Source organism: Roseococcus sp. SDR (assembly GCF_019083995.1).
Lineage (GTDB): Bacteria > Pseudomonadota > Alphaproteobacteria > Acetobacterales > Acetobacteraceae > Roseococcus.
The window spans coordinates 1-100,819 of the sequence record NZ_JAHRCU010000018.1; the positions used below are offsets into that span (position 1 = coordinate 1).

Genomic DNA, 100,819 nt, shown 5'->3' on the forward strand with positions numbered 1-100,819 from the left:
CTGGAGCCTGCACTTCATGCGTTTCGATCTCGGATGGATTGACACCAGAGGCCCTAAGGCCATCCTCAAAACCGTCAGGGATGTCCCCGAACACCCGTCAAACATCTTCCCAGTCTGAACAGGGCCTGAGGCCCCAGCCGCCGGAGGCCTTTTCAGTTCACTTTCCCAGCGCGCACGATCTCGCGCGGCGGCGATCCGCCGAGCCAGTAGCACAGCTCCGCCGGCGCGCTGATCTCCCACAACACGAAATCCGCCGGCAGCCCCGCGCGCAACTCGCCAGCCTGGCCGCCCAGGCCAATGGCCGCCGCGCCAAGCACCGTCATTCCCCGCAGCGCCTCCGTGGGCGTCATGCGAAAGAAGGAACACCCCAGCGCGAGCACCAGCAGCGGCGAGAGCGTGGGCGAAGACCCCGGATTGCAATTCGTGGCCAGCGCCATCCGCACGCCATGCTTGCGGAAAAGCTCCACCGGCGGCCGCCGCATCTCATTCAGGAAGAGCGTCGAGCCCGGCAGCAAGACGCCCACCGTCCCCGCCTTCGCCATCGCCGCCAGCGAGGCCTCGCTCACATACTCGAGGTGATCGGCCGAGAGCGCGCCGATCCCCGCCAGGATTCCGCCCCCGCCCACATCGCCATACTGGTCCGTATGCCCCCGCACCGGGATGCCCGCGGCCTGCGCCGCCGCATAGAGGCGCAGCATGTCGGCCGGCTGGATCGCGAGCCCCTCGATCCCGCCATCGCAGATATCCACCAGCCCCTCCGCGAGAGCGGCGGGGAAGATCACCTCGATCAGATGCGTGATGTAGTCCGCTGAACGGCCGGTGTACTCCGGTGCCACCACATGCGCGCCCAGGAAGGAGGTGACGACGCGCACGCCATTCCTCTCGCCCAGCAGCCGCGCCGCCCGCAGCATGTTCAGCTCGCTCTCCAGGTCGAGCCCATAGCCCGACTTGATCTCGAGCGTGGTCACCCCCTCGCTCATCAGCCGGTGCAGGCGCGGTGTCGCGATCGCCACCAGCTCTTCCACGCTCGCGCGCCGCGTCTCGCGCGTCGTGTAGAGAATGCCGCCACCCTCCGCCGCCAATTCCGCGCGCGTCGCACCCCCAAGCTGCCGCTCGAACTCGCCGATGCGGTTGCCGGCGAAGACCAGATGCGTGTGCCCATCCACGAAGCCCGGCAGGACGAAGCGCCCGCCCGCCTCATGCAGCCGCGCCGCGTCCCGATGCGGCAGATCCGCCATCGCCCCCACCCAGGCGATGCGCCCATCCTTGGCCGCGATCGCCCCCGGCTCGATCAGCCCGAGCCCATCCCCCTGCATGGTGACGAGCCGCGCATCCAGCCAGAGATCATCCCAGGACGGCATGCACATCGATCTCCATGAGGATCTCCGGCGCCGCCAACCCCTTCACGACGAAGAGCGTGTGCGGGATCGGGTGCGCCGAAAGCGGCGGCAGCAATTCGCGCATCACCGGCCCGATATAGGCGCGATCGGTCACATAGACCGTCGCATGCACGGCGTCCGCCAGCGTCGCGCCCGCATCGGCCAGCAGCTTCTGCACATTGGCGATGGCGATGCGCGCCTGCCCGCCCGCATCCCCCACATTCGAGAACCCGCCCTCCAGGGTGAGGCCGGTCTGCCCGCGCAGGAACACGCGCTTCCCGGCCACCACGGCCATGCAGAACTCCGCCTCGAAGGGCTGCTTCTCCAGCCCATAGGGCATGCTGGTCGAGCGATAGGGCCGGATGCGCTGATGCGGCCCGCCCGGCACCGCGAAGGCGTCGAGCTGGAACAGCGCGCGCGGATCATGCAGCGCCTTGACGATGAGCCCCGTGCTGACCGGGCGCACGCCCATCAGCCGCCGGCCCATCACGCCATAGACCGCCTGCCGCCAGGCGCGGTCGGTGATCTGCATGGTGATCTTGCAGAGGTCCGTCAGCTTGCCGCCCTGGCGCGTGATCTCCGCCTCCAGCCGGTCGAACACCGCCTCGGCCTGGCGCGCCGCGGCCTCGGCCGTATGGAAGGGCGCGACATCCCCCGCCGAAATGCCACCCAGATGGATCATCCCTCGCCATCCGGGATCACGGCGTCGATGTCGATCTCCACCAGCATTTCCGGCAGAGCAAGCCCGTTCACGATCAGCCCCGTGCCCACGGGCGCGATGGTGCCCAGATGCCGGCCGATCACCTGGTACACGCTCTCGCGATACGCGCGGTCGGTGATGTAGGTCGTGATCTTGCAGATATGCTCCATCTTGGCGCCAGCCTCTTCCAGCAGCACCTTCACATTCTTCATCGCCTGGTCGGCCTGGGCGGCGGCATCGCCATGGCCCACGAAGCCGCCATCGAAGGTGAAGCCGGTCTGGCCGCGCAGGAAGATGATGTTGCCGGCCCGCACGGCCATGCACATCTCGTTCTTCACGTCGTGATCTTTGTAATACATGCCGGTGTTGAAGCGGCGGAAACGCTGATGCGCCATCTCTGCTCTCTCCTCAGGGGCCTCGCGTGAGGCTCATCGCGAGTGTGCGCTCGTCATTGCGCGGCGCATAGGTGAAGCCGCGCCGCGCGGCCCAGATGTTTACCTGATGATGCAGGGGAATGATCGCCTGGTCGGCCATCGCGATCCCCGTCGCCTCCCGGTACACGGACTCGCGCTCAGCGAGGTCCAGCGTGGCCAGCGCCCGGTCCACCGCCGCATCGAAGCGCGGGTTGGAATAGCGCGAGCGGTTGCTGGCCCCGCGCCCGCGCGAAGGGTCGATGGTCGCCAGCAGGTTCGCCAGCGGGCTGTCCGGCTCACCCGTGCCGGTGCCCCAGCCGAGCAAGCCGATGCTGAACTCATCCCGCGCCGAACGGCTGAAGAAGGCGCTGGACGGCAGTGCCTCCACCCGCACCCGCACGCCGATCCGCGCCCACATCTGCGCGATGGCCTGCAGGATCTGCGCGTCATTCACGTAGCGGTCATTGGGCCCGTGCAGCGCGACCATGAAGCCCTGCGGATAGCCCGCCTCGGCCAGCAGTCGCCGCGCCTGCTCCGGGTCGTAGCGGTCGGGCACCAGCGCCGGGTCATGCCCCACCGCGCCCGCCGGCAGGAGCTGCCCCGAGGGCGCGGCCTGTCCATCCATCACCTGCGCCACCAGCGCGGGCCGGTTGATGGCGAGCGAGAGCGCGCGCCGCACCCGCACATCGCGCAAGGGGTTGGCGGGCAGGGGGCGGCCCTGGTGGTCCGTCACATGCGGCGTCTGCTCGCGCCAGCCATCGAGGTAGAGATAGATGTTGCGCAGGCTCGGCTTGCTGAACACCGTGAGCCGCCCATCGCGCGCGAGATCCGCCACATCGCGCGTCGGCACCTGGTCGATCAGGTCCACATCGCCCGCCTTGAGTGCGGCCAGACGCGCGCTGTCATTGCCGATGAAGCGATAGGTCACGCGGTTCCAGGTGACCGCCCCGCCATACCAATCCGTGTTGCGCGCAAACACCGCGCGATCCCCCGGCGCATAGGAGACGAAGCGATAGGGCCCGGTCCCGATGGCCGCCCGCCCGCTATTGTAGTCGCTGGTCGCCATGCCCTCGCCCTGGCGGCGACCGATCATGGGCAGGCCCTGCATCATGGCCGGGATCAGCGGTGCGGGCGCATGCGTCTCCAGCCGGAAGGTCAGCGCATCCACGATCACCACCTCGCGCACCGGCCGCGTGAAGAAGGCGTAGCTCGCGGGGCTGCCCGCCACATTCGGCACGCGGGCGAAGGTGAAGGCCACATCATCCGCCGTGAAGGGCGTGCCGTCATGGAAGCGGATGCCGGGGCGCAGCCGGAACTCCCAGGAGGTGGGCGAAAGCGCGCGATAGCTCTCCGCCAGCCCCGGCTGCGGCCGCAGGTCCGCGTCCGGCTCCAGCAGCCGGTCGAACAGATGCTGCGTCAGCGCGCTGTTCGGCGTCAGGTTGTGGAAATGCGGATCGAGCGAGGTGAAGGCGCCCCCCACCGCGATGTTCACATCCTGCGCCTGCGCCGCGCCGGCGAACAGCACGCATGCCAAGACCAGACGCCGCATGTCACTCTCCCGCTTGCATCGAGGCGCAACTGTGGAAGGATGATGCGCCCCAAGTCCATGGAGAAAGCGCGATGGATCTGCTCATCACCGACACCGTCGTCGTGACGCAGGATGAGGAGCGGCGCCTGCTCGACCGCGCCGCCGTGGCCATCCAGGGCGACCGCATCGCGGCCGTGGGTGACAGCGCCACGCTGGAGCGCGACTACCCGAACCTCCCGCGCTTTTCGGGCCGCGGCCTCGCCGTCTTCCCCGGCTTCATCAACGCGCACACGCACACGGCACTCACCGTGCTGCGCGGCACGGTGGAGGATTGGGCGGGCAATGCCGTCTATGGCTACATGTCGCCCGTCAGCTACGAGATGACGCCGGAAGAACGCGCCATCATGGTCAGCATGGGCTGCCTCGAGGCCATCCGCTCCGGCTGCACCACGCTGGTGGACCCCTTCCGCCACGTGCCCAACTACATTGATGCGATGGCGGCCACCGGCCTGCGCCTCTGGCTCTCCGAGAATTGCGCCGACATCAACACGCTGCGCATCCGCATGGGCGATTACCGCGAGGACCCCGAATTCGGCCGCGTCTTCCTCGAGCGCACGGTCGCCTGCATCGAGGCCTGGCAGGGCAAAGGCGAGGGCCGCGTGAACTTCCAGATCGCGGCCCACGCGCCCGACAATTGCTCCCCCGCCATGCTGCACAAGCTCTCCGAACTCGCCGCGAAATATGGCCTGACGCGCACCGTCCACCTCGCCCAGAGCATGGAGGAGGTGCATGCGGTCGCGAAGATGCGCGATGGGCTGACGCCCGCCGGCTACCTGGACCGCGAGGGCTTCCTCGGCCCCGATCTCGTCGGCGCGCATTGGACCTATTGCACGCCCGCCGATGTGGAACTGCTGGCTGGGCGCGGGGTGCAGATGGCGCATTGCCCGGCCAATTCCTCGCGCCGCGGGCCGCATATCGCGCCGCTCGGCCTGATCCGCGACGCCGGCGTGAACATCGCCTTCGGCACCGACAACATGACGGAGGACATGTTCCACGCCATGAAGATCGGCCTCATCACCCATCGCGGCGGCCGCGGCCGCGCGACGGAGGGGGGGGTCAATCCCTCGCCCCAGCAGGTGCTGGATGGCATCACCCGCAATGGCGCGCGTTCGGTCGGCGCCAGCGCGCTGATCGGCTCCATCGAGGTGGGCAAGAAGGCGGACCTCACCATCCTCGACCTCAACACGCCGAGCCTCAGGCCCGTGATCAACCTGATCTCCAGCGTGGTGCATTACGGGCATCCGGGTGCGGTGCATTCCGTGATGGTGGATGGTGAATTCCTGCTGCGCGACCGCAAGATGCTGGCGCTGGATGAGGACGCGCTGATGGCCGAGGCGCAGCGCGTCACCCGCCGCGTCTGGGAGGGGATGATGGCCAAGAACCCCGATATCCCGCCGCCGCCCGGCGGCCTGCGCTGGCTGGATGTGTAGCCGAGCCTGATCGGCCCTGGCGGCACGCGCGGGGGCGTGAATCAGTCTCGCAAAAGCGAGGGGCCTAGCAGGCTGCTGAAGAAGGCCAAAAGACGAAAGGGCTCCGCCCTCTCGTACTCTCCCGCCAAGGTGAAAACCTGCTTGGTTTTCACCAGTTTCTTGGATCTTCAATTGCTAAATTAAATCAAATACTTATCGGAGATGCAAGAAGCTGAGGTTCTTGCCGGGGTGTCCGAGGGGCTGGCCCCTCGGTCCCACAGCGGAGTTTTTCAGCAGCCTGCTAGAGCCCCTTCCACTCCCGCAGCTGAACGTCGAAGGCGTTGCGCCCGAAGAGCGAGATCACCGCCGTCCGCGCCAGGATCCGCAGGTCGAGCCAGAGCGACCACTCGCTGATGTAGGAGAGGTCATGCGCAATCACGATGCGCGCCATGCCCACATCCGTCATGGTGCCGGACAGCCCGTTCACCTGCGCCCAGCCGGTGATGCCCGGCTTCATGCGGTGCCGCGCGCCATAGCCGGGCACAAGCTCCTCGATCGGCCGCCCCGCCACCAGCATATGCGCCACATGCGGCCGCGGCCCCACCAGGCTCATCTCGCCCCGCAGCACGTTGATGAGCTGCGGCAATTCGTCGATGCAGAGCACGCGCAGCACATGGCCGATGGGTGTCACGCGCTTGTCGTTGGCCACCACCCCCTTGGTGCCGTCATCCGAGGGGTCCCATCGCAGCGTGCGCAGCTTCAGGATGTGGAAGATGCGCCCGTTGCGGCCCACGCGCGGCTGGCGGAAGAGCACCGGCCCCGGCCCGCTCAGCCGGATGGCGAGCGCCGCCAGCAGCAGGAGGGGCGAGACCATGAGCAGCGCCAGCGCCGCCACCACATAGTCCAGCGCCCCCTTGGCGAGCACCGCGCCCGGCTGCAGCGGCTGGCGCACCAGCTGCAGCACCGGATAGCCCGCGATGACCGAGACGCGCGTGCCCTGGGGCGCCGCATTCTGGCCCTCCAGCAGCACCACCACCTCGGCCGTCAGCGCCTGCACCTGCTGGACCGAGCGCAGGATGTCCATGGCACGGCTGAGCGGCAGCGCGATGACGATGAGGTCCAGCCGCTCGGTCTGCGCGCGGCGGCAGAGCTCCGCGATGTCGCCCCGCACGCCGACGCCGCTCACCTCCGGCGGGCGACGCGTCGCGTCGCGGTCGTCGAAGACGCCCACCAGGTCCGGAATCTCGGGGTTGGCCGGATCGGTCAGCCGCTGGATCAGCTCCGCCGACATCTCGGTGGCCCCCACCACGGCGATGCGCCGGCGCAGCCAGCCATCGCGCACGCCACGGATGGCGAGGCCGGAGAGCAGGATGCGCAGCGGCAGCAGAAGGGAGAGCGCCGCGGCGGGCCAGAGGAGGATAGCGCCCGCGACATGCGCGTCGGACGCGAAATAGGTGAGCAACCCCGCGGCGGTGCCGACGAAGCCCGGCACCAGCGCCGCATCGGCGATCGCCCAGCGCATGTCCAGCAGCCGGCCCAGCGCCGCCGGCGTGAGCGACAGCATGGCCGCCCAGCAGAGCGCGGCCATGCCGAGGCCGATCAGCCGCCCCTCGAGCGGCGTGAAGACGGAGGTGACCAGCGGCGCGTCGATCCAGAGCAGCCCGGCCACCAGCAGCGCCAGCAGGTCGAGCAGGGAGGCGAGCTGCGTGAAGGCCGCGACCGGCTGCGCACCCGCGAGCGCCGAGGGGCGCGGCTCCTCGGCGGCGAGGGCGGCATCATCATGCGGGGAGGGCGCGCGCATTCTGCTCGAAGGGTCTCCGGAGCCGGGGGAAGCATCGGGGAGCATTATCATTGACGCAGCCGGCGAAAAATTGCAAGGTGATCCATGAATTGAGATTCAACTACAAGCATTGCGCGAAAATCATCCATCCGGCAAAGCCGAAGCGCGCATCAACCGGCCAAGGGCCTGGGGTCTGATCGCCTTTGGCGGTATCGCCAAAGGCGTGAATCCGCCTCTCAGCCAAGCCTGAACCCTGATCGATCCTTGTTGATCACGCTTCAGACTGTCCGGACAACCCGCCTCGCCCGATCTATCGCGCCAGGCGCGCCTTGGCTTGATGAGTTTTGTGGCCGACGCGGCCGCGCGCCCCCCAGCGCCACCAGCGCCAGCAGCCAGAACAGCATGGGGAAATCCGGGTTGAGCAGCAGGGATTCCGTCCGGTTCACGATGGCGACCAGCCCCAGGACCAGCAGCGCCCAGAGCCCGAGCCCCACCTGGCCGCGCCAGATCGCCCGCAGCGCCAGCGCCAGCGTCGCCGCACCCATCAGGCCGACCAGCGCCATCCCCGCCCAGCCCAGCTGCAGCAGCACCTCCAGGTAGCCGCTATGGGCATTGGGCACCTCCCACGCGACGCGTTCGGCGAGACTGCGTACATTGCGCGAGTTCTCCAGCCAGAAGGCGGCATAGCCATGGCCCAGCAGCGGCCGCGCCGCGATGGTGTGCCAGACGCCGTCCCAGATGAAGGTGCGCCCCGTCAGCGAGGAATCCTTGCCGATCAGGTCGAAGAACCCCTCCATCCCGATGCCCGCGAAGATGACCAGGCCCGCCGCCAGCCCGACCACCGTGACCAGCCCCGCCACCGCCCCCCAGATCCCCCCGCGCGAGGCCCAGAGCACCAGCACCGTCACCCCTGCCACCACCAGCGTCATCAGCAGCGACGTGGTGGACCGCGCAAGAACCAGCATCACCAGCAGCAGGAGGAGCCAGGCGGCATCCGTCCAGCGCAGCCGCCCGCGCTCCAGCACCAGGAAGGAGAGCGCGAGCCCGGCGAAGAGCAGCGCCACGCCCGTCACGTTCTTCTGTGGAAACACGCCGCGGATGGCGTTCGCATAATCCCCCGTGTCGAAGCCGACCGCGGGCCGCAGCCCCGCCTCCGCCAGAGACGCCGCGATCAGCACCGCCATGACGCCGAGGAAGATCCGGAAGAAGCGCGGCAGGCCCAGCACCGTGCCGGTCGCCACCACGAAGGCGACCAGCGCCACGAGCGCCAGCGAACGCCGCAGCGTGTGCCCCATGGATTGGGACCAGAGCGCCGATGCGAAGATCAGCGCCAGCACCAGCAGGAAGGGCCAGAGCCGGAGCCCGATCCGCACCGCCGGCCGCCCGGCCCAGAGGGCCAGCAGCCCGCAGCCCCCCAGCATCAGCAGTTGCAGGGCGCGGTTCAGCGGATCAACCGCACCCAGTTCCGCGGCCGCGAAGCTGGAGCCGGTCTGGATCTTGGCGCCCGAGTAGAGGAACACCGCGCAGGCGGCGAGCACGGCCTGGATGCGCGGCCCGACCTCGGCGAAGGCGGGCAGCGTCATCGGCGGCGGCACGGGGGCGACGCCGGGCGGCAGCGCCACGCGCCGCATCAGAAGGCCCCGCCCACCGTCGGGATCCGGTTGATCGAGTAGGAGAAGTTGCGCGAGAAGGGGATCAGCCGGTTCACATACTGGTCGATCCAGAGGTTGACCTCCGCGATGCGCGAGCGCGGCACATAGACGATGTCGCCCGCCGCCAGCGGCACATCCTCGGGTGCCGTGCCCGAGACGAAGGCCCGCAGGTCGAGCGTGCGCATCATCGGCAGGTCGCCCGGGCCGCGGCGGATCAGCACCACCTCGCTGAGCCGCGCCTCGTCGGTGAAGCCGCCCGCGCGGATCACCGCCTCCAGCGCGCCGCGCCGCGCGGGCAGCGGGTGCTGGCCCGGGTTGCGCACCATGCCGCCCACCAGCACGACCGAGCCCGCCGCCTCCTCGATGCCGAGCGTCACCACCGGATGCGTCAGGTACCGGCGGCTGGCCTGGGTGATGGCGGCCTCCGCCTCCGAGAGGGTTCGCCCCGCCACATCCACGCGGCCGGCCGCGCGCAGCGCCACCTGCCCGTCGGGCGCCACCAGCGCCACCTCGTTCAGCTCAGGTGTGAGCAGGTATTGGACGCGCACCCGGTCCCCGGCGGCGATGCGGTATTCGGGGGCGGCGTTGCTCCAGGGCAGGAAGCCCTCGGCGTCGCGCGGCGTCGCCGTGATCTCATGCCCCGTGCAGCCGATGAGCGGCAGCAGCGGCAGCATCCGCCGCGCGATCCTCATGACCAGCCCTGCAGCCGGCGCGGCAGCACCTGGCGGAAGCCGGTATAGGCGAGGCCGAGCAGCGCGCCGCCGGCCTCCAGCACGGCGTCCCGCGCGCGGCGGGCATGGCCCATCCCCGTGCGCTCGCCCCGCACCACCAGCAGGTTCGCGTCCACGACGGCGGCGACGCGCCGCAGCGCGTAGCTCTCCGGCTCGTCGGGCGCGATGATGATGATCGTCTCGAAGACGCGCCGCATGCGCTCCATGTAGAGCGCCGCGCGCTCATAGGAGGCGCGCGGCGAGGCGAGATTGGATTCCGCCGCCTCGAAGGAGACGAAGAGGCGCGGCAGCACGGTCGGCAGCATCAGGATCTCGCCCGGCTGGCGGTCCGCCACCTGCGGCGAGGAGCCGAGTGCGGCCAGATGCTCGCGCCCGTCGCCCAGCAGGTCCACCAGCGCGATGCGGCCGCCCTCGCGCTGGGCCAGCGTCACCGCCAGCGCGCGCGCCAGCTCCGCCCGGCCATCGCCCTTCGCCGCCCCCACCAGCTGGATCGCGGCCGGCCGCAGGCCATCCACCCGCGCATCGCCGAGCAGCGAGGCCAGATCCTCCATGCGCGGATCGGGCGAGAGATCGGCCTTGCCGCCGGCGAGCGTGCCGAAGCGGGCCAGCGCCGGCAGGCGCAGCGCGCGCACCGCCTCATCCACCGTCGCCGCCGTGCGGCGCGTCAGCGTCAGCAGCAGCGCGAGGCCGGCGGCGAGACCCAGGCCCAGCACCACGCCGCCCGCCGCGATCACGCGCTTCAGGCTGCGGCCATGCACCGGCACGGTGGGCGGCTGGATGAGCCGCACGCCGGCGCGGGCCTGGCGGCGCGCCTCCTCGCCCAGGCGCAGCGCCGCCTCGCGCGTGGCGAGCTGGCGCGCGATGGCCTCGAGGGATTCGCGCTCGCGCTGCAGGTCGCGCAGCGTCACCTCGGCCACCAGCAGGGCCTGGCCGCGGCGCTCCGCCTCCTCGCGCTGGCGCGTCACCTCCGTGAGCTGGCCGGCCAGCGTCTCCATCTCGAGGCGCGAGGTGACCGCGCGGTTCACCAGCAGCTCCTGCGCGGGATTGCGCACCTCGCGCGTCGTCGTGAAGTTGGCGCCCGCCTCCTGCATCACCAGGGCGCGCTGGGTCGCGATGCGGCGATCGAGGTCGCGCAGGCCGGGCCAGTCGGGCGCGTATTGCGCGGCCATGTGCGCGCGCTCGGCCAGCAGGCGGTTCAGCTGGTTGCGGCTGTCGTCATTGTTGCGCAGGTTCGTCGTGTCGCTGAAGGCCAGCACGCGGGGCGGCTGGCCGCTGAGCTGCTGTTCGGCTGCCGCGAGCTGCGCGCGGGCGGTGGCCAGCGCCTCGCGCGCGCGGTTCTCGCGCTGCATCAGCTCCTCGCGCCGCGTGTTCGCGAGCTGGATATCCTGCGGGATGTCGAGCACCCCCGCCCCCTCGCGCGTTGCACGGATGCGCTCATCCACGCTGCGGATCCGCGCCATGGCCTGCTCATGCTCGGTCGCCAGCAGGCGGGCGCCGTCATCCCCGGCCAGCAGCGCGCGGCGGTCGAAATAGGCGGCGAGGATTGCTTCCAGCCCGCGCAGCGCCCGCGCGCGGTCGGGCAGCGTCAGCGTCACGCGCAGCAGGTTGGACCCGGGCTCCAGCTCCCAGCGCAGCGCCTCGCCCAGCTCTTCCACGGCGCGGTCGAACTCGGTGCCCTCGGTGGTGGTCTGCTCGGCCATGATGGCGCCGGGCGGCGCCGAGAGCAGCGCCGTGCGCAGCACTTGCGGGCTGCTGAGGATCTCCGCCTCGGCCCGCGTCACCTTCAGCACCTCGACGGAGACGACATTGGGGCCGATGCCCGTGATGTCGGCGGCGGAGGAGGCATCGCGCGCCGTCTGCACCAGCAGGATGGCGGTGGCGGGAAAGCGCGGGCTGACCGTGAAGGCGAGGCCGAGCCCCGCGAATGCCGGCAGCAGGGCCGCCAGAAGCAGCAACCGCCAGCGGAGTGCCGCCGTCACCAGCAGGTCCATGGCGTGGAAGCCGCCCCAGGCGGGCTCGTCGGGCGGAAGCTGGGCGCGGCGGGCGGGTGGGCCGGAAGGCGCCATGGTCAGCGCCCCGCCCATGCCGCCCTGATCCTCGCCCGAGCTCTCCACCGGCCCCCCAGCCATGCAAAGTACTTGTTTGTAGATGAACGCTTTCGACATTGCTAGGGAACGCTGATGTCCACCGTGCCCGCGCTGCGCCTGCTCGGCGTGCGCTTCGACGATCTCGACCTCGATGGCGCCCTGGCGCTGATTGCGGCGCGCGACCCATCGGCGCCCTTCGCCTATGTGGTGACGCCCAATGCAGACCACCTGCTGCGGCTGGAAGCGGGGGATGACGCGTTGCGCGCGCTGTATGACGGCGCCTGGCTTTCGCTGAATGACAGCCGCATCCTCCGCCTGCTGGCCGGCCGGCGCGGCGTGCGGCTGAACCTCGCTCCGGGCAGTGACCTCGCCGCTTCCCTCTTCGCCCGCGCGATCGAGCCCGGAACGCCGGTGACCGTGATCGGCGGCTCGCCCGCCATGGCGGAGGCGCTGCGCGCGCGCTTCGGCCTCACCGCGCTGTTCCACCACAACCCGCCCATGGGCTTCATCCGTGACGAGGCGGCGGTGCAGGCGGCCGTCGCTTTCGTCACGGCGCATCCGGCGCGCTTCGTCTTCCTCTGCGTGGGCTCGCCGCAGCAGGAGAAGCTCGCCGCGCGCATCCAGGCGGCGGGCGGCGCCACGGGGGTGGGGCTATGCCTCGGTGCCGCGCTGGAATTCGTGACCGGCGCCAAGGCCCGCGCGCCGGCCTGGATGCAGCGCGCGCATCTCGAATGGCTGCACCGCCTGGCGAGCGAACCGCGCCGCCTCTGGCGCCGCTACCTGCTGGAGGCGCCGCGCCTGCTGCGCGCGATGCGCAAGGTGCCCAAGGGTCAGTGACGCAGGCGGCGGCGCCAAAGCGCCATGGGCCGCTCCAGCCCCCAATACACCGCCGCCGTGGGCAGCAGCGTCGCGGCCAGGAACACCGCATACCAGGCGGCGCCATAGGGGCTCTCGCGCATCGCCTCGCCCGTCGCGGCGCAGGCGAGCCCCACGGCCAGCCAGTGAAACAGGTAGAGCACGTAGCTCATCCGCCCCACCAGCAGCGCCGGCGGCCAGCAGAGCGCGCTGCGCAGCCAGGCGGCGGCGGGCGCGAAGAGCAGCGGCCCGAGGGCGAGGGCGATCCCCGCCGATTGCAGCGAATGCCGCGCCGTCTCGCGGAAGGAGGGCTCGCGGATCACGAGGCTCGCCAGCACCATCGCCGCACCGAGCCAAAGCGGCCAGCGCGCCGTGATCCAGCCGGGCATGCCCCCCGGGCGGCAGAGCCAGCCCAGCGCGCAGCCATAGAGGATGGCGTCCAGCCGCGTGTCGGTGCCCACATGGATGCGATAGGCGGGGAAGGTGCCGCAGAGCGCGACCGGCCCGGCGCCGCCGTCGCAGGCCGCATGCACGACGATGCGCCAGCCGAGCGAGAGCGCGCAGCCCAGCGCCAGCGCCGGCAGGAACCAGCCACGCCGCGCCAGCGCCGCGAGGATGAGCGGGAAGATCAGGTAGAAATGCGCCTCCACCGCCAGCGACCACAGGATGCTGAAGGGATGCGGGGCGAGCGCCGGATGGTCCGGGAAGCCTTGCCACAGCGCGTGGAGATTGGCGGTGTAGAACAGCGCGGCCAGCCATTCCGCCAGCACGAAGGGCAGGCCCAGCGCCAGGAAGGTCAGCGCCACGCAGGCCAGATAGGCCAGCAGCGCGGGCAGCAGCCGGAGCGCGCGCCGCCCGTAGAAGGCGCCCACCGCGATGCGCCCGCGCGCCTCCCACTCGGCCAGCAGCAGCCGCGTGATGATGAAGCCGCTGATGGCGAAGAAGAGCGTGACGCCGAGGCCCCCCGGCACCAGCCGCCCGAACCCTGCATGCGAGACGATGACGATCAGGATGGAGACCGCGCGCAGCCCATCGAGCGCGGGCAGCGGGGCGGCGGGGTCATTCACGGGCATCGCATGCTGGGTAGGGCAGGGGCAGCGCGGTTGCAAATCCATCGCGCTTGCACCCGCCGGCGCTTCGGCGGAAAGCTGCGATCCATGCCGCGCACCACTGTCGTGATCTGCACCTTCAACCGCCCAGGGCCGCTCGCGCGCGCCATCGCCACCGCGCGCGCGCAGGCGCTGCCCGAGGGCGAGGCAGCCGAGGTGCTGGTGGTGGACAATTCCCCGGATTCCAACGCGCGCGCCGCGGTGGAGGCGATGATCGCCGACCCCGGCCTGCCGCTCCGCTACCTGGCCGCGCCCGATCCCAACATCTCGCTCGCCCGCAATGCGGGCGTGGCGGCGAGCGAGGGCGAGCGTGTGGTCTTCCTCGATGATGACGAACGCTGCGAGCCCGGCTGGCTGCACGCGCTCATCACCACGCAGGTGGCAACGGGCGCCGATCTCGTCTTCGGCGCCGTCATCCCCGAATTTCCCGGCGGCCCGCCCGATTGGGACCCCACGGGCCGCTCCTACGAGCGCAAGCTCTCCTGGCCCACGGGCAGCCAGCTCACGCTGCGGCATGACGAGAGCGTCTCCGGCCGCTGGATCGGCACGGGCAATTCGCTGCTGATGCGCGCCACCTGCCTCGATGAGGCCGCGCCCTTCGACGCCTTCCTCGGCCGCTGCGGCGGCGAGGATTTCGACCTCTTCCTCCGCCTCTTCGCGCGCGGGCGCCGCTTCGTCTGGTGCGCCGAGGCGGTGGTGCATGAACTCGTCCCGGCCGACCGCGCGACGCTGGCCTATATGCGCGGCCGCAATTTCCGCACCGGGCAGATCTACGGCACGGTGCTGCTGCGCCGCTCCACCGCACCCATGCGCGACGGGCTGCTGCTGATGGCCAAGGGCGTGGTGCAGCTGGGCGTGGTCGGCCTGCGCTGGGCGCTCGCGGCACTCAGCGGCGGTGGGCGCCCGGCCGCGCTGCAATCGGTGAAGTTCACCGAGGTGGCGGGCAAGATCACCTGGTGGCGCCTCGCGCGCGCATCCCGCGCATGAGGCTGCTGGTCGTCTCCACCCAGCCCTGGACGGTGGCTGCGCGCCTCGCCATGGCGCTGCGTGATTCGGGATGCGTGGTGGAGGCGGCCTCGCCGCGCGGCTCCCTGCTGGCACGCTGCGCGGCGCCCACGCGCCAGCATCTGCTGCGCCCCTGGTCCATGGGCGCTGACCTCGCCCGCGCGCTGCGCGCGGCCCGGCCGGACCGCGCCATCCCCGCCGATGATCGCGCCGCCGCCCTGCTGCGCGCGCTGCATGCCGAGGCGGATCTGAGCGCGCTGATCGAGGCCTCGCTCGGGGACCCTTCGGGCTATGCGGTCGCCGCCGCGAAATCGGCGCAGATGGCGCTGGCCGCGCGCCTCGGCCTGCCCATGCCCGCGACGCGCCCGGTGGAAAGCCTCGCCGCGCTGCAGGCCGCGCTGGCCGAGGGCGGCCTGCCGCGCGTGCTCAAGACCGACGGCAGCTGGGGCGGCGCCGGCGTGCAGGTGCTGCGCGCGATGAGCGACGCGGCGCCCGCCTTCGCCCGCGCCACCACCGCGCCCAGCCTGTTGCAGTCGCTCAAGCTCGCCGCCTGGGAGGGCAGCCTCAACCCGGTCTTCGCGCGGCGCGACTGGCAGCCGGGCATGCCCGATCTGCAGGATTTCGTGGACGGCCATCCCGCCAATCGCGCCGTCATCGCCGAGCGCGGCCGTGTGCTCGCCGGCCTCTCGGTGGAGGTGCTGCAGGCCGCGAGCCCGACCGCCCCCGCAACCGTGATCCGCGTCGTCGAGGATGCGGAGATGACGGCGAGCGCGGCCGCGATGACCGAGGCGCTCGGCCTCTCCGGCTTCCTCGGCTTCGACTTCGTGGTGGAGCCCGGCACCGGCCGCAAGCTCCTGATCGAGATGAACCCGCGCGCCACTCCCATCTGTCACCTGGGCGGTGGTCTCGCCGCCGCCTATGCCGCGCATCTCAAGGGGGAGGATGCCGCCGCCATCCCGCCGCCCGGCACCGAGGTCGCGCTCTTCCCCGGCGAATGGCTGCGCGACCCGCATTCGCCGCATCTGCACGGCGCCTGGCATGACGTGCCCTGGACGGACCCCGGCCTGCTCCGCGCCTATCTCGACGATGCCGCCGCGCTCGACCGCTTCGCCCGCCGCCAGCGCCTCTTTCGCCGGCTGACAGGGCGCGCATGAGGCTCGCCCGCCGCGCCCTTCTCGGAACGCCTCTCGCCGCCACCGCCTTGGCCCAGGAGCCGGGCCTGCGCGCGCTGGCCGAGGCGCGCGGCCTCGTCATCGGCAACATGGTCACGCGCGGGCAGCTGCGGGATCATCCCGCGCTGCAACCGCTGCTGCGCCGGGACGCGGCCCTCATCACGCCTGGCCTGGAACTGAAGTGGGACACGCTGCGCCCCGACCCGGAGAGCTTCAACTTCGCCCCCGCCGAGGAGGTCGCCGCCTTCACCCTCGCCGGCGGCATGGACCTGCGCGGCCACACGCTGGTCTGGCACGAGGCGCTGCCGCGCTGGTTCGACCCCGCCGCCATGCCCGCCCCCCAGCTGCGCGCGACCCTCGAGCGCCATATCCGCACCGTCGCCGGGCATTTCCAGGGCCGCATCGCGAGCTGGGACGTGGTGAACGAACCCATCGGCGAGAATGGGCTGCGCGACGGCCCACACTCCGACCCCGACCTCATCCGCCAGGCCTTCCTCTGGGCGCGCGAGGCCGATCCCGGCGCGCGCCTTGTCATCAACGACTACGACCTCGAACTCGGTGACCGCCGGCAGGATGGCCGCCGCACCGCCATGCTGCGCCTGCTGGAGCGCCTGCTGCGCGCGGGTGCGCCGGTCGGCGCGCTCGGCATCCAGGCGCATCTGGCCCCCCGCTCCGCGCCCTTCGACGCCGCGCGCCTCGCGCGCTTCCTGCGCGATGTGGCGGGGATGGGCCTCGCCATCGAGGTGACCGAGCTCGACATCGTGGACCGCCTGCTGCCCGCCGACATCGCGGCGCGCGATGCCGAAGGGGCCGCCATGGCCGCCGATTTCCTGCGCGTCGCGCTGGACCAGCCGGCCGTGCGCATGCTGGTCCTCTGGGGCCTGTCGGACGTGCAGGCCTGGCAGCAGGACAGCGCCTTCGCCCGGCGGCGGGATGGCCTGCCCTCGCGCTCCCACCCGCTCGACCGCGAGATGGCGAAGAAGCCGCTCTGGCACGCCATCGCCGGCGCGCTGCGCGCATGAAGGCGCGGCTCCTCGGCCTCTTGCCGGCCAAGGCCCTGGCCTTCGATGTCTCCGTGCTGTTCGGCGGCTTCGGGCTGCAATTGCTGACGCAGATCGGCTGGCTGCTGCTGGCGCTGCGCCTGCTGGGGCCCGAGGGCTACGGCCTCTTCGCCGCACTCACCGCCATCACGGTCGCCGCCGGCTGCTTCGCGGGCTGGGGCAGCGACCAGCTGCTGATCCGCGAGGTGGCGCGCGAGCCCTCCGCCATGCGGCGCTGGGTGGGGCATGGGCTGCTCTCCATCCTCGTCACCGCGCTGCCGCTCGGCCTGCTGCTCTTCCTGCTGCTGCCGCTGATCGAGGCGGGGCGCATCGGCGCGCTGGCGCTTGCATGCGTGCTGCTGGCCGATCTCTGGCTGGGGCGCTGGGCCAATCTCGCGATCGCCATCTACATGGCGGGCGGCCGCTCGGCGCGGCAATCCACCGTCACTGTCATCCCGGGCGCGCTGCGCCTTGCCGCGATCCTGCTGGCCGGCCTCGTCCATGCGCCGCTCACGCTCAGCGCCTTCGCCGCCTGGTATGCGGGTGCCGCCGCGCTCTCCGCGCTGATCTGCCTCGGCCTCGTCGTGCGCGACCATGGCTGGCCGCATGCCGGCTGGATCCCGGGCCTCTGGGGCGAGGGCCTGGCCTTCGCGGCGGAAAGCGCGCTGCAGGCCTCGGTGAAGGATCTCGACAAGCCCATCGTCCTGCAATTCCTCGGCGCCGAGGCCGCCGGCCTCTACGCCGCCGCGCTGCGCATCGTGGAGGTGCTGGCCCTGCCCATCCGCGCGCTCGGCTACGCGATCTATGCGCGCATGTTCAAGCTGGCGGCGGAGGACCTGGCCGAGTGCCGCCGCCTCGCGCGGCGCAGCCTCGGCCTCGCGGTGGCGCTGGGGCTGGCCGGCGGCCTCGGCCTGCTGGTCTTCGCCGGCCTGCTGCCCTGGGTCTTCGGCGCGGCCTACCAGGCGCTGCCCGCCCTGGTGCGCTGGCTCTCGCCCATGCCCGCGCTGTTCGGCGCCTTCGTGATCGGCGCGGACCTGCTGACCGCGGTCGGCCGGCAATCGCACCGCCTCGCCGTCGTCATCACCTCGCTCGCGCTGACACTCGGCACATGCTGGTGGCTTACGCCGCTGCTGGGGATGGAGGGCGCGATCCTCGCGCGGCTCGGCGTGCAGGCGGTGACGGCGGCGCTGGTCTGGGCGCTCGCCCTGCGCGGAGGGGCGCGATGATGCAGGAGACCACCGCCCGCGCCACGGCCCGGCCCGAGCTTTCCATCCTCGTGCCGACCTATGACCGCGACATCCGCCCGCTGGCGGCCGAATTGCTCGCCGACATGGCCGCACTCCCCGCGCCCGGCGCGGTGGAGCTGCTGGTGCTGGTGGATGGCAACCCGGCGCTGGAAGGGCAGGGGGAGGTGCTGGCCATGGCCGAGGCGCGGGGCCTCGCCGCCGGCTTCGCGCTCGCACCCCGCAATCTCGGCCGCTCGGGCGCGCGCAACGCGCTGGCCGAGGCGGCGCGCGGCGAGCACATCCTTTTCCTCGACGCGGATTCCCTGCCCGATGCGCCAGGCTTCGTGGCCCGAGCGCTGACCGCCGCGCGCGAGGCGCCCGGGGCCGTGACCTGCGGCGGGCGCACCGGCCAGCGCTGCCCGCCCGCGCCGCGCGACGCCCGCCTCTTCGAGGCGCATAGCCAGAAGCGCGAATGGATCCCCGCCGCCGAGCGCAACCGCGACCCGGAGGGCAATTTCCTCTCCGCCAATTTCCAGCTCCGGCGCGATCTCTTCCTGCGGGCGCCCTTCGACGCGCGCTTCACCGGCTGGGGCTGGGAGGACACGGATTGGGCGCTGCGCATCCGCCCGCTGGCGCAGGTGCGCCATGTGGAGAACAGCGTCTCCCACATGGAGCACCACACGGATGCCAGCTGGCTCGGCCGGCTGGATCGCTCGGTCGGCAATTACGCCCTGCTGGCGGCGGCGCATCCCGAAGCGGTGCGCCGCCATCGCCTCTGGCCCTTGATGCGCGTGCTGCGCCCGGTCAGCGGCTGGGGCTGGCTGAAGGCCCTGCTGCTGCGCGCGGCCCTCTGGCCGGCGCTGCCGGTGGGCCTTCGGCTCAACCTCGCCAAGCTGCGCCAGGCGATGGTCTATGCGGCGGTGATCAAGCCGTAGCGGCTAATCCCGCCAGGGATGCTGCGCCCACATCCGCTGATAGTTCTCGCGCATGGCAAACAGCACGGCGCGGTGCTGGTCGGGGTCGAGGAAGCGCAGCGGCAATTGCTGCTGGGTCGCGGCCGCCACGAAATCCGGATGCTCCATCACGCCGCGCACCACGGCGGCGAGGCGCTGCAGCACGGGCGCGGGCGTGCCGGCGGGCGCGGCCAGCCCGCGCAGCGAGCCATCCACCACGTCGAAGCCCTGCTCGCGGAAGGTGGGCACGTCATTCGTATTGGCCCAGCGCGTCTCCGCCATCTGGCCGAGCGGCCGCAGCACGCCCTGGCGGAAATCGCCCACCCCTTCGCCCATGTTCATGGCCGCGATCTGGATGTTCCGCCCAAGGATCGCGTTGCGCACCTGGGAAGAGCCGTTGAAGGGCACGTGCAGCAGCCGCGTGCCGGTCAGCCGCTCGAAGGCGAGCGTCGCCAGGTGGTCATCCGAGCCGACGCCCGTCGTGCCATAGCTGATGGTGCCCGGTGCGGCGCGCGCGGCGGCGGCCAGATCGGCCAGGTTGCGCCAGGGGCTGTCCGGCAGCACCCAGAAGCCGCCCGGATCATCCACCACATTGGCGATGGGCGCGAAATCCTCGAGCCGGTAGCGCGCCTGGCGCTCGATTGGGATGGTGACGAGATTGGGCGTGTTGATGAAGCCGATGGTCAGCCCATCCGGCCGCGCGCGGGCCAGCTCTGCCCAGCCCACCTCGCCGCCGGCCCCCGCGCGGTTGTGCACGACGACGGATTGGCCGAGTTCCCGCTCCATGAAGCGCGCCAGCGTGCGCGCGGCCACATCCGTGCCGCCGCCGGGCGCGAAGGCCACGATCATGGTGATGGCGCGCTCCGGCTGCCAATTCTGCGCGGCGGCGGGCATGGCCAGCAGGGCTGGGGAAGCGAGCAGCAGGCGACGCGTCGTCATGTCGGTTTCCTCCGTTGATTGCGGGGAAGCCTGCCACAGGGCGCGGCGGCATGCATCAGCGCAGGCGCGTCGAATCGCAAGCGCCGCCCCCCGCTGCGGGAGGGCGGCGCCACTGCGTACCGCCTCAGCCGATCCAGATATTGTCCAGCAGCAGCGTCGCGTGGCCGTCGCTGCTGCCCACATCCATCACGCCGATGCCGATCTCGTAGCTGCCAGCCTCATCCGCCTTGAAGGAGAAGCTCTGCCAGCCGCTGTTCTTGCCTTCGCCCACCGCCTTCACATCGGCCAGGCCGAACACCTCGTTCTCGCCGTCATGGCGCAGGGTGACGAAGGCGAAGTCATTGCCGCCGGACTTGGCGGCGGCGCCGAAGAGCCAGTCGAAGTTCAGCGTCTGGCCCTCCTCCAGCTCCACCTTGCCGCGGATGGCCGAGCCCTCGTCGGCATCGCCGTAGCCGAGCTTGTCGAGCGTGCCCTTGCCCAGCTGCAGCCAGCCCTCGACCTGCTTCTGGTCCTTGGCGTCGTCGGTGGAGAGGCGCGCGGCCATCTTGCCTTCCGTGCCGCCCTTCACCGTCTCCACATCGCCCGTGTCCTGCCAGCCCTTGCCCAGCCCATCCTCGAAGGAGGCGATGAGCTTGCCCGTGATCTCCTCCTTGTCGTCCAGCCCGCCCACCGTGATCGTCACGGTCTGCGTCACCTCGGCGCCATTCGCGTCGCGCACCGTGTAGGTGAAGCTGTCCGTCGCGGTCTCGCCCGCGCCCAGCGCCTGCAGCTTGGCCGAGGCCGTGGGGTCATAGACCACCGCGCCGCCGTCGATCTTGATGCTGGCGCCGTATTCGGAGGCCGAGACGCCCACCAGCGTCAGCGCATCGCCATCCACGTCGCTGTCATTGCCGAGCAGGTCGATCTTCGTCGCCGTGTCCTCGTCGGTCTTGCCCTCGTCGGCCACCGCCACCGGGCCGTCATTCTGACCCTGCACCGTGATGCTGGCCTCAGCCGTGCCCGTGTCGCCGTCGCTGTCCGTCACGCGGTAGGAGAAGGTGACGGCGCGGCTCTCGCCCGCCTTGAGCGCCTGGAAGGCGTCGCCGCCCGCCCAGGTGAAAGCGCCATTGGCGCCGAGGTTCAGCGTGCCTTCGCTGGCCGCGCCGATGATCTCGATCTTAGCCACCAGGTCGGCCACCGTGTCATTCGCCAGCAGGTTGCCCGAGAGGCTCGCCGCGTCTTCCGTCACCGAGAAGGCATCCGCACGGGCGGTCACCGCGTCATCGGCCGCCGTCAGGGTCTGGCCATCCACCTTGATGCCCACCGCCTCGAAGTTGGTGGCCTGCAGGCCCTGCGAGGTGAAGCTGTAGAGGCCGGTCTTGCCGGCGCCGAGGCGCGCCAGATAGCCCTGCAGCTCGGTCTGGAAGGCGCTGTCCTGCCAGTCGGCCAGCGTCATGTCGAAGGCCAGCGTGTCGAAGCCCGCGCCGCCGTTGAAGAAGTCGCCGCCGCCCGCGCTGCGGCTGTGCACCACCGTGTCGTTGCCGCCATCGGCCTGCACACGGTCGGCACCTTCGCCCGCGATGATCAGGTCATTGCCCTCGCCGCCGAAGAGGCTGTCATTGCCGGCGCCGCCGTTGATGCTGTCCTGGCCCATGTCGCCGGTGACGAAGTCATTGCCCTCGCCGGCGTCGATGCTGTCATTGCCGCCATTGCCATAGACGCGGTCATGGCCCGCGCCGGACTGGACCGTGTCGTTGCCCTCGTCCGTGCCGATCTCGTCATTCCCCGCGCCGGTGATGACGCTGTCATCGCCCTGGCCGGACCAGACCGTGTTGTCGCCCGCGCCGGCGTCGATCACGTCATTGCCCTGGTCGCCTGTGATGGTGTCGTTGCCCGTGCCGGCGGTGATGCGGTCCTGGCCCTCGCCGCCATGCACCAGGTTGTTGCCCTGGCCGGCGGCGATCACATCGTCGCCCTGGTCGCCTGTGATGGTGTCGTGGCCGCCGCCCGCGGTGATGCTGTCCTGGCCTTCGCCGCCGCTGACGATGTTGCGGCCTTCGCCGGCCAGGATCGTGTCGTTGCCGGCTTCGCCCGTCAGGCTGTCATCGCCCGCGCCGCCGTCGATGCTGTCATCGCCCTGGCCGGCCCAGACCGTGTCATTGCCGGTGCCGGTGGCGATGCGGTCATTCCCGTCCTCGCCCCAGGCCTGGTCGTTGCCCTCGCCCAGCGCCAGGGTGTCATTGCCCTGGCCGCCCCAGAGCATGTCGTTGCCCGCGCCACCATCGAGGCTGTCCTCGCCCTCGCCACCCCAGAGCTGGTCCTGGCCGGCGCCGCCGCGCAGCGTGTCGTTGCCCGCATCACCCCAGAGCAGGTCCTGGCCTTCGCCGCCATCCAGGCTGTCATTCCCATCGCCGCCCCAGGCCTGGTCATTGCCGGCCTCGCCCAGGATGGTGTCGTTGCCCGCATTGCCCCAGAGCAGGTCATTGCCCTCGCCGCCGCGCAGCAGGTCGTCGAAGGCGCCGGCGAAGATGCCGTCATCGCCCGCGCCGCTCGTCACCTCCATCGCGCTCGCCGCGGCCTGCAGGTGCAGCCAGTCGGCGTTGGCGGTACCGGTGATGATCGGACGAACCATGATGCAAGCCCCTTGAGACGGTGTTGTCCCTCCGGTGTGCATGCGCCGTGCCAGGGTTGGGCGGGCAGGGGCATCCGGTCAAAGTGCTGAAATATAATTCTTTTTCGGTCGCCCAGCATCGTTGCAAAATGCCTGGGAGGGCGCCTTCACGCCCGCCGGCCGCGAGGTGCATTGCAAAATGCAAGAGGGGCGGCTCAGCCCCGGGTCGGCGGCGCGAAGAGCCTGAGCAGCGGCGGCAGCACCAGCATCACGCAGAACAGCGAATAGACGAGGCTCACCGAGAGCACGACGCCCATGCTGGCCGTGCCGGGATGCGGCGAGAGGGCCAGCGCCCCGAAGGCCGCGGCATTGGTCACGGCGGAATAGATCACCGCCCGGTTCAGTGGGCTCGCCAGCAAATCGCGCCGCCCCTGCTGCCAGGCGGCGACGAAGTAGATGTCATACGCCACCCCCTGCCCGAAGAGCAGCGGCAGGGCGATGATGTTGGCGAGGTTGAGATCGGGCCCCAGCAGGGCGCAATGCGCCATGGTCATCAGCCCCGCCAGCGCGAGCGGGGCGAGGGCCAGCAACGAAAGCCGGAGCGAGCGCAGCGTCAGCCAGAGCAGCGCCAGCACGAAGACGAGCCCCAGCACGCCCGATTGCAGGAAGGCGCGCTGGATGGTGGCCGAGGATTCCTGCATCGAGACGGCAAGGCCCGTCGCCTCCGGTGCCACGGCGCGTACGGCGGCGGCGAAGCGCACGAGCAGGGTGGTCTCGTCCTCCGCGATGGGGTTGGGCACCGCTTCCACCCGTGCCCGGCCGTCCGGCGTCATCCATTCGGCGCGGATCTCGCGCGGCAGGCTCTCCACCGTCACCGGCTGCGCCGCCAGCATGTCCCGGATGCGGGCCAGCAACTCGTTCAGCCCCGGCACGGTGGCGGCCGTGAAATCCGCGCGTGCCTCGGCCCCGCCGCGCGAAAGCTGCCCGAGCGCCCGGCCCAGCCGCGCCGCCTCGCCCGGCAGCGGCGCCAGCTCGCTCGCCGCCGCGCGGAGTGCGGCCACCTCGGCCAGCGCATCGGGCGCGGGGCGGGGCTCGGCCGCGAATGCGGGGCCCAGCAGCATGGCCGCATCCTCGATGAGTGCCAGCTTCTCCGTCTGCTGCGCGGGGATGAAATCGGCCAGCGTCGTCGCGCGCGCCACCTCCGGCAGGGAAGCGAGCCGCCGCGCCAGCGCCTCGGCCGCCGCAAGGTCGGGGGCCAGCACCTCCAGCGTGTTCGGATTGGTCTCGGGGCTGCGCGCCAGGTCGCGCCAGGTCGCCACCGATTCCGCGCCGGCATCGCGCAGGTTGATCGGGTTGGTGTCGAAGCGCAGCCATTGCAGGCTGGCCACGCAGATGGCGGCCAAGGCGAGGGCCATCAGCCCGACGCCGCCGGCATTCACCGAAAGCCAGGCATCCACCGGCCGCAGCGCCGGGTAGCCCACCTCCCGCGCCTCGCCGCGCGGCCGCGCCACCACCAGCAGCGCGGGCAGCAGCGTCATCGCCAGGAACCAGCCGATCACCATGCCGAGCGCGGCGACCAGGCCGAGTTCCGCCACACCCCGGTAATCCGTGGGCCAGAAGGAAAGGAAGGAGAGCGTGACCGCCAGCGCCGCCAGCGTCATGCCCGGCCCGGCCACGCGCGCCGCCTGTTCCAGCGCGGGCCGGAGCTCGGGCAGATGCGCGCGCTCGGCCCGGTACTGCACCGCATATTGGATGCCGAAATCCACCCCGAGCCCGATGAAGAGCACGGCGAAGGCGATGGAGAGCGGGTTGTAGCTGCCCACCAGCAAGAGCCCGAACCCCGCCGTCCAGACCAGCCCCACCACGATCAGCACCAGCAGCGGCCAGATCAGCCGCCAGGAGCGCAAGGCCATCCAGAGCAGCACGCCCACCAGCACGAAGGAGAGGATGGAGTTCTCGACCGCGCCCGCGCTGACGGTCGCGAATTCCTCATCCGCCATGGGTACGGGGCCGGTGAGGCGGATCGGGATGGACAGCCGCGCCGCCTCGGCCCGGATCACCTCGGTCGCCGCCGCGCCGGCGGTGAGCTGCTCGTAGTCCAGCGCCGGCTGCACCAGGATCAGCCGGCGCAGCTCCAAGGGGCGCGGCTCACGCCCGGTCAGCAGCTTCTCCCAATCGGGCGCCGCCACGCGGCCCTGCAGCGCGGCCTCGGCGGCCTCGGCGAAGGCGGTGAGCGGGGCCCTGAGCCGTGCCGCATCCGCTTCGCCCCGCGCGAGGCCTTCGCCCATCAGGCGCAGCAATTCGGCCACACCGCGCAGGCTCGGATCGGCGGCGAAGGGGCCGAGCAGGCCTTGCGCCGCGATGATCTGCCCGGTGATGGACTGCACCTCGGGCAGGTCGAGATAAAGCAGGCCCTGCGTCGCCCAGAAGCGCCCCTCATCCGGCCGTCGCACACTGCGGAACAGGCCGGGATGCGCGCGCAAGGCGCCGGCCAGCGCCTCCGCCCGCCGCTCCGCCTCGCGCGCCTCGGCCGCGTCCAGCACGATGACGATGAGGTCCTGCCGCTGCGGAAAGGCGGCCTCGATCTGCCGCTCCGCCATCCGCCAGGGGAGGTCCTGCGGAAAGAGCTTCGTCACGTCGGAATCCAGTGCGAAGCGCGTCGCCGCCAGCCAGCCCGCGCCGCCCGTGCCGAGGGCCAACAGCAGCAGCATCAGGATCGTCCGCCGCAGCGAGAGCCGCACCAGCGCCACCACGATGCGGCCGAGCCCGGCCGCCGGATCAGACGTCATGCGCGAGCACCAGGACGAGGCCCAAGGCGCCCAGCGCGAAGGGCCAGGCAAAGGCGGTGACGGCACGATCCCGCGCATCGGGCAGCCGCAGCTCCGCCCAGCGGATCAGCAGCGCCAGCGTGGCCAGGAAACACGGCAGCAGCGCCCAGCGCGGCGGCGACCCCGCCAGCACGAGGATCACGCCCAGGATCACCGTGAAGGGCAGCACCATCCCCAGGCCCGCCGCATTCCCGCGGAACACCACCCAGGCCTCGGCGAGGCCCGCGACCATCACCAGCAGGGCCAGCGCCAGCGCCATCCCCGTGGCTCCCCAGGTGAGGCCAAGGCCCAGCGGCAGCAGCAAGAGCGGTGCGAAGCGCGCGAAGGGCGCCCCGCCCAGCCGGTTCAGCCAGGCCAGCAGCGCAATCAGCAGCAGCACGAGGCCACCCAGCTCCACCGGCCCCAGCCCGTGCAGCCCGAAATGCGGCACCAGCGCGCCAAGGTCGGGGGAGGCTGCCGGCTCCAGCCCCGCCGCGCCCAGGCGGAACAGCGCCACGATCGGCCCGCAGAGCGCGAGGGCGAGCAGCAGCTCCGCCTCCACCACGCAGCGCAGCCGCGGCAGCCAGAGGCTGGCCGGCGCGGCCCGGCCCGCATCCAGCAGCAGGGCCACGCGCAGCGCGGCCGCGATCTGCGCCAGCACCACAAAGCCCGCCGTGATCGCCAGCAGCGGAAACGCCTCCGCGCCGAACAGCAGCCCACGATGCGGCGCCGCGACGAAGAGCCCGCCCATCACCAGCGCCATGCCCGCCAGCATCAGCCCCGCATGCCGCATGCCGATCGCCTGCGGCACGGCGGCCGGCCAGGCGGGCCGCAGCAGCATCCAGAGCAGGGGCAGGTTGCCCATCCAGAGCGCGGCACCGCTCTCCCGCAGCAGGGTCGCCAGCGTCACGCTGCCCGGCTGCAACAGGCTGAGCCGCCCCTCGGTGACGCCCAGCACCATGGCGAGCGCGCTGAAGCCCAGAACGGCCAGCGCGAGCCGCGGCGCCGGCCCCTCACGCGGGGCGAGGGCCAGCGGCACCGCGGCCGCCAGAAGCACGCCGATCGCGCCGAACTGCCCGGCAAAGAGCTGCACGAGCGCGAGCCCCATCGTCGCCAGCGCCGAGAGCCGCAGGAAGAGCTGCGTCTGCGCCATCAGGATGGCGGCCTGGCCGGGCGGCAGGCGCCGCGCGAGCGGGCTTGCCACCAGCGCCAGGAAGGCCGCACCCCCCAGCAGCGCGCTGCGCGCCGCCAGCGCGCTCGCCTCCAGCAGGGCAGGGGCGAGCCCCGATTCCACTCAGCGGGCTTCCATCAGGCCGGCTTGGGCGCGCGCATGAAGCGCCGCGCGAGGCGCACCAGCCAGGGCATGGTGGTGGGCCGCAGCAGCCGCTCGTCATAGCCGGCGAAGCGGCGGTCATTCTCGGCGAGACACAGGTCCATGATCTCGGCCATGGTGTATTCCTTGGCCGTCATGGCCTTGCCGCCGGTGACGGTGAAGTTGTTGTCCTGCGTGCGCTCCTTGCCGTCCCCATCCACGGTCTTGGCGAGGCCGATGCGCTCCCAGCCGAGAAACACCCAGACCGCCCAGACCCGCATCTCGAACCAGGGCCGCCGCCAGAGCGGCATGGTGGCGCGATGCCAGGCCAGCCAATTGGCAAACAGCAGGATATGGCGGCATTCCTCCTGCATCACCGGCTCGAAGGTCTCGACCAGCTCTTCCGGGAAGAAGCCCGATTGCCGCGCCATCTCGAACAGGCCGAAGGCGAAGAAGCTGTCCACGCATTCGCTGAAGCCGGTGACGAGATAGGCCCACTCGGTATCCTTGGGCTTCACATATTCCGGCTCGGGCGCGAGCGGGATGCCATAGGCCTCGACCAGGCGGGAGAGCACCTCCTTGTGGCGATTCTCCTCCCAGCCATTGCGGGCGATGGTCTCGCGCAGCTCGGGATCCTTCAGCGTCTCGGCATAGGCCGACATGCGCAGCCGGGCCTTGCCTTCGGTCTGCACCGCGATGTCCCAGATCGGCAGGGAGGTGATGCGGTGCAGCGCCTCCTCATCGAGCTTGGGCCAGTTGATGACGCTCGGTTTGTAGGGGTTGAAGGTCTCGGCGAACATCGCGCACATCGCCTGCTTGTGCTCGGGCGAGCCGGGCTTCAGGCGGCCGGGCAGCGGGCTTTTCCAGTGCCGCGCGCGGGCATCGGCGGCGGCGACGGTGCCGGCATCGGGCAGCCGGCCGGCGAGATTGTCATCCAGGCTGCCGGAGAGGCGGGCTTCCAGCTCGTTCAGGATCTGGCTGGTGGCGGCGTGGCTCACGGGGGAGGGACTCCATCGGGGCGGGGCGCCGGCAGGATGGCCGGAGGGACTGATTATCCGCCAAGCCCGGCCAAGTCCACGCGCCGGCCGCATGCATGACATTCCGGAAAGGACAGCCCCGCAACGAGCGTCTAACGTTTCGCGGCGTTGAGGAGGCCTGCCCCCATGAACCATATGTCCCGCGCCGCCGGCGCGGCATTGACGCTTCTGTACCTGAGCATCGGCCCGGCCTCGGCCCAGTCCTACCGGGAGGAGCCGGTGCAGCGGATCGGCAGCGGCACCATCCTGCGCATCATCGACAACAACCAGTTCAACCGCTGCGCGGCGAGCTTCGGCCCCAATGCCAGCATGCTGCGCATCGCCTTCAACAAGGACCGCCTCTACCAGATCAGCGTGCCCTCGGCACCCACCGCGCGGCCGCCGATCCAGCTCGTCATCCAGCTCAACCCGGGCGGGCGGCGCGTCATCAACGGCACGCAGAACCACGCCCGCGCCGCCGGCAATCTCGACAATGCGACGACGAACGCGATCCTCGAGCATCGCGGCCCCTTCGTCGTGGGGCTCGGCGCCAATCGCTACGAATGGAACCTGGGTGCCGCCATGCCCGCGATCTTCGAGGCGCTGGAGAGCTGCACGAACCGCGCCAGCGGCTGGCGCTAGGATGAGGATGACGCGCATGCCCAAGCGCCTGGCCCTGCTGGCCGCCGCCCTGCTTCTCGCGGCCCCGGCCTTCGCCCAGGCCCCCGCCAGCACCAACCCCGCCACCGGCAACAGCGTGCTGCGCCAGGGCGAGACCCGCGCGGGCGACTGGATCATCGCCCGCTTCGAGGATGCCGGCACGAATCGCCTGATCCGCTGCGAGATGGAGCGCAGCTACCCCAATGGCAGCGTGCTGCGCGTCGAGGCGGCGCCCCGGCCCGCCGGCCAGGCCGCGCCGCAGCCCCCCATCGCCATCGGCTTCGTCACCGGCGGCGCCTCGCTCGACCGGCTAGGCCCAAGCTTCGAGGTGCGCTTCTGGGTGGATGACGAGAACGGCACCCAGACCACGACCGCCACCGCCGTCACCAACCGCTCGGCCCGCTTCGTCGAGCCCGATGCCGAGGCCGGCACGCTGGACAGCCTGGCCGGGGGGCGGGACCTCGCCATCATGGCGGGGGAGACGCTGCATTCCTATTCGCTGCGCGGCTCGGGGGCGGCGGTGCGCGCGCTCCAGGCCTGCCTGCGCCGATGAGCGCGCGGCACCCGATCGCGGCCGCCCTGCTGCTCGGCCTGGCCGCGCTGCCATGCCCGGCCGGGGCCCGGCCGGCCGATTGCCTCGTCCAGGTCGAGGGCCGCACCCTCATCAACGGCCCCTGCGACTTCGCCGCCGAGGCGGGCGGGGATTTCACCGTGACGCTGGGCCCCCGCAAGGCGCAGGTGATGGTGGATCCGGGCGCCCGCCAGGGCCGCGCCTTCTATGAGGACAGCGCCTCGGGCGAGCCGCCCGGCGTGGCCGATGTGCGGCGTGACGGCGCCTGCTGGGGTCAGCCCCGCGCCATCCGCGTCTGCGCCTGGCAGCCGGGCGAGCGCCCGGCCGCCTATCGCAACCTCCCCGCCGCGCGGTAGGGCCGCACCACGCGCATCCGATCGGCGTTGCATGCAAAAACCGATGAAGCCGGGCCGGATCGCTTCATGAAGATTGCGTCAGCCTTGGCCGGCACGCAACGAAAGGTGACGGGCCACCCGTCCGCCCGGCTTGCCTTCGCAGCGCCGCATTCCCCGTGCTAGAGGCTCGGGTTCGCAGCACTCCGGAGCGGATTCGGCATGGGTATTCCCCTCGCGCAACAGGCCAAGGTCGCGGCCTATGTGGTCAAGCAGCAATTGGCTGGCCGCAAGCGCTTTCCGCTCGTCCTGATGCTGGAGCCCCTGTTCCGCTGCAACCTGGCCTGCGCCGGCTGCGGCAAGATCGACTATCCGGATGAGATCCTGAACAAGCGCCTCTCCGTCGAGGACTGCCTGGGTGCGGCCGAGGAATGCGGCGCCCCCGTCGTCGCCATCGCGGGCGGCGAGCCGCTGCTGCACAAGGAAATGCCGCAGATCGTGGAAGGCCTGCTGAAGCAGGGCCGCATCGTCATCCTCTGCACCAATGCGCTGCTGCTGGAAAAGCGCATGGAGGCCTACAAGCCGCATCCGCGCTTCATCTGGGACATCCACCTGGATGGCGACAAGGCCCAGCATGACTGGGCGGTGAGCCAGGAGGGCGTCTATGACCGCGCCGTCGAGGCGCTGAAGAAGGTGCGCGACGCCGGCTTCCGCACCGCCATCAACTGCACCCTCTTCAACAATGCCGATGCCGAGCGCACCGCGAAGTTCTTCGACGACGTGACGGCGATGGGCGTGGACAACATCATGCTCTCGCCCGGCTATGCCTATGAGCGCGCGCCGGACCAGAAGCACTTCCTGAACCGCCAGGCGACGAAGAACCTCTTCCGCGACGTGTTCCGCCACAACACGGGCAAGGGGAAGCCCAAGTGGCGCATGGGCAACAGCCCGCTCTTCCTCGACTTCCTGGCCGGCAACCAGAGCTATCACTGCACGCCCTGGGGCAATCCCACGCGCAATGTCTTCGGCTGGCAGCGCCCCTGCTACCTGCTGGGCGAGGGCTACGCCAAGAGCTTCACGGAGCTCATGGAAACCACCGACTGGGACAAGTACGGCGTCGGCAATTACGAGAAATGCGCCGACTGCATGGTGCATTCCGGCTTCGAGGCGACGGCGGCCCTGGACGCGATCAAGCGCCCCTGGAAGGCCGTCACGGCGCAGCTCCGCGGCCCGCGCACCGAGGGTCCGATGGCGCCCGAGATTGATCTCTCCAAGCAGCGCCCGGCCGAATACGTCTTCTCCGCCCATGTGCAGAAGGCCATGAACGAGATGGCGCATGAGGCGCCCCGCAAGGGGGCCAAGCATGGCGACACGGCCAAGCCGGTTGCGGCGGCGGAATAGGCCCTCCGCGCACTGGCGGAACGGTCACGCTTCTGGGTAGCGTGATCCCTGGTTCATGCAACCAGGATGGTCGCCGCCTTTGTCCCTGCCACGCCTTCTTGCCGCGCTGCTGGCGACCACGGCCCTGATGCCCCTCGACGCCCGGCCGCAATCCGCGGGCGGCGGCGGCGGCGCGGGCCTGGGCGGTGCGGGCGGGCTTGGCAGCAATTTCTCCACAGGTGGCGCGGGCGCTGATGACCCGGCCTTCGGCGGCGGCGGCGGCGGCGCGGGCGATACGGGCGGCCCCGGCGGCGCGGGCGATGCGCCGGGGGGCGCGGGCGGCAGCAGCCCCGGCGCGGGCGGCAGCGGCGGGGCGGCCGGCACGCTCGCCGGTGGCGGCGGTGGCGGAGGCGCCCATGGCCTCGTCGACTCCATCCTGCCCGGCGGCCCGGTCACGGGCGGTGGCGGTGGCGGCGGCGGCGGCGGGGCCGATGCGGGCGGCGGCGGCGGCGCGGGCGGCACGGGCCTCGTCTTCATCGCCACCGGCAATGCCGGCACCCTCTTTGATCCCATCACGGGCGGCGCGGGCGGCGCGGGCGGCGATTCCCCCACCGGCCTGCCGGGCCAGGGCGGGCAGGGCGGCGCCGGCATCGTCTTCACCGCGCCCGATGTCGCCATCCAGATCCAGGCCAATGTCTCCGGCGGGGCCGGCGGCGGCCCCTTCGCCGAGGGCGGCGTGGGCATCCGGGGCGAGGGCCTCTCGATCACGCTCGGCGCCACGATCTCAGGCGGGTTGAGCGGCGATGGCGGCACCCGTGCCGCGGCCCTGGAGCTGACGGGCGGCACCAATCTTCTCTCCCTCGGTGCCAGCGCCGGGGTGCAGGGCGCCATCGCGCTCCAGGGCTTCGCCGCGCTGGAATTCGCGCAATCCACCGATGCCGCGCTCGCGGCCGGCATCACGGGGTTCGGCTCGATCAGCAAGACGGGCGCCGGCACGCTCACGCTGAATGGCGCGGGCAGCTTCGGCGCCGGCACCAGCATCCAGGCCGGCACGCTGGTGCTGGGCGAGGCCTCGGCGCTCGGCACCGGGCTCATCACCCTCGGCACCGCCACGCTGCGCGGCGCGGTGGATGCGACGCTCGCGCAGGATCTGCGCATCACCTCCGGCGCCAGCGCCACCATCGCCGCCGCCACCGGCACCACGCTGACGCTGACCGGCGGGCTGACGACGCTGGCCAATGCCACACTGACCCTGGGCGCGAGCGGCGCCACCGGGACCATCGAGGCGAATTTCGCGAGCGTCGAGCCGACCGACCTTGCCACCACCGCGCTCGTCATCGCGGCCGGGCGCGTGGCCTCGGGCGGCTTCGCCTTCAACGATCTGACATCCAACGCGGCCAGCACGACGATCCAGTCCGGCGCCACGCTCGACCTCAACGGCCATCTCAGCACCATCGCCAACCTCCAGGGCGCCGGCACGCTCACCAACACGGATCTCATCCGCATCCGCGAGGGCAGCTTCGCCGGCAGCATCACGGGGCTGGGCGGCAGCCTGGAGAAGACCGGCACGGGCACGCTCACGCTCAGCGGCACGAACACCTACACCGGCACCACCGAGATCAGCGGCGGCACGCTGCGCATCGGCGCGGGCGGCACCGGCGGCACGCTGGGTGCGGGCGCTGTCATCAATGACGGCGCGCTGGTCTTCGACCGCAGCGACGCGCTGACCGTCGCCAACAGCATCTCGGGCAGCGGCACGGTCACGCAGGCGGGCGGCGGCGTGCTGACGCTCTCCTCCGCCAACAGCTATTCGGGCGGCACCAGCATCAGCGCCGGCACCCTGGCGCTGGGCGATCTCGGCGCCATCGGCAGCGGCGCCGTCACCTTCACGGGCGGCGCGCTGCGCAGCAACGTCACCGGCGCCCTCGCCAATACCATCGCCATCACCGACAACGCCGCCGGGCGCCTGGCCGCCGCCACGGGCGAAACGCTGACGCTGACCGGCACGCTCTCGCTCCGGCCCGGCAGCACGCTCACCATCGGCTCCGCCACCGAGGCGGGGCGCGTGGTGGCGAGTTTCGGCACGGTGGATGTCTTCTCGCCCGCCACCATCGCGCTGACCATCGCGGGCGGCACGCTCGAGGCCGGCAATCTCGGGCTCAACCAGCTCACGCAGCTGGCCGGCAGCGTCACCATCGCCTCGGGCGCCACGCTGGATTTCGGCGCGCTGACCGGCACCATCGGCAATCTGCAGGGGGCGGGCACGCTCACCGGCAGCGCCACCACGCAGATCAGCGCCGGCAGCTTCGCGGGCGTGATCGCGGGCGCGGGCGGCTTCGAGAAGCTCGGCGCCGGCACCCTCATCCTCTCGGGGGCCAACACCTATGCGGGGACGACGACCATCACCGCGGGCACGCTGCGCATCGAGGGCGCGGGCGCGCTGAGCGGCGGCGGCATCACCAACAATGCGGCGCTGGTCTTCGCCCGCAATGACACGGTGACGCTCGCCAATGCCATCTCCGGCACGGGCACGCTGACCCAGGCGGGCAGCGGCACGCTGATCCTGACCGGTGCGAACACGCAGACAGGCCTCACCACCATCAACGCGGGCGGCACGATCCAGCTCGGCGATGGCGGCACCTCGGGGCAGATCAGCGGTGGCGCCGTCGTGAACAATGGCGCGCTGGTGGTGAACCGGGGCGATGCGGTGACGCTGGCCAACGCCATCTCGGGCAGTGGCACGCTGACCCAGGCGGGCCTGGGCACGCTGACGCTGACCGGCGCCAACACCTATTCGGGCCTGACCACGATCAACAGCGGCCGGACCTTGCGCGTGGAAGGCGCGGGCATGCTGGGCACGGGCGGTGTCGCGAATGAGGGCGCGCTGGTCTTCGCCCGCGTGGGCGACGTCACGCTCGCGGGCAACCTCTCCGGCGCGGGCAGCCTGGCGCAGGCGGGCAGCGGGGTGCTGACGCTGAGCGGGGCCGCGACGCATACGGGCGGCACCAGCATCGCGGCCGGTGGCACGCTGCGCGTCACGGGCAGCCTCGGCGGCGATGTGTCGAATGACGGCGCGCTGGTCTTCGCGCGTGCCACCGCGCTCACCTATGCCGGCGCCATTTCGGGCGCGGGGATGCTGACGCAGGCGGGGACAGGCACGCTGACGCTGACCGGCGCGAACACCCACACGGGCGGCACGACGATCAGCGCGGGAACGCTCAGGGTCGGTGATGGCGGCACCAGCGGTTCCATCACCGGCAACATCACGAACAACGCGGCGCTGGTCTTCAACCGCAGCGATGCCTTGACCTATGGCGGTGTCATCTCCGGCACGGGCAGCCTGACGCAGGCAGGCGCGGGGACGCTGACGCTGACGGGTGCGAACACCCACACGGGCGGCACCAGCATCGCGGCCGGCACGCTCAGCATCGCCGCGGGGGCCACGCTCTCCGGCAACTCCAGCGTGACGGTCGGTGAGGGCGGCACGCTGATCTATGAGAGCGGCGCCAATGCGGGGAACAACACGCATGTGGTTCAGGGCGCGGTGACGGGCGGCGTTCCCGGCGGCCTCCTGCGCTTCCTCGGCACGGCGAATGCCGGCAGCGGCACCTACACGAACACGGCCGGTGGCGTCCTCGTCTCCGCCGCGACGAACCAGATCAGCTTCGAGGGCAGCAGCTCGGCGGGAACGGCGACGCTGATCAACGAGCGCGCGCCGTCCTACTGGATCGCGATCCCGACCATCACCTTCCGGGACCAGGCGAGCATGGGTGCGGCGACCGTCATCAATCGCGGCGGACCGAGCTTCCAGCCGGCGGGCAGCCTGGTCGAACTGCGTGACGATGCGACCGCGGCGACGGCCAGCCTCACCATCGGCGGGTCCATCGGTGCCGACACGATCGGCGCGCGGCTCGTCTTCCAGGATCGCAGCACCGCGGCCGCTTCCACGATCCGGCTGCTGGGCGGGTCAGGCAATCCCGCGGCCGCGGGTACGGGCGGGGGCGGCGGGAGCCTGCAATTCCTTGGCGACGCGACAGCTGGCACGACACGCATGACCGCCGAGGGCGGCACCTTCGGCGGCAGGGGCGGCCATGTCGCTTTCCGTGGCACGCAGGACGCGCCGCAGGCCAGCCTCCGCCTGGAAGGCAACGCGACGCTCGACCTCAGCGCCTTCCAGGGCACCTCCTTCCGCCTTGGCACCCTCTCGGGCGATGGCCGGGTGGATCTCGGCGGCAAGGAAATCCGCCTCGGCGGCAACAACACCGACCAGTTCTCGGGCGCCGCCTTCGGCGCCGATGGCGCGGGCGGCACGCTGGCCAAGGAGGGCTCGGCCACGCTGACGCTGACCGGCGACAGCCGCCTCACCGCCGTGCAGGTGAGGCAAGGCGCGCTGCGCCTGGGCGAGGGCGGCTCGCTCGGCAGCACGCCCGTCACCGTGGCGGCCGGGACAGGCCTCGAGGTCGCGCGCAGCGACAGCTTCACCCTGGCAAGCCCCATCTCCGGCGGGGGCGCGCTGCGGCAGACCGGCACGGGCACCACCATCCTCACCGGCGCCAACACCTACACCGGCGGCACCACCATCAGCGCCGGCACGCTGCAACTCGGCCCCGGCGGCACGCTCGGCAGCGGCGCCGTGGTGAACGACGCGACACTCGCCATCAACCGCGCCGATGCCCTCACCATCGCCAACCCCATCTCGGGCAGCGGCGTGCTGCGCCAGCTTGGCACGGGCATGACGACGCTGACCGGCGCCAACAGCTACACCGGCGGCACGGTGATTTCCGCAGGCACGCTCTCGGTCTCTGCGGATGTGAATCTCGGGACGCCGGCCCGTGGCCTCATCACCCTGGCGGACGGCACGCTCGCCACCACCGCCAGCTTCACCCTGACGCGGCCCATGGCGCTGGAGGGCACCGGCGGCACCCTGGCCGTGGCCGGGGGCACGGCGCTGACCTTGCAGGAGACATCCAGGGTCAGCGGGCCGGGTGGACTGACGCTGACCGGCGGCGGCCAGCTGCTCGTCGCCGGCGACCTCGGCCATGCGGGGCCGACGCGGGTGATGGAGGGCAGCCTCATCCTCCGCGGCGGGGCATGGACGGGGGGCGGGCCGCTCTTCGTCGCGGCGGGCGCCATGGTGGACACCAGCTTCACCTTCGCGCGCGGCATTCTCGTCGCCTCGCTGGCCGGCGAGGGCCAGGTGCTGCTCGGCGGCGCCACGCTCGGCATCACCCAGGGTGGCACGAGCTTCGGCGGCACGCTGGCCGATGCCAATGCGTTGGCCCGCGGCACGCTCTCCATCCTGGGCGGCACCACGACCCTCGACGGCGCCTCGCGGATCGGCGGCCGCACGCTGATCCAGGGCGGCACGCTGATCGTGAACGGCACGATCGAGGGCGGCAGCGGGATCGTGGTCAGCGCGGGGTCGCTCATCGTGAACGGGACGGTGCGCGGGCCCTTGTCCGGCGTCACGCTCGATGGCGGCGCGCTGGTGGTGAATGGCAGCATCCGGGAGACCAGCGTCATCATCAATGGCGGGACGCTCGGCGGCACCGGCAGCCTGCCGGGCGTCACCGTCGCGAGCGGCGGCACGCTGGCGCCGGGCAATTCCATCGGCACGATCAACGTCGCGAACCTCGTGCTCTCGGCCGGCTCCACCACGGCGATCGAGGTGCAGGGCAGCGCCGCGGACCGCATCAACGTGACGGGCACCGCCACGCTCGGCGGCACGCTGCGCCTGCTGCCGCTGGGCGGCCCCTACAGCTTCAACACGCCCTATGTGCTGATCCAGGCGGGCAGCGTCAGCGGCAATTTCGCGCAGGTGAGCACGAGCGGCAGCTTCGGCGCGGGCGTCGAGGCGAATGTGACGGTCACGCCGACCGAGGTGCTGCTCGGCCTTACCCCGGCCGCGCTGACCGGCCCCGCCGGCCTGCCCAGCTTGATCACCTTCAACCAGCGTTCCACCGCGGGCGCGCTGGATGCGGCGGCCCGCGCGGGCGGCAATCTCTCCCCCTTCTTCAACGTCTACAACCAACCGGCCAGCACCATCGGCCTCGCGGTCAACCAGCTCTCAGGCGAGGTCGCGACCGGCACGGGCGCGATGGGCTTCGCCTCGGGCGACCAGTTTCTGGCGACGCTGCTCGACCCCTTGGGCGTCGGGCGCGAGAGCATGATGGGCGGGCGGCTGCGCCCGGAGGCCGGCAACACGAAGCGCCACGCCGTCTGGGGCACGGCGACCGGCGCCTATAACCGCACGGGCGGCGACGCGTCGGACGGCTCGGCCAGCCGCACGGCGCGGACCGCCGGCTTCGCGCTGGGCTTCGACCATCGGATCGGCGCGGCCGGCATGGCGGGTGCGGCGATCGCGGTGGGTGAGAGCAGCGCCTCTCTGGCGAGCGGGCAGGGCAGTGCCACGGCCAGTTTCGGCCAGATCGGCGCCTATGGCACGGCGCGCTTCGGCCGCTTCACGGTCTCCGGCGCGGGCGCCTTCACCTTCCTGGATGTGGACACCAAGCGCACGCTCTACTTCCTGAACAGCGATCAGCAGCGGGCGGGCTTCGGCGCGCAGGTCTATTCGCTGCGCGCCGAGGCGCGGCAGGACGGCGTGGCCCTCGGCGCAGGCTTGCGGATGCAGCCCATCGCGGCCCTGCAATGGCAGCAGGTGAACAACCAGGGCTACACCGAGAGCAGCATCATCACGGGCAGGACGAATGGCGTGACGGTCGGCGGGCAGAGCCAGGCCGCGCTGCGCAGCGAGCTGGGGGCGCAGCTGGATGGCGTGGTGCAGCTGGGTTCGGTGCCGGTGCAGGGCTATGTGCGGGCGTCCTGGGCCTACTACATGACGCGGGATGCCTCGATGGCTGTGGGCTTCGCCTCGTTGCCCAATGCGGGATTCACGGTGCGGGGTGCCAGGCCTGATGCCAATGCGGCGCTGCTGTCCGGGGGGCTGGAGGTGCCGATCGCGGACGGCCTCGCCCTCGGCGCGCGGGTGGATGGCGAATTCTCGGCCAACGTCACCCAGCTCGCCGGCACGGCGAGGCTGCGCTACCGGTTCTGACGCGCCGCCTCCCTCACGCGCGTGGCCTTTTGACCTGCTGCCCCGCCTGTGGGACGAGTGAGGCGTGAGCGATCCCTGGCAGCATTTCGACCCCGAGCCCGATCCCGGCCCGCCCTTCGCCACGCGCTACCCCGCGCGCATGCCCGACGGAAGCGTGCTGCACCTGCCGATCCGCCCCATCGGCGTCGCCGGCCTCATCGCCACCCAGGCGAGTTTCCCCGTCATCCACGCGCTGGTCGGCTGGATGGCCGAGGCCGCGCGCGCGCTGAGGCCGGAGATGGTCCTCGGCCTGCCCACCCTCGGCCATGTCTTCGCCCCGCTCCTGGCCGAGCGCCTGGGCCATGCCAACTGGGTGGCCGCGGGCTATTCGCGCAAGCTCTGGTACGAGGAGCGCCTGAGCGTGCCCATGCGCTCCATCACCACCACGGCAGAGCGCCGCCTCTGGCTCGATCCGCGCATGCTGCCGCGCCTCGAAGGCCGCCGCGTCCTGCTCGTGGATGACGTGGTCTCGACCGGCTCCTCCGCCCGCGCCGGCCTCGCCCTGCTGGCGGCGGCCGGGATGCGCCCCGTGGGCCTCTGCGTCGCGATGATCCAGACCCGGGCCTGGTCCGCCGACTGGCCGGCCGATATCCCCGTGGTCAGCGTCTGCGAGACGCCCCGTTTGCAGCAGGATGCCGCCGGATGGTGGCCCGCGCCCGGTTGATCAGCGCAGTGCCGAGAGCAGCGGTGCCAGCGCGAGCAGCCCCAGCAGGATCATCACGCCATAGGCGATGATGCTGCCCCAGTTGGGGCCGGTCTTCTTGCCGCCTTGAGGCGGCCGGGGAGGAGGGGCCATGACACATCCTATCCGGCGGTGGGTTGCGAGCCGGAGCAACTCCAGCCGCCTGCGCCGTGGGAAGCCGCCTCGCAAGGTGCATGCCAGAAAACTCATCTTCGGAAGAATGCGATGAAACCAGTTGCGTGATCGGCCGTTCCCCCCGCGCGGGAACCGGGTAAGCTCATCCCCTGCCTCCAGGAGAGCCATGATGCGCCCGAATTCCCTGCACGCCGCCGATATCGCGCACTTCATCCACCAGCAGACCGACCTCGCGGATCACCACGCGCACGGCGCCGTGCTCATGGCGCGCGGTGAGGGCGTGCATGTCTTCGACACGGAGGGGCGCGAATATATCGAGGCCATGGCCGGCCTCTGGTGCGCCTCGCTCGGCTTCTCCGAGAAGCGCCTGGCGGATGCCGCGCACAAGCAATTGCTGGCGCTGCCCTATTACCACACCTTCTTCCAGAAGGGGCACGAGCCCGCCGTCCGCCTCGCCGAGAAGCTCATCGAGATGGCGCCCGGCAACCTCACCCATGTGCTGTTCCAGTGCTCGGGCTCGGAGGCGAACGACGCCGCGATCAAGCTGATCTGGTACTACAACAACCAGCGCGGCAAGCCCTCGAAGAAGAAGCTGATCGGCCGCATCCGCGGCTATCACGGCAACACCGTCGCCACTGCCTCGCTCTCGGGCCAGCCGCACATGCAGGCGGATTTCGACCTGCCCTATGGCGACCGCTTCCTGCATGTCAGCAACCCGAACTACTACCGCGCCCACCAGCCGGGCGAGACGGAACTGCAATTCTCCGCGCGCATGGCCGCCGAACTCGAGGCGCTGATCGAGCGTGAGGGCGCGGACAACATCGCCGCCTTCTTCGCCGAGCCGGTGCAGGGCGGCGGCGGCGCCATCACCCCGCCCGAGGGCTATTTCCAGGCCATCCAGCCCATCCTGAAGAAGCACGACATCCTCTTCGTCGCCGATGAGGTGATCTGCGGCTTCGGCCGCACCGGGAACATGTGGGGCTGCGAGACCTACGGCATCACGCCCGACATCCTGACCTGCGCGAAGCAGCTGACGGCGGCCTACCAGCCGCTCTCGGCCACGCTGATCTCGGCGCCGATCCAGGAGGCGCTGATCCAGGGCTCCAGGAAGCACGGCAGCTTCGGCCATGGCTTCACCTATGGCGGGCACCCGGTGGCCTGCGCCGTCGGGCTCGAGACGCTCGCCATCTATGCCGAGCGCGACATGGTGGGCCATGTGCAGCGCGTCTCGCCGGCCTTCCTGAACGGCCTCGCCGCCTTCCGCGGCCACCCGCTGGTGGGCGATGTGCGCGGCGTGGGCCTCATCGCCGGCGTGGAACTCATGGAAGACAAGGCGACGCGCACGCCCTTCGACCCCGCGCGCAAGATCGGCATCCTCGTCCAGCAGAAATGCCATGAGGCGGGCCTCGTGGTGCGCGCCATCGGCGACCGCATCGCCTTCACGCCGCCGCTCATCATGACCGAGGCCGAGATCGCGCTGATGTGCCGCCGCTTCGGACAGGGGCTGGACGCGGCCTGGATGGCGATGCGCGAGGCGGCGGCGGTCCCCGCCTGATTTTTTCCGCCGGGATTCACGGGCCGGTAAGGGCTGGCCGTGAATCTCGGTGCATGAAGAACGTCCTCCCGCGCCTTGCCGCGCTCAGCCTCGCCACCCGCATCGCGGCCGTGGGGCTCCTTGCCGTCGCGCTCGCCGTGTTCGGTCTGCAGCTCTGGTCCTTCCAGCGCTTCCACGCGACGGAGACGGCGCGGCTGGAACAGCGGCTCGAGCGCGATCTCCAGCTGCTGGAAGCCGTGACGGCCCAGCTCTCCGGTGGCGCACCCTGGCGCCTGACCGAGACCGGGCAGCTGGCCCGCGGCGAGCTGGTGCTGGATGGCGCGAATGCCATCGTCGACATGGTCTCGCGCGCGGGCGGGGGGGTCGCCACCCTCTTCAAGGGCGATGAGCGCGTGGCGACCAGCGTGGTCCGGCCGGATGGCACGCGCGCCACCGGCACGCGCCTTGCCCCCGGTCCGGCCCATGCGGCCTCGATCGGCCAGGGCCGCACCTATCGCGGCGAGAACGTCATCCTCGGCACCAACCACCTCACGATCTACCAGCCCATCCGCGATGCGCAGGGCCGCCAGATCGGCCTGCTCTTCGCCGGGCAGTCGCTCGCCGCGCTCGCCGCGACCGAGGCCGCGATGATCCGCGACGGGCTGCTTGCCGGCCTCGTCGCGCTGCTCGTCGTGGGGCTCGCCGGAGGCTTGATGATCCGCCGCATGCTGCGCCCGATGGGAGAGCTGGGCGCCAGCGTCGGCCGCATCACGGCGGGTGAACTGGATGCGCCCGTGCCGCATCTCGCCCGCCGCGACGAGCTGGGCGCCATGGCGCAGGCCATCGAGACGCTGCGCCACTCCCGCATCGAGACCCGCGCCGCGCGCGAGGAGGGGGAGGCCGAGCGTGGCCGCATGGAACTCGCGCGGCGTGAGGCGGCGCACGCCAATGCCGCCGCCCTCGAAGCCGCGCTGGCCGAGGCCTCGGCCCGGCTGACCGAGCGCGCCTCCCTGACCCTGGCGGCCGCGAGCCGCCTCACCGATCTCGCCGAACGCGCGACGGGTGAGGCCCAGCGGCTCGGCCATGGCTCTGAAGAAGCCACGGCCAATGTCCAGGCGGTGGCGGCGGCCGCCGAGGAACTCGCCGGCTCCATCGCCGAGATCACCCGCCAGGTGACCGAGGCCTCCGCCATCGCCGACCGCGCGCTCACTCAGGCGCAGGAGACGGATGTGACGGTGCGCGGCCTCTCCAGCGCCGCCCAGCGCATCGGCGAGGTGGTGCGCCTGATCGAGACCATCGCGGCCCAGACCAACCTGCTCGCGCTGAACGCGACGATCGAGGCGGCGCGCGCGGGCGAGGCCGGCAAGGGCTTCGCCGTTGTCGCCGGCGAGGTGAAGAGCCTGGCACTTCAGACCGGCAAGGCGACGGAGGAGATCGCGAGCCAGATCGGCGCCATCCAGACGACGACGGAGGGCGCGGCCCAGGCCATCGCCGGCATTGGCCGCACCATCCAGGAGCTGCACGGCATTTCCGCCGCCATCGCCGACGGCATGGCCCAGCAGGGCGAGGCGACGCGCGAGATCGCCCGCGGCGTGGCGCATGCGGCCGCCGCGACCGATGTCGTCACCGGCGGCGCCCATGCGCTGAGCGGCGAGGTGGCCGAGACCGACGCCGCCGCCCGCGAATTGCGGGGCCTGGCCGGCGAGCTCGACGCCTCCGGCCGCTACCTGCGCGAGGAGGTCGCCGCACTCGCCGCCCGGCAGCGCCAGGGGTAGGTAACCTCTCCAGCCCCTTCACCGAACCCCCGGGCATTGCGCATCTTCTGCAAGCGCAGGGGGCACCCTATGTGTGGGCGCGGATGAGGGAGGACCGGATGATGGAATACGCGACGCTGGGTGGGGGCTGCTTCTGGTGCCTCGACGCCGCCTACCGGGATGTGGCCGGCGTGCAGGAGGTCGTCTCCGGCTATGCCGGCGGCCACACGGTGAACCCGACCTATGAGCAGGTCTGCGGCAAGAAGACCGGCCATGCCGAGGTGGTGCGCATCGGCTTCGACCCGGCCGTGGTCAGCTATGCCGACCTGCTGCGCATGTTCTTCACCCTGCATGACCCGACCACGAAGGACCGCCAGGGGGCCGATGTCGGCCCGCAATACCGCTCGATCATCCTGGCCGAGACGCCGGAGCAGATGGAGACGGCGCGCGCGGTGATGGCCGAGGTCACGGCCGCCGGCATCTGGGGCGCGCCCCTGGTGACCGAACTCGTCCCCGCCAGCACCTTCTACGCGGCCGAGCCCGAGCATCAGAACTACTTCGCGCTCAATCCCTGGTCCGGCTATTGCCGCGCCGTCATCGCGCCCAAGGTCAGCAAGTTCCGCAAGTCATTCGCATCCCGGCTGAGCCGGGTGGGGGCCTGAGCCATGTTCTTCGGCAAGAAGACCCACACGCAGGATTTCCCGATCCAGCGCAGCGAGGCGGAGTGGCGCGCCGCCCTCTCGCCCGCCGCCTACAAGGTGCTGCGCGAGCACGGCACGGAACGCGCGGGCACCTCGCCCCTCAATCACGAGAAGCGGCCCGGCGTCTTCCATTGCGCGGGCTGCGACACGCCGCTCTTCGACGCCGCGACGAAGTTCGAGAGCGGGACGGGCTGGCCCTCCTTCACCAGCCCCATCCCGGGCAATGTCGGCGAGAGCGAGGACAACAGCTTCTTCATGCGCCGCACCGAGGTGCATTGCGCCGCCTGCGGCGGCCATCTCGGCCATGTCTTCCCGGACGGGCCGGAGCCCACCGGCCTGCGCTACTGCATGAATGGTGTTTCGCTACATTTCAAGCCGGAGTAATTCTTGCCCCTCGGCGGGATTCCGGGCGTATCGTCTTGAAATCGTCTGATTTCGTGGGCTACATGGATCAGTAACCCGAAGGCTTGAAAAGACCCCCGCTCGATAGCCCGCACCCGAAAGCCCCGCTGCCATGTGGCGCGCCGCCCTGCTGCTTCTGCTGACCGCAACGCTTCCCGCGCGTGCCGATACGGTCTTCGTCATCAACTCCGCCGATGCCTCGATCTCGGTGCTCGACGCCACCACGCGCACCGAAACCCGCCGCATCCCGCTGCTGCGCGAGGGGCACCACCTCGTCGTCACGCCCGATGGGCGCGAGCTGGTGGTGGGGGACAGCGGCGGCAACGAGCTCTTCTTCCTCGACCCGCAGACGGGCGAGATCCGCCGGCGGGAGCGGATCAGCAACCCCTATCACCTCGAATACAGCCCGGACGGGCGCTACCTCGTCATCGCCTCGCTCCGGCGCGACCAGATCGACATCTATGACGCGGCGACGCTCTCGCTGATCCATCGCTTCCGCCAGCCCGACAAGCCGAGCCACGTGGCCTTCAGCCCGGACAGCCGCTTCGTCTTCGTCACGCTCCAGGGCACGGGGCAGGTGGCGGCGGTCGAGATGGCGACGCGCAGCACCCTCTGGATCCAGGATGTGGGGCCGGAGCCCGCCGGCATCATCTGGCATCGCGGCCGGCTGCTGATCGGCCTGATGGGCCGCACCGACTTCGTCTCGCTCGACCCCGAAACGCGGGAGGTCCGCCCCGCCTTCACCGTCGGCCGCGGCGCGCACAACGTCTTTCCCTCGCCCGATGGCCGCTTCCTCTACGCCACCTCGCGCGTGGACAGCCGCATCGCCGAGGTGGATGCCGCCACACTCGAGGTCCGCCGCATCTTCGAGGTGCCGGGCGGGCCGGACTGCATCGCCTTTGATTCCGACGGCCGCATCTATGCCACGCTGCGCTGGATCGGCCGCGTCCTCATGCTCGACCCCGCGACGGGCGAGCAGGCGCAGATCCGCGTGGGGCGCAGCCCGCATGGCATCTTCGTGATGCCACGCCGCCCCGGCCTGGGCGCTGATTTCGCCTTCGCGGCCCCTGGCGCCGTCAGCGGCCCGCGCCCCATGCCGCAGCCCGTGGTGGGCGGCGGCACCATCACCCGCGCGGCCCCCCCGCCCGTCGCGGCTTCCGTCCCCGCGCCCCCGGGCGAGATGGCGGTGCGCGTGAATGCGGGCCACCCGGCCAGCTACCCGACGCGCCCCTCGCTGCGCTGAGCATGCTGCCGCGCCGCGCGCTCGCCCTCGGCGCCCTGGGCCTGGGCGCGACACCCGCCGCCGCGCAGCTGGCGCGCCCGCCCATCACGCGCGGCTGCGCCGGCACGCTCTACCTGACCATCGACACCGGCTGGTCGCGCGAGGCGGAGCTGATCGCGGCCAGCATGGCGCGCCACGGCGTGCGCGCCACGCTCTTCATCGCGAATGAGCCGACCTTTCGCGGTGACCGCAACCTCGACGCTGGCTGGGCGCCCTTCTGGCGGGCGCGGGCCGCCGAGGGCCATGTCTTCGCCAGCCACACCTGGCGCCACTGGTATTTCCGCGGCGATCCCGCGCCCGGCCGCGTCACCTATGCCTCCCGCCGGAACGAGGGGCAGGAGGTGCTGGACCAGGCCGGCCTCTGCGCCGAACTCGCACGCCCGATCGAGGCGCTGCGCGCCATGGTGCCCGAGGCCACCGTCCTGCCGCTCTGGCGCGCACCCGGCGGCATCGTCACTCCCGGCGCGGTGCGCATGGCCGCCGCCTGCGGCCTCAGGCACCAGGGCTGGACGGCCAATGGCTTCCTCGGCGACGAACTGGCGTCCGACGCGCATCCCAATGCCGCCCTCCTGCGCCAGAACCTCGCCCGCATCCGCGCGGGCGAGGTGCTGGTGATGCATTGGGGCGTGCGCTCCCGCCGCGAGCCCTTCGGCCTCGTCTTCGATCAGCTCCTCACCGGCCTGATCGAGCGCGGCTTCTGCTTCGCGCCCCTGCCAGCCGAGGGCATCGCCCGATGATCAGTGACGCCTATGAACGCTTCACCGGCTGGCTCTTCGAGGCGCTGCTCCAGCCGCTGATGTATGAGCTGGGCCTGATGGACTGGGCCGACGAGGCCTTCCACTGGATGGACTTTTTCGTGTTTGGCGTGATCCAGGTGACGGTCGTGGCCCTGGTCTGCCTTCCCTTGGAAAAATGGCGCCCGGTCGAGCACTGGGAGAGCCAGCGCCGCGTCTGGACGGATGTGACCTACACGCTGCTCACGCGCCTCGGCATCCTGCCCATGCTGGGCTTCATCCTCTTCTTCGCCGCCTCGGCCCGCATCGAGGGCTGGATCGCCGATAGCGGCTTCGTGCCGCCGACGCTCGAGACCTTCCTGCCCTGGCTGCGCGAATGGCCGCTCATCGCACTCGCCTGCTACATCGTCATCCTGGATTTCGCCGAGTATTGGCGCCATCGCTTCCAGCATCGCTTCGGCTGGTGGTGGGCGCTGCATTCCATCCATCACGCCCAGACGCAGATGACCTTCTGGACGGATGACCGCAACCACGTGCTGGATGACGTGATCGCCGCCGCCTGGTTCGGCGTCATCGCGGTGCTGATCGGCGTGCCGCCCGGGCAGTTCCCCATCATCCTGCTGGTGCTGCGCCTCGCCGAAAGCCTGTCCCACGCCAATGTGCGCCTGGATTTCGGCCGCGTGGGCGAGCGGCTGATCGTCAGCCCGCGCTTCCACCGGCTGCATCACGGGGTGCTGAGCGTGGGCCAGGACGGCAAGAACTACGGCGTGCTGCTGCCGGTCTGGGACTGGATCTTCGGCACCGCCGATTTCAACCGCGCCGCCTATCCCCGCACGGGCGACCCCGGCGCGCCCAGCGCCTATGTCTCCGGCGGCTGGCTCGCGCAGCAGGCGGCCGGGCTGCGCGAGGTCTGGCGTGCGCTCCGGGCGAAAGGGCAGGGGTGAGGCGCGGGGCTTTCTTCCCCAAAACATCACATCGCCATATGTTGCCCCCGAGACAGAACCCCCACACAGAGCCCAGATGAACACCCCCGAGAGCCAAATCCCCTATGAGAGCTGGGCCGCCCGCGCATTGCGCGGCGTGGCGGTGGACGCGCTGGAATTCGCGGCCCGCGAGGGCCTGCCCGGCGAGCACCATTTCTACATCTCCTTCCGCACCGACCACCCCGGCACGAAGATCCCCGACCACCTCAAGTCGCGCTACCCGCATGAGATGACCATCGTGCTGCAGCACCGCTTCTGGGACCTGATGGTGGACCGCGCGGCGGAGCGCTTCTCGGTCGGGCTGTCCTTCTCCGGCGTGCCCTCCGTGCTCTCGGTGCCCTTTGGCGCGCTCACCGCCTTCCAGGACCCGCACGCGAATTTCGGCCTGCGCTTCGAGCCGGACGAGACCGACGCGGCAGGCCTGCCCGAGGTCGAGCCGGAGCCCGCACCGCCCCCGCCCGCGGCTTCCGAGACGCCGCAGGTGGTGAGCCTCGACGCCTTCCGCCGCAAGCGGGAATAGCTATTCGATCCGCGCGCCGCTGGCGCGGATGACCGCTCCCCAGCGCTCATGCTCGGCGCGGATCAGCGCCAGCATCTCGGCCGCGGGCAGCGGAGGCAGGGGCTCGAAGCCAAGTTCGCCGAGCCGCCGCTGCACCGCCGCATCCGCCAGCATCGCCCCCAGCACCGCCTCCATGCGCGCCAAAATGGGTGCGGGCGTGCCGGCGACGGTCGCGACGCCGATCCAGGTCGTCATCTCGTAATTCGGGAAGCCCAGTTCCCGCATCGTCGGCACCTCCGGCAGGAAGGGCGAGCGCGCGGCGGAGGTGACGGCCAGCGGGCGCAGCGCGCCGGAGCGGATGCCCGTCAGCAGCGTCGAGATGTTGTAATAGGCGAAATCCACCTCGCCCGTCTGCGCGGCGAGGATGCCCTGCGGCGCGCCGCGATAGGGCACATGGGTGAACTCCACCCCCGCCTGCTGCGCCAGCAGCGCCGAGGAGAGGTGATGCGTGCTGCCCACGCCGCCCGAGGAGTAGGTGAGCCGCCCCGGCTGCGCCCGCGCCGCCGCCAGGATGTCATTCAACGAACGGAAGGGCGAGGCGGCGCGCACCACCAGCGCGTTGGAGACGCCGGCGATGCGCCCGATATAGGCGAAGTCGCGGAAGGGGTCGTAGGGCAGCGAGGCATAGAGATGCGGGTTGAAGGCGACCGAGGTCTGCCCCGTGATGACGGCCGTATAGCCATCGGGTGCCGCGCGCGCGACCTGCCCGAGGGCCACGGTGCCATTGGCCGCCGGCCGGTTCTCCACCGGCACGGGCACGCCCAGGCGCTGCGACCATTGCTCGGCCAGCAGCCGCGCCATGATGTCCACCGAGGAACCGGCGGCCAGCGGTGCGACCAGCGTGATGGGCCGCGTCGGCCAGGCTTGCGCCTGCGCGGCGAAGGGCAGCAGCGCCGCCGCCGTGACGGCCGCGCGGCGCGTCAGCGCAAGAGGTAGATCGGACTGGTCCACAGCACACTCCCATCCTCGAAATTGGCGCGCAGATAGATCGCATTGTCGGCATCGCTGCGCAGCGCCACGCGGCGCTCGATGCGCATGGCGCGGGGCGCATCCTCCGGCATCAGCCAGGCGCGCATGCGCCGGCCCAGCCCGCCCGCCTCCCACACCGCCTCGCCCTGCAGCAGGTCGCGCAGCGGGATCTCGGCGGTGACGAGGTTGGTGCGGATCGAAAGCGTGCCGTCCAGGCTTTCGAGCGGCGCCTCCATCGCCTGGAAGCCGCCGGTCGTGACCCCCTGGAAGCGCAGCGTCGTCGCATCCGCCTCGAAGCGGTGGTCCAGGTTGAACTTGTTGATCGGCTTCACCGTGCCCCAGCTTGTGCCGCTGACGCCGATCTCGCCGGTCCAGATCGTCTCCCGCCCGCGGCCGCGATATTCGCTGCCCTCCCAGGCCACGCGCAGGCGCAGGCCGGGCGCCGCATCGGGGCGGATCACCTCCAGCAGCTCGGTGCGGTTGAAGAGCTGCACGCGCTCGATGGGCGAGCCCGCCAGGATGTCCGCGGTGAAGAGCGCCGTCTCATCCGCCACGCCGGCCAGAATGTCGCCCATCATGGCAGTCGCGGTTTGCGCGTCCGGCGCGCCGCCCAGCGCCGGGTCGTCCACATGCAGCGCGGCGGGTGTCGCGAGGCTCGCGCGCGCATCCGCATGCACCCGCGCCGCATTGGTGGTGGCGTAGTGGTGGCGCCGCCGCAGCGCCTCGAAGATGCCGGCGCGCGACAACTCCGGCGCCAGGAGGCAGGTGAGCCCGCCATAGCTGCCGAATTGCGAGCCACCCGGGTGGGAGGCGCCTTGCCGGCCCTTGTGCCCGTCCGAATTGGCGACGATGCCCACACGCGCGCCCACGTCGAAGGCGTCGTGCAGCAGCCAGTCGAAGGTGCCCCAGTCGGAATGCACCTCGACGGCGCGCTCCAGCATCCGGTCATGCGCGAAATGCAGGTTCGCATAGCGCCCGCCCACATGCGGGATGCAGAGCACCGGCCGCGCTTCGGCCTTCAGCGCCGCATGCAGCTCCCGCGCATCCAGCGCATCGGTCGCATGGTCCGTGAGGTTCTCCACCAGCGCGTGGCAGGAGCGGCGGATGGTGCGCCCCTCCTCCGGGAAGATCACGTTGCGGTCGCCGCCCAGCGCCGTGTTGCCCGACCATTCATAGCCGGGGAGGAAGACGAAGCGCCCGGGCTGATCGAACCCCGCGAAGGCGCGGTTGAAATCGGCCCAGCCCTCTTGCGTGATCTGGAAGTCATTGCCTTGGTGGCAGATGGCATCCACGCCCGCGAGATCGCGCGCATAGCTCGCCAGCGCGTCGATGCTGCCCGTGCCGACCGTCTCGCCCGACTGGCCGTGCAGGTCGGCCCAGTACGGGGTCAGCTCCCCCGACGCGACGCGCATGGGGTTGGAGGCCGTGTCGTTCCACCGGATCACCAGCGCCTCGGCCGCCTCGGCGCTCAGCCCCTCGATGCGATGGGCCCGCGCCCCCTCCGGCCAGTCGAAGCTCTCGGGCAGGCCCGCCACGGGCTGGCTGGCGCTCAGCCGGTGCCGGCCGGCGGGCAGGGGGGAAGGGTTGCCCCAGCGGTCATCGGAGCGCAGCAGCAGCGCGAAGCGCTCGCCCGGGCGCCGCCGCGTGGGCAGGATGGCGAGCGGCCGCACCGCGGGCCCGGGCACCACCGGCACCCAGGGCTGCACCGGCAGCAGCGCCCAGTTGCAGGTGGCGAAGACATCGGCCAGCACCAGGAAATGGAAGCGCGCCTCGCAATAGGTCTGCATGCGCAGCCCGGGCGAGCCGCCGCGCGTATCGCCCAGCCGGATGGTGATGGTGTCCCCCGGGCTCAGGAAGCCGCGCGCCACCGTCACCGTCAGCGTGCGGGACCAGGGCCGCATGGCGAGCTTCGGGTTGAATTCCAGCGTCAGCTTCGCCCCATTCGACGCCTCGGCCGTCACGTAGTTCGGCGCCTTGGGGTCGGTGAATTGCGGCTTGCCCACATCGCTCACCTGGCGCGTGCAGATGCGCAAAGATCCCGTGTCATCCATGCCGAAGCGCCCGGCGGTGAAGACCAGGGTGAAGCTGGCATAGGCGCCCGCCTCCACCGGCCCCTCGGGGGAGATCGTCACCTGGCCGATTTCGGCGGCGCGGTAATCGGTGAAATGGGCGGTATGGCCCGGATGGGCATTGGGCAGGTCGAGATGCAGCGGGCGTGTCATGCCAGGAGCGTGGCCCCAGGCGGCGTGTCCGTCCAGCCGGCCCGTCTGCCTGGGATGACGCGCCCGCCGATGCGGGTTACTTTCCTGGGAACCACAAATTGCCGAGGCCGCCATGCCGCTTGATGCTGATCACGCCACCCCCGCCCGCCCGCCGGGCTTCGCCTTCAGCACCATGTTCCCGCTGGCCGAGGACACGACCACCTACCGCAAGCTGGACATCCCGGGCGCCTCCACCATCGAGGTCGAGGGCAAGACCGTCCTCAAGGTGAAGCCCGAGGCGCTGGTCGAGCTGGCGCGGATCGCCTGCCATGACGTCTCGCACCTGCTGCGCCCCGCCCATCTCCAGCAGCTCGCCAATATCCTGAAGGACCCCGAAGCCAGCGCGAATGACCGCTTCGTGGCGCTGGACCTGCTGAAGAACGCCAATATCGCCGCCGGCGGCGTGCTGCCCATGTGCCAGGACACCGGCACCGCCATCGTCTTCGGCAAGAAGGGCCAGCGCGTCTGGGTCGAGGGCGATGAGGAGGAGGCGCTCTCCTACGGCGTCGCCCGCACCTACACCGAGACCAATCTGCGCTATTCGATGATGGCGCCCATCTCGATGTATGAGGAGGTGAACAGCGGCAACAACATGCCGGTGGAATTCTCCATCATGGCGGCACCCGGCGAGCATCACGCCGATGAGTTCCACCTGATGTTCATCCTCAAGGGCGGCGGCTCGGCCAACAAGACCTTCCTCTACCAGCAGACGCGCGCCGTGCTGAACAAGCAGAAGCTGCTCGCCTTCATCGAGGAGAAGGTGAAGACGCTCGGCACCTCCGCCTGCCCGCCCTACCACCTCTCGGTCGTCATCGGCGGCACGAGTGCCGAGCTGAACCTGAAGACGGTGAAGCTCGGCAGCACCAAGTGGCTGGATGGGCTGCCAGGCAAGGGCGACAAGTCCGGCCACGCCATCCGCGACCATGAGCTGGAGGCCGAGATCCACAAGCTCACGCAGTCGCTCGGCATCGGCGCGCAGTTCGGCGGCAAGTATTTCTGCCATGATGTGCGCGTGATCCGCATGGCGCGGCATGGCGCCTCGCTGCCCATCGGCATCGGCGTCTCCTGCTCCGCGGACCGCCAGATCAAGGCGAAGATCACGCCCGAGGGCATCTTCCTCGAGCAGCTCGAGACCGACCCCGCGCATTACCTGCCCGAACACACCGACGATATCCTGGGCGGCGAGGTGGTGAAGATCGACCTCAACCAGCCGATGGACCAGATCCGCGCGACGCTGACCAAGTACCCGGTGAAGACCCGCGTCTCGCTCACCGGCACCATCGTGGTGGGGCGTGACATCGCGCATGCCAAGCTGCAGGAGCGGCTGGATGCGGGGCAGGGGCTGCCGCAATATATCAAGGACCATCCGATCTATTACGCCGGCCCCGCCAAGACGCCGGATGGCATGGCCACCGGCAGCTTCGGCCCGACCACGGCGGGCCGGATGGACAGCTATGTCGAGGCCTTCCAGAAGGCGGGCGGTTCGCTGGTGATGCTGGCCAAGGGCAACCGCTCCAAGGCCGTCCTGAACGCCTGCAAGACCTATGGCGGCTTCTATCTCGGCTCCGTCGGCGGCCCCGCCGCGCGCCTCGCGCAGGACTGCATCAAGAAGGTCGAGGTGCTGGAATATCCGGAGCTCGGCATGGAGGCGATCTGGAAGATCGAGGTGGAAGACTTCCCGGCCTTCATCGTGGTCGATGATAAGGGCAATGATTTCTACGAGGGCCTCGAATAGTGCTGATCCTCCGGCCCAATTGCGAGTGCTGCGACCGCGATCTGCCGCCGGAGAGCCCGCACGCGCTCATCTGCTCCTATGAGTGCACCTGGTGCGACGAATGCGCGCGCGACAAGCTCGGCATGACGTGCCCGAACTGCCAGGGCAACCTTGTGCCGCGCCCCATCCGCCCCGCCGCCATGCTGGCCAAGCACCCCGCCAGCACCGAGCGCAAGCATCGCCCGGAACGCTGCGCTTGAACCCAACCCTCACCGCACAGGACGCCGCGCCATGACCCGCATCCGCCTCTCCTCCGGCTCCCGCTTCGAGGAGGAAATCGGCTATTCCCGCGCCGTCGTGGATGGCGATGACATCTGGGTCTCCGGCACCACCGGCTATGACTACAAGACCATGACCATCGTGGATGACGTGGCCGCGCAATGCGACCAGACCTTCCGCAACATCGCCGAAGCCCTGGCCAAGGCCGATGCCACGCTGGATGACGTGGTGCGCGTGATGTTCATCGTGCCCCGCCGCGAGGATTGGGAGCCCTGCTGGCCCGTCATCAAGAAATATCTCGGCAAGGCGCGGCCGACCTCGACCCTTATCCATGCCGGCCTGCAGACGGACGCCATGCGCATCGAGATCGAAGTCACCGCCCGCCGCCAGAAGAAGGCCTGAGCCCATGCGCTTTTCCGTGGACCGCCTGGATCACCTCGTCATCACCGTGAAGGATGTGGAAATCAGCGCCGCCTGGTACCAGCGCGTCCTCGGCATGGAACGCGCGGAATTCGGCCCGCATCGCCGCACCTCGCTGCGCTTCGGCGGGCAGAAGATCAATCTGCGCCCGGTCGAGGCCAGCCAGGCGGAATGGTGGTCCGGCCCCGCCACGGCGCCGGGCGGGCAGGATCTCTGCTTCATCGTCACCGTCAGCGCGCCGCAGGTGGTGGAGCATCTGCATCGCTGCGGTGTGGCGATCGAAGCCGGGCCCGTGCCGAAGGATGGCGCGCTCGGCCCCATCACCTCGGTCTATTGCCGCGACCCCGACCAGAACCTGATCGAGATCAGCACCTATAGCGATTGATCGCCGGGCCGGAATTCCAGCAGATCGCCCGGCTGGCATTCCAGCGCCTCGCAGAGCTTCTCCAGCGTCTCGAAGCGCACGCCGCGCACCTTGCCCGACTTCAGCAGGGAGAGGTTCTGCTCGGTGATGCCGATGCGCTGCGCGAGGTCCCGTCCGCGGATCTTGCGCCGCGCCATCATGACATCGAGGTTGACGATGATCGGCATGGTCAGACGAAGCCCAGGTTCTCCTCCAGCGCCGCTGCGGCATTGCGGAGCACCGGGCCCAGCGCCATCAGCACCGCGCCCAGCCCCACCAGCACCACCGTCTGCGCGGAGACGCCCAGCTCCAGCGTGAGGCGCCCGGGCTCCGCCGTCAGCGCCGCCATCAGCGCCATGCGGCAGAGCGGCTCCAGCACGCCCACCAGCAGCACGGCGAGGCCCAGGCGATGCAGCGCGAGCGCCACCTGCGGCAGCAGCGCGCCCTGGCCGATGGCGCGCAGCGCCGGCAGAAGGCCGAAGAGCCCCCAGCCCAGGATCGCCGCCGGCAGCAGCGCGGTGGCGAGCCCCGCGAGGCGGACCGGCATGGCGACCGGCAGGGCCGGGTTCAGCAGCACGCCATGGCCCAGCAGGGCGAGGCGGATCAGCCGGTCATCCAGCCAGAGCGCCGGCGGCGCCAGCACGGCCAGCAGCAGGGTCACCAGCACGGCGATTTGCGCGCGGCGGGCGGCGGGGGTGATCGGCTCGGACATCGGGGTGCTCCATTGACGCGATGAAGTTTTACTGTTTCACAATAAAAAATCAACCCCCGGAGACGATATGCCCCGCCTTGCCCCCCTCGCGCTCGCCCTGCTGCTCCCGGCCTGCAGCGCGACGCCCATCGCCTCGCTCCCCGCGCTCTCCCGCCTCGATCCCGCGACGCTGGAGGCCGGGAGCCTGCGCGCCGCCGTGCTCATGCCCGCCACGCTGCGGCCCTTGCCTGGCACCGCGCGCCTCGTGCTCAAGGCCGGCGGGCAGGAGGTGACGCTCCCGCTCGTGACCGACCCCGCCGCGGTGGCCGAGGCCGCGCGCGACGTGCCGCCCCCGCCGGGCCAGCACCTCATGGCCTTCCGCATCGCGCCCGAGGCGCTCTCCGCGCTCGAGGGCTTCCGCGCCGCGGCCATCCGCGACGGCGCGCGGCGCATGATGCTGGGCGTCGCCTCCGAGGCCTGCCGGATGGCCGATCCCGGCCCCGGCGCGCTTCCGGTCTCGACCCTGCTGCGCACGCGTGAGACCATCACCTTCGTGGTGCTCGCGCGTTTCGACCTGCGGCGCCTTCTGGGACCCGCCGCCCTGGCGGGCTTGCCCCCCTGCGCGCCCGAGGCGCCGCCACAGCAAGAGGAAGCCCATTCGTGACCCGCATCGAAACCGACAGCCTCGGCAGCATCGAGATCCCCGCCGAGCGCCTCTGGGGCCCGCAGACCGAGCGCGCCCGCGCCCTCTTCGCCATCGGCACCGAGCGTTTCCCGCCCTTGCTCATCCGCGCCATGGGCCAGCAGAAATGGGCGGCGGCCGAGGCCAATGCCCGCCTTGGCACCCTGCCGCTGCACCTGGCCGACCCCATCCGCCAGGCGGCCAACGAGATCATCCAGGGGCTTCGGGATGAGGATTTCCCGCTCACCATCTGGCAGACCGGCTCCGGGACGCAGACCAACATGAACGCCAACGAGGTGATCGCGAATCGCGCGAACCAGCTGCTCGGCCACCCGCTCGGCACGCGCGAGCCGGTGCATCCGAACGACCATGTGAATCTCGGGCAGTCCTCCAATGACAGTTTCCCGACGGTGATGCACCTCGCCGCCGCCCAGGCCGTGCAGTTCCGCCTGAAGCCCGCGCTGGAGACCTTGGCGACGGCGCTCAAGGCGCGCGCCGAGGAATGGGAGGGCATCCTCAAGATCGGCCGCACCCACCTGATGGACGCCGTGCCCGTCACGCTGGGCGGCGAATTCGCCACCTATGCGCGGCAGGTGATGAACGGTGTGGCGCGGATCGAGCTCTGCATGCCGCGCCTGCTGCAGCTGCCCCAGGGCGGCACGGCGGCCGGCACCGGCCTCAACCGCCACCCGGAATTCGACACGGTCTTCTGCGAGGTGGTGGCGACCCGCATCGGCCTCGCCTTCACGCCGAACCCTGACAAGTCCGAGGGCATGGCGGCGCATGACGCGCTGCTGGAACTGCATGGCGCGATGAACACCATCGCCGCCTCGCTGATGAAGATCGCCAATGACATCCGCCTGCTCGGCAGCGGCCCCCGCGCGGGCCTCGCCGAACTCATCCTGCCGGAGGAGGGCCTTTCCAGCAGCATCATGCCCGGCAAGACCAACCCGACGCAGTGCGAGGCGCTGGCCATGGTCTGCGCGCAGGTCATGGGCAACCAGATGACGGTGACGATCGGCGCGAGCCAGGGCCATCTGGAGCTCAACACCTACAAGCCGGTCATCATCCAGGCCGTGCTGCAATCGGCGCAGCTGTTGGCCGATGCGGCCGAGAGCTTCGCGCGCAACATGGTGGAGAAGCTGGCTCCCAACCTGCCGCGCCTCGCCGAGAACCTGGCGAAGTCGCTGATGCTGGCCACCGCGCTGAACCCGCATCTCGGCTATGACAAGGCGGTGGCCATCGCCAAGCTCGCCCTGCATGAGGACCTGACCCTGCGCGAGGCCGCGCTCCGCCAGGGTGTCGCGGCCGAGGATTTCGACGCCTGGGTGCGGCCCGAGGCGATGCTCCGCCCAAGGGAAGAATGAGGAGGGGGGGCATGCGCCACCTGATCAAGCGCAGCCTGCGCCTCGCCGGCCACGCCACCTCCATCGCGCTGGAGCCCGAATTCTGGGGCGTGCTGGAGGAGGAAGCCGCGCGGCGTGCCGTGCCGCTGGCGGTCCTGGTCGCGGAGCAGGACGCCGCCCGGACCGGGGCGGAGCAGCCGCTGGCCAGCCGCCTGCGCGTCTTCGCGCTGACCCTCAGCCGGGGCCCTGTCAGCCCAAACCCGTGAGCCGCAGGACCAACCCCGCGCTCGCCGTCACACCGAGCACCGGCACCACCCCGAGCTTGAGCCGGAACAGGCAGAAGCCCGCCAGGATCGAGAGCATCAGTGCCGCCGGCTGCAGGCTCCATGGGTCGGGCAGGATGCCCTCCATCCGCGCGAAGAGAACCCGCAGGGCGAACCACAAGGCGAGATTGGCGATGACGCCCACCACCGCTGCCGTCACACCCGCCAGCGCCCCCTTGAGGCGCGGCACGTCATGCAGCTTCTCGACGTAAGGCGCGCCCAGGAAGATCCAGGCGAAGCAGGGCAGGAAGGTGACCCAGAGCGTGAGCGCGGAGCCCGCCACCGCCCCCAGCGCCCCCGAATCCCGCCAGCCGGCCAGGAAGCCCACGAATTGCAGCACGAGGATGAGCGGGCCGGGCGTGGTCTCCGCCAGGCCCAGCCCCGCCAGCATCTCGGGCGCCGAGAGCCAGCGGTAATGCTCCACCGCCTCCTGCGCCACATAGGCCAGCACCGCATAGGCGCCGCCGAAGGTGACGACGGCCATCTTCGAGAAGAACCAGCCGATATCGGCGAAGACGCCACCCACCGGCATCAGAAGCGCGACCGGCCAGAGCCAGAGGGCCAAGGCCACCAGCCCCGCACGGCGGGCCAGCGGCGCCTGGGCTGCGATGCGCCCGGGATCGGCCGCCAGCGCCGCATCCAGCGCCGCCGGCGCGCCCTCGCGCGGCTTGCCATGCCCGCCCGCCGCGAAGGCCTGCGGCACCGCATAGCCGATGGCCGCCGCCGCCAGCACCACCACGGGGAAGGGCAGTTGCAGCACGAAGAGCGCCAGGAAGGCCGCCGCCGCCAGCGCCCAGGGCAGCGCGCCCTTCAGCGCGCGCTTCGCGACCTTGATCAGCGCCTCGACCACCAGGATCAGCACCGCGCATTTCAGCCCGAAGAAGAGCCCCGCGATCAGCGGCACATCGCCCAGAAGGGCATAGAGGAAGGAGAGCGCCAGCATCACCAGTGCCCCGGGCAGCACGAAGAGCAGCCCCGCCGCGATGCCGCCCTTCACCCCATGCATCAGCCAACCGAGATAGGTGGCGAGCTGCATGGCCTCCGGCCCCGGCAGCAGCATGCAGAAGTTCAGCGCATGCAGGAAACGCCGGTCGCTCACCCAATGGCGCTGGTCCACCACCTCGCGCTGCATCATCGCGATCTGTGCGGCCGGCCCCCCGAAGGAGAGGCAGCCGATCCGCGCCCAGACGCGCAGCGCCTCGGAGAAGCTTGGCAATTCGCTCATGCGGGGTGCCCTGTCGGCCGGTTGTGGGTTTGCCGGGTCGCATCGCGGCACCAGCGGAAGCAGGCGTCATACAGGGCAAGCCCGGCGTCAAGCTGGGCCAGGTCGTCCCGATCCATGCGCGAGAGGCCAAGCGAGGCGGCCAGCAGCCCGTCCGCATCGCGCGCTGGCGCATGTTCGGGCGAGACGAGCGGCCATCTGGCCTCGGCCCAGGCGGCGACATCGGTGTGGGTGGTGCGGCTTGCGGCGGGCAGCGCGCGCGGATTGGCGGCGAAATCCTCCGCCCTGCGGACGCCGATCAGCGCCGGGCTGTCGGGCAGGCCGACCCTGCGGGCGAACTGGGCGGTGGTGATGATGTCAGGCGCGGGCATGTCGGGGCATCCAGCAGGAAATGCGATGCTTGGGCCACAGCCTCACCGGGTGATCGCCGATTGCCCCTTGCGGCGAAGATGGGCGGGGGGAATGCTCCCGGTCAAGGACAGGGATTGGGGACTCGCATGAACCTTGCCGGACTGAGCCTGCGCGACCTGGAATATATCACCGCCGTCGCCGAGCACCTGCATTTCGGCCGCGCCGCGCAATCCTGCGGCGTCAGCCAGCCCACGCTGTCCGGCCAGCTCCGCAAGCTCGAGGAGTTCCTCGGCGTCGAGATCTTCGAGCGCAGCCCGCGCGGCGTCCTGGTGACGCGCCGCGGCGAGGAGGTGGTGGCCCAGGCGAAGCGGATCATCAGCGAGGCGCGCCGCCTGTTCGAGGTGGTGCGCATCGGCGCCGAGCCGCTGACCGGCACGCTGCGCCTGGGTGTGATCTCCACCCTCGGCCCCTATCTCGTGCCCTTCCTGCTGAAGCCGCTGCGCGCCCGCTACCCGGAGCTCAAGCTCCTGCTGACAGAGGGCCATACGCGCGTGCTGGTGCGCCAGCTGGAGGAAGGCGAGCTGGACGCGCTGCTCGCCACCAGCCCGATCGGCGAGAGCGATCTCGTCGAGCTGCCGCTCTTCCGCGAGGAGCTGGCGCTCGCCGTCCCGCGGGATCATCCGCTGGCGCAGGTCGAAGCGGTGAACCCGCAGGATATCCCGGTGCCCGAACTCATCCTGCTCGCCGAGGGCCATTGCCTGCGCGACCAGACGCTGGAGCTCTGCCCCTCGCGCCTGCGCGAGGGCTCGCCCGAGCTCCAGGCCGCGAGCCTCGAGACGCTGCGCCAGATGATCGCGGCGGGGTCCGGCGTCTCCTTCATGCCGCAGCTCGCCATCCAGGTGGGCGCGCTGCTGGATGACATGGTGGCCTATCGCCGCATCGCGGGCGGTCAGCACATGCGGGACGTGGCGCTCTTCCACCGCCCGAGCTTCGGCCGCATCCGCGACATCCGGCTGCTGCGGCAGAGCATTGGCGAAATCCTGGCCGAGCAGAGTGCGGTGAAGGTCCACAAGCCAGGCCGTGCGCGGGAGAGCGCCTGAGGGTCAGGCGGCAGCGAGGGGCCTTCCCGGCCTCAGGCGGCGGCGAGGATCTCGACCGGCCTCAAGCGGCGGCCAGGATCTCGACCGGCCTCAAGCGGCGGCCAGCCTGGGCGCCAGATGCTGGATCAGCGCCGTCGTGCAATCGGCCTGTTCGCGGCAGGCGCCCTCGGCCCGGATGAGCAGTTCGGGGAGCCGATCCGGATCCTGTCCGCCGGCAAGGCAGGCGGATGCCTCGCGGAGCGCCACCGTCGTCTCGCGCACGGCACCCGCCAGGCGCAGCACCAGATCCGCCAGCTCATCCGCTTCCTGCCGCGCGAGGCTGGTGCGGCTGTTCACCAGGGCATCGAAGAGCAGCGCATCGGGCGAGGCGGGCGGGGGGCGTAGGACCATGGGGCGAGACTGCGCCATCGCCGCTTGAGAAACCCTTAACGCCTACTCCGCAGCGGTCGCCAACAGGCTCTCGCCCGGCTTGAGGCGGGTGAAACGCACCTCGCGCCAATCGAGCTTCACGCGGCCGTCATCCAGCGTGACGACGGTGTGCCGGAGGCCCTTCGCATCCTCATCCGTCTGCGGGAAATCCTCGCGCCAATGGGCGCCGCGGCTCTCGCAGCGCGCCTCGGCGGCGGCGACGATGGCACGGCTGGTCAGCACCAGGCTCTCCAGGTTCAGCCAATCCGCCCAGGACATGTTGAAGCCCCGCGCGCCATCCGCCACACCCGAGGCGCGCAGCTCGGCCTCGATCGCATCGAGCCCCGAGGCGGCCTCGGCCAGGCCCTTCGCATCGCGCAGGATGCCCGCCTTGTCCCACATGAGATCGGCCAGCGCGTCGCGCAGCGCGTTCAGCGGCCGCACGGGCCGGCCGAAGGGGGACAGCGCCGCATCCTGCGCCGCGCGCAGCCGGTCCTCGTCGGGTGCCTCCAGTGCGCCTTCGCGCGGAACCCATGTGGCCATGGCATCGCCCGCAATGCCGCCAAAGACCGTGGAATTGGCCACGCCATTGCCGCCCAGGCGGTTCGCGCCATGCACGCCGCCGGTATCCTCGCCGGCCGCGAAAAGGCCCGGCAGCTCGGTGCTGCCATCGGCGCGGAAGACGACACCGCCCATCATGTAATGCGCCGTCGGCACCACCGGCACGCGGCCGCCCGCGAGGTCGAAGCCCATATCGGCGCAGCGTTCCACCATGCCCTTGAACTGCTTCGCGACATTGGCGGGGCCGAGATGCCCCATCTCGATCCAGAGCCCGCCCTCGGCATTCACGCGGCCCGCCTGGATCTCCCGCTCCATGGAGCGGGAGACGATGTCGCGCGTCGCACGCTCGCCGCGCGGGTCGTAATTGTGCATGAAGCGCTGACCATCGCCATTCAGCAGATAGCCGCCGGCGCCGCGCAGACCTTCCTCGATGATGGTGCCCGTCATCCGCGTGCCGGGGCCGGCGAGAACGCCCGTCGGGTGGAACTGCACCATCTCCATGTCGCGCAGCGCCAGGCCCGCGCGCAGCGCCATCGCCATGCCGTCGCAGGATTTGTCGCCCGAGGGCGTGTGGTACTTGTACATGGTGGGCCCACCGCCGGTGCCCAGCAGCACCGCCTTGGCCTGCACGAAGACGAAGCGCCCCTGGCGGATATCGAGCAGCAGCACGCCCGAGAGTCGTGATCCGTCCCGCGTGGGGATCAGCGCCAGCGCGCGATGCTCCTCCAGCCGTTCGATCCCGCGCGCCCAGGTCTGTTCGGCCAGGCGATTGATGATCTCGATGCCCGTCAGGTCGCCCTTATGGACCGTGCGGTCGAAGGTCTGCCCGGCAAAGGCCTTCTGGTGGATGGTGCCGTCCGGGTTGCGGTCGAAGAAGCAGCCCCAGCGGTTTTCCAGCTCACGGATGCGGCGCTGGGCGACGGTGACGAGCGTCCAGGCCAGATCCTGGTCATTCAGCCATTTCCCGCCATCCAGCGTGTCCATGAAATGCCGCTCGGCGGAATCCCCCGCGGCCAGCGCGACATTATAGCCGCCCTGCACCATGCGCGTGCAGCCCGACTTGCCGAGAAGCCCCTTCACCGCGACGGTGACGCGCAGCTCCGGGTTGGCGGATTTCGCATGCAGCGCGGCGAGAAGGCCCGCGCCGCCGGAGCCGAGGACGAGGATATCGGTAATGATGCGGTCCATCACGTCGCCTCCGATCGCAGGAGGGCGCGCGCCCGGAGGCGTGAATCGGCGGCGCGCATCATGCCGCCCCCAGCTTGGCCAGCACCGCCGCGCGGCGCGTTTCCACGCTCGCCTGCACATCGCGGTGGAGGCTGCCGCCATGGCTGTCCATGCCGACGATGAGCGGCCCGAAATCCTTGATCGCGAAGCGCCAGAGGCTCTCGGGGTTCAGGTCATCCATGTCCACATCCTCGATGGCCGCGATCCAGGTGGTCTCCAGCGCCGCCGCCCCGCCGATCACGGCCAGGTAGCAGCCGCCCAGTTCCTGGAAGGCGCGGGCGCTCTCCTCGCGCAGCCCGCCCTTGCCGATGATGATGCGCACGCCCTCGCGCTCCATCAGGGGCCGCGTGAAGCGCTCCATGCGGTCGCTCGTCGTGGTGCCGATGCAGACGGCCTCGTAGCCTGCCTGGTTGGTGCCCGTGGGCTCGATCTTGCGGACGTTCGGCGCGGTATGGATCACCGCATGGCCGTTCAGGTCGAAGCGCGTGCGGCGGCCGCGGTCGAACATATGGATCTGCGTGGCGTCGCGGATGCCAAAGAGCGTGTCCTGCAAGGTCACCGTATCGCCCGCGCGCAGCTTGCGAATCTCGGCCTCGGTGCAGGGCATGTGCAGAACATGGTGGGTCATGGGGCATCCTCCTCGACGGGGTCGGGCCAATCGCCGCGCCCGGCGCGCGGCAGCACATCCCCGCCCACGCGGTAGAGCAGCCGGGCCTCTGTGGGCACGCCCAGGCTCGCATAGAAGCGGCGGGCGCGCGCATTGTCGCGGTCCGTCGCCCATTCCAGCCGGGCATAGCCGCGCTCGGCCGCGAAGCCGGCGGCGGCCGAGATCAGCGCGCGGCCGAGGCCCGAGCGCCGATGCCGCGCGACGACGTAAAGATCCTCAAGGAACAACCCCCAGCTCAGGTTCGGCCCCGGAAACAGCCCGCCCAGGGTCGCGAAGCCCGCGGGCTCGCCCTCGATGCGCGCCAGCAGGCAGAAGGGCCCCGCGCGCTCATGCGGCGTCGAGAGGTGGCGCACCGCCTCGGCCAGCGCCGCTTCGGGCGCCGCCTGCTCGTAATGGTCCGAGAGGTCGCGCAGCAGCAGCGCGATGGCCTGTGCATCGGCCGAACCGGCCAGGGTGATGTCCATCATGCCCTCAGAACCCGATCACCAAGCCTTCCGGCGTGAAGGTGGCACTCGCACGCCGCGCCGAATGACACTGCACATTCACCGCGACGGGGTTCATGGTGATGTGCGTCGCCGCCACCTCGACATGCACGGCGAAGGCGGTGCTGTCCCCGCCCAGCCCCTGCGGCCCGATGCCGAGGCTGTTCACCGCCTCGCTCAGCTCCACCTCCAGCTTCGCCCCTTCCGCATCGGCGCAAACGCTGCCCAGCGGCCGCGTCGCCGCCACCTTCGCCAGATGCATGCAGAGGTCGCTCGTACCGCCCACGCCCACGCCCAGGATGGTCGGCGGGCAGACCTTGCCACCGGCCTTGATCGCCGCATCCACTACGAAGCGCTTCACGCCCGAAAGCCCATCCGCCGGGATCAGCATCTGCAGGAAGGAGCCATTCTCCGAGCCGCTGCCCTTCGGGATCATCTCGAGCCTGAGGGTGCGCGGCGCCTCCACGAAGTCGATATTGATCACCGGCACATGCGCCCCGCAGGAGGTATGCGCGTTCACCCGCGTGATGGGATGCACCACGGAGCTGCGCAGCGGGTGCTCGCGCGTCGCGCGTTCGGTGCCGCGCGCGATGGCCTGCTTCAGCGCCCAGCCATCCAGCTCCACATCGCGGCCGATCTGCACGTTGAAGATCGGGATGCCCGTATCCTGGCAGAGCAGGTTTTCCGTGCGCTCGGCGACGGCGATGTTCTCGATCATCGTGGCCAGCACGGATTTCGCGAGGCCATCCGTCTCGCTCGCATCCAGGCGGAAAAAGCCCTGCTTGATGTCGTCGGGCAGGATCTTCAGCGCGCGGATGTAGAGGAGCTTGGCCGCCTCCTCGATCGCATCCGGGGTCACGCGCAGCTTTTCGGGGGGCGGGATGACGGACATGGCGGTTCCTCAGATGAGCAAAGAGATGCCGGAGACGAGCAGCAGGCCCAGCAGCACCAGGCGGAAGCCCTGCGCCGGCAAATGCTTGCCAGCGCGCAGGCCGAGCCAGGTGCCGAGCAGCAGGGCAGGGACGGCGGTGGCGGTCAGGAAGATGGCCTCGGCCGTGAAGAAGCCGGTGAAGGCGAGGCCGATGATGGTCAGCGCCTGCATGATGGCGATGAAGGGCTGCATCAGGGCGCGCGTATCCTGCGGCGGCATGCCCTGCACATCGGCCCACATGCCCACCAGCGCGCCGACATAGCCGCCAATGCCGCCCAATATGCCCGAGGCGAAGCCGATGGCGGCGTCGGTCGCCGTCGTGGCGGCGCGTCGGGCGGGCGTCATGCGCAGCGCGATGCGCGCCAGCGTGTAGCTGGCATAGACGACGAGCAGCACGCCCACACCGGCGACGATGGCGCGCGCCGGGCCGAGGGCGAGGATGGCGAGGCCGAAGGGCACGCCCAGAGTCGCGGTGCCGACATAGAGCCAGAGGCGCCGCCAGGGGATATGATCGCGCACCGCATAGGTGCCGATGCCCTGCACGATCAGGCTGCCCATCACCAGCACCGGCGCCACCAGCGCGGGGGCCATGACCTGCAGCAGCACGGCCGCCCCCACCAGCACGAAGGCGAAGCCCGCGATGCTGGCGCAGAAGGCGGCGAGCAGGCTGCCCGCCGAGATGAGGAGAGCGTCAGCCCACATTGAGCAGGAACAGGATGGCGGCGGCGATGGCGACACCGGCCGAGGCCGCGACCATGTCCTTCTGCCGCGCCCGCCAGCCGAGGAACTCGAGCGCCATCACGCGCAACCCGCCGGCCAGGTGCACGGCCAGCAGCACGACCAGCCCCCATTCGGCGAATTTGAACAGCGCGTTGTCGGTCCAGCGCAGGAAGCCCTCCAGCGCCGCCTCGCCGGAGATGGCCTGGCCCAGCGCCCAGAAATGCAGCGGCAGGAATAGCGCGAGCAGCAGGCCCGAGACGCGATGGATCACGAAGGCGACATAGGTCGGGTGGCGGCGATCCCCGCCCGATCGCCGGAGCGTGGCTTCACGCGGAGGCGTGAATCGGTCGGCCAATGGTTCAGGCATGATACAGCCCCCAGGCCGCGCGGATGCCGAAGGCGGCGGTGGCGAGGCCGACCCCCATCCAGAGCGCATCCACCGTCCGTCCGCGCAGGCCCAGCCACTCGCCCGCGATGTTGCGCAGCCCGATCGCGCCATGCAGCCCGGCGCAGAGGGCGAAGAGGACATAGAAGCCGAACCAGAGCTCCGCGCCCCGCGTCCGCGCCAGGATTTCCGCCGCCGAAAGCCCGCCGCGAATGGCCAGCATGATCGTCACCAGATGCACGATGACGGCGAGGCCGAGAAACGCCGCCGTGATGCGCTGGACCGCCCACATCCGCGTTCCTGCCGCGCGCATCAGCGGCGCCCCAGCAGGCTGTCCCAGAAGATCGTCCGCTTCAGCCCGGCGATGGCCGAGGAGGGGTCGAGATTCTTCGGGCAGCGTTCCGTGCAGGATTGCGTGGAGTGGCAGGAATGGCAGCCCGCATCGCCGCTCACGGCGTCGAGCCGTTCCTTGTTGCCGCCATCGCGCACGTCATTCACCAGCGTCCAGGCGCGGTTCATCGCGGCGGGGCCGAGGTAGTCCTTGTTCCAGGCCACGATGTCGCAGGAGGCGTAGCAGACGCCGCAGCCGATGCACTCGATGCCGGCATCCGCGGCCTGGCGCTTCTTCGATTCAGGCGGCACCACCGCGAATTCGGCCGGCACCGCGCCATCCGGCGCATCCTTCGGCTGGAACTTGCCGCCCGCCCGCGCCCATTTGTCGAAGAAGGGCGCCATGTCGGTGGCGAGGTCACGGATCACCGGCAGATTGGCCAGCGGCCGGATCTCCAGCGTCTCGCCCGCACTCGCCACGCGCTTCACATGCGTCCGGCAGGTCCAGCGCGCGCGGCCATTCACCTCCATCGCGCAGGAGCCGCACATCCCCACCCGGCAGGCGAAGCGATAGGCGAGGTCCGGCTGCTGCTCGCGCTGGATCTGCGTCACCACGTCGAGGATGGTCTGGTTCTCGCGCGCCGGCACCGCGTATTCGGCGAATGCGCCGCCCTCGGCATCGCCGCGCCAGATGCGGACCTTCAGATCGGCCATCGCTGTTCCTCCCGATGGGCTGATCCTGCCCCGGTCTTGTATAAGACACAAGACCCGTGCAAGCTGATCCCCAAGAACAGGAGACGCATGATGCAGCACGAGATCCGCGGCGCCGACATCCTCTGGGGCGCTTTGAAGAAGGGCGGCGTGACGCGCGTCTTCAGCCTTTCGGGCAACCACATCATGCCGGTCTATGACGCGGCGTTTCAGCAGGGCATCGAGATCATCCATGTCCGGCACGAGGCGGCGGCCGTGCACATGGCCGATGCCTGGGCGCGGCTGACGGGCGAGGTGGGTGTGGCGCTCGTCACCGGCGGGCAGGGGCATTCCAACGCCGTGGCGGGCCTTCCCACCGCGCTCGCGGGCGAGGTGCCGATGCTGCTGCTCTCCGGCCATGCGCCGCTGAACGAGCTGGGCCTCGGCGCCTTCCAGGAGACGCCGCAGGTCGAGATGGCGGCCCCCCTCTGCAAGGCCGCCTGGCTGGCGCAGAGCACCGCGGGCCTCGCCGATGACATCGCGCGCGGCTTTGCCATCGCGCGTTCCGGCCGCCCGGGCCCCGTGCATATCTCGCTGCCGACCGATGTGGTGGAGGCCAAGGCCACGCCGAAGCTGCCGGACGAAGCGGCCTATCTCGCCAAGCCCATGCCGCTCGCCGCCGAAAGTGCCAACGCCATCCTTGCCGCCATCGCGCAGGCCGAGCGCCCCATCCTCGCCGCCGGCCCCGCGCTGAACACGCCGGAAGGCCGCCGCGCCCGTGCGGCGCTGGAAGCCGCCATCGGCCTGCCCGTGGCCCTCATGGAAAGCCCGCGCGGCCTGGGCGACCCCTCGCTCGGCGCCTTCGCCGAGATGCTGGCGCAATCCGATTGCGTGGTGCTGCTGGGCAAGCCGCTCGACTTCACGCTCCGCTTCGGCCGCGCGCCCTTCGTCAGCGAGAAGGCGCGCTGGGTCGTGATCGAACCCGACGCGAAGCTCATGACGCGCGCCGCGCAGGGCCTCGGCCAGCGCCTCGCGCTTTCCGCCATGGCCGCACCTCTGGAAGCCGTCGCAATGCTCGCGGCCCACGCGAAGCCGCACGCCAAAGCGGAATGGGCGGCGGCGGTCCGCGAGGCCATCGCCCATCGCCCGCCGGCCTGGGATGCGCTGGCCGGCAAGCCGGGCGGCCCCATCCACCCCGCCACCCTCGGCGCGGCGCTGCGCCCACATCTCGACGGCAACACCGTCCTCGTCGTGGATGGCGGCGAGATCGGCCAGTGGATGCAGGCTTGCCTCTCCGCGCCCGAGCGCGTGATCAATGGCGTCGCCGGCGCCATCGGCGCGGCGCTGCCCTTCGCCGCCGCCGCCCGCGCCGCGCGCCCGGCAGGCCGCGTGCTCGCCATCTGCGGCGATGGCACCTTCGGCTTCCACATGGCCGAATTCGACACCGCGCTGCGCCACGACCTGCCCTTCGTGCTGGTCGTCGGCAATGACGCGAAGTGGAACGCGGAATACCAGATCCAGGCGCGCGACTATGGCGCGAACCGCACCCATGGCTGCGAACTCGCCCCCGGCACGCGCTATGACCTGGTGGTGGCGGGCCTCGGCGGCCATGGCGAATTCGTCGAACGCGGCGAGGATCTGGCGCCCGCCTTGGAGCGCGCCTTCGCCAGCGGCAAGCCCGCCTGCGTGAACGTGCTGATCGAGGGCCTGCCCGCCCCCAACCTCCGCCGCGCATGACCACACTCGCGCGCGAGCCCCTCTACGCCCGCGCCGAGCAGGATCTGCGCGCCCGCATCGCCGCCGGCGAATGGAAGCCGGGCGAGGCGCTGCCGACCGAGAATGTCCTGGCCGCTGAGCTCGGCATCAGCCAGGGCACGCTCCGCCGCGCACTCGGCGTGCTCGAAGCCCAGCGCCTGATCGAGCGCCGCCAGGGCATCGGCACCTATGTCACGCAAGCCACCAGCGAGCGCGCGCTCTTCCACTTCTTCCGCGCCGAGGGCCTGGATGGCGCGCGTCTCGCCCCCACCAGCCGCCTGCACCGGCTGGACCGCGCCCCCGCCACGGCTGACGAAGCGCGCGCCCTCGTTTTGCCCCGCCGCGCCCACGTGCACCGCTTCACGCGCCAGCGCTTCATCGGCGGCACGTCCCCCATCGTCGAGGAGATCGCGCTGCCCGAGCCGCTGTTTCCCGGCTTCACCCTGCCCATCGGCGTGGAACTCACCGATGAGCTCTACGTCCACTACCAGCGCCACCACGGCATCACCGTGATGCGCGTGACCGAGAAGCTCTCCGCCATCGCCGCCCCGGAGGAGAAGGTGGCGCTGCTCGGCCTCACGCCCGGCGCGCCCGTGATGCATATCGAGCGCCTGGCCTTCGACGTGATGGACCGCCCGGTGGAGCGCCGTCTCTCCTGGATCGAGACCGGCGCGCTGCGCTACGCGATCGAACTGCGCTAGCCGGCAGCGGAAGAAGAAAAGGGCCTCCGGCGGCTGGGGCCGGGGCCCCAGACCCCATTCCATTTGTGGAGCAATCCCACGGCGTAGGGGGCGCCCCCAAGGATTGGGGTCTGGGGCCTCTCGGCCCCAGCCGCCGGAGGCCTTTTTCTCCTGCTGTTATCGTCCACAGGCAGCCTGTCAGCCCTCTCGTTCAGCGCGCCGTTTGCGCGTAGCCTCCGCGCCGATTCACCGAGGGGAGCCCGCCATGAAAGCCGCCGTCGTCACCGCCGAAGGCCTCAAGATCCAGGAGGTCCCGGTGCCCAAGCCCGGCCCCGAGCAGATCCTGATCAAGCTGCGCGCCATCGGCCTGAACCGCGCCGATCTCGGCGTGGCGGCCGGCCATGCACATGGCGCGGTGGGCGGCATCGGCGCCATCCCGGGCCTGGAAGCGGCAGGCGAGATCGTGGAATGCGGCAGCGCGGTGCCGGATCACCTCAAGCCCGGGATGCGCGTCATGGGCGGCATGGCCTCCAGCTATGCCGAATACGCGCTCGCCGATTGGGGCCGCGTCAGCCTGGTGCCGGACGCCAACATGTCCTGGGAGGTGGCGGCGACGCTGCCGGTGGCGCTGCAGACCATGCACAATGCCGTCGTCACCCACGGACTCTGCGCGCCTGGTTCCGCCATCATGATCCAGGGCGCCTCCTCGGGCGTGGGCCTGATGGGCCTGCAGATCGCGCGGCTGATGGGTGCCAGCGTGGTGGTGGGCAGCTCCACCAACCCCGAGAAGCGCGCCCGCCTCGCCGAATTCGGCGCCACACTGGCGGTGGACACGAACGACCCCGCCTGGGTGAAGCAGGTGCTGGACGCCACGGGCGGCCGCGGCGTGGATTCCGTGGTGGACCAGATCAGCGGCCCGCTCGTCTCCCAGACACTGGCGGCGACCCGCATCCTGGGCCGCATCATCAATGTGGGGCGCCTCGGCGGCGCCGTCGCGGATTTCGACTTCGACCTGCACGCCGCCCGCCGCATCTCCTATATCGGCGTCACCTTCCGCACCCGCAGCAATGAGGAGGTGCGCGAGATCGTCCGCCTCATGCGGCAGGATCTCTGGGCGGCGCTGGAGGCGGGCAAGCTCGCCCTCCCGCTCGACCGGACCTTCCACCTGGAGGAGGTGCATGCCGCGCTGGCGCACATGAAGGCCAATGCGCATTTCGGGAAGATCGCGATGGTGACGGGCTGACCATCGGCGCCGGTTTTCCCCAGCATCGAAGAAGCCGATTGGCAGAAGGCCCGCACAAAGGTTAACAAAGCTCGACACGCGGGAGTGAGACCATGCTGCGCCTTCTGCCCCTGTTGATCGTCCTGATCCTGCCGGCCACGGCGCAGGCGCAGCTGGCGCGCTTTTGCAACGGGCGGGTGACGGCGGAGCGCACCGATACGGACCGCTCCAGCACGACCATCACCTACTACGCCTTCATCCGCAGCCAGGCGCCGGCCAACATCACGCTCACCTATCGCGGCAACCTGCTGGACCGCCCGATGAACCGCAGCTTCCAGGTGAGCCCCTCCGGTCTTCGCGTGAAACTTGGCCATCAGGCGAACGGCGTGGGCCAGACCCTGATCAGCACCCAGCTCGTGGAAGCCATCGCCATCACCTGCTGACGGGCAGCCAGGCCTCGCTGCGGCGCAGGCCCGGGATGGTCCAGGGCGGATCGTAGAACCAGGCGCCCCCGGGGCCGGCTGGATGCCAGCCGCTGCCTGCGAGCGCAGCGATGAGTCGCGCCTGGGCGGCCGCCACCGCCTCCGGGCTTGGCAGGCCCGAAAAGCGCAGCACCGCCACCTCCACCTCGGGCAGCGTCACGATCTCGATGCGCGGATCGCGTGGGCGGGGCAGGGTGGCCCGGGTGTAGCGCGCGGGCATGAAGAAGCCGATGCGCCAGCTTCCCTCGGCCCCGCTCTGCGCCACCGGCGCCGTCATCCCGATCCGCTCGCCGGATTGGGCCACGGGCGCGGTCATTCCGATCCGCTCGGCCGCGTCATTCTCGCCGAAGATGAAGGCGGCGAGCGGCCGGAAAGCGGCGCTGCGGGCGCTCACCTCGTCGCCCTCCACCAGCATCTCGGCAACGAGGCGCGGGGCATAGCGGCGGATTTCCACATCGCCCAAGGGGGAGGGCAGGCGGGAAATCACGACGAAGGGCGGTTCCTCGGTGTCGCGCATGCCCAAGACTGAGCACGCGCCCAGCAGCGGCGCCAGCCCGAGCAGCAGAAGCCGCCGCCTCATCGCTCGAAGCGCAGCATGATGGCCACGCCCAGCTGCACCGAGCTGAAGGTCAAGGCGCAGAAGAACCAGAGCAGCAGCAGGGGCAGGGGGTGCTCGGAAGAGCGGACCAGCAGACCCCCAAGACCCATGGGATCGGCCCAGAGGATCGCCGCCATCAGCACGGTGGAGAGCGCCATGCCGATGCCGACATGCCAGAGGTAGAAGCGGAGTTTCGGTGCGTCATTCACGCCCCGGGATGTGGTCCGGGGCGCGCCGTCTTCAATCCGGCTGCATGCCGGTGCGGCGGATCAGCGGCGCCCAGCGCTCGGCATCCTCGCGCAGCTTGGCGGCCAAGGCTTCGGGGGGCGCATCCACCGGCTCGATGCCCAGCGCCGCCAGCCGCTCGCGCACCTCCGGGTTGCGCAGCACCTCGCCCACCGCCTGGTTGATGCGCGTGACGATGGCCGCATCCGTCCCGCGCGGCGCCACCAGCCCATGCCAGCCGGAGACCGCGATGTTGGACACACCCGCCTCGGCCAGCGTCGGCACCTCGGGCAGGGCCTGGGTGCGCGCGCCGGTGGAAACCGCGAGGCCGCGCAGGCGCCCGGCCTGCACATGTTGCGTGACGGCGCCGATATTGATCATGACCCCCTGGAGCGAACCGCCCATCAGGTCATTCACCGCGAGCGCGCCGCCGCGATAGGGCGCATGGGTCCAGCGCGTCTCGGTGGCCTGCTGCAGCAATTCCACCAGCAGGTGCGAGAGGCTGCCATTGCCCGGCGTGCCGACGGCGATGGGCTGCCGGCGGCTCAGCGCCACGAATTCGGCGAGGTTGGCCGCCGGAAAATCGGCCTTCACCACCAGGATCTGCGGCACGGAGGTGACCTGCGCCACGGCCGCGAAATCCTCCACCGGGTCGAAGGAGAGGCGGCGGAACAGGCCCTTGTTGATGGAGAGGCTGTCCGAGCCCGCGACCAGCGTCAGCCCATCCGGCCGGGCGCGGGCGCCCAGCTCATAGCCGATATTGCTGCCCGCACCCGGGTGGTTCTCCACCACGATATTCTGCCCCAGCACCGGCCCCAGGTGGCGGGCGATGAGGCGCGCCACGATGTCCTGGCTGCCGCCCGGCGCCACCGGGACGATGAGGCGGATGGGCCGGTCGGCCTGCGCCAGGGCGGGCGTGGCGAGGGCGAGCGGGGCGAGGGCGAGGATCTGGCGGCGGTTCATCGGGAGCTGCTCCAGGCCGGCGGAAAATAACCGGCAATGACGTGAATTAAACACGATGTATGATCGTGAGATATGGGCCAAATAAGCGAACGTCAACGTGAATTATCCGGCGTTCCTGCATGGAACCCCCGCGCCCCGCGCATTGCGTCAGGGGAATCCCTTGTTTCACGACAGGACCGTGCTGATATGCCCCCCATGAACGCCATCGCACCCGCCCCCGTCCGCGGCCTTCTCGGCGCCATCGGGAACACGCCCCTGATCCGCCTCGCTCGTGCCTCCGCCGCCACCGGCTGCGAGATCCTGGGCAAGGCCGAATTCATGAATCCGGGCGGCTCGGTGAAGGACCGCGCGGCACTTGCCATCATCCAGGGCGCGGAGGCGCGGGGCGAACTGCGCCCGGGTGGCGTCATCGTGGAGGGCACGGCGGGCAATACCGGCATCGGCCTGACCCTCGTCGGCAATGCGCGCGGCTATCGCAGCGTCATCGTGATGCCGGAGACCCAAAGCCAGGAGAAGATCGACTTCCTGCGCATGATCGGCGCCGACCTTCGCCTCATCCCCGCCAAGCCCTTCAAGGACCCCGGCAACTACGTGCATTATTCACGCCGGCTGGCCGAGGAATTGAACGCGGCCGACCCGGGCTCCGCCCTCTGGGCCAACCAGTTCGACAATCTGGACAACCGCGAGGGCCATCGCCGCACCACCGGCGCCGAAATCATCGCCCAGGCCGGCGGCCGCGTGGATGCCTTCACCTGCGCCTGCGGCACCGGCGGCACGCTGGCCGGCATCGCCATGGCCTTGAAGGAACACGACGCCACCACGCAGGTCGTGCTCGCCGACCCCATGGGCTCCGCCCTCTACGCCTGGCGCAAGACCGGCACGCCCGAAATGAGCGAGGGCGGCTCCATCACCGAGGGCATCGGCCAGTCCCGCGTCCCCGGCAACCTCGAAGGCGCGCCGATTGATGACGCGCTGCAGGTGACCGACGAGGAGGCGCTGGAGCAGGTCTTCGACCTCACCTTGCATGAGGGCCTCTGCATCGGCGGCTCCGCCGGCATCAATGTCGCCGCCGCCGTGAAGCTCGCCCGCCGCATGGGCCCGGGGCATCGCATCGTCACCATCCTCTGCGACGGCGGCGCGCGCTACCAGTCCAAGCTCTTCAATCCGGCGTTCCTGCGAGCCAAGGGCCTGCCCGTGCCGAGCTGGCTCGCATGACCCCCCCCGCGACGAAGGAGCGGCCGGTCCTGGAGATCATCGAGCTCGGCCGCTCCATTCGCGAGCGTGACCCGGCGCGCCCTTCCTGGCCCGAGGTCATCTTCTCCTATCCCGGGCTGCACGCCGTGCTCTGGCACCGCCTCGCGCACCGGCTCTGGACGCTCGGCCTGCGCGGCCTCGGCCGCTTCACCTCGCATCTGGGGCGCATGCTGACGGGCATCGAGATCCATCCGGGGGCGAAGATCGGCCGCCGGCTCTTCATTGACCATGGCATGGGCGTCGTGATCGGCGAGACGGCGACCATCGGCGACGACGTGACGATCTACCACGGCGTGACTTTGGGCGGCCTCTCGCTCAAGGCCGGCAAGCGGCACCCGGACGTGCTGGACGGTGCCATCCTCGGCGCCGGCGCCCAGGTGCTGGGGCCGATCACGGTGGGCCGGGGCGCCCGCGTCGGCGCCAATGCCGTGGCCGTCGCCTCCGTGCCGGACGGCACCACGGTGGTGGGCATCCCGGCGCGCTGTTCGGGCCCGGATTGTCCCGAGGTCGTGACGGTCGGCTATGGCCTCCCCGCCCAGGAGATCGACCCGGTGGGCGAGCGGCTGGCGGCGCTGGAGAGCGAAATGCGGGCATTGCGCGTGGCGCTTGAGCAGCGCCGCGCGAGTTGAGCGCGGCCGCGCGTGAATTTCGGGTAAACATCCCGCGGATCCCAGGCTATCGTCGCCTATCCAGCCCGGAGATTCCAAGCCCGTGACCACCCGCATCACCCGCCGCGCCGCCTTGGCCAGCGCCAGCCTCCTGCCCACCGGCCTCGCCCTGCCGGCCCTGGCCCAGCCGGCCTGGCCGTCGCGGCCCGTGCGCATCATCGTCCCCTTCGCCCCCGGCGGCTCGGTGGACACCATGGCGCGTGCCATCGCCGCCCGCATGGGCGAGCGCACCGGCCAGACGGTGACGGTCGAGAACCGCGCCGGCGCCAATGGCACGGTGGGCGGCATCGCCGTCTCGCAATCCGCGCCCGATGGCTACACGCTGCTGGTTTCCGCCTCGGTGCAGACCATCGCGCGCCTCGTCATGCGCGCGCCCGGCTATGACCCGCTGACCGACCTCAAGCCCATCGCCCGCGTGGGCGAGGGGCCCTGCCTCATGGCGATCAACCCGTCCCGCCCGCAGACCACCATGGCGGAGATGGCCGCCGCCATCCGCGCCAATCCGCGCGACTGGTCGGCCGGCGTCTCGGCGCTCGGCTCGGCCGGGCACCTCGCCTCGATCGAGTTCGTCCGGCAGATCGGCGCCGACGTCACTTTCGTGCCCTATCGCGGTACCTCGCCCATCCTGGTGGACCTGATGGGTGGCCGCCTCGGCTTCAACACGGACCCGATGCTGGCCATGCTGCCGCCGGTGCGCGCCGGCAGCCTGCGCGGCATCGCGCTGACCGCGCCGCAGCGCAGCGCCGCCGCACCCGACATCCCGACCACGGCCGAAGCCGGCTTCCCCTCGGTGGACGCGCATTCCTGGTGGGCCATCTGGGGCCCGCCCCGCATGCCGGATGGCATCATCGCCCGCATCAATGCCGAGGTGGGAGCGATCATGGGCGAGGAGGCGATCCGCTCCCGCCTCCAGGGCCTTGGCATCGTGCCCGCCTTCCAGACCGGCGCCGCGCTCGACGACTACATCGCGCGCGACTTCGACAAGGCGCAGACCCTGCTGCGCCTGGCGCGCGTCGAACCCGAGTAAGGCGCGGCGCGCCCCGCTTCGGCCCCTTGTCGAAACGATCCGCGGCCCTCAAGCTTCCCGAAAGGCAAGGTTGAGGCGCGGGGGCGCGTCGGGCGATGCGCCCGGCCACCCTCCGCCGGCGAAAGGATGGCGGGGCCATGCGACTGCGGATCGGACGGGCGGCGCTGGCTGCCGCCGCCTGGTTCATGCTGCTCACCCTGCCGGCGCTGGCGCAGCAATATGTCCATGTCTGCTTCATCGAGGGCGGCAAGCGCGAACCGGCGCATTTCGAGCCCAACGGCAATGTCTATGTCGGCCGCCACGCGACGACGGAGGGCGAGGCCTTCCGCGAGGCGATCGAGGCCTGCGAGCGGGGCGAGGGCAGCCGCAATGCCTGCCAGGGTTCGATGACGCCGGGCGCCATCTGCCGCGTGATGGACCCGCAGCGCGCCGCCGCCTACCAGCCCTTGTTCCGCCGCCCGATGAACGTGACGCCCGGCGACTACCAGTGCGAGGCCCGCGGCACCGCGCCGCTCGGCGTGCTGATGGGCTGGAACGGGCAGTTCCACTCCACCACCAATCCCGATTACCAGGCCGCGCGCCGCGCCATGGAGGCGCTCTGCACCTCCTCCACCTGCGATCCCATGCGTTGCTTCCGCCGCTCCGGCACGCCCGTGCAGCAGACCCAGACGCAGCCCCAGCCGGCGGCGGGCGGTGGTGGCACCGCGGCACAGAGCTTCCAGCCGGGCAATGTCCAGTATTACTGGCGCCAGATCGGCGGCAATTGGCGCGGCCCGGCGGCGCAGAACAACGTCCAGGCCTGCAACTACGCGAGCGCCCAGGCCTGCGATGCCGGCAACATCCGCGCCTATGCGCCCGGCGCCACGCAGATGCTGCATCTGAACGGCTGCAATGCCCCGCCCATCCAGATCCAATGTGTGGTCGAGGCGCGCAATGCCGGCCAAGGCCCTCCACCGGCCAATGCCAATGACCAGGCGCAGCGTGAACGATTCTGCCGCGACTATGCGGAGCACGGCGTGAACGCCGCATCCCGCGCCACGCAGGCGCGCTGCGCGCCGAACAACTGGTTCAACGGGACGCGGACCGGTCACTATGACTGGTGCATCCGCACGCCCGAGCAGACGGTGGCCGCCCATCGCCAATCCCGCCAGCAGGCGCTGGACAACTGCCTCGCCAATCCCGGCGCGAACAGCACCGGTGGCCGCCCGACCGGCCGCTATCCACCGGGCGAGCGCCTCATCCGCAATGTCGGCGGCTGGGATCTGCGCGAGCATGTCCGCGCCGATGGCAGCTTCGAGCGCTGCACGATCACCTATGAGCGCCACGCGCCGACCAACGTCCCGCGCATCTCGCTTCTCGACAACAATCTCTACATCCTCTCGCTCACGGCGCATGAAAGCCTGGCCGCGGGCTCGCGCATCCCGACGCGCTACTCCATCAACGGCCGTTCCTTCGACGGCGTGCTGGCGGTCCATCCGAACCGCCGCTCTTCGATGGACATCACGGCGGTGATCGCGAATTTCGCCGTGGCCTCCGATGCGCGCATCCCGGTGCGGGACCGCACCTATGCCTGGTTCATGTCGGGCATGCCCCAGGCGATGACGGCGCTGCGCGAATGCCGCGCCCGCTTCCGGTGAGCCGCGCGGTCAGCGGAAGCGCAGCCCCTCCGGCAAGGGCGAGGCGAAATAGCGGGCGTGGATATCGGCCAGCGTGCCGTCCAGCCCGCGCAGGAAGAGGAAGATGTTGAGGAAGCGCTGCAGGTCCGGCTGGCCCAGCTGTGTCGCGAGGCCGTAGGTCCAGGAATGCGCGGGCAGCTGCGGCAGGATGTCGATGTCCGGCCGGGCGAGGCGCAGGTCGCGCAGCTGCCAGTCATAGGTCACCGCCACATCGGCCTCGCCCAGCAGCAGGGCCTCCACCGTCTGCGCGGTGCCCGGCGTGAAGAGGGCGATGCTGCCCGGCGGCAGCATTGCATGCGCCATTTCGGCCGCCATGGTTCCGGCCGCCATCGCGATCCGCAGCCCGGCGAGGTCGCCGAGCGAACGCAGGTGCAAGCCCGGCGGCGCGGCGAAGACGGTGTTCACCCGGCCATGCGGCACGCTGAAGGCCACGCGCCCGGTATGGGGTTGGATCATCGGCAGGGCGGCGGCCAGCACGTCGCAGCGGTCCTGGAGCAGCGCCTCCACGCGCTCGCGCGCCGTCACCCGCACGAGGCGCAGGCCCACGCCCATGTCTCGTGCCAGCAGCCGCGCGATCGCGACCTCGGAGCCATCGGGTCGGCCATCGGCATCGAAGCCGCCCCAGGGCGGCGCCTCCAGCCAGACGCCGACGCGCACAACGCCCGCCTCCCGCACGCGCCGCAGGATGTCTCCCGGCGCGGTGGCCCGCGCGCCCGCGGTGGGCAGGGTCACCCCCGCGAGGGCCAGCACCTGCCGCCGCCCGAGGGCCGGATGCGTCGTCACAAGGTCCTCCTGCCGCCCGGGTCCTGCTCGAAGAAGGCGCGGTGCAGGGCGGGCAGCTGGCCCTCCTGCCGCAGCAGATGGAGCAGCACGTTCACCGCCCGCAGCAGGTCGTGCTCGCCCATCCGCAGCATGGCGCAATGCCAGAACTCGCCCAGGGTGAAGCGCATGGTCGCGCGGGGCACCACGCGCTGGATCTCTCTTGCGTGATAATTCGGGACGATCACCGCCTCCTCCCCGCCGCGCGTCAGCGCCACGGCCGCCTGTTCCCAACTGCGATAGGTCACGGTGCGCGCCTCCTCCACGCCCGCCTCGCGCAGCGCCTCGGCGAAGGAACGCCCATCGAGGATGCCGACGCGCCAGGTGGCGAGCTCCCCCATGCCGCTCACCGGCCGGTCGTGCGGCGTGAGCACGACGAGGTGAAAGCGCATGATCGGGTCGCTCAGCAGCGCCGTCATGGCGAGCCAGGTGCTGGCGATGGCCCCGCCCAGCCCCAGGTCGAAGGCGCGCTGCTGCGAGAGGCCCAGCATGTCGCCGCGCGGCACCGTCACGAATTCCGCCCGCACGCCGAGCCCCCGCGCGATGCGGTGGCCGATTTCGGGCAGGTAGCCGCGCAGGCTGCCATCCGTGCTGCGCGTGGCGGCGGCCGTCCCCTCCACCTGTACGCCGAGGCGGATCACCCCCGCATCCAGCACGCGCCGGAGCGAGCCATCGGGCGCAGCCTCTGCCGTGCCGGCCAGCAGCGGCAGGCCGGCCAGCAGGCTGCGACGGGCGAGCAGAGCGCGCGGCACGGCTCAGCCCCTTGAGCGCTTGAGGCCCGACCAGGCCTCGGCCGCCAGGGTGAGGCCGGCCCCAGGCGCTAGCGTGCCCTGGCAGATCGCCTGCCACAGCCGGTCGGTCAACGCCTGCCAATTGCCGAACCAGGGCGAGATCACGTCCTTGGTGCGCACCGCATCCATTTGCTGGCGCAGCACCATGTTCCCGCCCAGGCTCCATTGCGTGACGTAGTCGATCACCTGCGGGTCCTGGTAGAGCGGCGTCGCGCAGAAGGGCACGCCGACGCCGAAGAGCAGGCGCTTGGCCATGGCGTATTCGCCCGTATGGTCCCGCCCGCCGAAGGCCTCCATGAAGGCGACGGCATTGCGCAGCCGCCGGAGATTGCCCGCCGCGGCCGAGGTGAGCGCATACATCCGCACCCAGCCGCAGGTCTCATGCCGCGTCGCATCGGGGCCGTTGGGCATCAGCGCCACATGGAAGTTCCCGGCCGCGGCATAGCGCGCCGGGTTGTTGAGGAAGCGCATCCGGTAGGTGGGCAGGATGGCGAAGGCGTGCTGGCCCTGGCCGAAGGCCTCCAGCACGTCATCCTCGCTGGCGCTGACCGCCTCGGGCGAGATGATGCGCTCATGCAGGATCGCATGCGCGAGGAACTCGAGCGCGGCGCGGGTCTGCGGTCGTTCGGCCATCACCGGCTCGCCGCCCGCCACGAAATCCCCGCCGAAGCTGAAGACGAGGGTGGAGATGATCTCGATCAGCCAGGGATCGGCCGCGAGCGGCACGCCGAGCGGGGCCGCCGCCAGGCCCCGCCGGCGGATCACCTGCGCCTGGTTCACCACCTCGGTCCAGCTGCGGGGCGGGTCGCTGAAGCCCGCGAGCCTCAGCAGGCGCGCATTGTAAAGGAAGGCCATGTTGTCCCCGTAATAGGCGAGGCCGTATTGCTCGCCCCGGTGGCTCATCCCCTCCACGCAGGAGGCGCGGGTCTCGGGCGTGAAGCGCATCAGCGCCGCCACATCCGCAATCGGCCGCACCCAGCCGGCCTCGGCGAATTCCGGCAGCCACGCGTCGGAGAGCCAGATCACATCCGCCGGCCCGTCGGCCAGCATGCGCGAGAGCAGGGCGGTGCGGTAGGCGCTCCAGGGGAAATGCTGCTGCGCGACGCGCAGGCCGCTGGCCGACATGAAGCTCGTGATCTGCGCGCGCAGCGTGGCCTGCACGGCCTCGCCGCTGGTCCAGCTGATGAAGTTCACGGTCTGCGGCCCATCCGTCTGCGCCAGGGCCAGGGCGGGCGCCGCGAGCGTGGCTCCGGCGAGAAGCAGGCCGCGGCGCGGGAGGAGGGGGGGCGGCATCGGCGTCAGTCCGGATAGGGCGGGTTGAAGGGCAGGCCGGTCTCGCGGCGGAACAGGGCGGCCAGGCGGCCATCCATCAGGAGCTGATCGATGGCGAGGTTCACCGCCCGCCGCAGGTCATGCGCGCCATAGGCGACCGCGCCGGCGAAGGTCGCTGTGGCCAGCGACTGCTGCACGCGCAGGCCGAGCTCCGGCAACTGGCGCAGCGCCGAATCGGCGCTCACGCTGGTCAGGATGGCGCCGTCGAGCTGGCCTTCCAGCAGATGCTGCAGCAGCAGCCACGGGGTCGGCACCGGCATCACGCTGGCGAGGGTGCCGCGGTCGGCCAGGGACGTGGCGAGGACGGTCAGCGCGCCGAGGCGCATGCCCTGCAGCCTTTGGCGCCCGCGCTCCGGCCGCTCGCCCCCGCGCACCAGCACCACGAGGTCGAGGTGGAGATGCGGCGCGCAGAACATGATCTGCCGCAGCAGCCCGCGCGTGATCGGCGGCGCGAGCGCAAGGTCCACGTGGCCCTCGATCAGTCGCTTCGCGCCCTGGCCCGATTCGCGCGCCGGAAGCAGCTCCGCCCGCACGCCGAGCTGCTGCGCGATGAGCCGGGCGAGCGCATCGTGGAAGCTGTCGCGCAGCCCCGGTGGGTCGGGCTCGGGCTGCCGGACGAAGCTGGCGGTCCAGAAGGCGATGTTCACCCGCAGCACGCCGCGCCGGACGACGCCCGAGAGCGAATCATCCACCCCCTGGGCCTGGGCGATGACGGGCAGGAGGAAGGGGGCGGCCAGAAATCCGCGGCGGGTGGGTGGCGTCTTGGCTCCCCTGCTCATCGCTGTCCTGCCCTGGCCCCTCTTCACGATCGGGTTCTCTTGCCCTGGCCCGGGCCGCGTGGTCCGGACCGGATGCCTTGCTGCCGGCATGCTGGAAGGTTGGCGCGCCGCACGCCTTGATGCAACGCAAGCGTGAAGCGGCCGGGCCGGCCGGGGGGCGGTGCTCAGCGCACCAGGTAGAGCGTCAGCGCCGGGAAGATGCTGAGCAGCACCAGCACCACGGCCGTCGTGACGCAGTAGGGGATGGTCCAGAGGAAGATCTGCCCCGGCTTCATCTTCGTCACGGCGGCCGCGATGAAGAGCGCGATGCCGACCGGCGGCGAGACGAGGCCGAGCACCAGATTGATGCTGACGACCACGCCGAAATGCACGGGGTCGATGCCGTAGATGTCGGTCGCGATGGGCAGCAGGATGGGCACCACCATGATGAGGCCCGGGATGCCGTCGATCACGGTCCCGATCACGAGCAGGATGACGTTCACCAGCAGCATGAAGGAGACGGGGCCGGTCGCGATGGTCTGGATCCAGGCCGCGATGTCCTGCGGCACCTTGCCGAAGGTCAGCACCCAGCCGAACACGGCCGCCGTCGCCACCATGAAGAGCACGACGGCGGCATTCCGCCCGGCGGCCAGCAGCATGCCGGGCAGGTCCCGGTCGTGGAATTCGCGCGTCACGAAGCGGCCGATCAGATAGGCCGCGACGCAGGCCACGGCTGCGCTCTCGGTGGCGGTCGCCACGCCAGTGGTGATGCTGCCGATGATGACGAGCGGGATGGCGAGCGTGAGCGCGCCGTCGCGCAGCAGGCGGAAGCGGTCCCGCCAGCCGAGCGGCTGCGGCGTGGGGAAGGGGCGCAGCAGGCCGACGACGAAGATCACCAGGAAGAAGCCCAGCGTCATCATCAGCCCGGGGATGATGCCGGCCAGGAACATGTCGCCCGTCGCCACGCGCGCCAGCACCGCATAGACCACGAACATCATGGAAGGCGGGATGATCGGCGCCAGCAGCCCGGCCGACGCCGTGGTGGCGACCGAGAAGCGCCGGTCATAGCCCTCGCGGTCCATCTCGGGGACGATGACGCGGCTCATGATCGCGATCTGCGCCGCGGCCGAGCCCAGGATGCTCGCCATCAGCGCATTGGCGATGATGTTGATGTAGGCGAGGCCGCCGCGCACCGTGCCCACGAAGGCGCGGGCGAGACCGATGAGGCGCGTCGTGATGCCCGCCCCGTTCATGATCTCGCCCAGGATGAGAAAGAGCGGGATGGCAAGCAGCCCGTAATTCTCGACGCCCCCGAACATCTGGATCGGGTAGGAGCCGAGCAGCACCTGGTTGTTGCTCGCGAAGATGTAGGCCGCGGCCGAAAGCCCCAGCACGATGCCGATGGGCGCACCCACGAAGAGCAGGAACGCGAAGGCGAGGCCGGTGATCAAACCTCCGCCTCCTGCCGTTCCGCGAAGGCCTCGCCTGAGCGCAGCGCGGCCAGGTCCTCCAGCAGGTTCGCCGTGGCATGGATGGTGCTGGTGAGTGCGAACCAGGGCATGACCAGGAAGAAGGGCCATTTGGGCAGGTTCACCGTGGTCGGCCGGTCCATGTAGATCCCGTTGTAGTTCACCTCGAAGAAGGCCTGCAGGTTCCAGTTCTGCGCCACCAGCGTGGGCAGGTCGAACCACCACCAGCACAGCACGACCATCAGCGCGCCGAAACCCAGCACCAGCGCATCCACCAGCACGCGCGCGCCATGGCGCAGCCGGTCGGGCAGGGGGTCGGTCAGCAGGGTGACGGCGAAGTCCATGCGCTGGTGCACCAGCAGCGAGGCGCCGATGAAGCAGCCCCAGACCATGGCGAAGACCGCCGCCTCATCCACCCAGAACAGCGAGTAGTTGATGCTGCGCGTGACGACGTTGAGCAGCACCAGGCCCAGCACCAGCGCCATGCAGACGATGACCGCGCCCTTCTCGATGGCGGCGGTTGCGCGGCTGAGCCTGCGCATCAGACTTGCCCGGAGATGCAAGAACCTGAGGTTCTTGCTGGGGGAGTGCGAGGGGGCAAAGCCCCCTCGCAACCGATCGAGGCCACCTCAGCCGCGCGGAAACGCCGCGCGCAGCTGCGCCAGCGCCGGCGCCTTCGGCCCCCACATGCGGTCGAACTGCGCCACCGCATCGCCGAAGAATTCCGGGCCCGTGGGGCGGATCTGCATGTTGCTCGCGCGCAGCTGCGCCCCCTGGCGCGCCTCGCGCTCGGGCATGGAGTTGCAGAGCGCATCCAGCGCCTCGGTCAGCGTGCCGCGGATCAGCTCGCGGTCGGGCGGGGCCAGCGTGCCGAAGACGCGGGCGGACATCAGGCCCACGGCCGGGAAGATGAAGTGGTTGGTCAGCAGCATCGTCCGGCAGAGATCCTGGAACCGGTTGTTGATGATGCTCTCGAAATCCAGGTCCACGCCGTCGATCTGGCCGTTGGACAGCGCCTCGAAGATCTGCGGCAGGGGCAGGGGCGTGGGCGCCATGCCGATCAGGTTGAAGAAGTCGCGCGTGGGTGCCGCCGGCGTGATGCGGATCTTCTTGCCGCGCAGATCGGCCAGGGTGTTCGTCACGTCGCGCGTGCTGAGCTGGCGCATGCCGACCATGCCGTAGCGGAAGCCGACGCAGCCCGTCGCCTGCGGCAGGCCGTTGAGCAGGCCGAGCGCGATGGGATGGCGCAGCAGGCGCACCGCCTCCTCGATGTCCTTGGCGATGAAGGGGGCGAGCAGCGCGCCGAAGGCATCCACGCGGTTGCTGATCTCGGAGACGGTCAGCAGGCTGAGGTCGAGCGCGCCGGTCTGCAGCTGCTGCAGCATCGCCGCCTCGTTGCCGAGCTGGCCCGAGGGGAAGAGCGTGACCGTGAAGCGCCCGTTGGAGGCATCGCGCAGCCGCGTGCCCCAGGCCGTCAGCTGCTGGTTCCAGGTGTGCGGCGGCGGGGTGATCAGGCCCATGCGCAGCTCGCGCGGCGCCTGGGCGCGGGCATGATTGGCGGGCAGGGCGAGCGTCGCCGCGCCGCCACCGAGGGCGGTGAGGCTGGCGCGGCGGGTGAGGTTACGCGTCATCATGTCTCTCCGTCCGATGGGAATCTCTCGTGCCTGTGTGCGTCATGCATGGCAGCAATGCAAGAAGCCGCGAAGTCATTCCACCTTGATGACGAGCTTGCCGAAATTCTCGCCCTTGAGCAGGCCGATGAAGGCGCGCGGCGCGGCCTCCAGGCCATTCACGATGTCCTCGCGCCAGCTGAGCTGTCCGGAGCGGATCAGCCCCAGCATCACCGCGCGGAATTGCGGATAGCGTTGCCAGCCATGGTCGCTCACGATGAAGCCCTGGATGCGCAGCCGCTTGCGCACCACGGGGCCGAGATTGGGGCCAGGGGGCGCGCCCGCGGCATCGGCGCCCGGGGCGATGTTGTACTGCGCGATCATCCCGCACATCACCATGCGCGCGAAATCGCGCAGCCGCGGGAAGACCGCGGCCTGCACATGCCCACCCACATTCTCCCAATAGACGTCGATGCCATCGGGGCAGGCGCGCTCCAGCTGCGCGTTCAGGTCGCCGCGATGGTCCAGGCAGTCATCGAAGCCCAGTTCCTTCTTCACGAAGTCGCATTTCGCCGCCCCGCCCGCGATGCCGATGACGCGCGCGCCGCGCGCACGCGCGATCTGCCCCGCCACCTGGCCCACCGCGCCCGAGGCCGCGCTGATCACCACCGTCTCGCCCGGCTTGGGCTCGCCGATATCCTCAAGCCCCACCCAGGCCGTCAGCCCCGGCATGCCCAGCACGCCAAGATTGGCCGAGAGCGGCACCTCATTCACATCGACCTTGCGCAGCTTGGTGCCATCCATGGCGCAGAAGCGCTGCCAGCCCTGGCCGCCCATCACCGCATCGCCCGGCGCGAAGGCGGGGTCATTGGAGACGACGACCTCTCCCACCGTCGCCCCTTCCATCACGGCGCCGATCTCGACGGGCTTGGCGTAGCTCTTCGCGTCGCTCATCCGGCCGCGCATATAGGGATCGAGGCTGAGGAAGCGGTTGCGCACCAGCACCTGGCCATGGCCGGGCAGCGGCACCGGGCCCTCGATGATCTCGAAATCGGCTTCTACCGGCTCGCCGACCGGGCGGCGCTTCAGCAGGACCTGGAGGTTGTACTCGCTCATGGCTCGCAGCCTTCCTCGGTGAGGAGCGCGCGGACCATCGCCTCGGTCACGCCGCTCTCGGTGAACACGTCGCCCGGTGCCCGCAGCAGCACGAAGCGCATGGCGCCGTCGCGCGCCTTCTTGTCGGCGCGCATGCGCGCGATCAGGCGCTCCACGCTGAAGCGGCGGGGCAGGGAGGCGATGCGGTTGGGCAGCCCCACCTCGCGCAGATGCTCGCGGACGCGGCCCGGCATTTCCTGCGAGCAGAGGCCCATCCGCGCCGAAAGCTCGGTGGCGAGGCCCAATCCGATGGCGACGGCCTCGCCATGCAGCAATTCGCCGCCATAGCCGCACTCGGCCTCCAGCGCATGGCCGAAGGTGTGGCCGAGATTGAGCAGCGCGCGCCCGCCCTCGGGCTTCATCTCGAACTCGTCATCCACGACGACGGCGGATTTGAGCTTGCAGCTCTCCAGCACGGCATGGGCCAGTGCCTCGGGGTCGCCCTGCATGGCGCGCGGGCCCTCGGCCTCGCACCACTCCCAGAGCGGGCCCTGCAGCAGCCCGTGCTTGGCGACTTCGGCCCAGCCCGCGCGCAATTCGCGCGGCGGCAGGGTGCGCAGCGTGGCCGTATCGGCCAGCACCAGCTTGGGCTGATGGAAAGCGCCCACCAGGTTCTTGCCGTGCGCGGTGTTGATGCCGGTCTTGCCGCCCACCGAGCTGTCCACCTGGGCCAGCAGCGTGGTCGGGCATTGCACGAAGGGCAGGCCGCGCAGCACGGCGGCGGCGGCGAAGCCGGCCAGATCCCCCACCACGCCGCCGCCCAGCGCGATCACGGCGAGGCGCCGGTCCGCCTTGGCCGAGAGGATGCCATCCACCAGCCGTTCGAATTGCGCGAAGCATTTGCTGGCCTCGCCAGGGGGGACGAGGAATTCACCAGCCACGGTGAAGCCCGCATCGGCCAGAGATTCGCGCAGGGTGGGCAGGTGCAGCGGCGCCACGGACTGGTCGCTGACGATGACGGCGCGCCGCCCCTCCAGGCGCTGGGCCATCTCGGCGCCGGCGCGCCGCAGCACGCCCTCGCCGATCACGATGTCATAAGCGTTGCGCGAGAGCGCCACGTGCAGCCGCTCGGGCGCGCGATGCGCGGCCAGCGCCTCGGCCACGCGGCGCGTCGTCACATCGGGGTGTTCGTCGGTGCAGAGCAGGGTCACATCAGCCTCGGCATAGGCGGGGTGGCGGGCGGCCATCAGGCGCTCCAGCACCTCGCGCGGGTCCTGGCCCACGAACATGGGCCGGTGGTCGCGCCCGGCGACGCGGCGCAGCAGGGTGGAAAGGCGGCACTTCAGCCAGAGCGCCGTGGCCCCCGCCTCGCGGATCGCGGCGCGGGAGCGCGGGTCCACATAGGCGCCGCCGCCGGTCGCCAGCACGATGGGCTCGCCGGAGTTCAGCAGGCGGGAGATCACGCGCCGCTCGCCCTCGCGGAAATGCGCCTCGCCATAGCGGGCGAAGATCTCCGAGATCGGAATGCCGGCCGCCTGCTCGATCTCGGTGTCGGCGTCGCGGAAGGGCAGGCCGAAGCGCGCGGCGAGGCGGCGGCCGATGGAGGATTTGCCGGCCCCCGGCATGCCGACCAGCACGATGCTGTTCTGCGCATGGCGGACCACGGAGGCTGGGCCGGAATCGGGCTGGGCGAGGTTGCGTGACACTGGGCGCGACGCTAGCACAATCCCTGATGCCTGCGAGGGGACGCCCCAGATCTCATGTTTCGCCGCCCGGTGCTGACCCTGTTCCTCCTGCTGCTCTGCGCCGGCGCGCTGGGCCTGCTGGCGCTGGGCGCCTTCCCGCCCGCGGTCACCACCGCCCCGGTGGAGCGCGTGCTGCCCAATGACCGCTTCCAGGTGCGCTGAGGCGGCGTGAATCGTCATCTCGAGGCCTTCCTGGAGATGATGGCCGCCGAGCGCGGCGCGGCCCGCAACACGATAGAGGCCTATCGCGCCGACCTGGAGAGCGCGCTGTCGCACCTGGAGGGCGATCCGGTCCAGGCCACGCCCGAGGATCTGCGCGGCTGGCTGGGCAGCCAGTCCATCTATTCGGCCCGGACCCAGGCGCGGCGCCTCTCCTCGCTCCGGCAATTCTACCGCTTCCTGGCGCGCGAGGGCCTGCGCCCCGACGACCCGACCGAATTGCTGGACGCGCCCAAGGCCCCCGCACCCCTGCCCAAGGCGCTGAGCGAGGCCGAGGTGCAGCAGCTCATCGAGGGGGCGTCCAGGCTGCCCGCCGCCCAGGCGCCGGTGGCGACGGCGGCGATCGAGCTGCTTTACGCCTCTGGCCTGCGCGTGACCGAGCTGGTGACACTCCCCGCCGGCCTGATGCGGGAGGAGGAGCCGCTGGTGACCGTCATGGGCAAGGGGCGGAAGGAGCGGCTGGTCCCCATCTCCCGCCGCGCGCGGGAGGCGGCGATGGCGGCCCAGGCCGGCCTCGTGCCGCGCGGCAAGGGCCGGCTTTCGGCCCGCAAATGGCTGCTGCCCTCACGCGGGGCCAATGGGCACCTGACGCGTCAGGGGGTGGGGCTGCTGCTGAAGCAGGCGGCCATCGCCGGCGGGCTCGATCCGGCAAAGGTCAGCCCGCACGTGTTGCGGCACAGCTTCGCGACCCATCTGCTGGCCCGCGGCGCCGATTTGCGCGCCCTGCAGACCCTGCTCGGCCATGCCGACATCGCGACCACGCAGATCTACACCCGCGTCCTGGAAGAGCGGCTGCGGGCGGTGGTCGAGGAACACCACCCGCTGGCCCGGGGCTGAGCTTCAGCTCGGGCGCGTCGTCCGCGGCACGCAGACGGCGTTCGAGCCGACATGCGGCAGGAAGCACTCATCCGTCGGTCCGCGCAGGTAATAGCCATTGGCCAGGTACCAGGCCTGGCTGATCTGCACGAAGGGCAGGCCACGATTGTCATCGGTACGCGGGCAGGGGCCGCCGATGCTGAAGGCGGGCGTCACCGCGCCCGAGGGCGAGGAGACGGGCAGCGAGCGCGCCACGCGGCCCTGCTGCAGCACGCCACAAGCGGCCGCCCCAGGCAGCGACTGGATCACGCCGTATTCGCCGAAATTCGCGGCCGGGCGGATGCGGATGGGCCGGCCGGCGGCGATCTCGGCGTCGGTCGGGAAGGTGATGCGGCTGTTGGGCTGCACGGGGGCAGGGACCGCGCTGGGGACCGCGGCGTTGGGCGCGGGGCCTTCGGCGGCGCAGCCGGCAAGGGCCAGCGGCGCGAGGAGGGCGAGGGGGAGCAGGCGCATGTCAGGTTTCATCCCGGGGGCGAGCGGACCATCCGCTCGCATGGGGTGAAGCCTAAGCGGTGCGTGGCGCCTTTCTCAAGCCATTCAGCCACGCGCCTCGCGCACCAGCTGGCGCAGCCGGGCTGCGGCCTCGGCGCCCTTGCGGCAATCCCGCCACATCGCCTCCGCCACGCGCTGGTGCACGGAGACGGCCTCCTCGGCCGCGGTGATGCCGGCCACGCCCGCGGCGGCGCTGGGCGGCGCATCGGCCGGGATGGGGGAGGTGACGACATGGGCACGCTCCCGCCCGCGCAGCACCATGAAGGGGCCGGCCGGCTGGATCCCGGTAGCGAGGCCGAGCTGCAGGCCGATCGGCACCGTCTCCATGATCACGGCCATGGCCTCGCACTCGATCGCCGCCGCCTCTCGCGCGCGGGAGCGCGAAGCCTCGGGGATGGTCAGGCCGCCGGCCACGCCCTCGGTCAGGAAGGTGGTGATGGCCGATTCGCTCAGCACGGCGATCACGGAGGGGCGCTTCTGGACGTAGAGGCGCTTGCGCGCCGTCAGCGCACCCAGCGCCTGTTCGATGAGCGAGATGGCCACGGTGCGATCCGGCCCGGCCGGCACGGCCTGGGTCCAGGCTTCGGCCAGGGCGCCTTCCAGCGCCTCGCCCGTGATCTGCCAGCAGAAGGCGCCGCCCGCGAGCAGCACCTGGTCGGCCTGCTCTTCCAGGCCGCGCAGCCGCTCCTGGAAGGCGGCGGGCCGGGCGAAGTATTCGATGCCGATGCCCAGCAGCGAAAGCGGCGAGACCTTGAGCAGTTCGGCGAGACGGCGGATCGTCTCAAGCTTGATGACCTCGCCCTTCTCATAGCGATAGAGCGCGGCGCGTGAGACGCCGAGGCGGGCGGCGATCTCCTCGGCCCGCATGCCGGACTCCATCCGGTAGGCGCGGAGCTGTTGACCGATGTCAGCGAATTTCATGTGATTCTGCCCCGATGCTCAGCAAGCTGCAACCGCAAGGTGGTAAGGCTTTAAAGATACAACCTTTGGAAACGAGATCAAGCGTCATCGGTCAAGAATTGCCTCAAAAAACGTGACGGCACCGGAGTTACGCGCGATCCCGCTTTCTGGCTAGATTGTCGGGATGAACCCAGATCTCCAGTCCAAGCTCACCCTCTGGCGACGGCACCTGCACGCCAATCCCGGCCTGACCCTCGATGAGGGGGAGACGGCCGCCTTCGTGGTCGAGAAGCTGAGGGAGCTTGGCGTCACCGAGATCGAGACGGGCATCGGCGGGCATGGCGTGGTCGCCACCCTGCGGCGGGCGGCGAGCGGTGCCGGGGGCAACCGCAGCGTGGGCCTGCGGGCCGACATGGATGCGCTGCCGATCCAGGAGCTGGACGAGACGCTGCCGCATCGCAGCCGCAAGCCTGGCGTCATGCATGCCTGCGGGCATGACGGCCACACCACCGCCCTGCTGGGGGCCGCCGCCCTCCTGCTGGAGGACCAGGCCTGGTCCGGCACGGTGCGCCTGGTCTTCCAGCCGGCGGAGGAGGGCGGCGGCGGCGCACGCCACATGATCCGCGACGGCCTGTTCCAGCGCTTCCCGATGGACCGCATCTTCGGCTGGCACAATTGGCCCGGGCTCGCGGCCGGGCACATCGCCATCCATGACAAGGCCGTGATGGCTGCCGGCGCCCGCTTCGAGATCATTTTCGAGGGCCATGCCGGCCACGCCGCCCTGCCGCACATGACGCGCGATCCGATGCTGGGCGCGGGCCACGCCATCGTGGCGCTGCAATCCATCGTGGCGCGTGGGGTGGACCCGCTCGAATCGGCGGTCGTCTCCGTCACCATCGCGGAAGCCGGCTCGGCCGGGAACCAGATCTCGAGCCGCGCCCGGCTGCACGGCACCGCCCGCTGGCTGGACGAGGCTGTGGGCGACCTCATCGAGACCCGCATGCGCGAGATCGCGCACGGGATCGCCGCCGCCTTCGGCCTCACCGCCTCGGTCGAGTTCCGCCGCGGCGTGCCCGTCACCGCGAACCACCCGGCCGAGCGCGAGACGGCCGCCGCCGCGGCGGCCAGCGTCACCACCGCCAGGCGCGACCTGCCGCCCGCCATGACCGGCGAGGACTTCTCCTGGTTCCTCAACGAGGTGCCCGGTGCCTTCGTCTGGATCGGCAATGGCCCGGCCGATGGGGGCCGCGAGCTGCACCATCCCGCCTATGACTTCAACGATGACGTGCTGCCGGTGGCCTCCAGCTACCTCGCCGCCGTTGCAAAGCGTGCCCTCGGAGAGGATTGATGACCGACATTTCCCGCCTGCGCCGCTTCATCCAGGCGATGACGCGCCTCGCCGACCAGAACCCCTCCGAGGAGCGCTGGCTCTCCGAGGGACAGGCGCTGCTGGCCGACCTCATCGCCCAGGATGACTGGCTGCCCGAGGCGCTGGCCGAGCCGGGGCCTACCTACCGCCAATACCTGCTGCATTGCGACCCGCTGGAGCGCTTCTCCGTGGTCAGCTTCGTCTGGGGCATCGGCCAGCGCACGCCGATCCACAACCACAAGGTCTGGGGCCTGGTCGGCATGCTGCGCGGCGCCGAGGTCAGCGTGACCATGCACCCCGAGCCGGGCGCGCCGATGCGCGAGGGGCAGGTGGACCATCTGAGCCCCGGCCAGGTGGTGGGCGTGGGCTCGGGCGAGGAAGATGTGCACTGGGTGGAGAACGCCATCCCGGATCGCCCCTCCATCTCGATCCATGTCTATGGCGGCAATATCGGTGCGATCGAGCGCCACACCTTCGATCCGCAGACGAGTGCCAGGAAGCGCTTCGTCTCGGGCTACACGAACACGGTGGTGCCGAACCTCTGGGACCGCTCGATGGAGATGGCCTGAGGGTTCGGGCTGATTCTGAGAATTTCTGTAGAATCAGCGGATTATTTGTCGTTCTTGATGTGTTGGATCACATCGAAACCCTCGAAGCTTGGCGGGCCCAGCGTGAGGTTCCGGCTGCTGCCCGCCCCCGAATGCGCCCGGCGGAACTGCTCCGAGCGCGTCCAGGCTTCGAAATCCCCGCGCGAGGCCCAGAGCGTGGAGGAGGTGTAGAGGATGTGATCCTCCGCCTGTGGGCCGCGCAGCAGCTGGAAGCTCACGAAGCCCGGCAGCTCATGCAGCCGGCTCTCGCGGGTCAGCCAGACCTCCTCGAAGGCGGCGGCCTGCTCGGGAATGACTCGGAAGCGGTTGGCGGCGACGAACATGGAACCCTCCTGCAGGGACCAGCATGCCCCAATCGCGCGCCCCCGTCAGCGACCCCCGTCAGCAGCCTGGGTCAGCGGCCCCGCTTCAGCGGGACGGGCGGGCCTGGGCGACGCGGGTGGCGGGCGCCGGGCGGCTGGCCATGCGCTGCTGCGTATTCGCGGCGCGATGGCGCGGCGCGGCGCTGCGCCGGGTGTAGGAGACCGGGCGGATCATGTCGTCAGCCGCATCGGCCAGCGCCGTATTGGCAGGGCGGTTGTGGATGAAGCCGTAGGTCGGATACTCGCGGCCGAAATTCTCGTTGCTCCAGCCCACCTGGACGCGCACGCGGGTCCAGGAATTGTCGGACGAGACGTCCATCACCTGCACATTGCGCATGACGGTGCCACGGCGGATGCCCGGGCCGCCCCAATTGGCGTGGTCGATCTCGATCAGGCGCGCATTGAGCACGCGGGAGACGACGGCGACATGGCCGGAGCTCATGCCCCCCGAACCCGGCCAGGCGAGCACGGAGCCCACCTGCGGGCGCTGGCCGCGGGCATAGCGGCCGGCGGCATTGTGCCACCAGTCCCGCCCATTGCCGGAAATGTCCATGCCGGTGACCGAGCGCGCATAGGGCACGCAGGTCAGGCCCCCGCCATAGCCGCCGCGGCTCTGCCGGGTCCCGGCCTGGCGGTTGGCCTGGGCCGAGGCCTGGCGGGGCTGCGATGCGGAAGCCCGCACATCCGACCGTCCATCCCCGCGCGAGGCGGAGGCCTGGGGCGCGAAGGGCGCCGTGCCAAGCAGCAGGCACATGGTCATGGTCGCGAGCTTCAGACGCATGCAGAACCCCTCCTGGGCGGTTGGAATGTTTCGCTGTGTTTCGGGTATCGGGCGAGGGCGGCCCCGGCAACCCGGAATTGCGACACACGGCGTAACCCGGCGTGATTTGTCCACAGCCCCCCTGTCTGAGCGCAAAAATCAGGACGATCTTCCTGCAAATGCCATTGGCGGAGCTTTTTGCCACAGTGTTGCGGCCGAAATGCCACAGCTTGCCTGGAAGTCATGTCGGGAGCTTCGCAGCATCATCCTGCCGCGCCGCAGTCACGTCCGACGGCCCCTGACACGAAAAAGCGCGCCGGCCTGACCAGGCCAGCGCGCTTCTCGAAGTATTGCCGGGCAATGAATGCCCGCCCGCCGGAATTACTTGCAGGCGGTGATCATGATTTCCACGAGGTGGCGCGGATCGGCCATATTGGCCTGCACGCAGGCGCGGGCCGGGCGGCCGGCATCGCCCAGCCACTCCACCCAGACCTTGTTCATCGCGTCGCGGTCACGGATGTCCTTCAGCCAGATCTGCGCCTGCAGCAGGCGCGTCGTGTCCGTGCCGTTCGCCTCCAGCAGGGCGTTGATCTTGGCGACGACCTGGCGGGTCTGGCCCGTGATGTCCTGGCTCAGGTCATCGGCGGTGATACCGGCCAGATACACGAAATTGTGGTACTCGACGGCGCTGCTGAGGATCTGGTTGCTGCCGGTGCGGGTGATCTTGCTCATCTGGGGCGTTGCTCCTGGTGTTGCGAAGGCCGCCAAGACTTAACGCAGGGGGCGGCAGGGCGGAAGGCGGCGGCGGACGCAATCCCGCATTGCCGCGGAAGGACGGGCGGCGCAGAGTCACGCCGACGCTCTCGGAGGACGCCGCATGCGACGCAAGACCGGCCCCATTCTCACCGCCCTCGCTCTCTCGGCCTGCTCGGCGCCGACGCTGATGCCGCCGACGCCGACCCTGACACTGAGCGACGCCATGACGCAGGCGGTGGACGCCATGGCCACCACCCGTGCCCAGGCGGCACGTCAGGGCCTGCGCGCCTGCGGAGCGGAGGTCGTGCTGCAGGTCATGCCGGCGGTGGCGGGGCAGGGGGTGCAGCTCGTCCTCGCCCCGCCCGAGGCGCAGGAGGGGGCGCATTCCAGCAGTGTGACGCTGACGCTCGCCGGCGAGAATTGCGACGCGCCGGAGCCCGCGCCCCGCGCGCGCCGGTAAGCGGTCTTCAGGCCACCGCGTAGGCGCTGCCCGAGGCGGCGGCGAAGATCATCGTCTCGAAGACCGAAACGCCATGGACCGCCTCGTCCAGCGGCAGCGGATAGGCGGGGCCGCCTGCCACCGCCGCCGCGAAGGCTTCCAGTTCCGCATGCTCGATATCCGTCACGGGGAAGTCGCGCGTCCATTCCTTGCCGTCACGGGCGCGGAAAAACAGCTGCTCATGCCCGCGCTGCTCGACCAGGCCATCCGTGCCGAACAGCGCCACGCGCCAGTAGCGCGGTGCCAGCGCCAGGGTGGCGAAGGTCACGGTCGCGCCGCTCTCCAGCGTCGCCATCATCGCCGTCGTGTCATCGATGGTGGTGCTGACGCGGGCGTGGCTCAGCACGCGCACGTCGCGGAAGCGCCCGGCCAGGTTGATGATCATGTCCACCATGTGGATGCCCATGCCGCCCATGCCCCCCAGCGGGCTTTCGGCGCGGTCGGCCCGCCACATCCCCTCCTTGTAGGCGAAGGCGCCCGGCCCGCTGAACTGGCCTTCCACGTGCAGTAGCGTGCCGAGCGCCCCTTCGGCCAGGAGCTTCTTCATCTCCGCCACGGCGGGCAGGAAGCGGCGGTTATGGCCCAGCGCCAGCACCACGCCGGCCTTCTGGCAGGCGGCGACGGCGGCCTCCGCACTCGCCTTGCTGAGCGTGAAGGGCTTCTCGACGAAGACGTGCTTGCCCGCGGCGGCGGCGGCGATCACCTGCTCGGCATGGATGCCGTGCGGGCTGGCGAGCGCCACCGCCTGCACCTCGCGGTCAGCCAGCACTTCCTTATAGGTCGCGTGCAGGCGGATGCCCTTCTCGGCCGCGTAGTCGCGCGCCTTGTCCAGCGTGCCCGTCGTGCCGGCGACGAAGCGCAGCCCCGCGCCGTTCCTGCCCTGCACGGAGTTGACCAGCGTGCGGCCCCAATTGCCCATGCCGATGATCGCGGTGTTCAGCATCCAAACCAGTCCTATGTGGGATTCTCGAGATGTCTGGCCCAGGCACGCATGCGTGTCACGCCCCAGGCCGTCACCAGCAACGCGGCCCCCGCCGCGATCAGCGTGGGGAGCCGCATGCCGAAGGCTTCGCCCGCCGTGCCCAGCACCAGGGCGCCCAGGGCCGGGCAGGCGCGCGTGATGAGGCCCCAGAGGGCGAGCGTCCGCCCGCGCATCTTGGTCAGGGCGGCCGATTGCGCGAGCGTCTGCACCGAAATGCCGTGCATCGAGGCGCAGGCGCCGTAGAGCACGCCGCAGAGCACCGCGAAGGCGAACCAGCCCGTCGCCACGAAGCCCATGGCGCAAAGCGCCTGCACGCCGATCGCGACCACCGCGACCCGCGTCGTCCCCTGGAGCCGCCCGCGCGAGGCCACCCAGAGCCCCGCCACCAGCGCGCCCACGCCGATCGCCGCGGTCAGCAGCGCGAGCCCGGCCGCCCCCTGGTCGAACAGGCGCTCCACATAGGGCGGCAGCACCTCCTGGATGCCGCGCAGCAGGATGGCGCTGATGCCGGCAAAGAGCAGGATGGGCCCGATGCCCGGATGGTTGGCGGCATAGCGCACGCCCTCCACGGTTTCCGCCAGCAACGAGGCCTCGGGTGCGTGGCCCTGGATATGCGCGGGGTCCACCCGCATCAGCGGAAGGCTCGCCGTGGCGAGCACATAGGCGGCCACGTTGCAGAGGATGGCCGGCACCACGCCCCAGATCGCCACCATCGGGCCCGCGATGGCGGGCCCCAGGAAGCGCGCGACATTGTAGGTGAGCGAATTGCAGGCGACGGCCGCCGGCAGGTCCGCGCGCGGCACCAGCCCCGGCATCAGCGCCTGGCGGGCCGGCTGCGCGAAGCTCGCCGCGATCCCGCCGATCACCTCGAACAGCAGCAGCGAGCCGATGGAGATCACGCCCGTCCAGGTCAGGATGGCGATGCCCAGCGCCTGCGCGCCGATGACACCCTGCGCGATCATGGTCAGCTTTACGCGGTCCATGCGGTCCGCCACGGCGCCCGCGATGGGGCTGAAGACGACGGCGGGCGCCAGGTCGCAGAAGGCCACCATGCCGACCCAGAAGGAGGAGCGCGTCAGCTCCCAGGCCAGCCACATCACCGCGATGCGGTGCATCCAGAGCCCGGTCCAGGCGGTCAGGCTGGCCGAGAAGAAGATCCGGGCATCGCGGTGGGACAGGGCGCGGCCGAGCGCGCCGAAAGGACCCAGCTCAGGAGCTCGGCCGAGCGCCCCGGCGCGGCGGGGTGGGCGCGGGTGTCGCGGCCGGTGTCGCGGCCGGGGCCGGCTGCACCGAGGGGTCGTTCTGCGTGTTCAGGCGGATGCACTCATTGATGCGCCGCTCGAACAGGTATTGCCGCGCCAGCACATCGGTCTGGTTGGTCGAGGGCTGGCCGCCGAAGCCCGCACCGAGGCGCGAATTGCTCTCATCCTCGCGCAGCAGCATGCTGCGATCCTGCCGCTGCAGCTGCTGCGCCACCTGGGCGCGGCAGGCCTGGGCGACCGCCTCATTGGTGCGCGGGTCTCCCGGGCGTGGCGGCGACAGGGTGGGGGCGGAGAAATTCCCCGGGAAGTTGCCGGAGGGGCCGCAGGCGGCGAGGAAGAGGACGGGCAGGAGCCAGGCGGCGCGCGACATGCGGGGGCGTCTTTCGTCAGGGTGGGCGTCAGAAGGATCGTCAGGCGGAAGCATGCGAAATGCTCCGTCCCAGCATCGCACGCAATGGGCCATCCTCGAAACGCCCCGTCGCGTCGAGCGGCGCGCGGGCGGCGGCGGCGAGCAGGGCAGGGTGGAATTCGGCCCCTTCGGCCGTGATGGCAAACAGGCCGCGCAGCCATTTGGCGCGCCCCAGCACCTCCACCAGCGCCAGGAGGCGCAGGCAGAGCGCGAGGCCCGCCAGGGAATCGAGCCCATCGCGCCGTGCCATCGCCTCGGCCCAGCAGGCGGCATCCGTGTCGGTCAACGCGATCTCCACGCCGTCCTGGAAGGCGATCAGTCGCGCCGGACCCCAAAGCCCTGCCTCGGCCGAGGCGCGGGCCGCCTCCCAGGCGGATTCGAGGGCCGAGGGCCGCACCGGCGGCAGGGCCGAGGCGGCGACGCCGATCTCATGCCGCAACGCGCCGGAGGGCAGGGCGGTGGTGGTGACGGTCACGGGCAGGGGCGATCAGTTCGCGGCGAGCTGCGCCTCGCGCTGCCCGGCGGAGCGGAGCAGGGCGGCCGCCAGCGCCTCGGCGAGGCAGGCATAGCCGCGATCATTGTGGTGGAGGCCATCGGGCGCGATCACCTCGCCCTGCGGCAGCCCCGCCTCCTGCCAGCGGCGCATGAGGCGCGAGCGGGCGAAGAGGGGCACGCGCTCCTCCTCGGCGAGTGCGCGCATCGCCGCCTCGAAGCGGGCATGGGCCGGCGTGCCCAGGATGCGCGGCGCCTGCTGGTTGTCCATCAGCACCACCTCGACGCCGGCCTGGCGCAGGCGGCGCAGCCCCTGGCGCATCAGCGCGAGGAAGCCCTCCGGGTCGCGCCCCAGCAGCACCTCATTGCCGCCGGCCTGCCAGATGACGAGGTCCGGGTCATGCGCCAGAACATCGGCTTCGAGGCGCGCCAGCATCTCCTGGCTGGTTTCGCCCGACTTGCCGGCGTTGATGACGTTCAGCTCCACGCCCGGCAGCTTGCCGCGCAGCAGCGTCTCCAGCCGGTTCGGATAGGCCGCCTCGCGCGAGGAGGCGCCCGCACCCTCGGTCGAGGAGGAGCCGAGCGCGACGATGGTCAGCGGCTCGCCCGCATCCAGCTCGGCCTGGACGCCGAGCAGAGGGGCCAGCCGCTCGGTGACCGAGGGGCAGCCGGGGGCGGCCATTCCTGCGCCGGGGGCGAGGAGGAGGCTGAGCAGCAGGAAAGGGGGGACGCGGCGCAGCATTCACGTCATATAGGGCCTCATGACGCCCATGGCTACGCAAACCAGCAGTCCCAGCACCGCATCACTCCCGCGGCCGGGGCGGGACATGCGTGCCGACATCTGCCGGGGCCTCGCGCTCTGGATGATCGTGATCAACCACACGCCGGGCAATTGGGTGGGCGGCTTCACGCTCAAGAACTTCGCCTTCGCCGACGCGACCGAGGCCTTCGTGCTGCTGGCCGGCTATGCCGGCGCCTTCGCCTATGCCGGCCAGGCCGACCGCCAGGGCTGGGCGCCGGCGGCGGCGAGCCTCGTCCGCCGCATCGGCAAGCTCTATGTCGCGCACATCTTCCTGCTGGTGGTCTTCACCGCGCAGGTGGGGTTCTCGGCCGCGACGCTCGACCGCGCCACCTACCTGGACGAGCTGGCGCTCGACCCCTTCGCCGAGCAACCCTACCGGACGCTGCTGGAGGCGCTGCTGCTGCGCTTCCAGCCGCATTTCCTCGACATCCTGCCGCTCTACATCGTGCTGCTCGCGCTGCTCATCCCGGGGCTGCTGCTGCGCGGCCACCCCTGGGCGGTGCTGACGCTCTCCGTGGCGCTCTGGCTCGGCGTGCGGGCGGCGGGCTTCAACCTGCCGCGCTGGCAGGAGGGCGGCTGGTTCTTCAACCCGCTGGCCTGGCAGGTGCTCTTCGTCTGCGGCTTCCTGCTGGGGCAGGCGGCGCGGGGCGCGCCCTCCATCCCCCTGCCGCCCCGAAGCCCCTGGATCGCGGCGCTGGCCCTGCTGGTCCTTGGGCTCGGCGTGCTCGGCATGATCGTCTCCGAGCACCTGCCCGAGACGATGGAGGAGATGCCGCTCTGGTTCTCCGACTTCCTGGTGGGCATCGACAAGACCTCGCTCCATCCGGTGCGGCTGATCACGATGCTGGCGCTGACCTATCTCGTCGCTGCCTATGTCCCGCGTGATTGGGGCTTTCTCCGCTCGCGCTGGATCTGGCCCTTCGCCGCCATGGGACGGCACAGCCTGCCTGTCTTCTGCTTCGGCATCCTGCTCTCCTTCGCCGCGCGGCTGCTGCTGGAGCAGGATGACGGCTGGGGGATGCAACTCGCCGTCAACCTCTTCTGCTTCGCGGCCCTCGTCACCGTGGCCGTCATTGCCGACTGGGCGCGCGAGACGGTGCGCCCCAAGCCTGTCGCCAGCCCCGCCCCGACTTCCCCCCCCTTGCCGCTCCCCGGGATCGCCTGACCATGCCCTTCCCAGCCCTTGCCGCGCCCGTCTTTCCCAACCGGGCCCTTCCTGCCCTGGCCCTCGCCGCCATGGCCCTGGTGGCCGCCATCGGCGCCCCCAGGACGGCGCGCGCCGCGCTCTGCGACATCCCGCCCGAGGTGGTGAGTGCGGCCCGCCCGCTGCCAGCCACGGCCCGTGCCCTGCAGCAGGGCAATCTGCGCGTGCTGATCCTGGGCTCGGGCTCCATCACCGGCCCCGGCGCCTCGGGCCCCGACGCCGCCTGGCCCGCCCGGCTGCAGACGCTGCTTGCCGCGCGCTTCCCCGGCCGCTCGGTCGAGATCGCGCTGCGCGGCGGTCGGGGTGTCACCGTGCATGACCACCAGGCCCTGCTGCGCGAGAGCCTGGCCGCTGAGACGCCCGCCCTCGTGCTCTGGCAGGCCGGCACGGTGGAGGCGGTGCGCGGCCTCGACCCCGATGACATGGGCGAGGCGATGCGCCTCGGCCTCGAGCGCATCCGCCGCCGGGGCGCGGACATCATCATCCTCGACCAGCAATACTCCCGCTTCCTGCGCGCCAATGCGAATATCGACCCCTATCGAGACAAGCTGCGCCTCGTGGCCGCCGCCGCCGGCGCACCGCTCTTCCGCCGCTACGACCTGATGCAGCACTGGGTGGACACCGGCGCGCTCGACCTCGAGCGCACGGCGCGGGCGGATCGCGGGGCGGCGACCGACCGGCTGAATGACTGCCTGGCCCGCGCGCTGGTGGAACTCATCGCGCAGGGGGTGGCCGAGGCGCGGTGAGGGGGCGTTACTGCTCCCGGTGGCACCGGAAGTTGAAGGCGTTGCCGGTCACGACGACGCTGCCGCTCATTCCCGGTTCCATCGGGGCGCTGCCGCCGAAACAGTGACCCGGGCGCTCCCACCGGATGCCGTTGTGGAATTCCATCTCGATCGCCAGCGACTGGAGATCTTGGAGTGTCGCGCAATTCCGCTCCGCGAGCAGGCTCGTGACCCAGCGGCTGGTGTGGCGGGTTCCCTGCCAATCGGCATAGACGAAACGGCTCCGCATGACGAGGGCCGACTGGTTGATCGCGCAGACGCGGACGACCGTCTGCGCCTCGGCCGGCCCGGGGGCCATCATCGTGAAGCTGGCGGCCAGGGCGGCGGCGGCGATCAGGGGGTGGGTCAGGTGGCGCATCGGGCGGGCTCCCTCTTCTGCCGCGATGATGCACGCGGGGCTTGTGCCGTACCAATCGGTTCCGCCACCGATCCCCATCGGCCCGACCAAAGATCAGCGGGCGAGGGAGGTTCCGTGGCGCAGGATTCCGCTTTAGCGTCCGCTCCATGACCGATCCCGCCACGCTCCCCGCCGCCGAGGCCGCCGCCGCGATCGCCGCCGGCCGCCTTTCCGCCACCGAACTCGCCGAGGTCATGCTGGCCCGCATCGCGGCCCGCGAGCCCGTGCTGCGCGCCTTCACACATCACGACCCGGCGCTGGTGCGCAAGCAGGCCGCGCGGGTGGATGCGGCGCTGGCCGCGGGGGCGAAGCTGCCTCTCGCGGGCCTCTTCATGGGCGTGAAGGACGTGCTCGACACCGCCGACCAGCCCTCGCAATACGGCTCGCCCATCTGGGGCGGGCACCGGCCGCGCAGCGACGCCGCCTGCGTGGCGCTGGCCCGCCGCGCGGGCGCCATCATCGCGGGCAAGACCGTCACCACGGAATTCGCCACGCGCTTCCCGGGCCCCACCACCAACCCGCACAATCCGGGCCATACGCCGGGCGGCTCCTCCTCCGGCTCGGCGGCGGGTGTGGGCGCCGGCGTGCTGCACCTGGCCTTCGGCACGCAGACGGCCGGCTCCATCGTGCGCCCGGCCGCCTATTGTGGCGCGGTCGGCTTCAAGCCGAGCTACGGCACCTTCCACCGCGCCGGCATGAAGGTGATGAGCGAGAGCCTCGACACCATCGGCGTGATGGGCGCCAGCATCGCCGATGTCGCGCTGGGGATGACGGCGATGACCGGCTTCGACCACAGCGTGACGAAGCCCGGCCGCGCGCCGAAGCTCGCTTTGGTGCTGGCCCCCGGCCAGGCCGGCACGCCCGAGACGGCGGGGCTGATGGAGTGCGTGAGCGAGGCCGCGCGCAAGGCGGGGGCCACCGTCACGCTGATCGAGCTCGGCGCGCCCTTCACCGATGCGGTGGCGCTCCACCCGCATGTGATGAACATGGAATCCGCCGAGGCGCTGGGCTGGGAGATGGACCATGCCCGCGCCCAGCTCAGCCCCATCCTGCGCGAGAAGATGGAGTGGGGCCTCGCCGAGCCGCGCGCCAAGCTGGCCGAGGGCCGCGCCGCCTTCGCCGCCGCCCAGGCCGCCTTCAACGACGCCATCGCGGGCTATGACGCGGTGCTGACCCCCTCCGCCCCGGATGAGGCGCCGGCGGGCACCGACTACACCGGCGATCCCATGTTCAACACGCTCTGGACGCTGCTGCACACGCCCTGCGTGACGGTGCCGGTCGGCAAGGGCGCGAAGGGCCTGCCGCTGGGTGCCCAGATCGTGACGCGCCGTGGCGAAGACGCCGCCTGCCTGATGTGGGGCGAATGGCTGCATGGAGCCGTCCATGGTTGAGATTCTCGTCGCGGGTGGCGGCATTGGCGGCCTCGTCACCGCGCTCTCGCTGCAGGCGGCGGGCTTCACGCCGCGCGTCTTCGAGGCGGTGGCCGAGTACAAGCCGCTCGGCGTCGGCATCAACGTCCTGCCGCATGCGGTGCGCGAGCTGACCGAACTCGGTCTCGCGGACAAGCTGGCCGAAACCGGGATCGCGACGCGCGAGCTGCGCTATGTCAGCGCCCATGGCCAGGAGATCTGGCGCGAGGATCGCGGCCTCGCCGCCGGCTATCGCTGGCCGCAATACAGCATCCATCGCGGCCTCCTGCAGATGCTGCTGGTGGAGGAATGCCGCCTGCGCGGCATTCCGCTGCACACCGGCCATCGCGTGGCCAGCTTCGCGCAGGATGCGGATGGCGTGACCGCCCGCTTCGAGAATGGCGCGGAAGCCAAGGGCGCGGCCCTGATCGGTGCGGATGGCATCCATTCCGCGATCCGCAAGCATTTCGCGCCGGGCGAGGGCGCGCCCTCCTGGCAGGGCGCCATCCTCTGGCGGGCGACCACGGTCGCACCGCCCTTCCTGACCGGCGCCACCATGGTCCAGGCCGGCCATCACGACCAGAAATTCGTGGTCTACCCGATCCAGCGCCTGCCCGATGGCCGGATGCTGACGAACTGGATCGCGGAGATGAAGGTGGACCCCTCCAAGGGTTTCAACCGCGAGGATTGGAACCGGGGCGCCGACCGCAACGTCTTCCTGCCGCATTACGAGAGCTGGAACTGGGGCTGGCTCGACGTGCCCGGCCTGATCCGGGGCGCGGAGCAGGTGCTGGAATACCCGATGGTGGACCGGGACCCGCTCACGCGCTGGAGTGAAGGCCGCGTCACGCTGCTGGGCGATGCCGCCCACCCGATGTACCCGATCGGCTCCAATGGCGCCTCCCAGGCCATCCTCGATGCGCGGCAATTGGCGCTGCACCTGGCGCAGGCGGGTGACATCGCCGAGGGCCTGAAGCGCTACGAGGCCGCGCGCCTGCCGCCGACCGCGAAGCTGACGCTGGCCAACCGCGCCCTCGGCCCCGACCTGATCCTGGAGGAGGTGCATCGCCGCGCTCCCGGCGGCTTCACCGACCTGCATGCGGTGATCAGCCACCAGGAACTCGTGGACACGGCCGCAAACTACAAGCGCCTGGCCGGTTTCGACCCCGCTCTGCTCAATGAGCGCGAAAGCTGGAGCGTGATCCGGGGCTAGCAGGCTGCTGAAAAAGGCCAAAAGACGAAAGGGCTCCGCCCTCTCGTACTCTCCCGCCAAGAAACTCAGTTTCTTGGATCTTCGATTGTTAAATTAAATCAAATACTTATCGGAGATGCAAGAACCT

The 100,819-nt window shown here is 70.8% G+C and carries 99 protein-coding genes; 46 read left to right on the forward strand and 53 right to left on the reverse strand.

Features of this window, described 5'->3' with window-relative positions:
* Positions 1-152: 152 nt before the first annotated feature.
* From hutI to KTR66_RS18385, 4 genes are read right to left on the reverse strand one after another with little or no spacing between them, the layout of a single operon-like run.
* Positions 153-1,367 carry an imidazolonepropionase gene (gene hutI / locus KTR66_RS18370; RefSeq protein WP_371819164.1) on the reverse strand — a complete coding sequence of 405 codons (1,215 nt, stop codon included), beginning with the start codon at positions 1,365-1,367 and terminating at the stop codon, positions 153-155.
* Positions 1,345-2,061 carry a RidA family protein gene (locus KTR66_RS18375; protein ID WP_213615101.1) on the reverse strand — a complete coding sequence of 239 codons (717 nt, stop codon included), beginning with the start codon at positions 2,059-2,061 and terminating at the stop codon, positions 1,345-1,347. The genes hutI and KTR66_RS18375 overlap by 23 nt, the downstream gene beginning before the upstream one ends.
* On the reverse strand, positions 2,058-2,474 hold the full coding sequence (locus KTR66_RS18380) for a RidA family protein (protein WP_213615103.1): 417 nt from the start codon (positions 2,472-2,474) through the stop codon (positions 2,058-2,060). Before KTR66_RS18380 ends, KTR66_RS18375 begins: the two co-directional genes overlap by 4 nt.
* A gap of 13 nt (positions 2,475-2,487) precedes the next feature.
* The gene (locus tag KTR66_RS18385) at positions 2,488-4,041 is read right to left on the reverse strand and encodes an ABC transporter substrate-binding protein (protein WP_213615105.1); all 1,554 of its coding nucleotides are present in this window, start codon (positions 4,039-4,041) and stop codon (positions 2,488-2,490) included.
* A 71-nt stretch (positions 4,042-4,112) separates the two neighbouring features.
* On the opposite strand from KTR66_RS18385, the gene KTR66_RS18390 reads away from it, so the two are divergent.
* Complete coding sequence (locus KTR66_RS18390; protein WP_213615107.1) at positions 4,113-5,510, forward strand: amidohydrolase family protein; 1,398 nt, start codon at positions 4,113-4,115, stop codon at positions 5,508-5,510.
* 280 nt (positions 5,511-5,790) lie between these two features.
* Here KTR66_RS18390 and KTR66_RS18395 read toward each other — a convergent pair whose 3' ends face one another.
* From KTR66_RS18395 to KTR66_RS18410, 4 genes are all read right to left on the reverse strand, one after another.
* Complete coding sequence (locus KTR66_RS18395) at positions 5,791-7,290, reverse strand: exopolysaccharide biosynthesis polyprenyl glycosylphosphotransferase (protein ID WP_213615109.1); 1,500 nt, start codon at positions 7,288-7,290, stop codon at positions 5,791-5,793.
* A 257-nt stretch (positions 7,291-7,547) separates the two neighbouring features.
* Positions 7,548-8,891: an O-antigen ligase family protein gene (locus KTR66_RS18400; protein WP_213615111.1), complete on the reverse strand. Its 1,344-nt coding sequence runs from the start codon at positions 8,889-8,891 to the stop codon at positions 7,548-7,550.
* 8 nt (positions 8,892-8,899) lie between these two features.
* Positions 8,900-9,595, reverse strand: a complete 696-nt coding sequence (locus KTR66_RS18405) for a polysaccharide biosynthesis/export family protein (protein WP_249732250.1) — start codon at positions 9,593-9,595, stop codon at positions 8,900-8,902.
* A 14-nt stretch (positions 9,596-9,609) separates the two neighbouring features.
* The gene (locus KTR66_RS18410) at positions 9,610-11,781 is read right to left on the reverse strand and encodes a hypothetical protein (protein ID WP_213615115.1); all 2,172 of its coding nucleotides are present in this window, start codon (positions 11,779-11,781) and stop codon (positions 9,610-9,612) included.
* Positions 11,782-11,832: 51 nt separating this feature from the next.
* Here KTR66_RS18410 and KTR66_RS18415 point away from each other — a divergent pair, with 51 nt between their 5' ends.
* Positions 11,833-12,576, forward strand: coding sequence for a WecB/TagA/CpsF family glycosyltransferase (locus KTR66_RS18415; RefSeq protein WP_213615117.1), 744 nt, complete (start codon positions 11,833-11,835; stop codon positions 12,574-12,576).
* On the opposite strand, the gene KTR66_RS18420 is transcribed toward KTR66_RS18415, so the two are convergent.
* On the reverse strand, positions 12,570-13,661 hold the full coding sequence (locus KTR66_RS18420) for an acyltransferase (protein ID WP_213615119.1): 1,092 nt from the start codon (positions 13,659-13,661) through the stop codon (positions 12,570-12,572). The genes KTR66_RS18415 and KTR66_RS18420 overlap by 7 nt on opposite strands.
* A gap of 90 nt (positions 13,662-13,751) precedes the next feature.
* On the opposite strand from KTR66_RS18420, the gene KTR66_RS18425 reads away from it, so the two are divergent.
* The 5 genes from KTR66_RS18425 to KTR66_RS18445 are packed head-to-tail and all read left to right on the forward strand — an operon-like array spanning position 13,752 to position 19,081.
* Positions 13,752-14,690: a glycosyltransferase family 2 protein gene (locus KTR66_RS18425; RefSeq protein ID WP_213615121.1), complete on the forward strand. Its 939-nt coding sequence runs from the start codon at positions 13,752-13,754 to the stop codon at positions 14,688-14,690.
* Positions 14,687-15,862, forward strand: a complete 1,176-nt coding sequence (locus tag KTR66_RS18430; RefSeq protein WP_213615123.1) for a hypothetical protein — start codon at positions 14,687-14,689, stop codon at positions 15,860-15,862. Before KTR66_RS18425 ends, KTR66_RS18430 begins: the two co-directional genes overlap by 4 nt.
* Entirely contained in the window at positions 15,859-16,902 is a 1,044-nt protein-coding gene (locus tag KTR66_RS18435) for an endo-1,4-beta-xylanase (RefSeq protein ID WP_213615125.1), read from the forward strand. The genes KTR66_RS18430 and KTR66_RS18435 overlap by 4 nt, the downstream gene beginning before the upstream one ends.
* Positions 16,899-18,146 carry a lipopolysaccharide biosynthesis protein gene (locus KTR66_RS18440; RefSeq protein ID WP_213615127.1) on the forward strand — a complete coding sequence of 416 codons (1,248 nt, stop codon included), beginning with the start codon at positions 16,899-16,901 and terminating at the stop codon, positions 18,144-18,146. The genes KTR66_RS18435 and KTR66_RS18440 overlap by 4 nt, the downstream gene beginning before the upstream one ends.
* Positions 18,143-19,081: a glycosyltransferase family 2 protein gene (locus KTR66_RS18445; RefSeq protein WP_213615129.1), complete on the forward strand. Its 939-nt coding sequence runs from the start codon at positions 18,143-18,145 to the stop codon at positions 19,079-19,081. The genes KTR66_RS18440 and KTR66_RS18445 overlap by 4 nt, the downstream gene beginning before the upstream one ends.
* Positions 19,082-19,084: 3 nt before the next feature.
* Here the strand turns inward: KTR66_RS18445 and KTR66_RS18450 are convergent, their stop codons facing one another.
* From KTR66_RS18450 to KTR66_RS18470, 5 genes are all read right to left on the reverse strand, one after another.
* Positions 19,085-20,038 carry a tripartite tricarboxylate transporter substrate binding protein gene (locus tag KTR66_RS18450; RefSeq protein ID WP_213615131.1) on the reverse strand — a complete coding sequence of 318 codons (954 nt, stop codon included), beginning with the start codon at positions 20,036-20,038 and terminating at the stop codon, positions 19,085-19,087.
* 124 nt (positions 20,039-20,162) lie between these two features.
* The gene (locus tag KTR66_RS18455) at positions 20,163-22,649 is read right to left on the reverse strand and encodes an Ig-like domain-containing protein (RefSeq protein WP_213615133.1); all 2,487 of its coding nucleotides are present in this window, start codon (positions 22,647-22,649) and stop codon (positions 20,163-20,165) included.
* A gap of 194 nt (positions 22,650-22,843) precedes the next feature.
* On the reverse strand, positions 22,844-25,417 hold the full coding sequence (locus tag KTR66_RS18460) for an MMPL family transporter (RefSeq protein WP_213615135.1): 2,574 nt from the start codon (positions 25,415-25,417) through the stop codon (positions 22,844-22,846).
* Positions 25,407-26,729: a hypothetical protein gene (locus tag KTR66_RS18465; protein ID WP_213615137.1), complete on the reverse strand. Its 1,323-nt coding sequence runs from the start codon at positions 26,727-26,729 to the stop codon at positions 25,407-25,409. The genes KTR66_RS18460 and KTR66_RS18465 overlap by 11 nt, the downstream gene beginning before the upstream one ends.
* 14 nt (positions 26,730-26,743) lie before the next feature.
* Positions 26,744-27,685, reverse strand: a complete 942-nt coding sequence (locus tag KTR66_RS18470; protein ID WP_213615278.1) for a ferritin-like domain-containing protein — start codon at positions 27,683-27,685, stop codon at positions 26,744-26,746.
* A gap of 225 nt (positions 27,686-27,910) precedes the next feature.
* On the opposite strand from KTR66_RS18470, the gene KTR66_RS18475 reads away from it, so the two are divergent.
* The 6 genes from KTR66_RS18475 (at position 27,911) to KTR66_RS18500 (ending at position 38,463) form a co-directional block, all read left to right on the forward strand.
* Entirely contained in the window at positions 27,911-28,405 is a 495-nt protein-coding gene (locus KTR66_RS18475) for a hypothetical protein (protein ID WP_213615139.1), read from the forward strand.
* A 16-nt stretch (positions 28,406-28,421) separates the two neighbouring features.
* Positions 28,422-28,976, forward strand: a complete 555-nt coding sequence (locus tag KTR66_RS18480; protein WP_213615141.1) for a hypothetical protein — start codon at positions 28,422-28,424, stop codon at positions 28,974-28,976.
* Complete coding sequence (locus KTR66_RS18485; protein WP_213615142.1) at positions 28,973-29,350, forward strand: hypothetical protein; 378 nt, start codon at positions 28,973-28,975, stop codon at positions 29,348-29,350. The genes KTR66_RS18480 and KTR66_RS18485 overlap by 4 nt, the downstream gene beginning before the upstream one ends.
* A 198-nt stretch (positions 29,351-29,548) precedes the next feature.
* Positions 29,549-30,727: an adenosyl-hopene transferase HpnH gene (gene hpnH / locus KTR66_RS18490; protein ID WP_213615144.1), complete on the forward strand. Its 1,179-nt coding sequence runs from the start codon at positions 29,549-29,551 to the stop codon at positions 30,725-30,727.
* A 79-nt stretch (positions 30,728-30,806) separates the two neighbouring features.
* Positions 30,807-37,760, forward strand: a complete 6,954-nt coding sequence (locus tag KTR66_RS25205) for an autotransporter-associated beta strand repeat-containing protein (RefSeq protein ID WP_213615146.1) — start codon at positions 30,807-30,809, stop codon at positions 37,758-37,760.
* A 64-nt stretch (positions 37,761-37,824) separates the two neighbouring features.
* Positions 37,825-38,463, forward strand: coding sequence for a phosphoribosyltransferase (locus KTR66_RS18500; protein WP_371819165.1), 639 nt, complete (start codon positions 37,825-37,827; stop codon positions 38,461-38,463).
* On the opposite strand, the gene KTR66_RS25120 is transcribed toward KTR66_RS18500, so the two are convergent.
* Positions 38,464-38,595 (reverse strand): hypothetical protein, encoded by a 132-nt coding sequence (locus KTR66_RS25120; RefSeq protein ID WP_256437622.1) that lies wholly within the window; start codon positions 38,593-38,595, stop codon positions 38,464-38,466.
* A 190-nt stretch (positions 38,596-38,785) separates the two neighbouring features.
* Here KTR66_RS25120 and KTR66_RS18505 point away from each other — a divergent pair, with 190 nt between their 5' ends.
* From KTR66_RS18505 to KTR66_RS18540, 8 genes are all read left to right on the forward strand, one after another.
* Positions 38,786-40,171, forward strand: coding sequence for an aminotransferase (locus KTR66_RS18505; RefSeq protein ID WP_213615148.1), 1,386 nt, complete (start codon positions 38,786-38,788; stop codon positions 40,169-40,171).
* A 53-nt stretch (positions 40,172-40,224) separates the two neighbouring features.
* A complete protein-coding gene (locus KTR66_RS18510; RefSeq protein WP_213615150.1) occupies positions 40,225-41,925 on the forward strand; it encodes a methyl-accepting chemotaxis protein in 1,701 nt (566 codons plus the stop codon).
* 98 nt (positions 41,926-42,023) lie between these two features.
* Positions 42,024-42,566, forward strand: coding sequence for a peptide-methionine (S)-S-oxide reductase MsrA (gene msrA / locus KTR66_RS18515; RefSeq protein ID WP_213615152.1), 543 nt, complete (start codon positions 42,024-42,026; stop codon positions 42,564-42,566).
* A 3-nt stretch (positions 42,567-42,569) separates the two neighbouring features.
* Complete coding sequence (gene msrB / locus KTR66_RS18520) at positions 42,570-42,989, forward strand: peptide-methionine (R)-S-oxide reductase MsrB (protein ID WP_213615154.1); 420 nt, start codon at positions 42,570-42,572, stop codon at positions 42,987-42,989.
* A 130-nt stretch (positions 42,990-43,119) separates the two neighbouring features.
* Positions 43,120-44,250 carry a YncE family protein gene (locus KTR66_RS18525; RefSeq protein WP_213615156.1) on the forward strand — a complete coding sequence of 377 codons (1,131 nt, stop codon included), beginning with the start codon at positions 43,120-43,122 and terminating at the stop codon, positions 44,248-44,250.
* A gap of 2 nt (positions 44,251-44,252) precedes the next feature.
* Entirely contained in the window at positions 44,253-45,026 is a 774-nt protein-coding gene (locus KTR66_RS18530) for a polysaccharide deacetylase family protein (RefSeq protein WP_213615158.1), read from the forward strand.
* Entirely contained in the window at positions 45,023-45,967 is a 945-nt protein-coding gene (locus tag KTR66_RS18535) for a sterol desaturase family protein (RefSeq protein WP_213615160.1), read from the forward strand. Before KTR66_RS18530 ends, KTR66_RS18535 begins: the two co-directional genes overlap by 4 nt.
* Before the next feature lie 76 nt (positions 45,968-46,043).
* Entirely contained in the window at positions 46,044-46,526 is a 483-nt protein-coding gene (locus KTR66_RS18540; protein ID WP_213615162.1) for an SspB family protein, read from the forward strand.
* Here the strand turns inward: KTR66_RS18540 and KTR66_RS18545 are convergent, their stop codons facing one another.
* Positions 46,527-47,516 (reverse strand): tripartite tricarboxylate transporter substrate binding protein, encoded by a 990-nt coding sequence (locus tag KTR66_RS18545; RefSeq protein ID WP_213615164.1) that lies wholly within the window; start codon positions 47,514-47,516, stop codon positions 46,527-46,529.
* Positions 47,486-49,756 carry a DUF3604 domain-containing protein gene (locus KTR66_RS18550; RefSeq protein WP_213615166.1) on the reverse strand — a complete coding sequence of 757 codons (2,271 nt, stop codon included), beginning with the start codon at positions 49,754-49,756 and terminating at the stop codon, positions 47,486-47,488. The genes KTR66_RS18545 and KTR66_RS18550 overlap by 31 nt, the downstream gene beginning before the upstream one ends.
* A gap of 112 nt (positions 49,757-49,868) precedes the next feature.
* Between KTR66_RS18550 and KTR66_RS18555 the strand changes: the two genes are divergently transcribed.
* From KTR66_RS18555 to KTR66_RS18570, 4 genes are read left to right on the forward strand one after another with little or no spacing between them, the layout of a single operon-like run.
* Entirely contained in the window at positions 49,869-51,530 is a 1,662-nt protein-coding gene (locus KTR66_RS18555; RefSeq protein ID WP_249732252.1) for a fumarate hydratase, read from the forward strand.
* Positions 51,530-51,769, forward strand: a complete 240-nt coding sequence (locus KTR66_RS18560) for a DUF1272 domain-containing protein (protein ID WP_213615168.1) — start codon at positions 51,530-51,532, stop codon at positions 51,767-51,769. Before KTR66_RS18555 ends, KTR66_RS18560 begins: the two co-directional genes overlap by 1 nt.
* A 31-nt stretch (positions 51,770-51,800) precedes the next feature.
* Positions 51,801-52,190, forward strand: coding sequence for a RidA family protein (locus KTR66_RS18565; RefSeq protein ID WP_213615170.1), 390 nt, complete (start codon positions 51,801-51,803; stop codon positions 52,188-52,190).
* Positions 52,191-52,194: 4 nt separating this feature from the next.
* Positions 52,195-52,593: a VOC family protein gene (locus KTR66_RS18570; protein WP_213615172.1), complete on the forward strand. Its 399-nt coding sequence runs from the start codon at positions 52,195-52,197 to the stop codon at positions 52,591-52,593.
* On the opposite strand, the gene KTR66_RS18575 is transcribed toward KTR66_RS18570, so the two are convergent.
* Entirely contained in the window at positions 52,581-52,799 is a 219-nt protein-coding gene (locus KTR66_RS18575) for a helix-turn-helix transcriptional regulator (protein ID WP_213615174.1), read from the reverse strand. The two genes, KTR66_RS18570 and KTR66_RS18575, sit on opposite strands and share 13 nt — an antisense overlap.
* A gap of 2 nt (positions 52,800-52,801) precedes the next feature.
* Positions 52,802-53,323 carry a hypothetical protein gene (locus KTR66_RS18580; RefSeq protein WP_213615176.1) on the reverse strand — a complete coding sequence of 174 codons (522 nt, stop codon included), beginning with the start codon at positions 53,321-53,323 and terminating at the stop codon, positions 52,802-52,804.
* 67 nt (positions 53,324-53,390) lie between these two features.
* Here KTR66_RS18580 and KTR66_RS18585 point away from each other — a divergent pair, with 67 nt between their 5' ends.
* The 3 genes from KTR66_RS18585 to KTR66_RS18595 are packed head-to-tail and all read left to right on the forward strand — an operon-like array spanning position 53,391 to position 55,596.
* Positions 53,391-53,966 (forward strand): hypothetical protein, encoded by a 576-nt coding sequence (locus KTR66_RS18585; protein ID WP_213615178.1) that lies wholly within the window; start codon positions 53,391-53,393, stop codon positions 53,964-53,966.
* Complete coding sequence (locus KTR66_RS18590; protein ID WP_213615180.1) at positions 53,963-55,351, forward strand: class II fumarate hydratase; 1,389 nt, start codon at positions 53,963-53,965, stop codon at positions 55,349-55,351. The genes KTR66_RS18585 and KTR66_RS18590 overlap by 4 nt, the downstream gene beginning before the upstream one ends.
* 11 nt (positions 55,352-55,362) lie before the next feature.
* Positions 55,363-55,596 (forward strand): ribbon-helix-helix domain-containing protein, encoded by a 234-nt coding sequence (locus KTR66_RS18595; protein WP_213615182.1) that lies wholly within the window; start codon positions 55,363-55,365, stop codon positions 55,594-55,596.
* Here KTR66_RS18595 and chrA read toward each other — a convergent pair.
* On the reverse strand, positions 55,580-56,878 hold the full coding sequence (chrA, locus tag KTR66_RS18600; protein ID WP_213615184.1) for a chromate efflux transporter: 1,299 nt from the start codon (positions 56,876-56,878) through the stop codon (positions 55,580-55,582). The two genes, KTR66_RS18595 and chrA, sit on opposite strands and share 17 nt — an antisense overlap.
* Entirely contained in the window at positions 56,875-57,246 is a 372-nt protein-coding gene (locus tag KTR66_RS18605; RefSeq protein WP_213615186.1) for a hypothetical protein, read from the reverse strand. Before KTR66_RS18605 ends, chrA begins: the two co-directional genes overlap by 4 nt.
* 126 nt (positions 57,247-57,372) lie before the next feature.
* Here KTR66_RS18605 and KTR66_RS18610 point away from each other — a divergent pair, with 126 nt between their 5' ends.
* Positions 57,373-58,326, forward strand: a complete 954-nt coding sequence (locus KTR66_RS18610) for a LysR substrate-binding domain-containing protein (protein WP_213615188.1) — start codon at positions 57,373-57,375, stop codon at positions 58,324-58,326.
* A gap of 90 nt (positions 58,327-58,416) precedes the next feature.
* Here KTR66_RS18610 and KTR66_RS18615 read toward each other — a convergent pair whose 3' ends face one another.
* The 9 genes from KTR66_RS18615 to KTR66_RS18655 are packed head-to-tail and all read right to left on the reverse strand — an operon-like array spanning position 58,417 to position 64,751.
* Positions 58,417-58,716 carry a hypothetical protein gene (locus KTR66_RS18615; RefSeq protein WP_213615190.1) on the reverse strand — a complete coding sequence of 100 codons (300 nt, stop codon included), beginning with the start codon at positions 58,714-58,716 and terminating at the stop codon, positions 58,417-58,419.
* A 42-nt stretch (positions 58,717-58,758) separates the two neighbouring features.
* A complete protein-coding gene (locus tag KTR66_RS18620; RefSeq protein WP_213615192.1) occupies positions 58,759-60,483 on the reverse strand; it encodes an L-aspartate oxidase in 1,725 nt (574 codons plus the stop codon).
* Between the two features lie 58 nt (positions 60,484-60,541).
* A complete protein-coding gene (locus tag KTR66_RS18625) occupies positions 60,542-61,150 on the reverse strand; it encodes a fumarate hydratase C-terminal domain-containing protein (protein WP_213615194.1) in 609 nt (202 codons plus the stop codon).
* Positions 61,147-61,656 (reverse strand): GNAT family N-acetyltransferase, encoded by a 510-nt coding sequence (locus KTR66_RS18630; RefSeq protein WP_213615196.1) that lies wholly within the window; start codon positions 61,654-61,656, stop codon positions 61,147-61,149. Before KTR66_RS18630 ends, KTR66_RS18625 begins: the two co-directional genes overlap by 4 nt.
* Positions 61,657-61,660: 4 nt before the next feature.
* Complete coding sequence (locus KTR66_RS18635) at positions 61,661-62,563, reverse strand: fumarate hydratase (protein WP_213615198.1); 903 nt, start codon at positions 62,561-62,563, stop codon at positions 61,661-61,663.
* Between the two features lie 9 nt (positions 62,564-62,572).
* Positions 62,573-63,304, reverse strand: coding sequence for a sulfite exporter TauE/SafE family protein (locus KTR66_RS18640; RefSeq protein WP_213615200.1), 732 nt, complete (start codon positions 63,302-63,304; stop codon positions 62,573-62,575).
* Positions 63,294-63,689, reverse strand: coding sequence for a succinate dehydrogenase, cytochrome b556 subunit (sdhC, locus tag KTR66_RS18645; RefSeq protein WP_213615202.1), 396 nt, complete (start codon positions 63,687-63,689; stop codon positions 63,294-63,296). The genes KTR66_RS18640 and sdhC overlap by 11 nt, the downstream gene beginning before the upstream one ends.
* Positions 63,682-63,999 (reverse strand): succinate dehydrogenase, encoded by a 318-nt coding sequence (locus KTR66_RS18650; protein WP_249732253.1) that lies wholly within the window; start codon positions 63,997-63,999, stop codon positions 63,682-63,684. Before KTR66_RS18650 ends, sdhC begins: the two co-directional genes overlap by 8 nt.
* A gap of 20 nt (positions 64,000-64,019) precedes the next feature.
* Positions 64,020-64,751: a succinate dehydrogenase/fumarate reductase iron-sulfur subunit gene (locus KTR66_RS18655; RefSeq protein WP_213615206.1), complete on the reverse strand. Its 732-nt coding sequence runs from the start codon at positions 64,749-64,751 to the stop codon at positions 64,020-64,022.
* 90 nt (positions 64,752-64,841) lie between these two features.
* Between KTR66_RS18655 and KTR66_RS18660 the strand changes: the two genes are divergently transcribed.
* From KTR66_RS18660 to KTR66_RS18675, 4 genes are all read left to right on the forward strand, one after another.
* Positions 64,842-66,464, forward strand: a complete 1,623-nt coding sequence (locus tag KTR66_RS18660) for a thiamine pyrophosphate-binding protein (protein ID WP_213615208.1) — start codon at positions 64,842-64,844, stop codon at positions 66,462-66,464.
* On the forward strand, positions 66,461-67,183 hold the full coding sequence (locus KTR66_RS18665; protein WP_213615210.1) for a GntR family transcriptional regulator: 723 nt from the start codon (positions 66,461-66,463) through the stop codon (positions 67,181-67,183). Before KTR66_RS18660 ends, KTR66_RS18665 begins: the two co-directional genes overlap by 4 nt.
* A 244-nt stretch (positions 67,184-67,427) precedes the next feature.
* Entirely contained in the window at positions 67,428-68,405 is a 978-nt protein-coding gene (locus KTR66_RS18670; protein WP_213615211.1) for a zinc-binding dehydrogenase, read from the forward strand.
* A 92-nt stretch (positions 68,406-68,497) separates the two neighbouring features.
* Positions 68,498-68,827, forward strand: a complete 330-nt coding sequence (locus tag KTR66_RS18675) for a hypothetical protein (RefSeq protein ID WP_213615213.1) — start codon at positions 68,498-68,500, stop codon at positions 68,825-68,827.
* Here the strand turns inward: KTR66_RS18675 and KTR66_RS18680 are convergent.
* Genes KTR66_RS18680 through KTR66_RS18690 form a run of 3 tightly spaced genes read right to left on the reverse strand, consistent with a single transcriptional unit; the run spans position 68,817 to position 70,652 of the window.
* On the reverse strand, positions 68,817-69,383 hold the full coding sequence (locus KTR66_RS18680) for a heme-binding protein (RefSeq protein ID WP_249732254.1): 567 nt from the start codon (positions 69,381-69,383) through the stop codon (positions 68,817-68,819). The genes KTR66_RS18675 and KTR66_RS18680 overlap by 11 nt on opposite strands.
* A gap of 59 nt (positions 69,384-69,442) precedes the next feature.
* Positions 69,443-69,673 carry a hypothetical protein gene (locus KTR66_RS18685; RefSeq protein WP_213615217.1) on the reverse strand — a complete coding sequence of 77 codons (231 nt, stop codon included), beginning with the start codon at positions 69,671-69,673 and terminating at the stop codon, positions 69,443-69,445.
* Between the two features lie 31 nt (positions 69,674-69,704).
* Entirely contained in the window at positions 69,705-70,652 is a 948-nt protein-coding gene (locus KTR66_RS18690) for a tripartite tricarboxylate transporter substrate binding protein (RefSeq protein WP_213615219.1), read from the reverse strand.
* Positions 70,653-70,847: 195 nt separating this feature from the next.
* On the opposite strand from KTR66_RS18690, the gene KTR66_RS18695 reads away from it, so the two are divergent.
* The 4 genes from KTR66_RS18695 to KTR66_RS18710 all read left to right on the forward strand — a co-directional run bounded on the left by KTR66_RS18695 (position 70,848) and on the right by KTR66_RS18710 (position 75,238).
* Positions 70,848-71,867 (forward strand): cysteine synthase A, encoded by a 1,020-nt coding sequence (locus tag KTR66_RS18695; protein ID WP_213615221.1) that lies wholly within the window; start codon positions 70,848-70,850, stop codon positions 71,865-71,867.
* Positions 71,864-72,535, forward strand: a complete 672-nt coding sequence (cysE, locus tag KTR66_RS18700) for a serine O-acetyltransferase (protein ID WP_213615223.1) — start codon at positions 71,864-71,866, stop codon at positions 72,533-72,535. Before KTR66_RS18695 ends, cysE begins: the two co-directional genes overlap by 4 nt.
* Before the next feature lie 82 nt (positions 72,536-72,617).
* Entirely contained in the window at positions 72,618-73,601 is a 984-nt protein-coding gene (locus KTR66_RS18705) for a tripartite tricarboxylate transporter substrate binding protein (protein ID WP_213615225.1), read from the forward strand.
* A 137-nt stretch (positions 73,602-73,738) separates the two neighbouring features.
* On the forward strand, positions 73,739-75,238 hold the full coding sequence (locus KTR66_RS18710; RefSeq protein ID WP_213615227.1) for a hypothetical protein: 1,500 nt from the start codon (positions 73,739-73,741) through the stop codon (positions 75,236-75,238).
* A gap of 9 nt (positions 75,239-75,247) precedes the next feature.
* Here the strand turns inward: KTR66_RS18710 and KTR66_RS18715 are convergent, their stop codons facing one another.
* The 9 genes from KTR66_RS18715 to aroB form a co-directional block, all read right to left on the reverse strand.
* A complete protein-coding gene (locus KTR66_RS18715) occupies positions 75,248-76,060 on the reverse strand; it encodes a transporter substrate-binding domain-containing protein (protein WP_213615229.1) in 813 nt (270 codons plus the stop codon).
* The gene (locus KTR66_RS18720; protein WP_213615231.1) at positions 76,057-76,848 is read right to left on the reverse strand and encodes a transporter substrate-binding domain-containing protein; all 792 of its coding nucleotides are present in this window, start codon (positions 76,846-76,848) and stop codon (positions 76,057-76,059) included. Before KTR66_RS18720 ends, KTR66_RS18715 begins: the two co-directional genes overlap by 4 nt.
* A gap of 3 nt (positions 76,849-76,851) precedes the next feature.
* On the reverse strand, positions 76,852-78,180 hold the full coding sequence (locus KTR66_RS18725; protein ID WP_213615232.1) for an ABC transporter substrate-binding protein: 1,329 nt from the start codon (positions 78,178-78,180) through the stop codon (positions 76,852-76,854).
* A gap of 5 nt (positions 78,181-78,185) precedes the next feature.
* Positions 78,186-78,998 carry an ABC transporter substrate-binding protein gene (locus KTR66_RS18730; protein WP_213615234.1) on the reverse strand — a complete coding sequence of 271 codons (813 nt, stop codon included), beginning with the start codon at positions 78,996-78,998 and terminating at the stop codon, positions 78,186-78,188.
* Positions 78,999-79,162: 164 nt separating this feature from the next.
* Positions 79,163-80,428: a TRAP transporter large permease gene (locus KTR66_RS18735; RefSeq protein WP_213615236.1), complete on the reverse strand. Its 1,266-nt coding sequence runs from the start codon at positions 80,426-80,428 to the stop codon at positions 79,163-79,165.
* Positions 80,425-80,988 (reverse strand): TRAP transporter small permease, encoded by a 564-nt coding sequence (locus KTR66_RS18740; RefSeq protein ID WP_213615238.1) that lies wholly within the window; start codon positions 80,986-80,988, stop codon positions 80,425-80,427. Before KTR66_RS18740 ends, KTR66_RS18735 begins: the two co-directional genes overlap by 4 nt.
* An 87-nt stretch (positions 80,989-81,075) precedes the next feature.
* Entirely contained in the window at positions 81,076-82,077 is a 1,002-nt protein-coding gene (locus KTR66_RS18745; protein ID WP_213615240.1) for a TRAP transporter substrate-binding protein, read from the reverse strand.
* Between the two features lie 75 nt (positions 82,078-82,152).
* The gene (locus KTR66_RS18750; protein WP_213615242.1) at positions 82,153-83,172 is read right to left on the reverse strand and encodes an NADP-dependent oxidoreductase; all 1,020 of its coding nucleotides are present in this window, start codon (positions 83,170-83,172) and stop codon (positions 82,153-82,155) included.
* Positions 83,169-84,857, reverse strand: a complete 1,689-nt coding sequence (aroB, locus tag KTR66_RS18755; protein WP_371819167.1) for a 3-dehydroquinate synthase — start codon at positions 84,855-84,857, stop codon at positions 83,169-83,171. The genes KTR66_RS18750 and aroB overlap by 4 nt, the downstream gene beginning before the upstream one ends.
* Positions 84,858-84,911: 54 nt before the next feature.
* Here aroB and KTR66_RS18760 point away from each other — a divergent pair, with 54 nt between their 5' ends.
* Complete coding sequence (locus tag KTR66_RS18760; protein ID WP_213615244.1) at positions 84,912-85,058, forward strand: hypothetical protein; 147 nt, start codon at positions 84,912-84,914, stop codon at positions 85,056-85,058.
* A gap of 6 nt (positions 85,059-85,064) precedes the next feature.
* Entirely contained in the window at positions 85,065-85,952 is an 888-nt protein-coding gene (locus KTR66_RS18765; RefSeq protein ID WP_213615246.1) for a tyrosine recombinase, read from the forward strand.
* Between the two features lie 3 nt (positions 85,953-85,955).
* On the opposite strand, the gene KTR66_RS18770 is transcribed toward KTR66_RS18765, so the two are convergent.
* A complete protein-coding gene (locus KTR66_RS18770; protein ID WP_213615248.1) occupies positions 85,956-86,444 on the reverse strand; it encodes a hypothetical protein in 489 nt (162 codons plus the stop codon).
* An 84-nt stretch (positions 86,445-86,528) separates the two neighbouring features.
* Entirely contained in the window at positions 86,529-87,404 is an 876-nt protein-coding gene (locus KTR66_RS18775) for a helix-turn-helix domain-containing protein (RefSeq protein WP_213615250.1), read from the reverse strand.
* Positions 87,405-87,567: 163 nt separating this feature from the next.
* Between KTR66_RS18775 and KTR66_RS18780 the strand changes: the two genes are divergently transcribed.
* Both KTR66_RS18780 and KTR66_RS18785 read left to right on the forward strand, forming a co-directional pair.
* The gene (locus tag KTR66_RS18780) at positions 87,568-88,731 is read left to right on the forward strand and encodes an amidohydrolase (protein WP_213615252.1); all 1,164 of its coding nucleotides are present in this window, start codon (positions 87,568-87,570) and stop codon (positions 88,729-88,731) included.
* Entirely contained in the window at positions 88,731-89,321 is a 591-nt protein-coding gene (locus KTR66_RS18785) for a cysteine dioxygenase (RefSeq protein ID WP_213615254.1), read from the forward strand. Before KTR66_RS18780 ends, KTR66_RS18785 begins: the two co-directional genes overlap by 1 nt.
* A 41-nt stretch (positions 89,322-89,362) precedes the next feature.
* On the opposite strand, the gene KTR66_RS18790 is transcribed toward KTR66_RS18785, so the two are convergent.
* The 3 genes from KTR66_RS18790 to KTR66_RS18800 all read right to left on the reverse strand — a co-directional run bounded on the left by KTR66_RS18790 (position 89,363) and on the right by KTR66_RS18800 (position 91,214).
* On the reverse strand, positions 89,363-89,683 hold the full coding sequence (locus KTR66_RS18790) for an antibiotic biosynthesis monooxygenase (protein WP_213615256.1): 321 nt from the start codon (positions 89,681-89,683) through the stop codon (positions 89,363-89,365).
* Between the two features lie 85 nt (positions 89,684-89,768).
* Complete coding sequence (locus KTR66_RS18795; protein WP_249732255.1) at positions 89,769-90,503, reverse strand: CHAP domain-containing protein; 735 nt, start codon at positions 90,501-90,503, stop codon at positions 89,769-89,771.
* A 360-nt stretch (positions 90,504-90,863) separates the two neighbouring features.
* Positions 90,864-91,214, reverse strand: coding sequence for a RidA family protein (locus tag KTR66_RS18800; protein WP_213615258.1), 351 nt, complete (start codon positions 91,212-91,214; stop codon positions 90,864-90,866).
* 145 nt (positions 91,215-91,359) lie between these two features.
* On the opposite strand from KTR66_RS18800, the gene KTR66_RS18805 reads away from it, so the two are divergent.
* A complete protein-coding gene (locus tag KTR66_RS18805) occupies positions 91,360-91,698 on the forward strand; it encodes a hypothetical protein (RefSeq protein ID WP_213615260.1) in 339 nt (112 codons plus the stop codon).
* Positions 91,699-91,705: 7 nt separating this feature from the next.
* Here the strand turns inward: KTR66_RS18805 and KTR66_RS18810 are convergent, their stop codons facing one another.
* From KTR66_RS18810 to KTR66_RS18830, 5 genes are read right to left on the reverse strand one after another with little or no spacing between them, the layout of a single operon-like run.
* Entirely contained in the window at positions 91,706-92,680 is a 975-nt protein-coding gene (locus KTR66_RS18810; protein ID WP_213615262.1) for a Gfo/Idh/MocA family protein, read from the reverse strand.
* Between the two features lie 11 nt (positions 92,681-92,691).
* Entirely contained in the window at positions 92,692-93,927 is a 1,236-nt protein-coding gene (locus KTR66_RS18815) for an MFS transporter (protein WP_213615286.1), read from the reverse strand.
* Between the two features lies 1 nt (position 93,928).
* Positions 93,929-94,351, reverse strand: a complete 423-nt coding sequence (locus KTR66_RS18820; protein ID WP_213615264.1) for a hypothetical protein — start codon at positions 94,349-94,351, stop codon at positions 93,929-93,931.
* Between the two features lie 40 nt (positions 94,352-94,391).
* Complete coding sequence (locus tag KTR66_RS18825; RefSeq protein ID WP_371819169.1) at positions 94,392-94,865, reverse strand: hypothetical protein; 474 nt, start codon at positions 94,863-94,865, stop codon at positions 94,392-94,394.
* Between the two features lie 12 nt (positions 94,866-94,877).
* Positions 94,878-95,624, reverse strand: coding sequence for a GDSL-type esterase/lipase family protein (locus KTR66_RS18830; protein ID WP_213615266.1), 747 nt, complete (start codon positions 95,622-95,624; stop codon positions 94,878-94,880).
* Between the two features lie 85 nt (positions 95,625-95,709).
* Between KTR66_RS18830 and KTR66_RS18835 the strand changes: the two genes are divergently transcribed.
* Both KTR66_RS18835 and KTR66_RS18840 read left to right on the forward strand, forming a co-directional pair.
* A complete protein-coding gene (locus tag KTR66_RS18835; RefSeq protein WP_213615268.1) occupies positions 95,710-96,849 on the forward strand; it encodes an OpgC family protein in 1,140 nt (379 codons plus the stop codon).
* Positions 96,850-96,851: 2 nt separating this feature from the next.
* Complete coding sequence (locus tag KTR66_RS18840) at positions 96,852-97,634, forward strand: SGNH/GDSL hydrolase family protein (RefSeq protein WP_213615270.1); 783 nt, start codon at positions 96,852-96,854, stop codon at positions 97,632-97,634.
* A 7-nt stretch (positions 97,635-97,641) separates the two neighbouring features.
* On the opposite strand, the gene KTR66_RS18845 is transcribed toward KTR66_RS18840, so the two are convergent.
* Positions 97,642-98,031: a hypothetical protein gene (locus tag KTR66_RS18845; protein ID WP_213615272.1), complete on the reverse strand. Its 390-nt coding sequence runs from the start codon at positions 98,029-98,031 to the stop codon at positions 97,642-97,644.
* Positions 98,032-98,177: 146 nt separating this feature from the next.
* Here KTR66_RS18845 and KTR66_RS18850 point away from each other — a divergent pair, with 146 nt between their 5' ends.
* Complete coding sequence (locus KTR66_RS18850) at positions 98,178-99,461, forward strand: amidase (protein ID WP_213615274.1); 1,284 nt, start codon at positions 98,178-98,180, stop codon at positions 99,459-99,461.
* Positions 99,454-100,692 carry a flavin-dependent oxidoreductase gene (locus tag KTR66_RS18855; RefSeq protein ID WP_213615276.1) on the forward strand — a complete coding sequence of 413 codons (1,239 nt, stop codon included), beginning with the start codon at positions 99,454-99,456 and terminating at the stop codon, positions 100,690-100,692. Before KTR66_RS18850 ends, KTR66_RS18855 begins: the two co-directional genes overlap by 8 nt.
* Positions 100,693-100,819: the final 127 nt, after the last annotated feature.

Coding starts and splice junctions, on each gene's coding strand:
- hutI (WP_371819164.1), bottom strand. CDS start 1,367: ATGTGCATGCCGTCCTGGGATGATCTCTGGCTGGATGCGCGGCTCGTC.
- KTR66_RS18375 (WP_213615101.1), bottom strand. CDS start 2,061: ATGATCCATCTGGGTGGCATTTCGGCGGGGGATGTCGCGCCCTTCCAT.
- KTR66_RS18380 (WP_213615103.1), bottom strand. CDS start 2,474: ATGGCGCATCAGCGTTTCCGCCGCTTCAACACCGGCATGTATTACAAA.
- KTR66_RS18385 (WP_213615105.1), bottom strand. CDS start 4,041: ATGCGGCGTCTGGTCTTGGCATGCGTGCTGTTCGCCGGCGCGGCGCAG.
- KTR66_RS18390 (WP_213615107.1), top strand. CDS start 4,113: ATGGATCTGCTCATCACCGACACCGTCGTCGTGACGCAGGATGAGGAG.
- KTR66_RS18395 (WP_213615109.1), bottom strand. CDS start 7,290: ATGCGCGCGCCCTCCCCGCATGATGATGCCGCCCTCGCCGCCGAGGAG.
- KTR66_RS18405 (WP_249732250.1), bottom strand. CDS start 9,595: ATGCTGCCGCTGCTGCCGCTCATCGGCTGCACGGGGCATGAGATCACG.
- KTR66_RS18410 (WP_213615115.1), bottom strand. CDS start 11,781: ATGGCTGGGGGGCCGGTGGAGAGCTCGGGCGAGGATCAGGGCGGCATG.
- KTR66_RS18415 (WP_213615117.1), top strand. CDS start 11,833: ATGTCCACCGTGCCCGCGCTGCGCCTGCTCGGCGTGCGCTTCGACGAT.
- KTR66_RS18425 (WP_213615121.1), top strand. CDS start 13,752: ATGCCGCGCACCACTGTCGTGATCTGCACCTTCAACCGCCCAGGGCCG.
- KTR66_RS18430 (WP_213615123.1), top strand. CDS start 14,687: ATGAGGCTGCTGGTCGTCTCCACCCAGCCCTGGACGGTGGCTGCGCGC.
- KTR66_RS18435 (WP_213615125.1), top strand. CDS start 15,859: ATGAGGCTCGCCCGCCGCGCCCTTCTCGGAACGCCTCTCGCCGCCACC.
- KTR66_RS18440 (WP_213615127.1), top strand. CDS start 16,899: ATGAAGGCGCGGCTCCTCGGCCTCTTGCCGGCCAAGGCCCTGGCCTTC.
- KTR66_RS18445 (WP_213615129.1), top strand. CDS start 18,143: ATGATGCAGGAGACCACCGCCCGCGCCACGGCCCGGCCCGAGCTTTCC.
- KTR66_RS18450 (WP_213615131.1), bottom strand. CDS start 20,038: ATGACGACGCGTCGCCTGCTGCTCGCTTCCCCAGCCCTGCTGGCCATG.
- KTR66_RS18455 (WP_213615133.1), bottom strand. CDS start 22,649: ATGGTTCGTCCGATCATCACCGGTACCGCCAACGCCGACTGGCTGCAC.
- KTR66_RS18460 (WP_213615135.1), bottom strand. CDS start 25,417: ATGACGTCTGATCCGGCGGCCGGGCTCGGCCGCATCGTGGTGGCGCTG.
- KTR66_RS18475 (WP_213615139.1), top strand. CDS start 27,911: ATGAACCATATGTCCCGCGCCGCCGGCGCGGCATTGACGCTTCTGTAC.
- KTR66_RS18480 (WP_213615141.1), top strand. CDS start 28,422: ATGCCCAAGCGCCTGGCCCTGCTGGCCGCCGCCCTGCTTCTCGCGGCC.
- KTR66_RS18485 (WP_213615142.1), top strand. CDS start 28,973: ATGAGCGCGCGGCACCCGATCGCGGCCGCCCTGCTGCTCGGCCTGGCC.
- hpnH (WP_213615144.1), top strand. CDS start 29,549: ATGGGTATTCCCCTCGCGCAACAGGCCAAGGTCGCGGCCTATGTGGTC.
- KTR66_RS25120 (WP_256437622.1), bottom strand. CDS start 38,595: ATGGCCCCTCCTCCCCGGCCGCCTCAAGGCGGCAAGAAGACCGGCCCC.
- KTR66_RS18505 (WP_213615148.1), top strand. CDS start 38,786: ATGCGCCCGAATTCCCTGCACGCCGCCGATATCGCGCACTTCATCCAC.
- KTR66_RS18510 (WP_213615150.1), top strand. CDS start 40,225: ATGAAGAACGTCCTCCCGCGCCTTGCCGCGCTCAGCCTCGCCACCCGC.
- msrA (WP_213615152.1), top strand. CDS start 42,024: ATGATGGAATACGCGACGCTGGGTGGGGGCTGCTTCTGGTGCCTCGAC.
- msrB (WP_213615154.1), top strand. CDS start 42,570: ATGTTCTTCGGCAAGAAGACCCACACGCAGGATTTCCCGATCCAGCGC.
- KTR66_RS18525 (WP_213615156.1), top strand. CDS start 43,120: ATGTGGCGCGCCGCCCTGCTGCTTCTGCTGACCGCAACGCTTCCCGCG.
- KTR66_RS18530 (WP_213615158.1), top strand. CDS start 44,253: ATGCTGCCGCGCCGCGCGCTCGCCCTCGGCGCCCTGGGCCTGGGCGCG.
- KTR66_RS18535 (WP_213615160.1), top strand. CDS start 45,023: ATGATCAGTGACGCCTATGAACGCTTCACCGGCTGGCTCTTCGAGGCG.
- KTR66_RS18540 (WP_213615162.1), top strand. CDS start 46,044: ATGAACACCCCCGAGAGCCAAATCCCCTATGAGAGCTGGGCCGCCCGC.
- KTR66_RS18550 (WP_213615166.1), bottom strand. CDS start 49,756: ATGACACGCCCGCTGCATCTCGACCTGCCCAATGCCCATCCGGGCCAT.
- KTR66_RS18555 (WP_249732252.1), top strand. CDS start 49,869: ATGCCGCTTGATGCTGATCACGCCACCCCCGCCCGCCCGCCGGGCTTC.
- KTR66_RS18565 (WP_213615170.1), top strand. CDS start 51,801: ATGACCCGCATCCGCCTCTCCTCCGGCTCCCGCTTCGAGGAGGAAATC.
- KTR66_RS18570 (WP_213615172.1), top strand. CDS start 52,195: ATGCGCTTTTCCGTGGACCGCCTGGATCACCTCGTCATCACCGTGAAG.
- KTR66_RS18575 (WP_213615174.1), bottom strand. CDS start 52,799: ATGCCGATCATCGTCAACCTCGATGTCATGATGGCGCGGCGCAAGATC.
- KTR66_RS18580 (WP_213615176.1), bottom strand. CDS start 53,323: ATGTCCGAGCCGATCACCCCCGCCGCCCGCCGCGCGCAAATCGCCGTG.
- KTR66_RS18585 (WP_213615178.1), top strand. CDS start 53,391: ATGCCCCGCCTTGCCCCCCTCGCGCTCGCCCTGCTGCTCCCGGCCTGC.
- KTR66_RS18595 (WP_213615182.1), top strand. CDS start 55,363: ATGCGCCACCTGATCAAGCGCAGCCTGCGCCTCGCCGGCCACGCCACC.
- chrA (WP_213615184.1), bottom strand. CDS start 56,878: ATGAGCGAATTGCCAAGCTTCTCCGAGGCGCTGCGCGTCTGGGCGCGG.
- KTR66_RS18605 (WP_213615186.1), bottom strand. CDS start 57,246: ATGCCCGCGCCTGACATCATCACCACCGCCCAGTTCGCCCGCAGGGTC.
- KTR66_RS18610 (WP_213615188.1), top strand. CDS start 57,373: ATGAACCTTGCCGGACTGAGCCTGCGCGACCTGGAATATATCACCGCC.
- KTR66_RS18615 (WP_213615190.1), bottom strand. CDS start 58,716: ATGGTCCTACGCCCCCCGCCCGCCTCGCCCGATGCGCTGCTCTTCGAT.
- KTR66_RS18620 (WP_213615192.1), bottom strand. CDS start 60,483: ATGGACCGCATCATTACCGATATCCTCGTCCTCGGCTCCGGCGGCGCG.
- KTR66_RS18625 (WP_213615194.1), bottom strand. CDS start 61,150: ATGACCCACCATGTTCTGCACATGCCCTGCACCGAGGCCGAGATTCGC.
- KTR66_RS18630 (WP_213615196.1), bottom strand. CDS start 61,656: ATGATGGACATCACCCTGGCCGGTTCGGCCGATGCACAGGCCATCGCG.
- KTR66_RS18635 (WP_213615198.1), bottom strand. CDS start 62,563: ATGTCCGTCATCCCGCCCCCCGAAAAGCTGCGCGTGACCCCGGATGCG.
- KTR66_RS18640 (WP_213615200.1), bottom strand. CDS start 63,304: ATGTGGGCTGACGCTCTCCTCATCTCGGCGGGCAGCCTGCTCGCCGCC.
- sdhC (WP_213615202.1), bottom strand. CDS start 63,689: ATGCCTGAACCATTGGCCGACCGATTCACGCCTCCGCGTGAAGCCACG.
- KTR66_RS18650 (WP_249732253.1), bottom strand. CDS start 63,999: ATGTGGGCGGTCCAGCGCATCACGGCGGCGTTTCTCGGCCTCGCCGTC.
- KTR66_RS18655 (WP_213615206.1), bottom strand. CDS start 64,751: ATGGCCGATCTGAAGGTCCGCATCTGGCGCGGCGATGCCGAGGGCGGC.
- KTR66_RS18660 (WP_213615208.1), top strand. CDS start 64,842: ATGCAGCACGAGATCCGCGGCGCCGACATCCTCTGGGGCGCTTTGAAG.
- KTR66_RS18665 (WP_213615210.1), top strand. CDS start 66,461: ATGACCACACTCGCGCGCGAGCCCCTCTACGCCCGCGCCGAGCAGGAT.
- KTR66_RS18670 (WP_213615211.1), top strand. CDS start 67,428: ATGAAAGCCGCCGTCGTCACCGCCGAAGGCCTCAAGATCCAGGAGGTC.
- KTR66_RS18675 (WP_213615213.1), top strand. CDS start 68,498: ATGCTGCGCCTTCTGCCCCTGTTGATCGTCCTGATCCTGCCGGCCACG.
- KTR66_RS18680 (WP_249732254.1), bottom strand. CDS start 69,383: ATGCGCGACACCGAGGAACCGCCCTTCGTCGTGATTTCCCGCCTGCCC.
- KTR66_RS18690 (WP_213615219.1), bottom strand. CDS start 70,652: ATGAACCGCCGCCAGATCCTCGCCCTCGCCCCGCTCGCCCTCGCCACG.
- KTR66_RS18695 (WP_213615221.1), top strand. CDS start 70,848: ATGAACGCCATCGCACCCGCCCCCGTCCGCGGCCTTCTCGGCGCCATC.
- cysE (WP_213615223.1), top strand. CDS start 71,864: ATGACCCCCCCCGCGACGAAGGAGCGGCCGGTCCTGGAGATCATCGAG.
- KTR66_RS18710 (WP_213615227.1), top strand. CDS start 73,739: ATGCGACTGCGGATCGGACGGGCGGCGCTGGCTGCCGCCGCCTGGTTC.
- KTR66_RS18725 (WP_213615232.1), bottom strand. CDS start 78,180: ATGCCGCCCCCCCTCCTCCCGCGCCGCGGCCTGCTTCTCGCCGGAGCC.
- KTR66_RS18730 (WP_213615234.1), bottom strand. CDS start 78,998: ATGAGCAGGGGAGCCAAGACGCCACCCACCCGCCGCGGATTTCTGGCC.
- KTR66_RS18740 (WP_213615238.1), bottom strand. CDS start 80,988: ATGCGCAGGCTCAGCCGCGCAACCGCCGCCATCGAGAAGGGCGCGGTC.
- KTR66_RS18745 (WP_213615240.1), bottom strand. CDS start 82,077: ATGACGCGTAACCTCACCCGCCGCGCCAGCCTCACCGCCCTCGGTGGC.
- KTR66_RS18750 (WP_213615242.1), bottom strand. CDS start 83,172: ATGAGCGAGTACAACCTCCAGGTCCTGCTGAAGCGCCGCCCGGTCGGC.
- KTR66_RS18760 (WP_213615244.1), top strand. CDS start 84,912: ATGTTTCGCCGCCCGGTGCTGACCCTGTTCCTCCTGCTGCTCTGCGCC.
- KTR66_RS18770 (WP_213615248.1), bottom strand. CDS start 86,444: ATGCGCCTGCTCCCCCTCGCCCTCCTCGCGCCGCTGGCCCTTGCCGGC.
- KTR66_RS18775 (WP_213615250.1), bottom strand. CDS start 87,404: ATGAAATTCGCTGACATCGGTCAACAGCTCCGCGCCTACCGGATGGAG.
- KTR66_RS18780 (WP_213615252.1), top strand. CDS start 87,568: ATGAACCCAGATCTCCAGTCCAAGCTCACCCTCTGGCGACGGCACCTG.
- KTR66_RS18785 (WP_213615254.1), top strand. CDS start 88,731: ATGACCGACATTTCCCGCCTGCGCCGCTTCATCCAGGCGATGACGCGC.
- KTR66_RS18790 (WP_213615256.1), bottom strand. CDS start 89,683: ATGTTCGTCGCCGCCAACCGCTTCCGAGTCATTCCCGAGCAGGCCGCC.
- KTR66_RS18795 (WP_249732255.1), bottom strand. CDS start 90,503: ATGCGTCTGAAGCTCGCGACCATGACCATGTGCCTGCTGCTTGGCACG.
- KTR66_RS18800 (WP_213615258.1), bottom strand. CDS start 91,214: ATGAGCAAGATCACCCGCACCGGCAGCAACCAGATCCTCAGCAGCGCC.
- KTR66_RS18805 (WP_213615260.1), top strand. CDS start 91,360: ATGCGACGCAAGACCGGCCCCATTCTCACCGCCCTCGCTCTCTCGGCC.
- KTR66_RS18810 (WP_213615262.1), bottom strand. CDS start 92,680: ATGCTGAACACCGCGATCATCGGCATGGGCAATTGGGGCCGCACGCTG.
- KTR66_RS18820 (WP_213615264.1), bottom strand. CDS start 94,351: ATGTCGCGCGCCGCCTGGCTCCTGCCCGTCCTCTTCCTCGCCGCCTGC.
- KTR66_RS18830 (WP_213615266.1), bottom strand. CDS start 95,624: ATGCTGCGCCGCGTCCCCCCTTTCCTGCTGCTCAGCCTCCTCCTCGCC.
- KTR66_RS18835 (WP_213615268.1), top strand. CDS start 95,710: ATGCGTGCCGACATCTGCCGGGGCCTCGCGCTCTGGATGATCGTGATC.
- KTR66_RS18840 (WP_213615270.1), top strand. CDS start 96,852: ATGCCCTTCCCAGCCCTTGCCGCGCCCGTCTTTCCCAACCGGGCCCTT.
- KTR66_RS18845 (WP_213615272.1), bottom strand. CDS start 98,031: ATGCGCCACCTGACCCACCCCCTGATCGCCGCCGCCGCCCTGGCCGCC.
- KTR66_RS18850 (WP_213615274.1), top strand. CDS start 98,178: ATGACCGATCCCGCCACGCTCCCCGCCGCCGAGGCCGCCGCCGCGATC.
- KTR66_RS18855 (WP_213615276.1), top strand. CDS start 99,454: ATGGTTGAGATTCTCGTCGCGGGTGGCGGCATTGGCGGCCTCGTCACC.